Annotated in this window: 106 protein-coding genes, 2 tRNA genes and 1 pseudogene (2 of these 109 cut by a window edge); 44 read left to right on the plus strand and 65 right to left on the minus strand. The window is 68.3% G+C overall.

The window, feature by feature from the left end; translation table 11 throughout:
- On the plus strand, positions 1-503 hold the 3' portion of the coding sequence (ubiA, locus tag PBN85_RS09205; protein WP_271298758.1) for a 4-hydroxybenzoate octaprenyltransferase. 409 nt of this gene lie to the left of the window's left edge; the window shows 503 of its 912 coding nt (coding positions 410-912); its start codon lies off the left edge, out of view; the stop codon is at positions 501-503.
- A gap of 46 nt (positions 504-549) precedes the next feature.
- Here ubiA and PBN85_RS09210 read toward each other — a convergent pair whose 3' ends face one another.
- Entirely contained in the window at positions 550-1,449 is a 900-nt protein-coding gene (locus PBN85_RS09210) for a LysR substrate-binding domain-containing protein (protein WP_271298759.1), read from the minus strand.
- 98 nt (positions 1,450-1,547) lie between these two features.
- Here PBN85_RS09210 and PBN85_RS09215 point away from each other — a divergent pair, with 98 nt between their 5' ends.
- The 5 genes from PBN85_RS09215 (at position 1,548) to PBN85_RS09235 (ending at position 5,095) form a co-directional block, all read left to right on the plus strand.
- On the plus strand, positions 1,548-2,255 hold the full coding sequence (locus tag PBN85_RS09215; RefSeq protein WP_271298760.1) for an FMN-dependent NADH-azoreductase: 708 nt from the start codon (positions 1,548-1,550) through the stop codon (positions 2,253-2,255).
- A gap of 217 nt (positions 2,256-2,472) precedes the next feature.
- Entirely contained in the window at positions 2,473-3,822 is a 1,350-nt protein-coding gene (locus PBN85_RS09220; protein WP_271298761.1) for a TldD/PmbA family protein, read from the plus strand.
- On the plus strand, positions 3,815-4,603 hold the full coding sequence (locus PBN85_RS09225) for a 3'(2'),5'-bisphosphate nucleotidase CysQ (protein ID WP_271298762.1): 789 nt from the start codon (positions 3,815-3,817) through the stop codon (positions 4,601-4,603). The genes PBN85_RS09220 and PBN85_RS09225 overlap by 8 nt, the downstream gene beginning before the upstream one ends.
- A gap of 74 nt (positions 4,604-4,677) precedes the next feature.
- The gene (locus PBN85_RS09230) at positions 4,678-4,824 is read left to right on the plus strand and encodes a lmo0937 family membrane protein (RefSeq protein WP_152542416.1); all 147 of its coding nucleotides are present in this window, start codon (positions 4,678-4,680) and stop codon (positions 4,822-4,824) included.
- 124 nt (positions 4,825-4,948) lie between these two features.
- The gene (locus PBN85_RS09235; protein WP_017978775.1) at positions 4,949-5,095 is read left to right on the plus strand and encodes a lmo0937 family membrane protein; all 147 of its coding nucleotides are present in this window, start codon (positions 4,949-4,951) and stop codon (positions 5,093-5,095) included.
- A gap of 42 nt (positions 5,096-5,137) precedes the next feature.
- Here PBN85_RS09235 and PBN85_RS09240 read toward each other — a convergent pair whose 3' ends face one another.
- From PBN85_RS09240 to ligA, 4 genes are all read right to left on the minus strand, one after another.
- Entirely contained in the window at positions 5,138-5,935 is a 798-nt protein-coding gene (locus PBN85_RS09240; RefSeq protein WP_037536559.1) for a LytR/AlgR family response regulator transcription factor, read from the minus strand.
- Positions 5,932-7,044, minus strand: coding sequence for a sensor histidine kinase (locus tag PBN85_RS09245; protein ID WP_037536556.1), 1,113 nt, complete (start codon positions 7,042-7,044; stop codon positions 5,932-5,934). The genes PBN85_RS09240 and PBN85_RS09245 overlap by 4 nt, the downstream gene beginning before the upstream one ends.
- A gap of 103 nt (positions 7,045-7,147) precedes the next feature.
- Positions 7,148-10,492 (minus strand): TonB-dependent receptor, encoded by a 3,345-nt coding sequence (locus tag PBN85_RS09250; protein ID WP_271298763.1) that lies wholly within the window; start codon positions 10,490-10,492, stop codon positions 7,148-7,150.
- A gap of 168 nt (positions 10,493-10,660) precedes the next feature.
- Positions 10,661-12,811: an NAD-dependent DNA ligase LigA gene (gene ligA, locus PBN85_RS09255; protein WP_271298764.1), complete on the minus strand. Its 2,151-nt coding sequence runs from the start codon at positions 12,809-12,811 to the stop codon at positions 10,661-10,663.
- A 160-nt stretch (positions 12,812-12,971) separates the two neighbouring features.
- On the opposite strand from ligA, the gene PBN85_RS09260 reads away from it, so the two are divergent.
- Positions 12,972-13,949: an SDR family oxidoreductase gene (locus tag PBN85_RS09260; RefSeq protein ID WP_271298765.1), complete on the plus strand. Its 978-nt coding sequence runs from the start codon at positions 12,972-12,974 to the stop codon at positions 13,947-13,949.
- Positions 13,950-13,960: 11 nt separating this feature from the next.
- Here the strand turns inward: PBN85_RS09260 and recN are convergent, their stop codons facing one another.
- Positions 13,961-15,619 carry a DNA repair protein RecN gene (gene recN, locus PBN85_RS09265; protein ID WP_271298766.1) on the minus strand — a complete coding sequence of 553 codons (1,659 nt, stop codon included), beginning with the start codon at positions 15,617-15,619 and terminating at the stop codon, positions 13,961-13,963.
- A gap of 154 nt (positions 15,620-15,773) precedes the next feature.
- The gene (locus PBN85_RS09270; protein WP_037536547.1) at positions 15,774-16,724 is read right to left on the minus strand and encodes an outer membrane protein assembly factor BamD; all 951 of its coding nucleotides are present in this window, start codon (positions 16,722-16,724) and stop codon (positions 15,774-15,776) included.
- A gap of 91 nt (positions 16,725-16,815) precedes the next feature.
- Between PBN85_RS09270 and PBN85_RS09275 the strand changes: the two genes are divergently transcribed.
- Positions 16,816-17,640, plus strand: a complete 825-nt coding sequence (locus PBN85_RS09275; RefSeq protein WP_271298767.1) for a class I mannose-6-phosphate isomerase — start codon at positions 16,816-16,818, stop codon at positions 17,638-17,640.
- A gap of 49 nt (positions 17,641-17,689) precedes the next feature.
- A complete protein-coding gene (locus PBN85_RS09280) occupies positions 17,690-18,898 on the plus strand; it encodes a glycosyltransferase (RefSeq protein WP_271298768.1) in 1,209 nt (402 codons plus the stop codon).
- On the opposite strand, the gene PBN85_RS09285 is transcribed toward PBN85_RS09280, so the two are convergent.
- Genes PBN85_RS09285 through yajC form a run of 4 tightly spaced genes read right to left on the minus strand, consistent with a single transcriptional unit; the run spans position 18,880 to position 22,179 of the window.
- Positions 18,880-19,248, minus strand: a complete 369-nt coding sequence (locus PBN85_RS09285; RefSeq protein ID WP_271298769.1) for an MTH938/NDUFAF3 family protein — start codon at positions 19,246-19,248, stop codon at positions 18,880-18,882. The genes PBN85_RS09280 and PBN85_RS09285 overlap by 19 nt on opposite strands.
- Before the next feature lie 9 nt (positions 19,249-19,257).
- Positions 19,258-20,232: a protein translocase subunit SecF gene (gene secF, locus PBN85_RS09290; RefSeq protein WP_037536541.1), complete on the minus strand. Its 975-nt coding sequence runs from the start codon at positions 20,230-20,232 to the stop codon at positions 19,258-19,260.
- A gap of 16 nt (positions 20,233-20,248) precedes the next feature.
- Positions 20,249-21,841 (minus strand): protein translocase subunit SecD, encoded by a 1,593-nt coding sequence (secD, locus tag PBN85_RS09295; RefSeq protein ID WP_271298770.1) that lies wholly within the window; start codon positions 21,839-21,841, stop codon positions 20,249-20,251.
- Entirely contained in the window at positions 21,841-22,179 is a 339-nt protein-coding gene (yajC, locus tag PBN85_RS09300) for a preprotein translocase subunit YajC (RefSeq protein ID WP_037536538.1), read from the minus strand. The genes secD and yajC overlap by 1 nt, the downstream gene beginning before the upstream one ends.
- A 205-nt stretch (positions 22,180-22,384) precedes the next feature.
- Between yajC and PBN85_RS09305 the strand changes: the two genes are divergently transcribed.
- Positions 22,385-22,461: transfer RNA gene (locus PBN85_RS09305), tRNA-Pro, on the plus strand.
- An 82-nt stretch (positions 22,462-22,543) separates the two neighbouring features.
- On the opposite strand, the gene PBN85_RS09310 is transcribed toward PBN85_RS09305, so the two are convergent.
- The 4 genes from PBN85_RS09310 to PBN85_RS09325 all read right to left on the minus strand — a co-directional run bounded on the left by PBN85_RS09310 (position 22,544) and on the right by PBN85_RS09325 (position 27,469).
- On the minus strand, positions 22,544-23,200 hold the full coding sequence (locus PBN85_RS09310) for a GntR family transcriptional regulator (RefSeq protein WP_271298771.1): 657 nt from the start codon (positions 23,198-23,200) through the stop codon (positions 22,544-22,546).
- Between the two features lie 84 nt (positions 23,201-23,284).
- Positions 23,285-24,724, minus strand: coding sequence for an efflux transporter outer membrane subunit (locus PBN85_RS09315; RefSeq protein WP_271300870.1), 1,440 nt, complete (start codon positions 24,722-24,724; stop codon positions 23,285-23,287).
- A gap of 7 nt (positions 24,725-24,731) precedes the next feature.
- A complete protein-coding gene (locus PBN85_RS09320) occupies positions 24,732-26,294 on the minus strand; it encodes an MDR family MFS transporter (RefSeq protein ID WP_037536532.1) in 1,563 nt (520 codons plus the stop codon).
- Complete coding sequence (locus PBN85_RS09325) at positions 26,291-27,469, minus strand: HlyD family secretion protein (protein WP_271298772.1); 1,179 nt, start codon at positions 27,467-27,469, stop codon at positions 26,291-26,293. The genes PBN85_RS09320 and PBN85_RS09325 overlap by 4 nt, the downstream gene beginning before the upstream one ends.
- A gap of 86 nt (positions 27,470-27,555) precedes the next feature.
- Here PBN85_RS09325 and PBN85_RS09330 point away from each other — a divergent pair, with 86 nt between their 5' ends.
- On the plus strand, positions 27,556-28,005 hold the full coding sequence (locus PBN85_RS09330) for a MarR family winged helix-turn-helix transcriptional regulator (protein WP_271298773.1): 450 nt from the start codon (positions 27,556-27,558) through the stop codon (positions 28,003-28,005).
- 183 nt (positions 28,006-28,188) lie between these two features.
- Here PBN85_RS09330 and PBN85_RS09335 read toward each other — a convergent pair whose 3' ends face one another.
- The 4 genes from PBN85_RS09335 to PBN85_RS09350 all read right to left on the minus strand — a co-directional run bounded on the left by PBN85_RS09335 (position 28,189) and on the right by PBN85_RS09350 (position 33,391).
- Positions 28,189-28,380, minus strand: a complete 192-nt coding sequence (locus tag PBN85_RS09335; RefSeq protein WP_037536738.1) for a YbdD/YjiX family protein — start codon at positions 28,378-28,380, stop codon at positions 28,189-28,191.
- Positions 28,377-30,428 carry a carbon starvation CstA family protein gene (locus tag PBN85_RS09340; protein ID WP_271298774.1) on the minus strand — a complete coding sequence of 684 codons (2,052 nt, stop codon included), beginning with the start codon at positions 30,426-30,428 and terminating at the stop codon, positions 28,377-28,379. Before PBN85_RS09340 ends, PBN85_RS09335 begins: the two co-directional genes overlap by 4 nt.
- A 77-nt stretch (positions 30,429-30,505) precedes the next feature.
- Positions 30,506-32,443, minus strand: a complete 1,938-nt coding sequence (gene acs, locus PBN85_RS09345; RefSeq protein WP_271298775.1) for an acetate--CoA ligase — start codon at positions 32,441-32,443, stop codon at positions 30,506-30,508.
- A 120-nt stretch (positions 32,444-32,563) separates the two neighbouring features.
- The gene (locus PBN85_RS09350; protein ID WP_037536524.1) at positions 32,564-33,391 is read right to left on the minus strand and encodes an alpha/beta fold hydrolase; all 828 of its coding nucleotides are present in this window, start codon (positions 33,389-33,391) and stop codon (positions 32,564-32,566) included.
- Positions 33,392-33,510: 119 nt separating this feature from the next.
- On the opposite strand from PBN85_RS09350, the gene PBN85_RS09355 reads away from it, so the two are divergent.
- Positions 33,511-35,241, plus strand: a complete 1,731-nt coding sequence (locus PBN85_RS09355) for a DUF885 domain-containing protein (RefSeq protein ID WP_271298776.1) — start codon at positions 33,511-33,513, stop codon at positions 35,239-35,241.
- A gap of 28 nt (positions 35,242-35,269) precedes the next feature.
- On the opposite strand, the gene PBN85_RS09360 is transcribed toward PBN85_RS09355, so the two are convergent.
- The gene (locus PBN85_RS09360; RefSeq protein WP_271298777.1) at positions 35,270-36,667 is read right to left on the minus strand and encodes an MFS transporter; all 1,398 of its coding nucleotides are present in this window, start codon (positions 36,665-36,667) and stop codon (positions 35,270-35,272) included.
- A gap of 84 nt (positions 36,668-36,751) precedes the next feature.
- Between PBN85_RS09360 and PBN85_RS09365 the strand changes: the two genes are divergently transcribed.
- Complete coding sequence (locus tag PBN85_RS09365; protein WP_271298778.1) at positions 36,752-38,860, plus strand: prolyl oligopeptidase family serine peptidase; 2,109 nt, start codon at positions 36,752-36,754, stop codon at positions 38,858-38,860.
- 20 nt (positions 38,861-38,880) lie between these two features.
- Here PBN85_RS09365 and PBN85_RS09370 read toward each other — a convergent pair.
- Positions 38,881-38,970, minus strand: a tRNA-Ser gene (locus PBN85_RS09370).
- Between the two features lie 142 nt (positions 38,971-39,112).
- Between PBN85_RS09370 and PBN85_RS09375 the strand changes: the two genes are divergently transcribed.
- From PBN85_RS09375 to PBN85_RS09405, 7 genes are all read left to right on the plus strand, one after another.
- The gene (locus tag PBN85_RS09375) at positions 39,113-40,108 is read left to right on the plus strand and encodes a lytic murein transglycosylase (RefSeq protein ID WP_235199829.1); all 996 of its coding nucleotides are present in this window, start codon (positions 39,113-39,115) and stop codon (positions 40,106-40,108) included.
- 67 nt (positions 40,109-40,175) lie between these two features.
- On the plus strand, positions 40,176-41,342 hold the full coding sequence (locus PBN85_RS09380) for a D-alanyl-D-alanine carboxypeptidase family protein (protein WP_037536736.1): 1,167 nt from the start codon (positions 40,176-40,178) through the stop codon (positions 41,340-41,342).
- A 10-nt stretch (positions 41,343-41,352) separates the two neighbouring features.
- Positions 41,353-42,327, plus strand: coding sequence for a DNA polymerase III subunit delta' (locus PBN85_RS09385; RefSeq protein ID WP_271298779.1), 975 nt, complete (start codon positions 41,353-41,355; stop codon positions 42,325-42,327).
- A gap of 41 nt (positions 42,328-42,368) precedes the next feature.
- The gene (metG, locus tag PBN85_RS09390; RefSeq protein WP_271298780.1) at positions 42,369-43,922 is read left to right on the plus strand and encodes a methionine--tRNA ligase; all 1,554 of its coding nucleotides are present in this window, start codon (positions 42,369-42,371) and stop codon (positions 43,920-43,922) included.
- Complete coding sequence (locus PBN85_RS09395) at positions 43,922-44,698, plus strand: TatD family hydrolase (RefSeq protein ID WP_271300871.1); 777 nt, start codon at positions 43,922-43,924, stop codon at positions 44,696-44,698. The genes metG and PBN85_RS09395 overlap by 1 nt, the downstream gene beginning before the upstream one ends.
- Entirely contained in the window at positions 44,695-45,459 is a 765-nt protein-coding gene (locus PBN85_RS09400) for an MBL fold metallo-hydrolase (RefSeq protein ID WP_271298781.1), read from the plus strand. The genes PBN85_RS09395 and PBN85_RS09400 overlap by 4 nt, the downstream gene beginning before the upstream one ends.
- Entirely contained in the window at positions 45,456-46,073 is a 618-nt protein-coding gene (locus PBN85_RS09405) for a retropepsin-like aspartic protease family protein (RefSeq protein ID WP_037536453.1), read from the plus strand. The genes PBN85_RS09400 and PBN85_RS09405 overlap by 4 nt, the downstream gene beginning before the upstream one ends.
- A 63-nt stretch (positions 46,074-46,136) precedes the next feature.
- On the opposite strand, the gene PBN85_RS09410 is transcribed toward PBN85_RS09405, so the two are convergent.
- Positions 46,137-48,509 (minus strand): TonB-dependent receptor, encoded by a 2,373-nt coding sequence (locus PBN85_RS09410; protein ID WP_271298782.1) that lies wholly within the window; start codon positions 48,507-48,509, stop codon positions 46,137-46,139.
- 294 nt (positions 48,510-48,803) lie between these two features.
- Between PBN85_RS09410 and mazG the strand changes: the two genes are divergently transcribed.
- Positions 48,804-49,529 carry a nucleoside triphosphate pyrophosphohydrolase gene (mazG, locus tag PBN85_RS09415; protein ID WP_271298783.1) on the plus strand — a complete coding sequence of 242 codons (726 nt, stop codon included), beginning with the start codon at positions 48,804-48,806 and terminating at the stop codon, positions 49,527-49,529.
- On the opposite strand, the gene hflX is transcribed toward mazG, so the two are convergent.
- From hflX to dusB, 7 genes and pseudogenes are all read right to left on the minus strand, one after another.
- Positions 49,526-50,812: a GTPase HflX gene (hflX, locus tag PBN85_RS09420; RefSeq protein WP_271298784.1), complete on the minus strand. Its 1,287-nt coding sequence runs from the start codon at positions 50,810-50,812 to the stop codon at positions 49,526-49,528. The genes mazG and hflX overlap by 4 nt on opposite strands.
- Positions 50,813-50,814: 2 nt before the next feature.
- A pseudogene (hfq, locus tag PBN85_RS09425) lies at positions 50,815-51,324 on the minus strand (RNA chaperone Hfq); the annotation flags it as partial.
- Between the two features lie 99 nt (positions 51,325-51,423).
- Positions 51,424-52,800, minus strand: a complete 1,377-nt coding sequence (ntrX, locus tag PBN85_RS09430; protein WP_271298785.1) for a nitrogen assimilation response regulator NtrX — start codon at positions 52,798-52,800, stop codon at positions 51,424-51,426.
- A gap of 2 nt (positions 52,801-52,802) precedes the next feature.
- Positions 52,803-55,028, minus strand: a complete 2,226-nt coding sequence (locus PBN85_RS09435) for a sensor histidine kinase (protein ID WP_051583673.1) — start codon at positions 55,026-55,028, stop codon at positions 52,803-52,805.
- A gap of 111 nt (positions 55,029-55,139) precedes the next feature.
- Positions 55,140-56,555 carry a nitrogen regulation protein NR(I) gene (gene ntrC / locus PBN85_RS09440; RefSeq protein ID WP_271298786.1) on the minus strand — a complete coding sequence of 472 codons (1,416 nt, stop codon included), beginning with the start codon at positions 56,553-56,555 and terminating at the stop codon, positions 55,140-55,142.
- Positions 56,552-57,604, minus strand: a complete 1,053-nt coding sequence (locus tag PBN85_RS09445; RefSeq protein ID WP_271298787.1) for a two-component system sensor histidine kinase NtrB — start codon at positions 57,602-57,604, stop codon at positions 56,552-56,554. The genes ntrC and PBN85_RS09445 overlap by 4 nt, the downstream gene beginning before the upstream one ends.
- A 7-nt stretch (positions 57,605-57,611) precedes the next feature.
- Positions 57,612-58,619, minus strand: a complete 1,008-nt coding sequence (gene dusB / locus PBN85_RS09450; RefSeq protein ID WP_271298788.1) for a tRNA dihydrouridine synthase DusB — start codon at positions 58,617-58,619, stop codon at positions 57,612-57,614.
- Between the two features lie 81 nt (positions 58,620-58,700).
- Between dusB and PBN85_RS09455 the strand changes: the two genes are divergently transcribed.
- The 3 genes from PBN85_RS09455 to PBN85_RS09465 are packed head-to-tail and all read left to right on the plus strand — an operon-like array spanning position 58,701 to position 60,843.
- Positions 58,701-59,825 (plus strand): bifunctional 2-C-methyl-D-erythritol 4-phosphate cytidylyltransferase/2-C-methyl-D-erythritol 2,4-cyclodiphosphate synthase, encoded by a 1,125-nt coding sequence (locus PBN85_RS09455; RefSeq protein WP_271298789.1) that lies wholly within the window; start codon positions 58,701-58,703, stop codon positions 59,823-59,825.
- Positions 59,822-60,343: a hypothetical protein gene (locus PBN85_RS09460; RefSeq protein WP_271298790.1), complete on the plus strand. Its 522-nt coding sequence runs from the start codon at positions 59,822-59,824 to the stop codon at positions 60,341-60,343. The genes PBN85_RS09455 and PBN85_RS09460 overlap by 4 nt, the downstream gene beginning before the upstream one ends.
- On the plus strand, positions 60,343-60,843 hold the full coding sequence (locus PBN85_RS09465) for a CinA family protein (protein ID WP_037536431.1): 501 nt from the start codon (positions 60,343-60,345) through the stop codon (positions 60,841-60,843). Before PBN85_RS09460 ends, PBN85_RS09465 begins: the two co-directional genes overlap by 1 nt.
- Here the strand turns inward: PBN85_RS09465 and PBN85_RS09470 are convergent.
- On the minus strand, positions 60,804-61,262 hold the full coding sequence (locus PBN85_RS09470) for a type II toxin-antitoxin system RatA family toxin (RefSeq protein WP_271298791.1): 459 nt from the start codon (positions 61,260-61,262) through the stop codon (positions 60,804-60,806). The two genes, PBN85_RS09465 and PBN85_RS09470, sit on opposite strands and share 40 nt — an antisense overlap.
- Positions 61,255-62,190, minus strand: a complete 936-nt coding sequence (gene lipA, locus PBN85_RS09475; protein ID WP_037536427.1) for a lipoyl synthase — start codon at positions 62,188-62,190, stop codon at positions 61,255-61,257. Before lipA ends, PBN85_RS09470 begins: the two co-directional genes overlap by 8 nt.
- 139 nt (positions 62,191-62,329) lie before the next feature.
- Here lipA and PBN85_RS09480 point away from each other — a divergent pair, with 139 nt between their 5' ends.
- Positions 62,330-62,959, plus strand: a complete 630-nt coding sequence (locus PBN85_RS09480) for a carbonic anhydrase (RefSeq protein ID WP_271298792.1) — start codon at positions 62,330-62,332, stop codon at positions 62,957-62,959.
- 43 nt (positions 62,960-63,002) lie between these two features.
- Here PBN85_RS09480 and PBN85_RS09485 read toward each other — a convergent pair whose 3' ends face one another.
- The 4 genes from PBN85_RS09485 to PBN85_RS09500 form a co-directional block, all read right to left on the minus strand.
- Positions 63,003-63,524, minus strand: coding sequence for a GNAT family N-acetyltransferase (locus tag PBN85_RS09485; RefSeq protein ID WP_271298793.1), 522 nt, complete (start codon positions 63,522-63,524; stop codon positions 63,003-63,005).
- On the minus strand, positions 63,524-63,946 hold the full coding sequence (gene ndk, locus PBN85_RS09490; protein WP_271298794.1) for a nucleoside-diphosphate kinase: 423 nt from the start codon (positions 63,944-63,946) through the stop codon (positions 63,524-63,526). The genes PBN85_RS09485 and ndk overlap by 1 nt, the downstream gene beginning before the upstream one ends.
- Before the next feature lie 97 nt (positions 63,947-64,043).
- The gene (locus PBN85_RS09495; RefSeq protein ID WP_271298795.1) at positions 64,044-64,484 is read right to left on the minus strand and encodes a DNA polymerase III subunit chi; all 441 of its coding nucleotides are present in this window, start codon (positions 64,482-64,484) and stop codon (positions 64,044-64,046) included.
- Positions 64,485-64,493: 9 nt separating this feature from the next.
- Positions 64,494-65,963 (minus strand): leucyl aminopeptidase, encoded by a 1,470-nt coding sequence (locus PBN85_RS09500; protein WP_037536418.1) that lies wholly within the window; start codon positions 65,961-65,963, stop codon positions 64,494-64,496.
- 178 nt (positions 65,964-66,141) lie between these two features.
- Between PBN85_RS09500 and PBN85_RS09505 the strand changes: the two genes are divergently transcribed.
- The 4 genes from PBN85_RS09505 to rsmA all read left to right on the plus strand — a co-directional run bounded on the left by PBN85_RS09505 (position 66,142) and on the right by rsmA (position 71,639).
- On the plus strand, positions 66,142-68,364 hold the full coding sequence (locus PBN85_RS09505) for an LPS-assembly protein LptD (protein WP_271300872.1): 2,223 nt from the start codon (positions 66,142-66,144) through the stop codon (positions 68,362-68,364).
- 83 nt (positions 68,365-68,447) lie between these two features.
- Complete coding sequence (locus tag PBN85_RS09510) at positions 68,448-69,809, plus strand: peptidylprolyl isomerase (protein WP_037536414.1); 1,362 nt, start codon at positions 68,448-68,450, stop codon at positions 69,807-69,809.
- Position 69,810: 1 nt separating this feature from the next.
- Entirely contained in the window at positions 69,811-70,803 is a 993-nt protein-coding gene (pdxA, locus tag PBN85_RS09515; protein ID WP_271298796.1) for a 4-hydroxythreonine-4-phosphate dehydrogenase PdxA, read from the plus strand.
- Entirely contained in the window at positions 70,800-71,639 is an 840-nt protein-coding gene (gene rsmA / locus PBN85_RS09520) for a 16S rRNA (adenine(1518)-N(6)/adenine(1519)-N(6))-dimethyltransferase RsmA (RefSeq protein WP_037536412.1), read from the plus strand. Before pdxA ends, rsmA begins: the two co-directional genes overlap by 4 nt.
- A gap of 2 nt (positions 71,640-71,641) precedes the next feature.
- Here the strand turns inward: rsmA and PBN85_RS09525 are convergent, their stop codons facing one another.
- The 4 genes from PBN85_RS09525 to PBN85_RS09540 form a co-directional block, all read right to left on the minus strand.
- Positions 71,642-72,142: a tetratricopeptide repeat protein gene (locus PBN85_RS09525; RefSeq protein ID WP_271298797.1), complete on the minus strand. Its 501-nt coding sequence runs from the start codon at positions 72,140-72,142 to the stop codon at positions 71,642-71,644.
- A 32-nt stretch (positions 72,143-72,174) separates the two neighbouring features.
- Positions 72,175-73,347: an RsmB/NOP family class I SAM-dependent RNA methyltransferase gene (locus PBN85_RS09530; RefSeq protein WP_271298798.1), complete on the minus strand. Its 1,173-nt coding sequence runs from the start codon at positions 73,345-73,347 to the stop codon at positions 72,175-72,177.
- Positions 73,348-74,805 (minus strand): IMP dehydrogenase, encoded by a 1,458-nt coding sequence (guaB, locus tag PBN85_RS09535; RefSeq protein WP_271298799.1) that lies wholly within the window; start codon positions 74,803-74,805, stop codon positions 73,348-73,350. It abuts the gene before it with no gap.
- 61 nt (positions 74,806-74,866) lie between these two features.
- A complete protein-coding gene (locus PBN85_RS09540; RefSeq protein ID WP_271298800.1) occupies positions 74,867-75,604 on the minus strand; it encodes a hypothetical protein in 738 nt (245 codons plus the stop codon).
- A gap of 75 nt (positions 75,605-75,679) precedes the next feature.
- Here PBN85_RS09540 and PBN85_RS09545 point away from each other — a divergent pair, with 75 nt between their 5' ends.
- The 3 genes from PBN85_RS09545 to PBN85_RS09555 are packed head-to-tail and all read left to right on the plus strand — an operon-like array spanning position 75,680 to position 77,606.
- On the plus strand, positions 75,680-76,657 hold the full coding sequence (locus PBN85_RS09545; protein ID WP_037536402.1) for an SPFH domain-containing protein: 978 nt from the start codon (positions 75,680-75,682) through the stop codon (positions 76,655-76,657).
- Positions 76,654-77,106, plus strand: coding sequence for an NfeD family protein (locus PBN85_RS09550; RefSeq protein ID WP_271298801.1), 453 nt, complete (start codon positions 76,654-76,656; stop codon positions 77,104-77,106). The genes PBN85_RS09545 and PBN85_RS09550 overlap by 4 nt, the downstream gene beginning before the upstream one ends.
- Positions 77,107-77,165: 59 nt before the next feature.
- Entirely contained in the window at positions 77,166-77,606 is a 441-nt protein-coding gene (locus PBN85_RS09555; RefSeq protein WP_271298802.1) for an acyl-CoA thioesterase, read from the plus strand.
- A gap of 8 nt (positions 77,607-77,614) precedes the next feature.
- On the opposite strand, the gene PBN85_RS09560 is transcribed toward PBN85_RS09555, so the two are convergent.
- From PBN85_RS09560 to PBN85_RS09570, 4 genes are all read right to left on the minus strand, one after another.
- Positions 77,615-78,043 carry a class I SAM-dependent methyltransferase gene (locus PBN85_RS09560; protein WP_333781844.1) on the minus strand — a complete coding sequence of 143 codons (429 nt, stop codon included), beginning with the start codon at positions 78,041-78,043 and terminating at the stop codon, positions 77,615-77,617.
- A 6-nt stretch (positions 78,044-78,049) separates the two neighbouring features.
- Positions 78,050-78,259 carry a class I SAM-dependent methyltransferase gene (locus PBN85_RS18975; protein WP_333781826.1) on the minus strand — a complete coding sequence of 70 codons (210 nt, stop codon included), beginning with the start codon at positions 78,257-78,259 and terminating at the stop codon, positions 78,050-78,052.
- The gene (locus PBN85_RS09565; RefSeq protein WP_271300873.1) at positions 78,252-79,472 is read right to left on the minus strand and encodes a DUF3419 family protein; all 1,221 of its coding nucleotides are present in this window, start codon (positions 79,470-79,472) and stop codon (positions 78,252-78,254) included. The genes PBN85_RS18975 and PBN85_RS09565 overlap by 8 nt, the downstream gene beginning before the upstream one ends.
- 83 nt (positions 79,473-79,555) lie before the next feature.
- A complete protein-coding gene (locus tag PBN85_RS09570; RefSeq protein WP_271298803.1) occupies positions 79,556-81,169 on the minus strand; it encodes a phosphoenolpyruvate carboxykinase in 1,614 nt (537 codons plus the stop codon).
- 213 nt (positions 81,170-81,382) lie between these two features.
- On the opposite strand from PBN85_RS09570, the gene PBN85_RS09575 reads away from it, so the two are divergent.
- The 7 genes from PBN85_RS09575 to PBN85_RS09605 are packed head-to-tail and all read left to right on the plus strand — an operon-like array spanning position 81,383 to position 86,520.
- Positions 81,383-82,093 (plus strand): response regulator transcription factor, encoded by a 711-nt coding sequence (locus tag PBN85_RS09575; protein ID WP_037536395.1) that lies wholly within the window; start codon positions 81,383-81,385, stop codon positions 82,091-82,093.
- Positions 82,062-83,633 carry a sensor histidine kinase gene (locus PBN85_RS09580; protein ID WP_271298804.1) on the plus strand — a complete coding sequence of 524 codons (1,572 nt, stop codon included), beginning with the start codon at positions 82,062-82,064 and terminating at the stop codon, positions 83,631-83,633. Before PBN85_RS09575 ends, PBN85_RS09580 begins: the two co-directional genes overlap by 32 nt.
- The gene (locus PBN85_RS09585; RefSeq protein ID WP_037536391.1) at positions 83,630-84,058 is read left to right on the plus strand and encodes an HPr kinase/phosphorylase; all 429 of its coding nucleotides are present in this window, start codon (positions 83,630-83,632) and stop codon (positions 84,056-84,058) included. Before PBN85_RS09580 ends, PBN85_RS09585 begins: the two co-directional genes overlap by 4 nt.
- Positions 84,059-84,065: 7 nt before the next feature.
- A complete protein-coding gene (gene rapZ, locus PBN85_RS09590; RefSeq protein WP_271298805.1) occupies positions 84,066-84,974 on the plus strand; it encodes an RNase adapter RapZ in 909 nt (302 codons plus the stop codon).
- 14 nt (positions 84,975-84,988) lie between these two features.
- On the plus strand, positions 84,989-85,396 hold the full coding sequence (locus PBN85_RS09595; RefSeq protein ID WP_037536390.1) for a PTS sugar transporter subunit IIA: 408 nt from the start codon (positions 84,989-84,991) through the stop codon (positions 85,394-85,396).
- Complete coding sequence (locus tag PBN85_RS09600) at positions 85,393-85,668, plus strand: HPr family phosphocarrier protein (RefSeq protein WP_037536388.1); 276 nt, start codon at positions 85,393-85,395, stop codon at positions 85,666-85,668. Before PBN85_RS09595 ends, PBN85_RS09600 begins: the two co-directional genes overlap by 4 nt.
- A 39-nt stretch (positions 85,669-85,707) precedes the next feature.
- Positions 85,708-86,520, plus strand: coding sequence for a TrmH family RNA methyltransferase (locus tag PBN85_RS09605; protein WP_271298806.1), 813 nt, complete (start codon positions 85,708-85,710; stop codon positions 86,518-86,520).
- Between the two features lie 255 nt (positions 86,521-86,775).
- Here PBN85_RS09605 and PBN85_RS09610 read toward each other — a convergent pair whose 3' ends face one another.
- The 4 genes from PBN85_RS09610 to recR form a co-directional block, all read right to left on the minus strand.
- The gene (locus PBN85_RS09610; protein ID WP_037536385.1) at positions 86,776-87,006 is read right to left on the minus strand and encodes a hypothetical protein; all 231 of its coding nucleotides are present in this window, start codon (positions 87,004-87,006) and stop codon (positions 86,776-86,778) included.
- Between the two features lie 11 nt (positions 87,007-87,017).
- Positions 87,018-88,463 carry a DNA recombination protein RmuC gene (gene rmuC / locus PBN85_RS09615; RefSeq protein ID WP_271298807.1) on the minus strand — a complete coding sequence of 482 codons (1,446 nt, stop codon included), beginning with the start codon at positions 88,461-88,463 and terminating at the stop codon, positions 87,018-87,020.
- Positions 88,464-88,641: 178 nt separating this feature from the next.
- On the minus strand, positions 88,642-89,160 hold the full coding sequence (def, locus tag PBN85_RS09620; protein ID WP_271298808.1) for a peptide deformylase: 519 nt from the start codon (positions 89,158-89,160) through the stop codon (positions 88,642-88,644).
- Between the two features lie 68 nt (positions 89,161-89,228).
- A complete protein-coding gene (recR, locus tag PBN85_RS09625; protein ID WP_037536379.1) occupies positions 89,229-89,825 on the minus strand; it encodes a recombination mediator RecR in 597 nt (198 codons plus the stop codon).
- Positions 89,826-89,879: 54 nt separating this feature from the next.
- Here recR and fmt point away from each other — a divergent pair, with 54 nt between their 5' ends.
- Positions 89,880-90,806 (plus strand): methionyl-tRNA formyltransferase, encoded by a 927-nt coding sequence (gene fmt / locus PBN85_RS09630; RefSeq protein WP_271298809.1) that lies wholly within the window; start codon positions 89,880-89,882, stop codon positions 90,804-90,806.
- The gene (truA, locus tag PBN85_RS09635; protein WP_271298810.1) at positions 90,803-91,540 is read left to right on the plus strand and encodes a tRNA pseudouridine(38-40) synthase TruA; all 738 of its coding nucleotides are present in this window, start codon (positions 90,803-90,805) and stop codon (positions 91,538-91,540) included. The genes fmt and truA overlap by 4 nt, the downstream gene beginning before the upstream one ends.
- A 434-nt stretch (positions 91,541-91,974) precedes the next feature.
- Here truA and PBN85_RS09640 read toward each other — a convergent pair whose 3' ends face one another.
- The 7 genes from PBN85_RS09640 to PBN85_RS09670 all read right to left on the minus strand — a co-directional run bounded on the left by PBN85_RS09640 (position 91,975) and on the right by PBN85_RS09670 (position 98,898).
- A complete protein-coding gene (locus tag PBN85_RS09640; protein ID WP_271298811.1) occupies positions 91,975-93,159 on the minus strand; it encodes a class I SAM-dependent RNA methyltransferase in 1,185 nt (394 codons plus the stop codon).
- Positions 93,156-94,538 carry an NAD(P)H-hydrate dehydratase gene (locus tag PBN85_RS09645; RefSeq protein ID WP_271298812.1) on the minus strand — a complete coding sequence of 461 codons (1,383 nt, stop codon included), beginning with the start codon at positions 94,536-94,538 and terminating at the stop codon, positions 93,156-93,158. Before PBN85_RS09645 ends, PBN85_RS09640 begins: the two co-directional genes overlap by 4 nt.
- Positions 94,535-94,930 (minus strand): hypothetical protein, encoded by a 396-nt coding sequence (locus PBN85_RS09650; RefSeq protein WP_037536370.1) that lies wholly within the window; start codon positions 94,928-94,930, stop codon positions 94,535-94,537. The genes PBN85_RS09645 and PBN85_RS09650 overlap by 4 nt, the downstream gene beginning before the upstream one ends.
- On the minus strand, positions 94,917-96,635 hold the full coding sequence (gene ilvD / locus PBN85_RS09655; RefSeq protein WP_271298813.1) for a dihydroxy-acid dehydratase: 1,719 nt from the start codon (positions 96,633-96,635) through the stop codon (positions 94,917-94,919). The genes PBN85_RS09650 and ilvD overlap by 14 nt, the downstream gene beginning before the upstream one ends.
- Positions 96,636-96,678: 43 nt before the next feature.
- On the minus strand, positions 96,679-97,593 hold the full coding sequence (locus PBN85_RS09660) for a glycosidase (protein ID WP_271298814.1): 915 nt from the start codon (positions 97,591-97,593) through the stop codon (positions 96,679-96,681).
- Between the two features lie 6 nt (positions 97,594-97,599).
- Positions 97,600-98,367, minus strand: a complete 768-nt coding sequence (locus tag PBN85_RS09665) for an SDR family NAD(P)-dependent oxidoreductase (RefSeq protein WP_271298815.1) — start codon at positions 98,365-98,367, stop codon at positions 97,600-97,602.
- Positions 98,368-98,547: 180 nt separating this feature from the next.
- Positions 98,548-98,898, minus strand: coding sequence for a response regulator (locus PBN85_RS09670; RefSeq protein WP_037536362.1), 351 nt, complete (start codon positions 98,896-98,898; stop codon positions 98,548-98,550).
- A gap of 138 nt (positions 98,899-99,036) precedes the next feature.
- Here PBN85_RS09670 and PBN85_RS09675 point away from each other — a divergent pair, with 138 nt between their 5' ends.
- Positions 99,037-99,462: an MAPEG family protein gene (locus PBN85_RS09675; RefSeq protein ID WP_037536495.1), complete on the plus strand. Its 426-nt coding sequence runs from the start codon at positions 99,037-99,039 to the stop codon at positions 99,460-99,462.
- Entirely contained in the window at positions 99,462-99,647 is a 186-nt protein-coding gene (locus tag PBN85_RS09680; RefSeq protein WP_271298816.1) for a hypothetical protein, read from the plus strand. The genes PBN85_RS09675 and PBN85_RS09680 overlap by 1 nt, the downstream gene beginning before the upstream one ends.
- Positions 99,648-99,650: 3 nt before the next feature.
- Here PBN85_RS09680 and PBN85_RS09685 read toward each other — a convergent pair whose 3' ends face one another.
- From PBN85_RS09685 to PBN85_RS09730, 10 genes are all read right to left on the minus strand, one after another.
- Complete coding sequence (locus PBN85_RS09685; RefSeq protein ID WP_271298817.1) at positions 99,651-101,537, minus strand: XrtA/PEP-CTERM system amidotransferase; 1,887 nt, start codon at positions 101,535-101,537, stop codon at positions 99,651-99,653.
- Positions 101,537-103,036, minus strand: coding sequence for an exosortase A (gene xrtA / locus PBN85_RS09690; RefSeq protein ID WP_271298818.1), 1,500 nt, complete (start codon positions 103,034-103,036; stop codon positions 101,537-101,539). The genes PBN85_RS09685 and xrtA overlap by 1 nt, the downstream gene beginning before the upstream one ends.
- Complete coding sequence (locus PBN85_RS09695; RefSeq protein ID WP_271298819.1) at positions 103,033-104,178, minus strand: TIGR03087 family PEP-CTERM/XrtA system glycosyltransferase; 1,146 nt, start codon at positions 104,176-104,178, stop codon at positions 103,033-103,035. The genes xrtA and PBN85_RS09695 overlap by 4 nt, the downstream gene beginning before the upstream one ends.
- Complete coding sequence (locus PBN85_RS09700) at positions 104,178-105,197, minus strand: FemAB family XrtA/PEP-CTERM system-associated protein (protein WP_271300874.1); 1,020 nt, start codon at positions 105,195-105,197, stop codon at positions 104,178-104,180. Before PBN85_RS09700 ends, PBN85_RS09695 begins: the two co-directional genes overlap by 1 nt.
- 2 nt (positions 105,198-105,199) lie before the next feature.
- A complete protein-coding gene (locus PBN85_RS09705; RefSeq protein ID WP_037536348.1) occupies positions 105,200-106,054 on the minus strand; it encodes an XrtA system polysaccharide deacetylase in 855 nt (284 codons plus the stop codon).
- On the minus strand, positions 106,044-107,207 hold the full coding sequence (locus PBN85_RS09710; protein ID WP_271298820.1) for an ExeA family protein: 1,164 nt from the start codon (positions 107,205-107,207) through the stop codon (positions 106,044-106,046). Before PBN85_RS09710 ends, PBN85_RS09705 begins: the two co-directional genes overlap by 11 nt.
- A gap of 11 nt (positions 107,208-107,218) precedes the next feature.
- The gene (locus tag PBN85_RS09715; RefSeq protein ID WP_271298821.1) at positions 107,219-108,829 is read right to left on the minus strand and encodes a hypothetical protein; all 1,611 of its coding nucleotides are present in this window, start codon (positions 108,827-108,829) and stop codon (positions 107,219-107,221) included.
- Positions 108,826-109,869, minus strand: a complete 1,044-nt coding sequence (locus tag PBN85_RS09720; protein WP_443026736.1) for an AAA family ATPase — start codon at positions 109,867-109,869, stop codon at positions 108,826-108,828. The genes PBN85_RS09715 and PBN85_RS09720 overlap by 4 nt, the downstream gene beginning before the upstream one ends.
- Positions 109,866-111,374: an XrtA system polysaccharide chain length determinant gene (locus tag PBN85_RS09725; protein WP_271298822.1), complete on the minus strand. Its 1,509-nt coding sequence runs from the start codon at positions 111,372-111,374 to the stop codon at positions 109,866-109,868. Before PBN85_RS09725 ends, PBN85_RS09720 begins: the two co-directional genes overlap by 4 nt.
- A 64-nt stretch (positions 111,375-111,438) precedes the next feature.
- Entirely contained in the window at positions 111,439-112,029 is a 591-nt protein-coding gene (locus PBN85_RS09730) for an XrtA/PEP-CTERM system exopolysaccharide export protein (protein WP_373276476.1), read from the minus strand.
- A gap of 243 nt (positions 112,030-112,272) precedes the next feature.
- On the opposite strand from PBN85_RS09730, the gene PBN85_RS09735 reads away from it, so the two are divergent.
- A complete protein-coding gene (locus tag PBN85_RS09735) occupies positions 112,273-112,692 on the plus strand; it encodes a DUF4879 domain-containing protein (protein ID WP_152542409.1) in 420 nt (139 codons plus the stop codon).
- On the opposite strand, the gene PBN85_RS09740 is transcribed toward PBN85_RS09735, so the two are convergent.
- A protein-coding gene (locus PBN85_RS09740) for a pyridoxal-dependent decarboxylase, exosortase A system-associated (RefSeq protein ID WP_271298824.1) crosses the window boundary here: on the minus strand, positions 112,689-112,748 show its 3' end. 1,161 nt of this gene lie beyond the right edge of the window; only the last 60 of its 1,221 coding nucleotides appear in the window; its start codon lies off the right edge, out of view; it ends in the stop codon at positions 112,689-112,691. The genes PBN85_RS09735 and PBN85_RS09740 overlap by 4 nt on opposite strands.

A 112,748-nucleotide genomic window follows, 5' to 3' on the forward strand; every position in this document is an offset into this window, starting at 1 on the left:
GCCTCGCGCCGGTCGCCGCCTATCCCTTCATGAAGCGGATCACCTGGTGGCCGCAGGCGTGGCTCGGCCTCGTCTTCTCCTGGGCGGCGCTGGTCGGCTGGGCCGAGGTGGCGGGCGCGCTGTCGCTGCCGATGCTGCTGCTCTACGCCGGCTGCATCGCCTGGACGATCGGCTACGACACGATCTACGCCTTGCAGGACCGCGAGGATGACGCGCTGATCGGCGTGCGCTCGTCGGCGCTGCGGATGGGCAGGCGGGTGCGCAGCGGCACCGCGCTCTTCTATGTCGCGGCGCTGGCCGGATGGGGCGCGGCGATCTGGTGCGTCCGTCCCGATCCGCTCGCGCTGCTGTCGCTGCTGCCGGTGGCGCTGCATTTCTGCTGGCAGATCGCGACGCTCCGCCCCGACGACGGCACCAACGCGCTCGCCCGCTTCCGCAGCAACCGCTTCGCCGGCCTGCTGATGTTCCTCGCCTGCGCGGTTGTGGGGTCGTCCGCGGGGTAGGGGCGGGCCTCGCCCGCGATCGGCGAACCGAAGGCCGGCGCCTCGACTACGGTCCTGACGGTGCGTCGACCAGGGATACGAGCCAGTCGCGCACGGCCGCGACGTCGGGCCGGTCTGCCGCGGTCGCCGTCGTGACGATGACATAGCCGCCTTTCGTGATGACCGGCCCGAACGGATGGACCAGCAGACCGGTCTCGATGTCCGGTGCTGCGAGGATCAGACTGCTGAGGACCGCTCCGTGGCCGGCGATCGCGGCCTGCAACGCATGGCCGTCGTCGGTGAATCGTGGTCCGCTCTCCACCGCAAGGTCGTCCATCCCGGCGAGGCGTGCCCAGGTCGCCCAGTCCGGTCCGGCCACCGGGTGGATCCATTCGGAGTGGAGCAACGACGTGCGACGCAGGTCCGCCGGGGTCGCGATCATGAGGCTCGGGCTGCACAGGACGCCGACCCGCTCCGCCGCCAGCGGGGTGGCGATGAGCGGGTCGAACGGCCCCGTGCCGTAACGGACGGCGATATCCGCTGCTCCGGCGGCAAGATCGACCGGGGTGTCGCTCGCGTGGAGATGAAGGTCGATGTCGGGATGGGCCCGGGTAAAGCCGCCGAGCGCCGGCACCAGCAGGCGGGCGGTGAACAGCCGCGTCGCCGTCAGCACGACGGTCGCCCGCGCGGCGGGCTTGCGCAATTGCGCCAACGTATCGGCGAAAGCGTCGAAGCCCGTCCGCAACACGGGGTAGAGCGTCGCCGCCGCCGGAGTCAGCGACACGCGCCGGACGTGACGGACGAACATCGGTTGGCCGAGCATGGCTTCCAGCAAGCGTATCTGGTGACTGATCGCCGTCGGCGTCACGCCAAGCTCGCTCGCGGCCTGACGAAAGCTGAGGTGCCGTGCCGCTGCCTCGAACGCGCGTAGCGTCGCCAGGGGCGGCAGCTGGCGTCGCGCCGTCACGGATGAACTCACGTCAGCTACCTCCTGAGCAATTCGCGTTCGTCAGAGCCATAGCATCACGCCAAAACGGTCGGGAGACAGATGAGGGATCCATTGTCATGCTGACCGATCGCACCGCCGTTCGCCGCCTGCTGCATATCGACGCAAGTGCCCGTCTCGGCCGTTCCGACGAGGTGGCGCACGGGTCGCACAGCCGACGCCTCTCGCACCGGTTCGTGACACGCTGGCAGACCCTGCGACCGGACGACGGCGTGATCCGGCGCGACGTTTCGGCATGCCCGCCGGCGATGATCGATCAGGCCTGGATCGATGCCAGCTTCACGCCGCCGGACCGACGTACCTCTATCCAGTCGGCCCGCCTCGTCGAAAGTGACGCGCTGACAGCCGAGCTGCTCGCTGCCGATCTGCTTGTGATCGGTGTGCCGATGTACAATTTCGGCATCCCGTCGCAGTTGAAAGCGTGGATCGACAACGTGGTACGGGTGGGGCTGACGTTCGGTTTCGATCGCCGCCGCCGGCCCGAACCCTATTGGCCGATGCTTCCCGCCGGCAGGAGTGTTGTGATTTTGACCGCACGCGGCGATTATGGGTACGATCCGGGCGGCCGTCTGGCGCATCGCAACGTCGTCGAAGCTGGCGTGACGATACCCCTCAATTATATCGGGTTGTCGCACAGTCATACGATCGCTGTCGAATATGACGAATTTGGCGACGAGCGCCTTGCCGCGTCAATCGACTCGGCCGAGCGCGCGATCGACGCTCTGGTCGATCGGTTGACGGGCGCAGCGCCCGACCATCCCGCCTGAACCACCAGACATTGCCTCGACGTTCCCCCTATGTCCTACACGCCGCCGACGCGCTATGTCCGCGCGCATGACACCTGTCCTCCGCCACGATCATCGCCAGAATCGAAACGATGGCAGCGGATCGTTTCGATCAAGGTGTCCATCTTGTCCATGTTGCCACAATTCGCCACAATCGCGGGGCCTAGCATCGCGCCGCCGCCGCCCCTAAGTCGTGGCGATGCTGACCCCTGATCAGGCGCGGGACCGCGCCGCCGATATCGTCGCCCGTGCCGTCACCGCCGGGGCCGATGCCGCCGACGCCGTCTTCGCCGCCGATGCCGCGCTCGAACTGTCCGTCCGACTGGGCGCGCTTGAGGATGTTGGCCGCTCCGAGAGCGAGGAGCTGGGTCTGCGGGTGTTCGTCGGCCAGCGTTCGGCGAGCGTGTCGACCTCCGATCTGTCCGCCGATGCGGTCACCGCCCTGGTCGAGCGCGCGGTGGCGATGGCGCGCGAGGCGCCGGAGGATCGCTGGGCGGGGCTCGCGCCGCAGGAGCGGCTGATGCACGGCGCGCCGCCGCTGCTCGACCTCGACGACGGCGGCACGCTCAGTCCGGCCGACCTGCGCGAGGCGGCGCTCGCCGCGGAAGACGCGGCGCGCGCGGTGCCCGGCGTCACCAACAGCGAAGGCGGCGGCGCGAGCAACTCGCGATCGGTCTGGGCGCTCGCCACCAGCCACGGCTTCGCCGGCGCCTATGCCGCGACCGGCTACAGCCTGTCGGCCAGCGTCCTCGCCGGCGATGCGGCGAGCGGGATGGAGCGCGACTATGCGCATCACAGCGCCCGCCGCCACGCCCACCTCGATTCGCCCGAGGAGATCGGCCGCCGCGCCGGTGAGCGAGCGGTCGCGCGCCGCAATCCCGGCCGTGTCGCGAGCGGCGCGATGCCGGTGGTGTTCGACCCGCGCGTCGGCTCGTCGCTGCTCGGCCATCTCACCGCGGCGATCTCCGGCCAGTCGATCGCGCGCAAGACCAGCTTTCTGCTCGACGCGCTCGGCACGCAGGTGTTCGACAGCGGCGTGTCGATCCACGACGATCCGCATCGCCCGCACGGGTTGCGCTCGCGGCCGTTCGACGGCGAGGGGCTGCCGGTGTCGCCGGTCGCGCTGATCGCCGAGGGGATGCTCGAAACCTGGCTGCTCGACAGCGGTTCGGCGCGGCAGCTCGGGCTCGAACCGACCGGCCATGCCGCACGCGGCGTCGGTGGCGGTCCGGGCGTTTCGCCGAGCAACCTCTATATGGCGGCGGGGCACGTGCCGGTCGAGACACTGATCGCCGACATCGCCGACGGCGTCTATGTCACCGAATTGATCGGGCAGGGGGTCAATGGCGTCACCGGCGACTATAGCCGCGGCGCGGCGGGCTTCCGCATCGTCGGCGGCCAGATCGCCGGACCGGTGGCGGAGTTTACCGTCGCTGGCAATCTCAAGGACATGTTCCGCGCGCTGACTCCGGCCAACGATCTCGTCTTCCGCCACGGCTATAATGTGCCGACGGTGCGGATCGACGGCATGACGGTCGCGAGTGGCTGATCCGCGCGGCGAACTCGCCGCTGCGGTCGCCGCGGTCGCGCAGGAGGCGGGGGCGCTCGCCTTCGCGCGCTGGCGTACCGACTTCGACCGGTGGGAAAAGACGCCGGGCAGCCCGGTGTGCGAGGTCGATCTCGACGTCGACCGGATGCTGCGCGCGCGGCTGTCGTCCTTGCTCCCGGATGCCGGCTGGCTGTCGGAGGAGACGGTCGACAATCCCGACCGGCTGCGCCACGCACGCGTCTGGGTGGTCGATCCGATCGACGGCACGCGCGACTATATCCGCGGGCGCGAGGGCTGGGCGGTATCGGTCGCCTTGGTCGAGGACGGTCGCGTCGTGATCGGCGTGCTCGACGCGCCGGCACGGGGCGAACGCTGGCTGGCGGCGCTCGGCGCCGGGGCGACGCGCAACGGGGTGGCGCTCCATGCGGGTGATCGCCGCATGCTGGCCGGCGCGCGCGTGCCGACCGACGTTTTGCCCAAGGTCGATCGCCACCTTGTCGCGGTCGCCAAGCCCAATTCGATCGCGTTGCGCATGGCGATGGTCGCCGCCGACGAGGCCGATCTGCTCGCGACGCTGCGCTGGGGCAATGAATGGGACATCGCCGCCGCGACGCTGATCGCGGCGGAGGCGGGGGCAGGGGTAAGCGACGCGCTCGGCGCACGGCTGCGGTACAACAAGCCCGATCCCAAGGCGTTCGGCGTGATGGTCACCGCTCCCGGCATCCACGCCGAAGCGATCGCCTGGATCGAGGACCGGGCGCGGGCGGCGCTGCTCGGCTAAAGCCGTGCGGGATCGCCCCGTCCCCTCGGCTTTGCGTCTATAAGAGAGAGACCGAGGCATAGGAGGACACGGCCATGTTGGGGACGATCGCCGCCATTCTGTTGATCCTCTGGCTGCTCGGCTTTTCCTTCCATATCGCCGGCGGTCTGATCCATGCGGTGCTGGTGATCGCGCTGATCCTTGGGCTGATCCAGCTGTTCACCGGCCGCCGGATGCTGTGAGCGACCGCGTCTATCCGCTATCCATCTGATACCGTTTCGGTTCTTCTGGAACTCGAACCGCGTCCGTAACATTTTGTGTCCCGCAAGGCAGCCATCCGGCCGTCAGTCGCGAAGGGACAAACCAATGTTGTGGACGATCGCCGTCATCCTGCTCATCCTCTGGCTGCTGGGCTTCTCGCTCCATATCGCCGGTGGTCTGATCCACATCCTGCTGGTGATCGCGATCATCGTCGGCCTGATCCAGCTGTTCACCGGTCGCCGCGCCTTGTGACCCCTGGCGACGGCCCCCGGACGGGGGCCGTCGTCGTCACGATCAGTGCACGAAGCGCGCGACGACGTCGCGATAGCTCCGGCTGACCTTCACGTTCGCGCCGGAGTTGAGCACGAGAAAACATTCGCCGTTGGTGTGCGGCTTCACCTGCTTGACCAGATCGAGGTTGACGATCGTCGAACGGTGCACGCGCTGGAACCGGCGCGGATCGAGCCGCTTCTCCAGGTCCTTCATCGTCTCGCGCAGGATCAGCGTATTGTCGGCGGTGTAGATGCACATGTAATCGCCCGCCGCATCGATCCGCTCGATCGTGTCGACATCGACGCGGAAAATCTGGCCGCGATCCTTGATGTTGATCAGCTTCTCGAACCGATTGGCGCTGACCGCGTCACCCTCGACCATATCGGCGGCAGCCTCCGGCGCATGTTCGGCGAGCACCTCCTTGAGCTTCTCGACCTCCTCGACGCCGCGCTTCTCGCTCAGTCGCTGACGGACACGTTCGATCGTATCGGCGAGCCGCGCCTCCTCGACCGGCTTCATCAGATAATCGACCGCCTGCGCCTCGAACGCGCGCAGCGCATGGTCCGAATAAGCGGTGACGAAGACGAACAAAGGCGGCTCGACCTCCATCAGCCCCTGCACCACCGAAAAGCCGTCGAAGCCGGGCATCTGGATATCGAGGAAGACGAGGTCGGGCTTGTGCGTCTTGATCGCGCGGATCGCCTCGCGGCCGTTGGAGCATTTCTCGATGATCTCGATATCATCATGCGCCTGGAGCCGAAGCTCCAATCCCTGGATCGCGAGCGGTTCGTCGTCCACCAGGATGGTTCTGATCGTCATGCGGCCTCTCTACTCAGATCGTCGAGCTGGAAGGGGATTTCGATCTCCACCGAAAACCCGCCAGCCGGCGCGGTACGCGTCTCGAAACGGTGGTCCGGGCCATAGGCCTGGATCAGCCGTTCCCTAATATTGGGGAGACCTACGCCGGTTGAAAGGCTTGGCATTGTCCGACCGTCGAGCAAACCCGGCCCGGTGTCGGATACGCCGATCTGCACGCGATCCCCGGCGAGCCGCACGCGGACGCAGATTTCGGCGCCTTCCTCCTGCGTGCTGACCGCATATTTGATCGCATTCTCGACTAGCGGCTGGAGCAGCAGCGACGGCAGCCGCGCGCGTTCGGCGGCCTGATCGATCTCGAACACCGGCCGCAACCGCTCCTCGAACCGCATCTTCTCGATCTCGAGATAGAGTTTGAGCGTCTCGACCTCCTGCGCGACCGTGACGTGCGCGGTCGGCTCGTTGGCGAGCGTGTAGCGCAGGAAGGACGACAGCCGGCTGAGCATCGCATTGGCGCGCTCGGTCTGCTTGAGCAGCACCAAGGTCGAGATCGAATTGAGCGTGTTGAAGAGGAAATGCGGGTTGAGCTGGTAGCGCAGCATCGCCAGCTGCGCGGAGGACGCCTGATTTTCGAGATGCTGCATCTCGTCGATCTGCTGCTCGACGATCAGGTAGAAGTTGATCCCGAAGTATAACGCCGACCAGCCGGCCATCACCGTGAAGGCGACGTAGAAGGAGACGAGCAGCCGTGGCAGCGTGACGCCGGGCTGTCCGTTCTGGATCAACGACCAGGTGAAGGTATCGAGGAAGGCGAAGACCAGCGTTGCGGCGACGAAGGCGACGACGGTCAGCGCCAGTCCCGGCGCGCGCGGCAGACCACGGAAATAGCCGTAGAAGGTCGAGAGCAGCAGGGTGATGCAATAGCCGACGATCGCCTCGACGATCACCGGGATGATCGCCTCCAACGAGACGTTGGTCAGCGTCGACGCGCCGCGCAGCAGCAGATAGCCGGTCCAGCCGACCGCCTGCAACGTCCAGAAGGCGCGGCTTTTGTTCTCGAAGAACGGACGCACGTTGAGCGCCGGGCGGGATGGGGCGGGAAGGGTCGCCATGTTGCCGCGTCTCTACACGGCTGATGCGGCCGGTGCAAAACAGAAGGCCGCCGCTCCCGGTGGGGAGCGGCGGCCTTGAGGTAGCTCTAAGGTCTTGGCGCGATCAGAAGGTGAAGCGCGCGCCGAGACGGATCGCATAGAGCGAGTTGTTGACCACCGTCGCAGTCTGAGGCGGCGCGTACGTCGAGTAGCGATACTGCGCACACGTTTGCGTCGGGGCGGTGTTCACAACCCCGGCGCCCGGCGTCGTCCCCGTCGGCGTAGCGACCGTCAGGCATTGCACCTGAACAGTTGCCGCAGTCTGAGGGAAGCCGAGCTGACGCAGGCCCGCCCAGTTATGATTGATCAAGTTCGGCAGGTTGCTGATGTCCGCGAAGATCGAGAAACGCGATTCGCCGAGGAAGGTCGGAATCTCCTGCTCAAGATGGAGATCGATCCGCGTGTTGACGCGGCTGCGGCCGATGTTCTTGCCCGCGATCTTGCCGCGATAGTCCTTCAGCGCAGAGTTGTTGATCAAGCTGTCAAGCGCGTTTTGCGTCGCCGTCGAGTCATAGCTGACGATCGGGTCGGACGTGCTCGTCGGCACGTACAGCAGGTAGCGATCGGTGTTCGACAGCGTGCCGAACACAGGCGAGCGGGTGCTGCCGGCGTTCTGCATCGTGTAGCTGAACGCACGTCCAGCTCGGGTTTCGCCAAACAACTGCACGATCGTACGATAGTCGCCGAAGAACGCATGATCGTAGCCGACGTTGTACTTGAACGAGAATTTGATCTGATCGTTCGAGGTACCGTAAGCCGGATAGTTGGGATCGTTGACCGGCTGGTTGCCATAATTCGACAGGATCGTCGACGAAGTGGCCGCTGCCACGTCCTTGACGATCTGCCGGGTATAGCTGCCGCCGAGCGACAGGCCCCAGTCGAACTGCTTGTCGAAGCGGATGACGCCGACATGGCTGTGACCGCGATCGGTGTTGGTCAGCAGGATGTCGTAGTTATTGTCGCTCGACACGCGCGTGCCGTTGATCACGGTGCCGATCGTCCGGGCGTTGTAGCGCGGACGTCCGTCCGGCAGCACGCCGATCACTGCCGATCGGATGTCGGTGAAGACGACGCCGTCACGAACCTTCGAGAAATAATAGTCCGCACCGACGTTGAAGCCGAACAGCTTATAGTCTGCCGACAGCGTCGCCTTCCACGACGACGGCAGGCGGAAGTTGGGCGCGAGGGCAGCGGTGGTCGTCAGCTGTGCGCTGCCGTTGGCGCCGAGCGCAAAGTCGCGCACTGCCGACGGGATCTGCCCGGTGACGTTGTTGAGCGCGGCATTGCACAAGGCGGTCAGCTGGGCGCCCGTCGCGCCAGTGAAGCCCGAGCAGGTCGCCGTTCCACCCGCCACGGCGGCGGCGGTGCGGTTGATCGTCAGCGTGTTGGCAAGGATCGTGTTCGAGAAGCTGTTGGACAGATAGATGTCCGGCGATCCGCCACCGAAGATGCCGCCACCGCCGCGGATGCGGAGCTTGTCGGTCACGTCATAGTTGAAGCTGATGCGCGGCTGGAACAGCGCCAGGCCCTTGTAGGTCTTGGTATTGGGGTAGCCGTAACGCGCCTGGAAGAACTGATTGTAGGTCGGGGCGTCCGCTTCTCCGAACACGTCCCAGCGGAATCCGTAGCTGACGCGCAGCTTGTCGGTGATACGCCAGTCGTCCTGGATACCGAAGTTCCACTGATCGTAGTGGAAGTTTGCCGACGCGCCGTTGGCGGCACCGTTGAGCGGTACGGCGTAGACGAGCTGATCAGCCTGCCGATTTTGGAAATTAGCGAGCGAGTCGAAATAATAGTTGCCGGCACTGTTCTGAAGGAAGTTGTTGAACGTCCGGTTCTCGTTCATTTCCGCGAGGAACTTAAGGTCGTGGCCGGCATTGCGGTAGCGCAGCAAGAACGAACCACCCCAGGTGTCGGTGAACAGTTCGTTGGTCTGACGCGAATTATCCGGTCCGAAGGCGAGCGTCGGCGTGCCAAGCGTGCCGGTCGCGCCTTGCGAGCATTGCGTCAGGCTGGCGAGGCTGGTCGGATCGTTACACACGCGGAACTGGGCAAAGTTATTGCCGAGCAGCGGGTTCTGACCACGCGTATAGTAACGATACAGGCCGCGAATTTCCGTCGACAGCTTGTCGGTCCAGTCCGAATTCAACTGGACGATGCCGGCGCGGAGCAGCTCGGTCAGCGTATAGGCATTGGACGACAGGCCGTAGCTCGGCGAGGTCGTGCTGACGCTGGTGTTATTCTGGCTGCCCTGCGAATCGTAGGCATTGATATACGAAAGGCTCAGCCGCTGGCCGGTCGTAATATTGGCGTCGATGCGGCCGACGATCTTCTCGTCCTTACGCGCATTGATGCCAAGCACACCGCCTGGATTATAGTTATACGTCTGGTTAGAGATCGTGGAGACATTGTCGATCTGCGACTGCGTCAGGTTCGGGATTTGCGATAGCAGCGTATCGAACGGACGCGGATCGGTGTTGCGCTCGGCCGACACCATGAAGAACAGCTTGTCCTTGATCAGTGGACCGCGCAGCGTCGCGCCATAGGTCTCGGACTTAAACTTCGGGATGACGTACGTGTTCGATCCCAGCCGGCTACCCGACAGGCCATCCGTGTTCTGCGAATAGAAGCCGGTGCCGTGGAAATCGTTGGTACCCGACAGCAGCACGGCGTCGATCACGCCGCCCTGGAAGTTACCCTGTCGAAAATCATAGGGCGCGATCGAAACCGAAACCTGACCGATTGCATCATAGGGAATCGGACCGCGGCCGGTCGGCGAAGCGTCTTGATTGAGACCGAACTGATCGCCGACTTGGACACCGTTGATCGTAAAGCGATTGAAGCGGGGATTGACGCCGGCAAAGGAAACCGCGCCGCCGGTGCGCGAACCATTCGACAGATCGAGCGTCGCGAAGGGGTCGCGCCGCTGGATGTCACGGATATCGCGATTGACCGACGCGACCTTACGAACGTCCGCCTGCGTCAGCACCGTCGCCGGACCGTTCGATGCGACACCAGCGCCGCGGATCGAACGTGCCGTCACGACGATCTCGCCACCTGCGTCCGCAGGGGCGTCAGCGGTCGCGCCGAGTTCGACGGGCAGGGTGAAATCCTGCTGGAGAACGGTGTAAATGTCGGTGACGGTCTTGCTGCCGGCGTCGCTTGCGACCTCGACCGTGTAGGGGCCACCGACCCGCAGACCAGGGAGCGAGAACGAACCGGTCGCGTCGGTGCTCGTCTGCGACTTGGTGCCCGAGTTGACATCGGTCGCCGTCACGGTCGCCCCGGCAACCGGAGTGCCAGCGTTCGTAACGGTGCCACGAATGACCGAGGTCGTCTCCTGCGCCGACGCGGCGGCGGGTGCGATCAGCGCAACCGCAGCCACACCCAGGAAAAGGTTGTTTCGCATATCAATGTCCCCTTGGAGCCCTGCTCGAATCGCGGCTCTATCGTTCGCCGTTGCCGCGCCCCTGCACGCGCAATATTTCTGTTACGTGACATATGCGAGTCACCAGACACATCGCGGTGAAGTGATTGATCGCGCGTTGCAAAAAAGACACGCGGGGACTGCTTTATGTCAGCCTGAGGCCTGCACAATCTCAACCCACTGCGCCTCGCTGATCACCGTCACGCCAAGGTCGGCCGCCTTCTTGAGCTTCGATCCGGCATCGGCGCCGGCGACGACGAGATCGGTCTTCGCCGACACTGATCCCGAGACGCGCGCACCAAGCGCTTCCGCCTGTGCCTTGGCCTCGTCGCGCGACAGCGTCTCGAGTTTGCCGGTGAACACCACGGTCTTGCCGCTGACTTCGGACGCGCGCGTCTCCCAGATGATGTCGGTGGGGCGGACCTCGCGCAACAAATCGTAGACGACGTCGCGATTGTGCTTTTCCGCGCAGAAGCCGATCAGGGCGCCGGCGACTTCCGGGCCGATGCCGGGCGTCTCGATCGCCGCGACCAGAAGGCGGTCGCGGCGCAGCACGAACTTGCGTTCGGTTTCGCCGACCACCGGCTCGAGCCGATGATGGAGGAAGACCGCGTGGCGCAGCATCGCGCCCAGGGCATGGATCGAACGGTAGCGGCGCGCGAGGTCGCGCGCGGTGATTTCGCCGACATGACGGATGCCGAGCGCGAACAGGAATCGGTCGAGCGGGATCTCGCGCCGTGCCGCGATCGCCGCGACGAGGTTCGCGGCCCACACCTTGCCGTCCTTCTTGCGCGCGGCGAGCTGTTCCTCGGTCAGGCGGAAGATGTCGGCAGGTGATTGGATCAGCCCGTCGGTAAAGAACGCCTCGATCAACGTCGCGCCGAGGCCGGTTATGTCGAACGCATGGCGTGAGACGAAGTGGATCAGTCGCTCGACCCGCTGCGCCGGGCAGATCAGGCCGCCGGTGCATCGATAGACGACCTCGCCTTCCTCGCGCTCGACCGCCGAGCCGCATTCGGGGCAGCAGCGCGGGAAGGGCCAGGCGGACCGCTCGACATCGGGGGTGAGGTTGCGGACGATCTGCGGGATGACGTCGCCGGCGCGCTGCAGGACGACGCGGTCGCCTTCGCGCACGCCGAGCCGGTCGATCTCGTCGGCATTGTGCAGGGTCGCGTTAGTGACGACGACGCCCCCGACGGTCACCGGCGCGAGCCTCGCCACCGGGGTGAGCGCACCGGTGCGGCCGACCTGGATATCGATCCGCTCCAGCGTCGTCTGCGCCTGTTCGGCGGGGAATTTGTGCGCGATCGCCCAGCGCGGTACGCGGCCGACGACGCCGAGCCGCTCCTGCCAGTCGAGCCTGTCGAGCTTGTAGACGACGCCGTCGATATCGAACGGCAGATCCGCGCGCTGGGCCTCGATACCGGCATAGGTTTGGAGCACCGCCTCGCCATCACCAGCCTCTGCGATATTGGGGGAAAGCGGGACCATGAGGTCGTCGTCGGCGACGCGGAACCCCCAGCGCCGGATATGCTGCATCATCGCCGATTGCGTCGTCTCCGGCAGCTCCGTCACCTCCCCCCAGCCCCAGGCGAAGAAGCGCAGCGGTCGTGTCGCGGTCACCTCGGCATCCTTCTGGCGCAGCGAACCGGCAGCGGCATTGCGGGGATTGGCGAACTGGCGGGCCTTTGCCGGATCCTCCGCCTCGTCGAGCAGACGGCGGTTGAGCGCGGTGAAATCGTTCTTGGCCATATAGACCTCGCCCCGCACCTCGAAGACAGCCGGCGCATCGTCGGGCAGCCGTTGCGGGATGTCCGCGATATGGCGCACGTTGGCGGTGACGTCCTCGCCGATCCGGCCATCGCCCCGGGTCAGCGCCTGGACGAGCATCCGGTCGACATAACGAAGCGAGCAGGATAGGCCATCGATCTTGGGTTCGGCGGTGAGAAGCACCGGCTCAACGTCGCCGAGCCGCAGGAATCGACGGATGCGGGCGATGAACTCCTCGACGTCGGCGGGCGCGAAGGCATTGTCGAGGCTGGTCATCGGCCGGGCGTGCGGCGCCTTGGCGAGATGCGCGGCGGGGGCGGCGCCGATCTGGCGATTGGGCGAATCGGCGCGGACGAGATCGGGGAAGGCGGCTTCGATCGCGGCGTTGCGACGGACCAGCGCATCATAAGCGGCGTCGCTGATCTCGGGCGCATCGTCGGTGTGATAGCGCTGGTTGTGATAGGCGATCTCGGCGGCGAGCGTGGCGAGCTCGGCTGCGGCCTCGGGCGCGGTCTGGGGCAGGTCGGTCATCGCGGATGGGTAGGGGAAGCGCCCCCGATCCGGCAAGCGCACTTCGGCGTCCTTGGATCAAGTGGCGGACGGACGCGGATAAACCTCGCATTTCGGATCGGCCTCGGTGAACCAATCGGCGTGGCGGGCGATTGGCCTTCACCCTTTCGGGAGTTGTGCCATGACCGATCAAACCAGTCGCCGCGACATCTTCAAAGGCGCTGCCGTCGCCGGCGCCGCGGCCGTTGCCACACCGGCATTCGCGCAAGCCGGCGCCGCACCGGCCGGCGATCCGCGCACCAAATATCCTGCGGAGCCCTTTCCCGAGCAGAAGCAGAAATGGCCGGCGTTGCAGCGCGACATGAAACCGGTGCCCGATTGCGGTGAAGCGAGCTATCGCGGCTCCGGCCGGCTGGCCGGGCGCAAGGCGCTGGTCACCGGCGGCGATTCGGGGATCGGCCGCGCCGCGGTGATCGCCTTCGCGCGGGAAGGCGCGGATGTCGCGATCAACTATTTCCCGACCGAGGAGCCCGACGCGCAGGACGTCGCCCGGCTGCTGCGCGCCGAGGGGCGCAAGGTGGTGCTGATCCCCGGGGACCTGACCGACGAGGCCTTCTGCCGGAACCTCGTCGCCCGTGCCAATCGCGAACTCGGCGGGCTCGACATCCTGGTCAACAATGCCGCGTATCAGCAGTCGAAGGAGTCGATATTCGAGATCACCACCGAACAATTCGACCGGACGATGAAGACCAACGTCTATGCGATGTTCCACCTGTGCAAGGCGGCGATCCCATTGATGAAGCCCGGCGCAGCGATCATCAACACCGGCTCGGTCAATTCGGTCGCGCCGGAAGTGGAATTGCTCGACTATGCCTCGACCAAGGGGGCGATCCTGATCTTCACCAAAGCGCTCGCCAAGCAGCTCGGCAAACAGGGTATCCGCGTCAACATGGTCGCGCCGGGGCCGATCTGGACGCCCTTGCAGGTTGCGGGCGGGCAATTGCCCGGCAAGATGCATGAATTCGGGCAGGACACGCCGCTCGGCCGTGCCGGACAACCCGCAGAACTCGCCGGCCTCTACGTTGCACTCGCCGACGGCGGCAACAGCTTCACCACCGGCAGCGCCTTCGGCGCCAATGGCGGGACGGGCGCGATCTGAGCAGGCTCGGCTCAGGCGGTTTCGAGCAGCCGCTCCGCCTGAGCCCGCGCCTCGTCGGTGACGGTGGCGCCGGACAGCATGCGGGCGATCTCCTCGCGCCGCTCCGCCTCGCTGAGGACGCGGACGCCGGTTCGGGTGACGGTGCCGTCATGGCTCTTGGCGATCAGCAGATGCTCGGCACCGCGCGCCGCCACCTGCGGCGAGTGGGTCACGACCAGCAGCTGGGTATGTTCGGCAAGCCGTGCGAGCCGCTCGCCGATCGCGCTCGCCACCGCGCCGCCGACGCCGCGATCGATCTCGTCGAAGATCATCGTCGCCGCGCCACCCTCTTCGGCGAGCGCGACCTTGAGCGCGAGGATGAAGCGCGACAGCTCGCCGCCCGAGGCTATCTTGGCGAGTGGGGCGAAGGGCGCTCCAGGATTGGTCGAGATTTCGAACTCGACGCGATCCTTGCCGTGCGACGACCAGCCGTCCTTGGCGTAGGGTATGACGACGGTCCGGAAGCGGGCCGCATCGAGCTTGAGAGGCGCAAGCTCGCCCGCCACCGCCACGTCGAGCCGTTCGGCGGCCGCACGGCGGCCTTCCGACAGCAGATCGGCCGCGGCGTCATATTTCACCTGCGCCGCGGCGACGTTCGCTTCCAGCCGCGCGATCCCGCCTTCGCCGGCCTCGAGCCGTTCGAGCTTGCTCCGCAACTCCTCCGTCAGCGCGGCAAGATCGTCGGGCTGGACGCGATGCTTGCGCGCCATGCCGCGCAGCTCGAACAATCTCGCCTCATCTTCTTCGAGCGCCCGCGGATCGAACGCGAGATCGCGGCGCGCCTCGGCGAGCTGCTCCTCCGCGACCCCCGCTTCGATCACCGCACGATCGATCGCCGCAAGGGCTTCGCCGAGCGCATCATGATCGCCGGCGATCCGTTCGAGCACGCGCGCCGCCTGCCGCAATTGCGCGAGGCCGCCGTTCGATCCTTCGAGATAGTCTTCGATCGCGGCGAGATCGTCGGCGATCTTCTCGGCACGCTGCATGCCGCGACGCTTGTCGGCGAGCGCTTCCTCTTCCCCCGGCTCGGCGGCCAGCGCGGCAAGCTCGCCGACCGCATGTTCGAGCCATTCGCGATCACGCGCGGCGGTCTCGATCTCGGCACGCGCGGCGGCGAGCTCGGTCTCGGCGGCTCGCAATGTCGCCCAGGCACGTGCGGTGTCGCCGGGATCGACGCGGCCGAAGGCATCGAGCAACGCACGATGGCCGCGCGGGTTGAGCAGGCCGCGGTCGTCATGCTGGCCGTGGATCTCGACCAGCATTGGCGCCATCTCGCGCAGCAGCGCCGCGGCGGCCGGCTGGTTGTTCACGAAGCCGCGGCTGCCGCCGTCCGCCTTGACGATGCGGCGGACGAGCAGGGGCTCGCCCGGTTCGATATCGACGCCGTTGTTCTCCAGCACCGCCGCGAGCGCACCGGTCGGCGGATCGAACGTGGCGGTCACCACCGCCTGAGTCGCGCCGTGGCGCACCAGGCCAGTTTCCCCGCGACCGCCGAGTGCAAGGCCGAGTGCGTCGAGCAGGATCGACTTGCCGGCACCGGTTTCCCCGGTCAGCACGTCGAGCCCCGCCCCGAATTCCAGGTCGAGCGCCTCGATCAGCACCACATCGCGAATGGACAGCGCAGTCAACATTGTGACGGCGATATAGCGCGCGTCGGCGGCAATGTTGATCCTTAAATGTTCTCTATTTTCGCAGCGGCGGTGACCCAGTCAGCGTGCGCAGACAGGATGTGCACCGCGTGCCGATCCGTCCCCGCACAAGCCGACGGGGGAAGGGGCCAGCGGCTCAGTTCGTCGGACGACCCGCGCTGGTGCTTCCTGCCGGCCCGACGGGGCTCGGCCCGGTCGCCGCCGCGCTTGGCGCGGCGCCACCCTTGGTGGATTGTCCGGGCATCGTCGGCGCGGCGCCCGGCGTGCCTGCCGGGATGATCGGCTGCCCCGGCGGGATCGGCGCGACTGCCTGGACCGGATGCTTCTGCATCAGCTTATAGGCATGGTCGTACCAGTCGCTGCCCGGATAATTGGCGCCGAGCACCGCGGTCGCCTTGCGCGCCTCTTCGGGGAGGCCGTCCGCGAGATAGCTTTCGGTCAGTCGCATCAGCGCCTCGGGTGTGTGCGTCGTCGTCTGGTATTTGTCGATGACGGTCCGGAAGCGCAGCGTCGCCGCAAGCCACTGGCCGCGCGTCTCGTAGAAGCGCCCGATCTCCATCTCCTTGCCGGCGAGGTGATCGTTGACGAGGTCGATCTTCAGCCGCGCATCGGAGGCGTAGCGAGTGTTCGGATAGCGGCGGACGAGCTCGCCGAGCGCGTCGAGCGCCTGTCGCGTGATCTTCTGATCCCGGGTGACGTCGCGAATCTGTTCGTAATAGCTCAGCGCGACGAGATAATAGGCATAAGGCGCGTCGCGGTTGCCGGGATGGACCGACAGGAAGCGCTGCGCCGACTGAATGCTCTGCGTATAGTCGCGGTTGAGATAGTAACTGAACGCGCTCATCAGCTGCGCGCGGCGGGCCCAGATCGAATAGGGATGCTGCCGCTCAACCTCGTCGAACAGCACCGCCGCCTCCTTGTAACGCCCTTGATCGAGCCGTTTCTTGGCGGTCGAATAAAGCGTGCCGACGTCGCGTGCGACATAGGGCAGGTCGGACTTCGCACGGTTGCGGGCACAGCCTGCAACGGGAAGCGCGACGACGGCGATCAGCGCTGCGGCAAGCGCCTTGGACTGGGGGATACGCATCGGCTAAGGCTCTTAGCTCAAGCTCGCGGTTGCGAACAATCCCCCGCGTCGCACGTTGGCGGCACATTGATACGATCACGAAAGGACCCGCATGCCTGCTACCCTGCTCCACACCCATCGCGTCGAAAAGCCGTGGGGTCGGCATGATCTGGGCTTCGGGTTCGAAGATGCGCCGGCGGACGGCAAACCGATCGGCGAAATCTGGTTTCAGGAGCCCGGCGACACCTCGCCCGACCTGCTGATCAAATATCTGTTCACCGGCCAGAAATTGTCGGTGCAGGTCCATCCGGACGACGAGCAGGCGCATGCCCGCGGCCTGCCGCGCGGCAAGGACGAATGCTGGACGATCCTCGCCGCGCGGCCTGATTCGACGATCGCGCTCGGCCCCAAACAGACGATCACGCCGGAGACGCTGCGCGCCGACGCGCAGGACGGCAGCATCGAAGACGATCTCGACTGGGTGCCGGTCAAGGCGGGCGACTTCTATTACGCACCGTCGGGCACGATCCATGCGATCGGTGGCGGGCTGACGCTGATCGAGGTGCAGCAGAACAGCGAGACGACCTACCGCCTCTATGATTACGGCAGCGACCGTGAACTCCACCTCGAGGACGGCGTCGCGGTGTCGCACCTGACGCCCTATCAGCCGATCACCTCGCCGGGCGCGGCGGGCGAGGGGCGGAAGATCCTGGTCGAGGGGCCGAAGTTCGTGCTCGAACGCTGGTCGGCGGGGGAGCATGCGGTTGTTCTGCCGGAAGGGCGGACGGCCTGGCTGGTGCCGATCACCGGAACCGGCGAGGTCGGCGGTGTCGCGTTCAAGGCCGGCGAATGCCTGACCGTCACCGGCCGCGAGACGGTGACGACGAGCGCCGACGCCGACCTGCTGTTCGCCTATCCGGGCACGCAGCGGATCTGAATGCGTCTCAGGCGTAAAGTCTTAACGCGTAAGGCGTAGCACGCGGACGATGCTCCGCGTGCTGACGCTCTCGACCCTGTTCCCGGACGCGACGCGACCCAATTTCGGCGTGTTCGTGGAGCGGCAGACCGCCGGTCTGGCGGCGACGGCGGATGTGTCGGTCCGCGTGGTCGCGCCGATCGGGCTGCCGCCGGGGCCGCTCGCGCTGATCCACCACCGCGACAAGCTCACGCTGCCACGCCGCGAACTGTGGCGCGGGCTCGATGTCTACCGGCCGCGCTTCCTGTCGGTGCCCGGAGTCCGTGGACGGTGGCATGCGCGGCATCTCATCCGCGCGTTGATCCCGCTGCTCGATGCGATTCGCGCCGACTTTCCCTTCGACGTCATCGACGCTTCCTTCTTCTTCCCGGATGGTCCGGCAGCGGTGGCGCTCGGCGCGCGCTACGGCATCCCGGTGTCGATCAAGGCGCGCGGCGCGGATATCCATCATTGGGGGACGGCGGGGGCGACCGGGGGGCAGGTTCTCGCCGCGGCGCAGGCGGCAGACGGTCTGCTCGCGGTCAGCGCGGCAATGCGCGCCGATATGGTGGCGCTCGGCATGCCGGAGGATCATATCCGCGTCCATCACACGGGCGTCGACCTCGACCGCTTCGTGCCGGTGGCGGATCGCCGCAGCGTCAAGGCGACCCTGAGCGTGGACGGGCCGCTGGTGCTGTCGCTCGGCGCACTGATCCCGCGCAAGGGGCATGACATCGTGCTGCGTGCCGTGGCGGCGCTACCCGGCGTCGCGCTGGCGATTGCCGGCGAGGGGAGTGAGCGGGCCGGACTGCTGGCGCTCGCGAGCGAATTGGGGATGCGCGAGCGGCTGCATCTGCTCGGCAGCGTGCCGCATGCCGATCTGCCGGCAATCTGCGCGGCGGCGGATGTGATGGCGCTCGCCTCGGCGTCCGAGGGACTGGCGAATGCCTGGCTTGAGGCACTCGCCTGCGGCACACCGATCGTGATCAGCGATGCTGGCGGCGCACGCGAGGTCGTCACCACCCGGAGTGCCGGTCGAATCGTCGCGCGCAGCCCTGCCGCCTTTGCAACGGCGATCGAAGCCTTGCTCGCCGACCCGCCTGCGCCCGAAGCGGTACGGGCAGCCGCGGCCGGTTTCACCTGGGAGGCGAATAGTGCCGCGCTTGTCGCCCATCTCCGCGCGCTTGTTGATCAAGGACCGCGTCGAGCGATCCGCGCGCGTCAGGCGTCGAGCGGGTAGAGCGCCGCGCCGATCACCCGACCTTCGCCGCGCAGCACACCCCAGGCACGCGCCGCGGCGCGGCTATCCATCGCCTCGACACCGATCCCCTGCGCCTCCAGCGCATTGACCAGGGTCACCGGCGGCCGCACCAACGTCGCGCCGGTGCCGATCAAGATGAACTCCGGCTGCGCGTCGACCAATATCGCGAGCGACGCCATGTCGAGCGAGGCGATCGGCGGCGGTGACCATTCCGTCGCCGTCTCGTGCGTCATCAACAACGCAGCCACGACCCGCTCCTCGTCGAGACGGAAGCCGCTGCCGACGAAGCCGCGAACGATCGGCCCGCCGGACTGGGGATCGGCTTGCATCCGCATCGCCTAGCGCTCGCGCGGGGCGACGCGCTCCGCCTGATCGATCGCGCCACGCTGCGGCTTGCCCCCGGCATTGGGATCGGCGCGCAGGCCGAGCGTGATGAGCAGCGACGACGACACGTAGATCGACGAATAGGTGCCGACGATGATGCCGAGGATCATCGCGGCGGTGAAGCCGCGCAGCACATGGCCGCCGAGCAGCAGCATCGCGACCAGCGCGAGCAGGATCGTCACCGAGGTCATCACCGTCCGCGGCAGTGTCTCGTTGACCGACAGGTTGATGATCTCGCGCATGTCCATCTTGCGATAGCGGCGCATGTTCTCGCGGATGCGGTCGTCGATCACGATCTTGTCGTTGATCGAATAGCCGATGATCGTCAGCACCGCGGCGATGATGTTGAGATCGAATTCGAACCGCGACAGCGCGAAGAAGCCGACCGTCATCAGCAGATCGTGGACGATCGCGACGATCGTCGAAACGCCGAACTGCCATTCGAACCGTACGATCGCGAACAGGCCGATGCCGAGCACCGCCAGCACGACGGCGAGGATGCCATGCTGGATCAGCTCGCCCGAGACCTTGCCCGACACGGTCGAATAGCGGCTGAACGTCGCGCCGGGGAAGGCCTGCGCGAGTGCGCCCTCGACCTTCTTCACGACGGCGTTGGTTGCGCCCTCGTCGGCGCCGTTCTGCACCGGGAGGCGGATGGTCAGCGTCTTGGGGTCACCGAACTGCTGCAAGGCCGCCTCGCCGACGCCGAGCCGGTCGATGACGGTGCGGACCTTGTCCTGGTCCGGCGCGGTCGGGAACTTCTCCTCGATCATCAGACCGCCGACGAAGTCGACGCCCAGGTTGAGACCGCGTAGGCCGGTGAGTCCCACCGCAATCACGCTGAGCAGCAGCGTCAGTCCGAACGCCCAGCCGCGCAGCCGGACGAAGTCGATGTTGGTGTTGTCGGGAACGATTTTCAGGAGGCGCATGTCTTGGCCTTTCGCCTCAGATGTTGATCGTCTTGGGCTTCTCGCGCCGGATCCACTGCGCGACGAGCATGCGCGTGAAGGTGACGGCGGTGAAGACCGAGGTGGCGATGCCGATCAGCAGCACGACCGCGAAACCCTTGACCGGGCCGGAGCCGAGCGCGAACATGATGAAGCCGGAAATGGCGTGCGTCATGTTCGCTTCGAAGATCGTCCGGCTCGCTTCCTTATAGCCGAGTTCGACCGCCTGGACGACGGAGCGCCCGCGTCGGCGTTCCTCGCGGATTCGCTCGTTGATCAGCACGTTGGCGTCGACCGCGGTGCCGATCGTCAGCACGAAGCCCGCGATTCCCGGCAGCGTCAGCGTGCCCTTGAGCATCGCCAGCACGCCGAGGATGACGAAGACGTTGATGATCACGGCGATGTTCGCATAGAGGCCGAAGCGGCCGTAGGTCACGAACATGAAGGCGACGACCAGCGCGACGGCGACGGCGCAGGCCATGATGCCCGAGCGGATCGAATCGGCACCGAGGTCGGGACCGACGGTCGATTCCTCGATCACCTTGAGGTTGATCGCCAGCTTGCCCGACCGCAGCGCGATCGCCAGCTGATTGGCGCTGTCGGTGGTAAAGCTTCCACTGATCACCGCCGAACCGCCGAGAATCGCAGTTTCGATACGAGGCGCCGAGACCACCTTGTTGTCGATGATGATTGCGAAGGGCTTGCCGACGTTCGCCTGCGTCACCCGCGCGAAGCGGTTGCCGCCGGTGGCGTTGAACGTGATCTGGATGTTTGGTGCGTTAGTCTGCTGATCGAACGCCTGGCGGGCGTCGGCGAGCTGATCGCCGGAGATGATCACCGAACGCTTGACCACCGTCGGCGGCAGGCCGGGAGTCACCGAGGGCAGGATCTGACTGCCGATCGGGGCGACGCCGCGCGCGGTGTCGGCGGGATTGGCGTTGGTGTCGACCAGCTTGAATTCGAGCTTGGCGGTCTTGCCGAGCAGGTCCTTGAGCGCCTGCGGGTTCTGCAGGCCGGGCACCTGCACGAGGATGCGATTGTCGCCCTGGCGGACGATGGTCGGCTCGCGCGTGCCGAGTTCGTCGATACGACGCCGCACGACGTCGGTGGCATCCTCCATCGCGACCTTGATCGCCTGTTGCAGGCCGGCCTGCGTCGGCGAGAGCACGAAGCGGCTCGAATCGACGACCTGGATGTCCCATTCGCGCTGCCCGGTCATGCCGGCGCCACCGCCGGTGATGCCAAGCAGCCGCTCGCGCGCCGCATCGACCTGACTGGGGTCGCGGAGCAGGAAGCTGATCTGGTTGTTGCGCGTCGAAATGTCACCGATCTCGATCCGCGGCGTACCGTTGCGCATCGTGCCCTGGATCTGCTCGCGCAGCGCCTCGATCCGCGTATTGGCGAGATCCTGCGTATCCGCCTCGAGCATCAGATAGCTGCCGCCGGCGAGATCGAGCCCCTTGTTGACACGCGGGTGGATCGGCCAGTTGCTGGTGACGGATTCGGGCAGGAACGTCGGAATCGACAGCGCGCAGAGCAGCGCCAGCACCGCCCAAATCGTCGCCACCTTCCAGCGCGGAAAGTCGAGCATCAGTCGTTCGCCGGCTTGGTGTTGAGCCCGGTCACCTCGGCGAGCGTCGACTTGACGACGCGGATGCGGGTGTTCGGCGCGATCTCGACTTCGACGAAATTGTCCTCGACCTTGGTGACGCGGCCGACGATGCCGCCCGCGGTGACGACGCTGTCACCCTTCTTCACCGCGGCGACCGCCTGTTGCAGCGCCTTCATCCGCGTCTGCTGCGGCCGGATCATCAGGAAATAGAAGACGATGAAGATGAGCAGCAACGGCGCGAAGCTGATGAGCGAGGCGAGGCCGCCGGGCTCAGCGGCGCTGCCGGCGGTCTGGGCGTAAGCTGGAGAGATAAACATCGTATCCGTGCATGGCTGATCGGCGGAAGACATTCCCCGCGCAAGATGATCTGCGCGCTAGCATCGGTTCCCTCGTGGCGCAATGTTGCGCCGCTGCAACGGCACGCCACGGCGCGGCTTTGACAAAGGCCGCTTGCATCCCCCGCCGGACCCGCCTACAGGCCCCGCTCCGGGATCGGTCGCCGCATGGCAACGGTCCCTCGGTCGGGGCGTAGCGCAGCCTGGTAGCGCATCACACTGGGGGTGTGGGGGTCGCAGGTTCGAATCCTGTCGCCCCGACCAATTTCCCGCCAAGCGCGGGCAGGGCGGATCGATCCGCCGGGATCGCCGCAGCGATCCCTTTCTTACAGCAAGCGGAACGCGCTCAGCGAATGCGCAGATGCTGGAGCTCGGCGTCCAGATCGGCGCGGGTCAGGTCGAGATGGCGGATCATTCCCTGTTCGACCGCATCGCCGTCACCATCCAGCCAGGCGTTGAGCAACTCACGATGCTCGCGATCGGCGCGGGCGAACCGGCCCTCCGGGGCAAGATGGGCGATGACATAACGCTCGGCGAGCATCGCCAGCCGCTCGATCAGCTGCGTCGTCAGCATCCGGTCGCCCGGCCGGACCAGAGCGACGTGGAAGCGACGGTGGCGGACCGCTATCTCGGTCGCCGCCGCGCCGCGCGCCTCTTCGAGTGCGTCGAGCGCCTCGCGGGCGTGGCGCCGATCCGCCTCGCTGGCTACCGCCGCACCGATCGCAGCGGCGCGCGGTTCGATCGCGAGGCGCAGCGCGTAGATCTCATCCGCCTGTTCGGCCGACAAGGCCCGCACGGCATAGCCGCGGTTCGCCTGGCTGTGGATCAGCCCCTCATGTTCGAGGCGGACCAATGCCTCGCGCAGCGGAATCTTGCTGACCCCGAGTTCGGCGGCAAGGGCGTCCTGCCGGATCGGCGCTTCGGCGCGAATCGATCCGTCGACGATCCGCTCGCGCACGATTTCAAATACCTGGTCGGACAATGTCCGGACGACGATGCTCATCGATGAATTCCCGGCGCAGCGGACGCGGCGCATAGCCTGTTCATTCCAGAATGAAGCCGTAAAATCAATATTTTGTATATCGGATCAGGCGGCGGGCGGCGCCTCTCCCCAGCCTAGCCCCAATGCTTTCTGCAACGCGATATAGTCGCCGGTCAAACTGGCGACTCCCGCGGACAGGTTCTGCTCGGCGGCAACGCGCTGACGTTCGGCGTCGAGCGTGTCGATCAGCGTCGCAGTGCCGGCACGGAAGCGCTGCTGCATCAGGTCGGCGGCGCGGTCGGCGCTCGCCTTGCTGCGCATCAGGCTGGCGACGGTGTCGCGGCGATGGCCGAAGCGGGACAAGGCATCCTCGGCATCACGCAGCGCGACCAGCACCGCCCCGCGATATTGCGCCTCCGCCTCGTCGCGTTGTCCTTCCGCCTGATGGATCCGCGCGCGGTTGCGACCGAAGTCGAGGAAATTCCATTGCAGCATCGGCGCACCGATGCCGACGAGCTTGTCGGGACTGATATCGGACAGCCGCGTGCCACCCAGCCCGATCAGGCCGAGCAGCGTCAGACGCGGGAAGCGCGCGGCATCGGCAACGCCGACCTGCGCGGTACGCTGCGCCAGCTGGCGCTCGGCGGCGCGAATGTCGGGGCGACGCTGCAACAGCGCGGCGGGATCGCCGATCGCCACCGCCGCGGGCGGCAGCGGCACCGCGCCTCCCGGCGTGAGCGTTGCATCGAGCGCACCGGGCTCGCGGCCGGTGAGCACCGCAATGGCGTTGAGGTAGCGCTCCGCCTCCGCCTGCAACGGGACGATCTGGCCATTGGTCGTCTCGACCTGCCCCCGCAGCCGCTCGACATCGAGGTCCGACGCCGCACCTTGTGCGAAGCGCTGCTCGGTCAGCGTGAGCATCTGCTGCTGCATGCGCGCATTGTCGCGCGACAGGGTGATCCGGCGTTGCACGTCGCGCAAGCTGACATAGGCCTGCGCGACGTCGGCGGTCAGGCTGACCTGCGCGTCGGCGACATTGGCCTCGGCCGCCTCGGACTGCGCGCGCGCGGCTTCCACCGACCGGCGGCGACCGCCGAACAGGTCGACCTCCCAGCTCGCGTCGAAGCCGAGATTATAGACGTCGACCGCGCTCGCGCTGCCGTCGCTGCTGCCGCCGCCGAAGTCGAAGCCCGGAATGCGGGCATGGAGATAGGTGGCGGAGGCGTTGGCGCTCGGCGCCTGATTGGCACGCTCCAGCCGCAGCGACGCCCGCGCCTGCCGCAGCCGCGCGGTGGCGACCGCGATATTGGGATTGGCGGCGAGCGCCTGCGCCTCGAGCGTGTCGAGCAACGGGTCGTGGAGCTGGGTCCACCAGGCCGCGACCGTCGGTGCGGCAGGGCTGACCTGCGCGCCACCACGCACGAAGCGGGGAGCGCCATTGGCGTCGGACAAGGTCTTGGGCGGGCCGGCGTAGTTCGGCCCGACCGTGCAGGCGGCGAGCGCCAGCGCGGGCAGCAGCAGGATGGGGGTGCGGGAGAATTGCATCATCGCCTCAATGCATCGCCACGGCTTTGCCTTGCGGCAGCGGGCGGAGGAACAGGACGAGCGGCACCACGCAGCAGATGCCGACCGACAAGAGCCAGAACAGATCGTTATAGGTCATCACCAGCGCCTCGCGCTGGATCGTGCCGCCAAGTGAGCGGATCGCGGTCGCCGTGCTGCCGAGCGAACGCGCCGTCGCGGCGAGATAATCCTGCAACGCCACCGAATTGGCGTTGAGCACCTCGTCGATGCGACGGCTGTGCAGATAGCTGCGCTGATCCTGCAGGGTCGCGATCCCGGCGAGCGCGAAGGACCCGCCGATGTTGCGCGCGGCGCTGAACAATCCGGCGGCATCGCCCGCTTCCTCCGGCTTGACCGAGGCGATCGCCGCCTGGTTGAGGAAGACGAAGCCGAGGATCGTGCCGACGCCACGCAGCAATTGCGAGTCGGTGAAGGCGCTGCCGACCGATGCCGCGGTCAGCGTGGTATCGAGATGGCAGCTCAACGCCATCAGCAGCAGCCCCGACGCGACCGCGACGCGAATGTCGAGATGGCGGATCAGCAGCGGCACCAGCGGCATCATCAACAGACTGGGAATGCCGCTGAGCAGCACGACCTTGCCCGATTGCAACGCATTGTAATCGGAGATGGCGGCGAGGAACTGCGGGATGACGTAGCTGCTGCCGTACAGCACCATGCCGAGCACGAGGCCCATCGTCGCCACGCTGCCGAACTGGCGGTCGAGCAGCAGCCGGAGCTTGACCACCGGCTTCTTCGCGATGAATTGACCGGCGATCAGCATGACGAGCCCGACGATGGTGAGCGCGGTGAGCTTGAGGATCAGGGCGGACTGGAACCATTGCTCGCGCTGCCCCTCTTCGAGCACGACGGTCAGTCCGCCGAGTCCCAGAGCGAGGCCGGCGATGCCGAGCCAGTCCGCCTTGAGCAATTCGGTGAGGTGTGGCTTCTGATAGGGCAGGCCGACGAGCAGCAGCACGAGCAGCACCGCACCGACCGGGATGTTGAGAAAGAAGGCGTAATGCCAGCTGACGTTCTCGGTCAGATAGCCGCCGATCAGCGGCCCCAGCACCGGGCCGAGGATCGCGGTGACACCAAACAGCGCGGTGCCAATCGGTTGCTGGCTGCGCGGCAGCCGCGTCGCGATGATCGTCATCGCCGTCGGGATCAGCGCGCCGCCGGTGATGCCTTGCCCGGCGCGGCCGATGATCATCATCGTCAGCGTCGTCGACAGGCCGCAGACCACCGAGAAGGCGGTGAACAGCACCGAGGCGATCAGCAGGAAGGTGCGCAGGCCGAGCACGCGCTCCAGCCATGCGGAGAGCGGAATGATGATGATCTCGGCGACCAGATAGGAGGTGGCGATCCACGTTCCCTCGGTGCCGCTCGCGCCGATTTCGCCCTGGATGACCGGCAGCGCCGAGTTGACGATCGAGATATCGAGCGTCGCCATCAGCGCGCCGAGACTGCCCGCCGCGACGGCCAGCCACGCGGCGAGATCGGCGCGCTCGGGCGGCGATGCCGCCGCCGTTTCAGCCGGGACGGCGGCGCTCATTTCCCGCGCCGCTCGTTATGCTGGTCCTGCTCGTCGCGGATGCGCTGGACGCTGCCCTTCGCCGAGCGGGTGTCGACCGTGACGTCGACCGACATGCCGGGCACCAGCAGCTTGCGCGTCTCCGGCCCCGCGTCGAGCGCGATGCGCACCGGCACGCGCTGAACGATCTTGGTGAAATTGCCGGTCGCATTCTGCGGCGGCAGCAACGAGAATTGCGCGCCGGTGCCGGGCGAGACGCTTTCGACGCGGCCGTGGATCTCGACACCGGGCAGGGCATCGACCTCCAGTGTCACCGGCTGGCCGACGCGCATCAGGCCGAGCTGCGTTTCCTTGAAATTGGCCTCGACATACAATTGCTGGACGGGGACGATCGACATCAGCCGCGTGCCCGCCTGCGTATACTGGCCGACGCGCACCGTCTTGTCGCCGACCCGGCCGTCGATGCTGGCGCGCAGGATGGTGGCGCCGAGATTGACCTGCGCCGCGGCAAGCTGGGCGCGGCTGGCCTCACCCTGTGCCTGCGCCTGCTGGACCTGCGCCTGGAGCGTGCCGACCCGACGCGTCGCGCTGACCAGCGCGGCATTGGCGGCGGCGACCTGCGCATCCGCCTGCCGCGCCTGGTTCTGCAAGGTCGACAGCTTCTCGCGCGTTTCCGCTCCCGACGCGGCGAGCGGCTGGTAGCGGCGCACCTCGCTATGCGCGAAGGCGGCATCGCTGCGCGCGGCGGCAAGGTCGGACCGGGCCTTGTCGATCGCCGCCTGCTGCTCGCGAATCTGCGCGCGGACGCCTTCGGCATTGGCGCGGGCCACGTCGATCTGTGCGGTGACCTGCGCCGCCTGCGCGCGATAGTCACGCGAATCGATGCGGACGAGGGGGGTGCCCGCCTTGACCTGCTGATTGTCCGCGACGAAGACCTGGTCGACATAGCCCGACACCTTGGGCGAGACGGTCACCGCATCGGCCTGCACATAGGCATCGTCGGTATTCTGCATGAACTTGCCGACGCTCTGGTAGCGGACGAACCACAGCACGCCGCCGATCACCACGACCAGCGCGACGATCAGCAGGATCAGCCGGATGCGACGCTTCTTCTCGGGTGACGCCGCGGCGGCGGGCGCTTCCGATTCGTCGTGCGATTCGGCAGTGTCCGCAACAGGATGCTCGTTCTGGGCCATCACATTCATCTTCTTGGTTCGTCGTTGCCGTCTAGATGCTCGCACTTGCAGCATAGTGCAAGACCATTTAATGAGGGTCCTCACATATGGCTTGCAACGAACCCCTCGCGTCGGACCTGTTCCGCCTCTTCCTGCGCATGCAGCGTCTGATGAACCGCCGGATGGCGGAACAAGGCGCGTCACTGGCCCGCACCAAGCTGCTGCTGTTCCTGCACAAGCGCGGCCCGGCGCGGGCGGCCGACATCGCCGACTTCTTCGACAACGCGCCGCGCACGGTGACCGAGGCGATCGATGGACTGGAGCGCGACGGTCTCGTCGCGCGGACCCCCGACGCCCATGACCGACGCGTCAAACAGGTTTCGATCACCGACGAGGGACGACGGGTGCTAGGCGAGACCGAGCCGTTGCGGCAGGACTTGATCGACGCGGTCTTCGGTGCGCTCGATTCTGACGAGCGCGCGCAACTCTCGTCGACCTTGGCCAAGCTGCTCACCGCGCTCGATGGGCTCGACGGCGGCGATACCCGCACGCGCTAGCCTATTGCTTCCGATCCGGGCTTTGTTAAGCTCTCTGTCGCCGCCGGAAGAGCGGCATGGAGGATGCCATGGACCGGTACGAACCGACCTTGTGCCAATGCGGCTTCGGCCTGTTGTGCTGCGCGAGCGGCGCGGCGCTGTCGATCTGTGCGGTGACCTTGCTGCTGCTCGGCTGAGCCGCGCTCAGCAGCACCGCCCGCCGCCGCGACCGCCGTACCGCGCCTGCTGCCGATCGCGGAAGAAGGCGGTCGCGCTCAGCACCGGCCGATCGGGGTGCGCCTCCGCCATATGGGCGCAATAGGCCTGGTAGGAGGGTACGCCGACCATCAGCCTGCCGGTATCGGCGAGGCCGCGCCAGAGGGCCTTGAGGCTCATTCTGCCGGCGCCGGCCATGCCGGGATTTCACTGACGCTGGGCGCGTTGCTTCTGCGCGCGATCAGACAGGTGCGGATGCCATAGCCGATGATCGAGGCCACTACGGCGAGGAACAGCGCGCAAAGTATCGCGTCGATCCGGTCGTTGAGCACGATCCGCCGCATCTCGGCGAGCGTCTTCGCCGGGGCGAGCATCTGGCCCCGCGCGGCGGCATCCGCGAAGCGGTTGGCATGGGCGAGGAAGCCGACGCGGGGATCGCTGGCGAACAGCTTGAGCAGGCTGGCGGTGACGGTGCACAGCACCAGCCAGATCGCCGGCAGGATCGTCACCCAGGCGTAGCGCTGCCGTTTCATCCGGAACAGCACCACCGTCGCGAGCACGAGCGCGACCGCCGCGAGCATCTGGTTGGAGATGCCGAACAGCGGCCACAACGTGTTGACGCCGCCGAGCGGGTCGGTGACGCCCTGGTACAGAAAGAAGCCCCAGGCCACGACGCACAGCCCGGTGCCGATCAGGCCGGGCAGGAAGCTCGTCGCGTTACGGAATGACGGCACCGCCAGCCCGATCAGATCCTGCAGCATGAACCGCCCGGCCCGCGTGCCGGCGTCGACCGCGGTGAGGATGAACAAGGCCTCGAACAGGATCGCGAAATGATACCAGAAGGCCATCATCGCCCGGCCGCCGACCACCGCGCTGAAGATATGCGCCATGCCGACCGCCAGCGTCGGCGCGCCGCCGGCGCGGCTGATGATCGTCGTTTCGCCGACATCGCGGGCGGTGGTCTCGATCGTCTCGGGCGTGATCGGAAAGCCCATCGTGGTAACGGCGACCGCGGCGCTGGCCGCGTCGGTGCCGACGACCGCGGCGGGGCTGTTCATCGCGAAATAGACGCCGGGATCGATGATCGACGCACCGACCAGCGCCATGATCGCGACGAAGCTCTCCATCAGCATCGCACCATAGCCGATGAAGCGCGCATCGCCCTCGCTCGCGATCAGCTTGGGCGTGGTGCCGCTTGCGATCAGCGCGTGGAAGCCCGAAACCGCGCCGCAGGCGATGGTGATGAACAGGAAGGGGAAGAGCGAGCCCGACCAGACCGGTCCGCTGCCGTCGACGAAGGCGGTCAGCGCCGGCATCCGCAACGGCGGCGCGACGACGACGATGCCGATCGCCAGCGCGGCGATCGCGCCGATCTTGAGGAAGGTCGACAGATAGTCACGCGGTGCGAGCAGCAGCCAGACCGGCAGCAACGACGCGATCGCGCCATAGCCGATCAGGATCCAGCACAGGGCGACCGGCGAATAGGTAAACCACGGCGCGAGCGTCGCGGAGGCGGCGACGTCGCGCCCGTAGACGATGGCCAGGATCAGCCCGACGAGGCCGAGCAACGACACCTCTCCGACCCGCCCCGGCCGGATCCAGCGAGTATAGACGCCCATCAGCACAGCGAGCGGGATGGTCGCGGCGACGGTGAACAGGCCCCAGGGACTGCCCGCCAGCGCCCGCACGACGATCAGCGCGAGCACCGCGAGGATGATGATCATGATCATGAAAGCGCCGAACAACGCGATCGTCCCCGGCACCGCGCCCATCTCGAGCCGGATCATCTCGCCGAGCGAGCGACCGTCGCGGCGCATCGACAGGAACAGCACCATGAAGTCCTGCACCGCGCCGGCGAGCACGACCCCGGCGAGGATCCACAACATACCCGGCAGATACCCCATTTGCGCGGCGAGCACCGGCCCGACCAACGGTCCGGCGCCGGCGATTGCGGCGAAATGGTGGCCGAATAGCACGCGCCGGTCGGTGGCAACGAAATCGAGGCCGTCGGGATGGCGCATCGCAGGCGTGGGCCGCGCCGGATCGATCCCGACGATCCGGGCGAGATAGCGCGCGTAGAAGCGATAGGCGATCAGGTAGACGCACAAGGCCGCGACCACCACCCAGACGGCGTTGATCGCTTCGCCGCGCGCATTGGCGATGACGCCGAGCGCCCCGGCGCCGATCAGCGCGACGACGCCCCAGCCGATCCTGTTCGCGCTGCGCATCGCTCTCGTCTCCCTCGCGCGCCGCTTACTCCGGGCGGTGGCGGGAGGGCAAGACCAGCCTCCCGCCGCTCACGGGGTCAGACGACGCGGTTGGCGACCAGATCGTCGACCACCGCCGGATCGGCGAGCGTCGACGTGTCGCCGAGGCTCGACGTATCCCCTTCGGCGATCTTGCGCAGGATGCGCCGCATGATCTTGCCGGATCGGGTCTTCGGCAAGGCCGGCGCGAACTGCAATTTGTCGGGCGTGGCGATCGGGCCGATCTCGTGCCGCACCCAGGCGATCAACGCCCGCCGCAGTTCGTCCTCGCCCGTCACGCCGGCGTTGAGTGTGACATAGGCGTAGATGCCCTGTCCCTTCACGTCGTGCGGCATGCCGACCACCGCGGCCTCTGCCACCGCTTCGTGCAGCACGAGCGCGCTCTCGACTTCGGCGGTCCCCATCCGATGACCGGAGACGTTGATCACGTCGTCGACGCGTCCGGTGATCCAGTAATAACCGTCGGCATCGCGGCGGCAGCCGTCGCCGGTGAAATATTTGCCTTCATAGGTGGTGAAATAGGTCTGGAAGAACCGCTCGTCGTCACCCCACACGCCGCGCATCTGCCCCGGCCAGCTCTGCGTGATGCAGAGATTGCCCGAGGCCGGCCCGGTCAGCGGCGTGCCCTGGTCGTCGACGAGCTGCGGCATCACGCCCGGCAATGGCTTGGCGGCCGAGCCCGGCTTCATCGGCACGGCACCGGGCAGGGGGGCGATCATGATGCCGCCCGTTTCGGTCTGCCACCAGGCGTCGACGATCGGCGCGCGGCCCTCGCCGACGACGTCGTGATACCAGCGCCAGGCCTCCGGATTGATCGGCTCGCCGACCGAACCGAGCAGCTTGAGCGATGACCGATCGGTCCGACGGACGAAGTCGTCGCCTTCCTTCATCAGTGCACGCAGCGCCGTGGGAGCGGTGAACAGTGTGTGCACCTTGTGGCGATCGACCACCTGCCAGATGCGGCTCGCATCGGGCCAGGTCGGCAGGCCTTCGAACATCAGCGTCGTCGCGCCGTTCGAGAGCGGGCCGTAGAGGATGTAGCTGTGCCCGGTGACCCAGCCGATGTCGGCGGCGCACCAGAAGACCTGGCCGGGCTTATAGTCGAAGGCGATCTTGAAAGTGAAATCGGCCCACAGCAGATAGCCTGCGGAGCTGTGCAGCACGCCCTTCGGCTTGCCGGTCGACCCGCTGGTGTAGAGGATGAACAGCGGATCCTCCGCCGCCATCGGCTCGGGCGGGCAGATGTCACTCACCGTGGCCAGCGCGTCGTGATACCAGATATCGCGCTCCCCCATCGGCACGTCGGCACCGGTCGCGCGCACGACGATGACCCGCTCCAGCGACGGGGCACGGCTCGCCGCTTCGTCGACACAGGCCTTGAGCGTGATGCGCTTGCCGCCGCGGCGGCCCTCGTCGGCGGTGATGACGATCTTCGATCCGCAATCCTCGATCCGGCCGGCGAGCGCATCGGCGGAGAAGCCGCCGAACACCACCGAATGGATCGCGCCGATCCGGGCGCAGGCGAGGGCGGCATAGGCCGCTTCCGGGATCATCGGCATGTAGAGCGTGACGCGGTCGCCCTTGGCGACGCCTTGCGCCTTCAGCACGTTGGCGAAGCGGCAGACCTCGGCATGCAATTGGCGATAGGTGATGTGGCGCGCCGCCTCACCGGGCTCGTCCGGCTCCCAGATGATCGCAACGGTATCGCCGTTCTTGGCGAGATGACGGTCGAGGCAATTGGCGGCGACATTGAGCTGACCATCGGCGAACCAGCGGATATGGAAGTCGGCCTTGGCGAACGACCAGTCGCCGGCGATCGTCGGTGGTTCGATCCAGTCGAGGCGCTTGGTCGCCTGATCCAGCCAGAAGCTGCCCGGGCTGCTCGCGGCGGCTTCGTACAGGTCTTCGTAGCGTTTGGGGTTGAGGCTGGCGTTGGTCCAATCGCCGGTGATCGGGTAGATTTCAGGGTCGGTCACTCAAGGCATCCCCGCTGTGCAGGCCGCGGACGCCGGCCGGCGCCCGCCGGTGGGATAGGGGAGCCGATCGCCCGGCGCCAGTCGTCTGACGCGCGGGCGATACGGTCCGGTTATCAGGCCTCAGCGGCCGAGGAAGGTGAGCAGATCGTTGGTCAGGCGATCGCCATGCGTCGCGAACAGGCCATGCGGGGCACCGTCATATTCGACGAGCTGGCTGTTTGCGATGCCCTCCGCGGCGGCGCGACCGGCGGCGTCGATCGGCACCGTCTGGTCGCTGGTGCCGTGGATGATCAGCGTCGGGACGCGGAAGGCGGCCAGGTCCGGGCGGAAGTCGGTATGGCCGAACGCCTCGGCGCAGGCGAGCGTCGGCTTGAGCCCCGCCTGCAAGGCCGTCGCCGTCGCTGCGTCGAGCACGTCGTCGCTGACCGGATGGCTGATCACGCCGACGCCGAAGAACTGCTTGAAGAAGGTGTCGCGGAAAAAATGGGCGCGGTCCTTCTGGATATTCTCCCCGATCTCGGCGAGCTTGTCCTCGGGCGTGCCATAGGGATTGTCGTCGGTCTTCAGCATATAGGGTACGACCGACGAGACCAGCGCCGCGGCGATCACGCCCTTGCCGCCGTGCCGGCTCATGTAGCGGGCGACCTCGCCGCCGCCCATCGAGAAACCGACCAGCGTCGCGTCGCTGTCGGCACCGGTCGCCGCCATCACGTCGGCGAGATCATCGGCGAGCGTGTCATACTCATAGCCGCTCCACGGCTGGCCCGACCGGCCGAAGCCGCGCCGGTCATAAGCGATCGCGCGGAAGCCGGCATCGGCCAGCGCCATCATCTGCGGATCCCAGCTGTCCGCCGACAACGGCCAGCCGTGCAGCAGGATCACCGGCCGGCCGGATCCCCAATCCTTGACATAGATGTCGGTACCGTCGCGCGTCTTCACATAAGGCATGGCCGATCCTCTCGTAATCCGTTGGCGACAACGTGGCTTCCGGCGCGCTGTTCCTCGCTGGCGTTCGCCGCGTGGCAGTGCCAGCATGACGTATACCAAACGAATCAGGGGACATAGTCATGCGGATCATCGCGGCGGCATCGCTGCTCGCCATCGCCACGGCAGCAGGATTCGGCGGAACGCCGGCGCCGGCGCAGAGCCAGGCGCGGACCGCTGCGACGCAGGGCTTCGCCGCCTTTCGCGACGGGTTCATCGAAGGCTGGTTCAAGCTCGATCCGGCCACTGCGGTCTATCAGGGCCGTCACGATTTCGACGGCCAACTGCCGGACTGGAGCGCGGCCGGGCTGAAACGCCAGTCGGCCTTCCTCCGCCAGGCGATCGACCGCGCGCGCGGCTTCAAGGATGCCGACCTCACTCCCGACGAGCGGTTCGAGCGCGACTATCTGATCCGCGTCGCCGAAGGGAAATTGTTCTGGCTCGACGATGCCGATCAGCCGCACACCAACCCGGCCTATTATGTCGGGGGCGGGCTCGATCCCAACGTTTATATCGCGCGGCCCTATGCCGACGCACCGACGCGGATGAAGGCGCTGGTCGCCTTCTTCGGCCGGGTGCCGGCGGCGGCGCAGGCGATCCGCGCCAATCTGAAGACGCCGATGCCGCGATCGTTCATCGATTATGGCGTCGCCGGCTTCAACGGCTTCGCCGATTACTACACGGGCGATGCCAAGGCCGCCTTCGCGGAGGTGCGCGACCCGGCCTTGCAGAAACAGCTCGCCACGTCCGCCGCGGCGGCGAGCGCGGCCGTGCGGGCGCTCGGCACCTGGCTCGAGGGACAGCGCGGCACCGCCACCGGTGATTTCGCACTCGGCGCCGATCGATTCCAGCGGATGGTCCGCGCGACGGAAGGCGTCGATACCCCGCTCGCGACGCTCGAAGCGGCGGGACGCGCCGACCTCAAGCGCAACCAGGATGCGCTCGCCGCCGCCTGCCGGCAATTCGCGCCCGGCCAGACGATCCCCGCCTGCATCGACAAGATGAACGCCAACAAGTCGCCCGACGGCCCGGTCGCCGAGGCGCGCCGCCAGATCCCGGAGCTACGGGCGTTCGTCATCGCCAAGGATCTCGTCACCATCCCCGGCACCGAGGAAGCGAAGGTCGAGGAAAGTCCGCCCTACAACCGGCAGAACTCCGCCTATATCGATCCCGCCGGGCCGTATGAGAAGAACGTCCCCTCGGTCTATTATATCTCGCCGCCCGATCCCGCCTGGGACAAGAAGACGCAGGATGCCTTCGTGCCGGGCAAGAAGGATCTGCTGTTCACCTCGGTCCACGAGGTGATGCCGGGGCACTTCCTGCAATTCCTCCACGCCAACCGCTCGCCGTCGATGTTCGGCCGGGTCTTCGTCGGCTATGCCTTCGCCGAAGGCTGGGCGCATTATGCCGAGGAGATGATGTGGGACGCCGGCCTCGGCAATGGCGATGCCGAGACGCATGTCGGCCAGATCAGCAACGCGCTGCTGCGCGACTGCCGCTTCCTGTCGGCGATCGGCCTGCACGCCCGCGGCATGACGCAGGCGCAGAGCCTGCAGATGTTCCGCGAGCAATGCTATCAGGACGAAGGCAATTCGCGCCAGCAGGCGGCGCGCGGCACCTACGATCCCGCCTATCTCAACTACACGCTCGGCAAGCTGATGATCCGCAAGCTGCGCGACGACTGGACTGCGACGCGGGGCGGCCGCACGGCGTGGAAGGCCTTCCACGACCAGTTCCTGAGCTACGGCGGCCCGGCGATCCCGCTCGTACGTCAGCGCATGATGGGCGAGCCGACCGCGCGGGCGGTGTTCTGACGGTGCGCTGAGACCGACCGGGTGCGGGTCAGCGCGAGACCTGCGTTCCCGGCTGTTGGTCTTCCGCCTCGTCGCTGCGCGGGTTGCGGATCGACGGGCGCAGGCGGGCGAGGCTGCATATCCCCGCCACCGCCGCAAGGCCGGCGGCGACCAGCGGCGGCGCCATGCCGGCGCCGACGTTGATCGCGAGCAGCGCCGCGATCAAAGTCGCGCCGGTCGTCTGCCCGACGAGCCGGACCGTGCCGACCAGTCCACCGGCGGCGGCGGCCCGCTCCCGCGGGGCCGAGCCGATGATGAGGCGGGCGTTGGGCGGCAGGAAGAGACCGAAACCGGAGCCGCACAAGGCCATCCGCCAGGCGATGTCGACATAGGCCGCGTCCGCGGGCAGCGTGGCGATCAGCAGCAGCGCGACGATCGACACCGCCATGCCGATCCCGCCGAGCACGCCCGCAGGCACCCGGTCGGACAGCCAGCCGGCGAGCGGTGCGACGATCATATTGGTGAGCGGCCATGGCGCGATCGCCGCGCCAACCTCGGCGGCGGAGAAGCCGAAGCCATGCTGCAAGCGGAACGGCGTCGACAGCAGCAGGGTCATCGACGCGGTGAAGGCGGTATAGGCGCCGATCGCCGACAGCGCGATCACCGGCCGCGCGAGCAGGTCGATCGGCAGGATCGGCTTCGCCTCGCCACGCTCGCGCCGCACGAAGATCCAGCCGATCGCGGCGCCGACCGCGACGATCGCCGCCGACACCACCGGACTGTCGCCGTGGACGGCGCTCTCCGCCCCCGAAATGACGAGGCCGATCATGCTCGCGCACATGATCGCGCCGAGCACGTCGAACGGCTCGTCGCGCGGCTGCGGCGCCGGCAGGGCCCGACCGAGGACGAGGCTGAGCAAGGCGAACGGCACGGCGCTCGCAAAGACCCAGGGCCAGGGCGCGATGCCGAGCACCAGGCCGCCGAGCGTCGGTGCCAGCGCCGCCGAACTCGACACCACGACGGAGTTGATGCCGAGCCCGCGCCCCAGCTGCTTCGCCGGGTAGATCGAGCGGATCAGCGCCGACGAGACGCTGAGCGCCGCCGCCGCGCCCAGCGCCTGCGCGGCCCGCACGACGAGCAGGAAGGGCAGGCTCTTGGCGAAGAAGCACAGCATCGTCGCCACGGTGAAGACGAGCTGGCCGAACTGATAGGTGCGCTTCAACCCGAATTTGTCGCCCAGCCCGGCGAAGGGCAGGATCATCATCGCCAGGATCAGCTGGTAGACGGTGACCACCGCCACCACCGCGCTGTTGCCGACGTGCAGGTCGCGCGCGATCGTCGGCAGCGCCACCGTGGCGATGCCGCCGTCGATGATGACCAGCGCCGTCCCCGCGGAAATGGCGCCGATCGCGACATAGCGGCGGGGCAGGGGCAGGCCATCGGTCATCGCGTGTCTCCTGATCGTCGCGGCGGATTGCGCGGCAACGCTTTGCCCGGCAAGACCGGTCCAACGACAGGGAGACTAGCGCCGATGATCCTCCGAAGCCTGCTGATCGCCTCGACGATCCTTGCCGCCGCGCCCGCGCTCGCGCAAAGCACCGCCATGACGACCAGCACCCAGACCGACCCCTATCTCTGGCTCGAGGACAAGGACGGCGCCAAGCCGCTCGCCTGGGTCGAGGCGGAGAATGCGCGCACGCTGCCGCGGTTGCAGAACGATCCGCGCTACGGGACCTTCTATGCCGAAGCGCTGGCGATCGCCTCGGCGAAGGACCGTATTCCGATGCCGAGCCAGCTGTTCGGCCGGATCTACAATTTCTGGCGCGACGCCGATCATCCGCAGGGCATCTGGCGCTGGACCAGCGAGGCGGACTATGCCCGGCCGCAGCCGAAGTGGACGACGGTGCTCGATCTCGATGCGCTGTCGAAGGCGGAAGGCAAGAAGTGGGTGTGGAAGGGCGCGACCTGCCTCCAGCCCGAAGAGCGGCTGTGCCTCGTCGCGCTGTCCGAAGGCGGCGAGGACGCGATCAGCTATCGGGAGTTCGATCTAGCCAGCGGCCAGTTCGTCGCCGGCGGCTTCGCGCTGCCCAAGTCGAAACAGGGCGCGAGCTGGCTCGACAAGGATACGCTGCTGGTCAGCCGCGACTGGGGCGAGGGCACGATGACCGCGTCGAGCTATCCCTTCGTCGTCAAGACGGTGAAGCGGGGCCAGCCGCTGGCCGGCGCGCAGGAGATCTTCCGCGGCCAGCCGACCGACCAGCTCGGCACCTATGCCGGCGTAATCACCGACGGCCAGGGCAATCGGCTGGTGACGATCGAGCGGCGGGTGACCTTCTTCGGCGGCGAGACCCACGTCTGGACGCCGGCGGGAACGAAGAAGCTCGACATTCCGGCGCGGACCAGCCCGGTCGGCATGGTCGCCGGCCAGGTGCTGTTCCAGACCAGCGATCCGTGGGGCGCGATCACCGCCGGCTCGGTCGCCTCGGCGCCGCTCGCCGAGGTGCAGGCGAATGCGATCCGCCCGACCGTGGTGTTCGCGCCCAACCCGCGTCAGTCGGTCGACGAGGTGGTGACGACCAAGGACCATGTCGTCCTGATCTACAACGACAATGTTCGCGGGCGTGCGGCTGTCTATACGCCGGGCGCGGGCGGGTGGACGGCGCGGCCGATCGTGCTGCCCGACAACGTCTCGCTCGGTGTCGCCAGCGCTGACGACAAAAGCGATCACGGCTATCTCACCGTCACCGGCTTCCTGACGCCGACGACCCTGCTGCCGATCGACGCCGCGAGCGGCCGCGTCGCCGCACCGGTCAAGACGCTGCCCGCCAAGTTCGACGCGAGCAACCTCGTCGTCGAACAGCATGAAGCGACCTCGACCGACGGTACCAAGGTGCCCTATTTCATCGTCCACAAGAAGGGCATCGCGCTCGACGGCAGCACGCCGACGATCATGACCGCTTATGGCGGGTTCGAGCTGCCGATGCTGCCCGGCTATTCGGCGATCACCGGCAAATTGTGGCTCGAGCGCGGCGGCTCCTACGTCCTCGCCAACATCCGCGGCGGCGGCGAGTTCGGGCCGAAGTGGCACGATGCCGGGCGCAAGACCAAGCGGCAGGTGATCTACGACGATTTCGCCAGCGTCGCCAAGGACCTGTTCACGCGCAAGCTGACCAGCCCGGCCAAGCTCGGCATCTATGGCGGATCGAACGGCGGCCTGTTGATGGGCGTCGAGTTCAACCAGCATCCCGACCTCTGGAAGGCGGTGACGATCCAGGTGCCGCTGCTCGACATGCTCCGCTACGAACAGATCGCCGCGGGCGCGTCATGGGTCGACGAATATGGCTCGGCGTCGGTGCCCGAGGAGCGCGCCTTCCTCGCGACCATCTCGCCCTATCAGAACATCAAACGCAGCGTCGCCTATCCCGAACCCTATATCTGGACGACGACCAAGGACGACCGCGTCGGCCCGCAGCACGCGCGCAAGTTCGCCGCGCGCCTGAAGGAATATGGCCTGCCCTATCTGTTCTACGAGGACACCGCCGGCGGCCATTCCGGCGACGCCGATATCGAACAGGGCGCGCGCTTGCAGGCGTTGCAGATGACCTATTTCGCGCAGAAGCTGCTCGGCCCGGCGAATTAGGGAAGGGCGCTGGCGCCGGGTGGCGGAGGGAGTGGGATTCGAACCCACGGTAGGCTTCCACCTACGGCGGTTTTCAAGACCGCTGCCTTAAACCACTCGGCCATCCCTCCGGCGGACCCCGGATAGTCGCACCGCGGCTGCCCGTGCAAGCCCTGCGACGATAAGAGGTTCACGCGCCGCGCCGGCTGTGGCACCACCGCCGGCATGTGGGGGCAAGGATTGCGACGCGCGCTGACGACCGGCGCTTTGGCGATGAGCTTGGCGCTGGCCGCCGCGGCGCCGGTCGCCGCGCAGGACGAGGCGGGGTTTCAGGCCTATCTTCAGACGCTGCGGCAGCAGGCGCTGGCCGCCGGCGTGACGCAGCGGACGGTGGACTCGGTCTTCCCGACGCTGACGCTCAGCGACCGCACGATCCAGCTCGACCGTGCCCAGCCGGGCAATCCGGGCAGCACCGCGACCCCGCCCTTTGCGCCGTACAAGACGAGCCACGTCGATGCGGCGCGAATCGGTCGTGGTCGTTCAACCTATCAGGCGCAACGCGCCCGGCTGGCGCGGGTCGAGCGCGAGACCGGCGTGCCCGAATCGATCATGGTCGCGATCTGGGGGCATGAGACCAACTACGGCGCCTATACCGGCAATTTCGACCTGCTGCGCAGTCTCGCCAGCCTCGCCTATGAAGGGCGGCGGCGCGAATTGTTTGCGGGCGAATTCATCGCCGGACTCAAGATCCTCGACCGGGGCATTCCGCGCGAACAGCTGAAAGGCAGCTGGGCAGGGGCGACCGGCAATCCGCAATTCCTTCCCTCCGTCTATCTGCGGCTCGCACGCGACGGCGACGGCGACGGGCGCGCGGATATCTGGACCAGCCCGGCCGATACGCTCGCCTCGATCGGCAATTACTTCGCCAATGCCGGCTGGCGACCGGGTCAGCCGTGGGGTGTCGCGGTCAGCGTGCCGGCGTCGCTCGACCGGCGCAGCATCACCAACCGGATGGTCAGCCCGCGCTGCCCGCGCGTGTTCGAGCGGCACAGCCGCTGGCGGACGATGGCGGAGTGGCGCGCGCTCGGACTGGTGCCGCAGGGGCGGCGCTGGCCCGCGGATACCGTGCAGGCGACGCTGATCGAGCCCGACGGTCCGGGCGCGACCGCCTATTTGCTCACCGGCAATTACCGCGTGATCCTCGATTACAATTGCTCGAATTTCTACGCTCTGTCGGTCGGGCTGCTCGCCGACGCGGTTGAGGGCTGACGTCGCCGCCGCGCGGCGCTATGCCGATTTTCTCCCGCTTCATCTCCCGGAAAGCCTCACCATCGTCATGAACAAGCTGATTGCCGCTCCCCTCGCGATCGTCGCCGCCGCCGTTCCCTCGATCGCCGCTGCGCCCCAGTTCCAGGGGAGCGCGCCGATCGCCTATATGGAGGATCTGTCGTCGGGCGCGGTGCTGTACCAGCGGGATGCCGACCGGCGGATGCCGCCTGCGTCGATGGCGAAAATGATGACGGTCTATGTCGCGTTCGACATGATCAAGAAGGGCGAGCTCAAGCTCAACCAGACGTTCCAGGTGCGCCCCGAGACGTGGCAGCGCTGGCACGGGCCGCAGGCGGGGTCGACGATGTTCCTGTCGACCGGCGAGAATGTCAGCGTCGAGAATCTGCTCAAGGGCATCGTCACATTGTCGGGTAACGACGCCTGCGTCGTCCTCGCCGAGGGGATCAGCGGCACCGAGCAGACCTTCACCGACCGGATGAACGCGGAGGCGAAGAAGCTCGGCCTGACCAACAGTCATTTCGGCACCTCGAACGGCTGGCCCGACAATGGCGTCACCTATGTCACCGCGCGCGACCTCGCCCATCTCGCCAGCGCGACGATCCGCGACTTCCCGGACCTGTACAAGCGCTTCTATTCGCTGCCGAGCTTCACCTGGGGCAAGACGCTCGGCGCGGGCGCCGACATCACCCAGGCGAACCGCGACCCGCTGCTCGGCCGCGTGGCGGGCGCCGACGGGCTGAAGACCGGCCATACCGAAGAGGCGGGTTACGGCTTCACCGGATCGGCCGAGCAGAACGGCCGCCGTCTGGTGATGGTCGTCGCCGGGCTGACCTCTTCCAACGGTCGCGCACAGGAATCGGTGCGGTTCATGGACTGGGGCTTCCGCGCCTGGCAGGCCAAGCCGATCGTCGCGCAGGGCAAGCAGGTCTCGACCGCCGAGGTGCAGATGGGCGGCGCGAGCAGCGTCGGCCTCGTTGCGCCGCGCAACCTGACCGTCACGCTGCCGGCCGGCGCGGTGCCGGAGATGCACGCCAAGGTCGTCTACGAAGGCCCGATCCGCGCGCCGATCAAGGCGGGCCAGCATATCGCCGATCTCGTCGTCACCGCGCCGGATCTGCCCGAGCAGCGCCTGCCGCTGGTCGCGGACAAGGACGTCGGCGAAGCCGGTTTCTTCGGTCGCGCCTGGGCGGGGCTGACCTCGCTGTTCGGCTGATCCGACGCCGGTGAGCGAGCTGTTCGGCAATAGCGACGCGCAGGCCGCCTTCGCCGCGGCCTTGCGCGGCGGCTCGCTGCATCATGCGTGGCTGATCGTCGGCCCCGAAGGCGTCGGCAAGGCGAGCTTCGCGCATCGCGCGGCGCTGCGTCTGCTCGCCGAGGCGAGCGCCACGGGCGCCGTCGCGCCGGGCCTCGCCGTGCCGGAGGGCCATCCGACGCGGGCGCTGGTCGATGCCGGCTCGCATCCCGATCTGCGCGTGCTGCACCGCCTGCCCAAGGATGCCGACAAGCCGGATCAGGATCTCGCGCGCAGCATCACCATCGCGCAGGTGCGCAGCCTCCAGCCGATGTTCGCGACGACGCCGTCGATGGGCGCGCGCCGCGTCGTCATCATCGACGCGGCGGACGATCTCGAGCGCAACGGCGCCAACGCCTTGCTCAAGAACCTCGAGGAGCCGCCGGCGGGGACGATCTTCCTGCTGGTCAGCCACGCGCCGGGACGGCTGCTGCCGACGATCCGCTCGCGCTGCCGCGTGCTGCGCTTCGCCGCGCTCGACGACACCGACATGGCGGCGGCACTGCGGCAGGCGCTTCCCGAAACGTCCGAAGACGAGATCGCGACGCTGGTCGGCAGCGGGGAGGGGGCGCCGGGGCGGGCGATCCGTTATGCCGGGCTCGATATCGACGGGATCGATCGGGCGATCGTCGCCATCGCCGGGGACGGCGATCCCGCCAACACGCGCCGGGCGGCGCTTGCCAAGGCGCTCGCCGGCAAGGGCAATGCCGCGCGCTACGAAGCCTTTCTCGATCGCGTGCCGACGCTGATCGCGCGCGAGGCGCGCGGGCGCAGCGGTCCGCGTCTGAAGACCGCGATCGATGCGCAGGCTGCGGCGCGCGACCTCGCCGGCGCGGCGCTCGGCCTGTCGCTCGATGCGCAGGCGACGGTGTTCGAGATGGCGGCGATCGTCGCGACGCTGCGCTGAGCCCGCTTCACCTCGCCGGGTGGATCGACTAGGAGGCCGGCATGGCCGATCCTTATTATATCACGACCGCGATCCACTATCCCAACGGGCGTCCGCATATCGGCCATGCCTATGAGATGATCGCCGCCGATGCGATCGCCCGTTTCCAGCGGCAAGCGGGGCGCGACGTCCGCTTCCAGACGGGTACCGACGAACACGGCCTCAAGATGGCGCAGACCGCGCGCGCCCGGAACATGGAAACGCGCGCCTTCGCTGACGAAATGTCGTCGCATTTCAGCGGCATGGCCGACAAGCTCGGCATCAGCTACGATCGCTTCATTCGCACCGTCGAACCCGGTCATTACGCCGCCAGCCAGGCGATCTGGCGCGCGATGCGCGACGCGGGCGACCTCTATCTCGATCGGTACGAAGGCTGGTATTCGGTCCGCGACGAAGCCTTCTACGACGAGAAGGAGCTGGTCGACGGGGAAGGGGGGCAGCGCCTTTCGCCGCAGGGCACGCCGGTCGAATGGACCGCGGAGGAGACGTGGTTCTTCCGCCTGTCCAGATATCAGCAGCCGTTGCTCGACTTCTATGCCGCCAACCCGGACTTCATCCGGCCGGAGGCGCGTCGTAACGAGGTGATGCGCTTCGTCGAGGGCGGCCTGTCCGATCTGTCGGTGTCGCGGACCAGCTTCGACTGGGGCGTACCGGTGCCCGACAGCCCGGGCCATGTCATGTACGTCTGGGTCGACGCGCTCACCAACTATCTGACCGGCGCGGGCTATCCCGACGATACCGCGTCGCTGGCGCGGTTCTGGCCGGCCGATCTGCATCTGATCGGCAAGGACATCACCCGCTTCCATACCGTCTATTGGCCGGCCTTCCTGATGTCGGCGCAGCTGCCGATCCCCAAGCAGGTGTTCGCACATGGCTTCGTTTTGCACCGCGGTGAGAAGATGTCGAAGTCGGTCGGCAACGTCGTCAGCCCCGACGAGCTGACGGACGCGTTCGGTGTCGACGCGGTCCGCTACTTCCTGCTGCGCGACGTCAGTTTCGGTCAGGACGGCAGCTATTCGGCCGAGGCGATCGTCACGCGCGTCAATGCCGAACTCGCCAACAGCTTCGGCAATCTCGCGCAACGCACCCTGTCGTTCATCGCCAAGAATCTGGCCGGCGCCTTCCCCGAGGCCGGGCGCAGTGACCCGGCCGATGCGATGCTGATCGAAGAGGTCGTCGTCGCCTGCGCCGGCCTCACCTCGGCGTTCGGCGATCTGATGCTCAGCCAGGGGATCGAGGCGTGGATGCGCGGCGTCTTCGCCTGCAACCAATATATCGATGCGCAGGCGCCCTGGGCGCTGCGCAAGACGGATCCGGAGCGGATGCAGGCGGTGCTCGGCACGCTGGTTCGTGCGATCCGCATGCTGGCGATCGCGATCCTGCCGGTGGTGCCGGAGTCGGCGGGCAAGGTGCTCGACCAGATCGGTGCCGGGGCGCGCGATCACGCGGCGATCGACGATGACGGCTGGTACGGCCGCCAGGCGACATCGGGCTTCGTCATCGCACCGCCGTCGCCAATCTTCCCGCGGCTCGAACTGCCGGCCGCCGCGGCATGATGTTCGCGGACAGTCACTGCCACCTCAATTATAAGGGGGTGTTCGAGCAGCAGCAGGACGTGCTCGGCCGCGCGCGCGCCCGCGGTGTCGGCGCGATGCTCAACATCTCGACGCGCGAGAGCGAGTGGGATGCGGTGATCGCCACCGCCGAACGCGAGCCCGACGTATGGGCGGCGATCGGCATCCACCCCAATGAAGCCGATCACTATCCTGACATCGGCCGCGCCACGCTGATCGCGCGCGCCGCGCACCCGCGCGTCGTCGCGATCGGCGAGACCGGCCTCGACTATTTCTACGAACGGTCCGACCGCATCCGTCAGCAGGCGAGCTTCCGCACGCATATCGCGGCGTGCCGCGACACCGGTCTGCCGCTGATCGTCCATACCCGCGACGCCGAGGCGGATACGCTGGCGATCCTGCGCGACGAGATGGAGCAGGGGGCCTATACCGGCGTCATCCACTGCTTCACCGCGAGCGGCGCCTTCGCCGATGCGGCGCTCGCACTCGGTCTCTACATCTCGATTTCGGGCATCGTCACCTTCAAGAACGCGCGCGATCTGCAGGAGACGGCGGCGTGGCTGCCGATCGATCGCTTGCTGATCGAAACGGACGCACCGTTCCTCGCCCCGGTGCCCAACCGCGGCAAGCCCGGTGAGCCGGCGTTCGTCGCCGATACCGCCGCCTTCCTCGCCGCGTTGCGCGGAGAGCCGCTCGATATGCTGGCGGCGCGGACGGCGGACAATTTCTTCACGCTGTTCGGCAAGGCGCGCGGATGAAGGTCCGCATCCTCGGCTCCGGTACGTCATCGGGCGTGCCGCGGATCGGCAATGATTGGGGCGTGTGCGATCCCGCCGAGCCGCGCAACCGCCGCACCCGCGCGTCGATCCTCGTCGAGCATGAGGGCACCCGCATCCTCGTCGACACCGGGCCGGACATGCGCGAGCAGTTGCTCGCCGCGGAGGTGGCGGCGGTCGACGCGATCCTCTGGACGCACGATCACGCCGATCATTGCCACGGCATCGACGATGTCCGCCAGATCTTCCATGCGCGGGGCGCGCCGGTGCAGGGCTATGCCCGACAAAGCACGCTCGCGGCGCTGCGGGAGCGCTTCACCTATGTCTTCGCCGGGCGGCAGGGCTATCCACCGACGGTCGAGGCGGCGGAGCTGCCGGATCGCCTGACCATCGGCGGCATCACCATCGATGTGGTCGACCAGCCGCATGGCCGGATCAGCTCGGCCGGGCTGCGCTTCACCACGGACGATGCGGTCATCGGCTATGCGACCGATTTTCACGAGCTGACCCCGGCGATGCGCGCCCTTTATACCAACCTCGACGTGTGGATCGTCGACGCGCTGCGCTACGCACCGCATCCGACGCACCCCGACGTACCGACCGTCTTGCACTGGATCGAGGAGCTGCGTCCCCGCCGGTCAGCCTTCATACATATGGATCATTCCATGGACTATGCGACGCTCGTCGCGGCGCTGCCGCCGGGCGTCGAACCTGGCTATGACGGACTCGAATTTCGATCATGACACACGAACTGGGCGGCTCTGCATTATTCTATGTGGTGTTGCTTGGCTTGCCGATCGCGGCGCTGGTGGCGCGGCGCGTACCGATCGCCCGGATCGCCTTGTCGCTCGTCAGCTGGGCGGCAATCTTCGGGCTGCTCGCGATCGTCGTGGCACAGCGGGAGCGCTTTGATCCGTACCTCCAGCACGTCGCACGGCTGCTCAGAATCGAGGATCAGTCGGTCGCGGGCAAGGAGACGCGGATCCGGATGGCGCCCGACGGCCATTTCTGGGCGCGCGTGACGCTCGACGGAGTGTCGCGACGGATGCTCGTCGACAGTGGTGCGACGGTGACGGCGCTTTCGACGACTACGGCGCAGGCAGCCGCGCTCGACGTCCGCGACAGCGCATTTCCGATGATCCTCAACACCGCCAACGGCCAGATCCGTGCGCAGACCGCGACGGTGCGGGAGCTGCGGCTCGGCGATATCGCTGCACGGGATCTCGGCGTCGTCGTGTCGCCGGCCTTCGGGGACACCGATGTGCTCGGGATGAACTTCCTGTCGAAGCTGAAATCGTGGCGGGTGGAGGGCAGCACGCTGATCCTAGAGCCGCATCACCCACAGGATTTTACATAATACATATTATCGAACTTACGGATTTGGATGGAGAGGGCGCGGCGTACGCGCCCTCTCTTGCGTTCAGAAGTCGAGCGTCAACGATCCGGTGATCGTGCGCGGCGTGCCGAGGAACGCCGAACCACCGTCGCTGCCGGCAAGATAGCGCTTGTCGGTCAGGTTGTTCGCCTGGATCGTCAATGTCAGACCCTTGAGCGGTCCGACGACCTTGCCGAGATCCGCGCCGACATAGGCATCGACCAACAGAAAGCCGGCGCCACTCACATCGCCGCTGGTATCGAGGAAACGGTCGCCGACCTTCTTAGCCGCTGCGCCGGCTTTCAGCACCGATCCTTTATAGTCGCTCGCCAGCACCCACATCGTGCGTGGTGAATTGATCACCTGCCGCCCCGGCGTCACGCCGATATCGTCATCCTGCGCAGCATTGCCGGTGCCGATATACGTCGCGTGATTGTAGGTATAGCTGCCCGACAGCTTCAAAGCCGGCGTGAGGCGATAAGCCAGAGCGACCTCGATCCCGCGACTGCGTATGCCGCCGACGTTGAGATAGACGCTGCTCTGCTCGTTCAGATAATCGATCCCGCTGACGAGGTTGGCCGAGATCGACTGGATGTGATTGTTGAACTTGATGTCGTAGCCGGTCAGCGACGCCTCTACCCGGCCGGCATTGTAGCGGCCGCCGATCTCGATATTGTTTGCCGTTTCCGGTTTGATCCGTGCGATCACCACATGCGGCTGGCCGAGCGGACCGTTGCCGATCGCGGCAAAATTCTGCGAGTAGCCGGCAAAGACTTCCAGTCCAGGCAGCGGCGCCTGCACCGTCACGCCCGCCGAGATCAACGGTTGCGAGTGCGAGCGCAGCGACGTGCTGGCCCGGTCGTTGAGCTGTTCGGCGCGGCGTTGATCGAGGAAGAATTGCTTGACGCCGAACCGCGCGCTCAGCCGACCGATCGTTATGGTGTCCTCGCCATAATACATGGCCTCGTCGACATCATAATCCGTGCTGTACTGCTCGTAATAGGCCGTCCCGTCGAACGCCATGCCGACCAGCGGATTGGTGACCTTGTGCCAGTCCCTGATCTGGTTGGCGCGGTCGCGTTCGAACCAGAAGCCGGCCCGCAGCAGGTTCTCCACACCGCCGAACTCGTGCGTCCAGCCGGCATCGGTGGTGAAGCCGCCGCGTTCGCCGCGATAATGGGTATGGCGATAGGACATCACCGCCTGTGAGCCACTCGGATAGCAGGCCGCTGCATAGCTCGGCGGCACGAGCGCAGTACCGGCGCACCCCTCGTTCATGGTCGCCGCGACCCCGGTCGGCGTGACGAAATAGATCTTGCCGAGCGGCGCACCACCGATCCGGGTGGGCTGCGAACCCGTATATTCGCTTTCGGAAGCGCCCACGCCGTCCTGACGGACATCGACCAGATAGGGCGGCAGGAAATCGCCGCGACCCCGGAGCCGATGGTAATAACCGGTCAGCGACAGCGCCACCTCGCCGATATGGGTATCGCTCTTGAGATAGCCGAACAGGTTGCGCCGCAAGGCCCGCGATCCGGCACGGTAGCTCTGATCGATGTACGGGACGCCGGTCCAGTGATCGGTATAGGCATCGTGGTTCGGATCACTGGCGAAGGAGTCAGGCGAGACAGATCCGAATTCCGCTTCATCGGCATCGTCGTATGACAGCCAAGCCGTGAGATTGACCGCGGCGATCGTGCTCTTCAGCTTGCCCTCGACATGGTCGCGGCGCGTCTCACCGGCCCCGCCGATCCAGTCCCGGACCCGCGATGTGGAAGCGCTGACGAAGGCGCGCGTGGACGGCGCGATGTCGCCCGTATCGACGCGCGCGTAGAGCTTGCGCGCACTGAAGTCACCACCCGCCGCCGTGAAGCGATACCGACGCTCGGCCGCCGGATCGTCGGTGACGTAATCGAGCGTACCGCCGAGCGCCTCGTTCGATCGCGACGCGATGTCCGCGGTGCCCTGCGACACGCGCACCGTCTTGAGATTGAGCAAGTCGATATAGCGGTTGGCGCGGGCACCGCCGCCATAGCCGGACCCGCCATTGGGAAGGCCGTCGATCGTCGAGCCGATCTGCTGACCGCCCCCGCCCCCGCTGCTGAACCCGCGGATGCTGATCGAGGTCGCCCAGTCGGACGAACCGAACGCATCGCCCTCAGCAACGAAAACGCCGGGCAGCTCCTTGATGACATCGTTGACGCTGGTAAGCGCCGACTGGCGGCTGATCATCGCATTGGTCACCTGCGTGTTCGCAAAGGTCACCGCCCTGCCCGTAACGACGACCTCCTGATCGTCACCGACGTCCTGCGACTGTGCCGGCACGCTGCCGCCGGCCGGCACAGTTTGAGCTCGGGCAGGACCCGACGCTGCCGCGATCGCAATGATCGCAGCGCCATATTTCAACATGATATTCATCCCCCGCATGATAGCGTGACCGTTGATCCGGTTCGCGGGCGCCGTGTCATACCTCGATGACGAGTATATGACCGGTATTGGGATGCTTAGCCTGAGCTAGAAGCAGCCAAGTTACTGTTGGCAAATAGAAAGGTGTCAAATTTACATCCACGAATGCCAGGCCGGTCGTGCGTCATTTATTTTTCTCGTGGCAGGATGGACGGATATGGCGAAATCGCAGTCATCTAGCCCCACCTCCCGGGCGCTGCTACAGACAGTGCACGACGAGGGAGGATTGAGGTGACGTCATCGGCGATGGATCGGCTCGTGGCGATCATGGCGCGGCTGCGGGATCCCGTCCACGGCTGCTCGTGGGACGTGGCGCAGACCTGGGCGACGATCGCGCCCTATACGATCGAGGAAGCCTATGAGGTCGCCGACGCGATCGCGCGCGACGATGCGGCGGATCTCAAGGATGAACTCGGCGATCTGCTGCTCCAGGTCGTCTTCCATAGCCGGATCGCCGAGGACGCCGGCACCTTCACGCTCGACGACGTCGCCGCGGCGGTGAGCGACAAGATGGAGCGGCGGCATCCTCATATATTCGGCGGCGCCGATGCGACGCCGGGCTGGGAAGCGATCAAGGCCGCCGAACGGGAAGGCCAAAGCGATACCAGTGCGCTTGCCGGCGTCGCGGTGGCCCTGCCCGCGCTGATGCGCGCGGTGAAGTTGCAGAACCGCGCCGCCCGGGTCGGCTTCGACTGGCCGGACGGCGACGGCGCATTGGCCAAGGTGCATGAGGAGATCGCGGAGGTCGCCACGGCGACGGGCGACGCGGTCGAAGAGGAGATCGGCGACCTGCTGTTCGCCGTGGTCAATTGGGCGCGCCACCTCGGCATCGATCCGGAAGCGGCGCTGCGTCGGGGCAATGCCAAGTTCGAACGACGCTTCCGGGGGATGGAGGGGATCGCCGGCGACGCTTTCGCCGCCTTGCCGCTCGCCGACAAGGAAGCGTTATGGCAGCGGGTCAAGCACGGCTAGCGTTGCAGGAAACGCGCATAGTCGCGCTCGGCGAGCCGCACCTCATATTGCGTTTCGAGATCCTCGCTGATCTGCCCGATCACCTCGCCATGCGCGTGCAGCCATGCCGCGCCGGCGCCGTCACCGGCGTCGAGCGTGATCCAGTAACGGCGGTGCCCGGCGGTCAGCTTGGCGGCGACCTGTTCGATCAGGTCGTCGACCCCTTCCCCGCTCAACGCGGAAAGTGCGACGACATCAGCGCGATGCCCCGCCTCGACCAGCACGTCCTCGTGCCGCTCGGGATCGAGCAGGTCGAGCTTGTTCCACGCCTCGAACCGCGGGGTCTGCTCGGACACGCCGATCTCGGCGAGCACCGCCTCGACATCGCTGCGCTGCGCCTCGCTGTCGGGATGCGCGATATCGCGGACGTGGATCAAAAGATCGGCCGAGACGACCTCTTCCAGCGTCGCCTGGAAGGCGGCGACGAGCTGCGTCGGCAGGTCGGAGACGAAGCCGACCGTGTCGGACAGGATCGCCTTGTCGATTCCCGGCAGTGAGATCTGCCGCAGCGTCGGGTCGAGCGTCGCGAACAGTAGATCCTCGGCCATGACGTGCGCGCCGGTGAGCCGGTTGAACAGCGTCGACTTGCCGGCATTGGTATAGCCGACCAGCGCGATGATCGGCCACGGTGCCCGCTGGCGCCGATCGCGATGCAGGCCGCGCGTGCGGCTCACCTGATCGAGTTCGCGCCGCAGCCGCGCCATCCGGTCGCGGATCAGCCGGCGATCGGCCTCGATCTGCGTCTCACCCGGACCGCCGAGGAAGCCGAAGCCGCCACGCTGCCGTTCGAGATGGGTCCAGCTGCGCACCAGCCGGCCGGCCTGATAGTCGAGATGCGCGAGTTCGACCTGCAACCGCCCTTCGGCGGTCGCCGCACGCTCGCCGAAGATTTCGAGGATCAGCCCGGTGCGGTCGATTACCTTGGCTTCGAGCGCGGTCTCGAGATTGCGCTGCTGCACCGGGGTGAGGCTCGCATCGAAGACGACGAGGTCGGCCTCGTTCTGCCGCACCTGTACGGCGAGCTGTTCGACCTGACCGCTGCCGATCAGGGTCGCCGCCTTGGGCGCCCTCACCCGCACCGCGACCTTGTCGACGACGACCAGGCCGATCGCCGCTGCGAGGCCCGCCGTCTCGTCGAGCCGGGCATCGGCATCGCGATGCGCGTCGCCGGAATCGGGCAGCACGACGAGGGTGCGGCCGCCGCGGGCGAATTCATCGCGATCGCGATTGAAGCCATTGGTCACGGTCAGTCTTCCGTCTCCCCTTCATCGGCGAGGTTGAGCGCGCGCGCCGGCTGGATGGTCGAGACGGCGTGCTTGTAGACGAGCTGCGCCATGCCTTCGCGCTGGAGCAGCATGCAGAACAGGTCGAAGCCGGCGATCTGACCCTGCAGCATGACGCCGTTGATCAGGAACATCGTCACCGAATCTTCCGATTTGCGCACGGCGTTGAGGAAGATCTCCTGCAACAGCGGCTGCTTGCGCTGCGCCTCGCCGACCGATTCGATCAGCGCGGCGATATCCATCGGGCCGGACGGCATGATCGTCGAAATGGCGTGCTTGTAGATGAGCTGCGACTGGCCGTCGCGGCGCAGCAGCACCGAGAAATTGTCGAACCAGGTGACGATGCCCTGGAGCTTGACGCCCTTGACCAGGAACATGGTCACCGGAGTCTTGGAGCGGCGGAGAGCGTTGAGGAAGAGGTCCTGCAACGAGCCTTGTTTTTCGGCCATACATAAGCCTTTCGGTTCTTGGCGAGCCGTTTGCCCGCTATCGCGCCGTTTCCCGGCGTCGGATCACCGCCCGGATCGGGCGACGACGTGCATCTATGAACGATGGGGCGCTGCGTCCAGCACCTAATCCTCGCGCACGTCGGTGATGCCGAGCAGCTTGAGCTTCCGGTGCAGCGCCGAACGCTCCATGCCGATGAAGCTGGCGGTGCGGCTGATGTTGCCGGAAAAGCGACGGATCTGGACGCGGAGATATTCGCGCTCGAAGGTCTCGCGTGCCTCGCGCAGCGGCGCGCCCATGATCGCCCCGCCCCCGCCGCTGCCAAGGTCGCCCTGTTCGCCGAGCACTTCCGCGGGCAGCAGGTCGAGATCGATCCGCCCGATCCGGTCGCCCGGCGCGAGGATGATCGTCCGCTCCACCACGTTGCGGAGCTGACGGACGTTGCCCGGCCAGTCGTACGACTGCAACGCGACCATCGCGTCGGCGGCGATCTCCGGCGTCGGCACGCGGCGTTCGGCGGCATAATGCGCCATGAAATGTTCGACCAGCGCGGGAATGTCTTCGCGCCGTTCGGCGAGCGGCGGCAGCACGACCGGGACGACATTGAGGCGATAATAGAGATCCTCGCGGAACCGGCCTTCGCTGATCTCGTGGGTCAGGTCGCGCGAGGTCGCCGAGACGACGCGGACGTCGACCTTGACGATGCGCGTGCCGCCGATGCGGCTGAAGCTCTGATCGGTCAGCACGCGCAGGATGCGCGCCTGCGTCGCGATCGGCATGTCCGCGATCTCGTCGAGGAACAAGGTCCCGCCATGCGCCTGTTCGAGCAGGCCGGGACGGATCAGGTCCCCGCCCTCCTCGACGCCGAACAGCTCCTCCTCGACGCGCTCGGGCGTCATCCGCGCCGCGCTGACGATGACGAACGGCGCCTGCGCGCGGTTGCTCCAGCCGTGCAGCAGCCGGGCAGCGACCTCCTTGCCGACCCCGGCCGGCCCCATGATGAGGACGCGGCTGCCGGTCGCGGCGACGCGCTTCAGCGTCGCGCGCACGCCATTGATCGCACCCGAACTGCCGGTGAGATCGCTCTCCCGCCCTGCCGAGACGCGCAGGCTGGCGACCTCGCGACGCAAGCGCTCGGTCTCGGTCGCACGGGCGACGAGCAGCAACAGCCGCTCCGCCTCGAACGGCTTTTCGATGAAGTCGCTGGCGCCGCGGCGGATCGCGGCGACGGCGGTATCGAGATTGCCGTGGCCCGAAATGACCAGCACCGGGATCGACGGATCGCGCCGTTTGATCTCGTCGAGCAGCTCAAGCCCGTCGAGCCGTGATCCCTGCAACCAGACGTCGAGCAGCACCAGCGACGGCCGGCGGGTGGCGATCGCCTCCAGCGTCGCGTCGCTGTTCGCGGCGGAGCGGGTGTCATAGCCTTCGTCTTCGAGGACGCCGGCGACGAGTTCGCGGATATCGTGTTCGTCATCGACGACGAGGATGTCGAGCGGCATAGTTAATTCCGATTACGAGTAAGGGCGGCGAGCTGGCCGTCGCCGGCGGGCTCGGGCGCGGCGGCCCCCTGGTCGAGGGCGGCGAGAGCGGCGGCGTCGAAGGTCATGCGGACGATGGTGCCGCCGCCGTCGCGGTCGGCGAAGGTCATCATGCCGTGATGCTCCTCGACGATCTTCTTGACGATCGCGAGGCCGAGCCCGGTGCCCCGTGCGCGTGTCGTCATATAGGGTTCGACGATCCGGTCGCGATCGGGCGGCAGTCCGACGCCGGTGTCGGCGACCTCCACGATCATCACCGCATCCTCCTCGGCAACGCGCATCGTCACGCTGCCGCCCGCATCGCCCTTGCTTTCGATCGCCTCGACCGCATTCTTGACGATGTTGGTGAAGGCCTGCCCGAGCTGCCGCCGGTCGCAGACCAGCGCGGGCGCCGGCAGGCTGTGATCGAGCGTGAAGCGGATCGACGGATGCGCGACCTCGTGCAGGAACAATGCTTGTCGGGCGATGTCGACCAGCGACTCTTCGCGGAACACCGGCTTGGGCATGCGCGCGAAGGAGCTGAACTCGTCGACCATCCGGCGCAGGTCGCCGACCTGGCGAACGATCGTGTCGGTCAGCCGCGCGAAGGTCGTGTCCTCGGGGTCGATCTTGCTGCCGTAGCGGCGCTGGAGCCGCTCGGCGGCGAGCTGGATCGGGGTGAGCGGGTTCTTGATCTCATGCGCGATCCGGCGCGCGACGTCGGACCAGGCGGCGCGGCGCTGGTCGAGCAGCTGCTGCGTGATGTCGTCGAAGGTCAGGATCGGCCCGGCGTCGGTCCGCGCGATCCGCACGGCAAGCGTCCGCGTGTCGCCGCTGCGGATGACCTGGACGATCGCCTCGCGCATGTCGCCGTCGACCAGTTCGGCGAGCTCGGGCGCGATCCTGCTAAGCGGGCGGCCGATCAGACCATCGGCGCCAGTGCCGATCAATTCGGTCGCCGAGCGGTTGGCGATGCGGATCGTGCCGTCTTCGGCGGTGGCGATGACACCGGCGGAAACCCCGGCCATCACCGCCTCGATCAGCGCACGGCGATTGTCGAGCTGATCATTGGCGCTGACCAGGGCGCTGTTCTGCTCCTGCAGTCGACCGGTCATTTGGTTGAAGGCATTGGCGAGCGTGCCGACCTCGTCCTTGCGGCGCGGATCGGGGACGCGCGCGGTGAGATCGCCGGTGGCGACCTTACGCGCGGCGCCGACGAGCTCTGCGACCGGACGGACAAGGCGATCGGCGACAGCCAGCGCCGCCCAGACGGCGATACCGACGATCAGCAGTGAGACGATCAGCAAGGCCGCATTGAACTTGAGCTGGAGCGACCGGGACCGGCTTTGCAGCGCCTGATAGTCGCGGATGATCGCGTCGCCGCGGCGCAGCTGGCTGGCAAGCTGCGGATCGAAGATGCGCGCCGAATAGAGATAGGCGCCTTTGCCGTAAGCGATCGGCACGACCACACCGATCCGGTCGTCGCTGCGGATGACGACGAAGCCGGCGCCGGTGTCGAGCGCCTGTTCCACCGCCGGGGTGACGAGGTTCCGCAGCGGCTTGCCATAGGGGTTGAGCACGATCAGCGGATCGGACTCGCCGCGGCGGATGATCATCGCCTCCGATTGTTCACGGCGATAGGTCTGGATCAGGAGCGCCTGCTGAAAATAGGCGCTGTCGATCGCATGACCCTGCAAATCGACGGCGAGGTCGCCGCTCATCGCCTGGACCTGCGAGATGACGCGATTGGCCTCGCGCTGATAGTTCTCGCCGACCAGGGTCCGCGCATTCTCGATCATGCCGCTCGCGCGATCGGACGACCAGAATTCGACGCCGATCTGGAACAGCAGGGAGGCGAAGATGGTGACGAGCAATGCCGGTACCGCGGCGATGATCGAGAAGATGGCGACGAGGCGGACGTGCAGCACGCCCTCGCCCCCGACGAGCGACGCCGCGGCCCGCCGCCGCGCGATACGCCGCCCGACGAGCATCAGCAGCGCGATGCCCGGTACCAGATTGGCGACGAGCAGCGAGGCGATCGCCGGCGGTGACAGGGGCTGGGCCGGCTTGCTGCTGCCGGTGATGATGAAATAGGTCGCGGTCGCGATCGCTATGGCGAGCGCCAGCACCAACGCCTCGACGGCGGGCGTGATGCGCAGCCGGCGATCCGGGAGGGATTCGATCAGATCGGGCGTGACGGCCGCGTTCATTGTCGCCATCGTACAACGTGGATTGTTGCACGGAAACCACATAATTTGGCGTTGCCGGTGGTTTGTGGTGACACCGGGACGAACGACGCTAGCGGCCGGCCCCGCCGCCCCTCATTCGTCGGTGCGTGTGCTGATCCCGAGCGTGTCGAGCCGCTTGCGCAGCGTGTTGCGGTTTAGGCCGAGCGCACGCGCTGCACGGAGCTGGTTGCCGCCGTGACGGGCGAGCATCACGGCGATGAGCGGTCGCTCGACCTCGCCGATGACGCGATCGTACAGGCTGCCGTCGTCTAGCGCGTCGGGGCGCTCGCGCGCGATCCGCTCGACGAGATGGCGGACCGCCTCGGCGATGCCCGGATCGGCCGCCTCCCCCGCGCCGCCCGGCGCACCGAGCAGATCGCGGATCGTCGCCGCGTCGATCAGCTCGTCGCGGGCGAGCACCGCCAGGCGCCGCATCAAATTCTCCAGCTCGCGGACATTGCCCGGCCAGTCGTGCGCGGTCAGCGCCGCCTGCGCCGCATCGCTGAGCTGGCGCCGCGGCAGTCCCTGCGCCGCGGCGCTCTCTAGGAAGTGGCGGGCGAGCAGCGGGATGTCCTGCCGCCGTTCGCGCAGCGCGGGCAGCGCGATCGGCACGACGTTGAGGCGGTAGAACAGATCCTCGCGGAACTGGCCCGACGCGACCTGCGTCGTCAGATCGCGGTTGGTCGCCGCGACGACGCGGACATCGGCACGCATCGCCCGCGCACCGCCGACCGTGGTGAATTCACCCGACTGGAGCACGCGCAGCAGCCGCGTCTGTGCCTCCATCGGCATGTCGCCGATCTCGTCGAGGAACAGGGTGCCGCCGGCCGCCTGTTCGAACCGGCCGGCATTGCGCACCGCGGCGCCGGTGAAGGCGCCGCGCTCATGGCCGAAAAGCTCCGCCTCAATCAGCTCACGGGGAATCGCGGCCATGTTGATTGCAACGAACGGCGCCGCCCGCCGCGCGCCGAGATCGTGGATCGCGCGGGCGACCAATTCCTTGCCGGTGCCCGACTCGCCGGAGATCAGCACGGTCAGATCGTTCGAGAGCACCCGCGCGATGATGCGGTAGACGTCCTGCATCGCCGGCGAGCGACCGATCAGCGGCAAGGCGGGGTCCTCCCCCGCCTCGGGCTGCGGCATCACCGCGCCGCGCGCCAGCGCGCCGGCGACCGCGCGGGTCAGATCGTCGAGGTCGAAGGGCTTGGGGAGATATTCATAAGCCCCGACCTCGGCCGCACGCACCGCCGTGGTCAGCGTGTTCTGCGCCGACAGGATGATCACCGGCAATTGCGGCAGGCGCTCGCCGATCTCCTGCGCACGGGCGATGCCGTCGCCGTCGGGCAAAATGACATCGGTGATCAGCACGTCCGGCACGCGGGTGGCGAGCATCCGGTCGAGCTGCGCCAGCGTCTCGGCGGTCTGGACGTCATGACCGGCCCGGCGCAGCGCCTGCGCGACGACGGTGCGGATCGCGGCATCATCGTCGACGACGAGGACACGGCTCACAGCGTCGCTCGCGGCAGCAGGAGGCGCAACGTCGTCATTTCGGGGGTTCCTTCGCGGGCATATTGGACGATGCCGCCCATGTCGCGCATCAGCTTGTCGACCAGGGCGAGGCCGAGCCCCTGCCCCTCCGGCCGTCCCGAGACAAAGGCCTCGAACAGATGGTCGGCGATGTCGGCCGGCGCACCCGGGCCATTGTCGGTCACGCAGATCTCGATCGGCAACGGCGTGCGCGGTCGGCCCGCGGCGGCGGCGACCGACATGCCGTGACGATAGGCCGTCGTGATCAGGATGCGCGGGTTGCGCTCGGCCCGGCACGCCTCCACCGCATTCTTGAGCAGGTTGATGAGGATCTGGAGGAGCGCATCGCGGTTGATCGCCGCATCGGGCAGCGACGGATCGAACCGTTCCTCGATCGTCACGCCGCGACCAAAACCGGCGAGCGCAAGCCGGCGGGCATGGCCGAGCAACGGGTAGATATTCTCGCCATGGATCGGCAGCGGGCGGGTGTCGCTGAAATCCTGCATCCGGTCGATCAGCGCGGCGATGCGATCGACCTCGGTGACGATCAGCGTGGTGAGTTCGCCGGTGCCGAGCAATTGCGCCGCGCCGCGGATGCCCGACAGCGGGTTCTTGATCTCATGGGCGAGCATCGCCGCAGCGCCGCTCGCCGCGCGCGCCCCGCCGCCGGACTGGGCGAGCCCGCGGGTGGTCGCCGCGCTGTGCAGGGTAATGGCGCGCCAGCCGGGATGATCGGACACGGCCGCCTCGACGAAGTCGACGCGGATCTTGGGGCCGTGCGGCGTCGCGATCTCGGCGTCATAATAAGCGAAGCCGCCCTCGCGGCGATCGTCGGCAGCCGGCGGCGGCAGGATCGCGGCGAGCGGCTGGCCGCGCATCACCCGCTCGGACAGGTTGAGCAATTGCTCTGCGAAGGCATTGGCATGGGCGATGCGATCGTCCGGATCGATGACGATCACCGCGACCGGCAGCGCACCGAACAGCTCGGCGAAACCGGGGCGACCCGAGGCATAGCCGCTGTGCGGCGTCATCACGCGGTCAGGCAGCCTGCGCGATCGGCTGGTCGCGGAGCGGCGCGTAGAAGTCGGCGAGCATCCGCTTGACCACCGCCGCATCGGGCTGCTGATTGACCGTATTGCGGAACTCGGCCGATCCGGTCAGCCCCTTGGTGTACCAGCCGATATGCTTGCGGGCCATGTTGACGCCGGTGACGCTGCCGTAATGATCGAGCATCGTGTCATAATGTTCGCTGATGACGCGATATTGCTCGTCGAGTGAGGGATCGGCGCGACGCGTGCCGGTGGCGAGATATTCCATCACCTGACCGAGCAGCCACGGTCGGCCATACGCGCCGCGGCCGATCATGATGCCGTCCGCACCCGATTGGTCGAGCGCGGCGACCGCATCTTCGATCGAGCAGATATCGCCATTGGCGATCACCGGGATGCTGACCGCATCCTTGACGGTGCGGATGAAGCGCCAGTCGGCGCTGCCCTTGTACATCTGGTTGCGGGTGCGGCCGTGGACGGTGATGAGCTGGACGCCGAGATCCTGTGCGATCCGGGACAGCTCGGGCGCGTTGAGGCTGTCGAGGTCCCAGCCCATCCGCATCTTGAGCGTCACCGGCGCCTTGACCGCCTTGACTACCGCGTCGACCAGCTGCGCGGCGAGCGTAGGGTCGCGCATCAGCGCCGACCCCGCGTCGCCATTGGTGACCTTGCGCACCGGGCAGCCCATGTTGATGTCGATGATCGCCGCGCCGCGATCCTCGGCGAGCTTCGCCGCCTCCGCCATCTCATAGGGGGTGCAGCCGACCAGCTGCATCGACACCGGCTCTTCGGACAGATGCCAGGCCGCTTTCTGGATCGACTGGCGCGTCTCGCGGATCGCCGCCTGGCTGGCGATCATCTCGGTAACATTGAGGCCGGAGCCGAAGCGCCGGACGAGCGTGCGGAACGGCATATCGGTGACGCCGGTCATCGGCGCCAGGATGACGGGGGTGTCGATCCGCACGGGACCGATCTGGATGGGCGAAAGAGCTGCCATGATCTGCCTGAAAAACAGGCATCGCCCTAGCGACTTGCCGCGGTGCTGGCAAGGTCGCGGGCGGCGGGCTAGGATGGGGCGATGACCGAACGAGCTTATACGACGGCGCTGATCGTGGCGGCGGGCAGCGGCGTGCGCGCCGGCGGGGCCTTGCCCAAACAATATGCCACGATCGCCGGCAAGCCGCTGATCGCCCATGCCTACACCGCCTTCGCCGACCATCCCGCAATCGATCGGGTGGTGGTGGTGATCGCCCCCGGCGCCGAGCCGCTGGCGCAGGCGGCGCTGGGCGCGGTGCCGCTGGTGACGGGCGGCGCGTCGCGGCGCGAGTCGGTGGCGAAGGGCCTTGCCGCGGTCACCGGCGCGCGGGTGCTGGTGCATGATGCGGCAAGGCCGTTCGTGCCCGCCGCGGTGATCGATCGGGTCGTCGCCGCGCTCGATGCGGCGGACGGTGTCATCCCGGCGATCGCCGTGGCGGACACGTTGGTGCGCGACGGCACGGTGGTGCCGCGCGACGGCCTGTCGCGCGTGCAGACGCCGCAAGGCTTCCGCACGGAAGCGCTGCGCGCCGCGCATGCGGCCTGGCCCGCCGACGACGAGGCGACCGACGATGCGCAAATGGTGCAGCGACTTGGCGGCAGCGTCGCTTTGGTGCAGGGCGATGCGATGCTCGACAAGGTAACGCATCCGGAAGATTTCGCCGCCGCCGAGGCGCGCGTGCAATGGGAGTCACGCAGCGCCTCCGGCTTCGACGTGCATCGGCTCGAGGCCGGTGAGCAACTCTGGCTCGGCGGCGTGCTGATCCCACACGACAAGGGCCTCTCGGGTCATAGCGACGCGGATGTCGCGCTGCATGCCCTGACCGATGCGCTGCTCGGCACGATCGCCGCGGGCGATATCGGCACCCACTTCCCGCCCTCCGATCCCCAATGGAAGGGGGCCGATTCGGCGCAATTCCTCCAACATGCCGCGACGCTGATCGCGGAGCGCCGCGGGCGCATCGACTTCGTCGACCTGACGCTGATCTGCGAGGCGCCGAAGATCGGGCCGCACCGCGCGGCGATGCGGGAGCGGATCGCGGCGCTGCTCGACCTGTCGACCGACCGGGTGAGCATCAAGGCGACGACGACCGAACGGCTCGGCTTCACCGGCCGCGGCGAAGGCATTGCCGCACAGGCGGTCGTCACCGTGAGCCTGCCGCGATGAGGGCGCTGCTCGCCACCGTCGGCCTGCTCGCCGCCTCCTCCGCCGAGGCGCAGACCCGGTGCATTACGACACCCGAGGCGGAGGCGATGACGCTCGTCGCCCTGCCCGACATCATCCAGCAGACCGGGATCATCTGCGCGACGCGCCTGCCGTCGTCGAGCCTGATCCGCCGCACCGACAGCCAATTCCTCGGCCGCTATCAGGCGGCGGCGGATCGCGCCTGGCCGGACGCGCGGGCGGCGATCGTCAAATTGTCCGATCCGATGATCGATTCGCTGCTCCAGTCGGAGTTCGCCCGCCCGTTGCTCACGGCGGCGCTCGCGCCCTTGCTGGTCGGGCGGATCAACCCGGCCGATTGCGGCACGATCGACCGTTTCGTGACGCCGCTCGCGCCGCTGCCGCCGCAGAATACCGCGGCGGTGATCGTCACCACCCTGCGCTATTTCAAGGAGCAGAAGGCCAGAGGCAAGGCGAGCGCGGTGCCCGACCTGCCGCTCTGCCCGGAGGGTTCGCGCTGATGGATACGCTGCTACCCCGTGAATTGATCGACGCCGCCACGCGCGTCGTCGAGGCGAACCGCGCCGCGGGCCGCACCGTCGCGCTCGCCGAAAGCTGCACCGGCGGGCTGGTCGCCGCGGCGATCACCGAAGTGCCGGGCGCGTCCGACGTGTTCGGCGCCGGCTTCGTCACCTATTCGAACGACGCCAAGATGAAGCTGCTCAAGGTCAACAGCGACGTGCTGGAGACGTTCGGCGCGGTGTCGATCGCGGTGGCGTGGAGCATGGCGCAGGGCGCACTCGCCAACAGCGGCGCCGATGTCGCGGTGGCGATCACCGGCGTCGCCGGGCCGGGCGGCGGATCGGTCAAGAAGCCGGTCGGCACCGTCGTCTTCGCACGAGCGGAGAAGGGCGGCGATCCGTCGGACGTCCATGCCGACCGCAAGGCGTTCGGCGACCTCGGCCGCGGCGGCATCCGGCTTCAAGCGGCGCTGGTCGCGCTCGAGTTGCTGTTGCCGTAAAGCACTTTGGCGCGATCCTCGAACGCGCCGATCATCCGCCGCAACGCCACGCCGAACACCTGGCCGGCGAGCATCTCGAACATCCGGTTCTTGAACTGGAAGTCGACCGCGAAATCGACTGCGCAGCCGCCCCCTTCCGCGCGGAAGCGCCAGTCGTTGTGCAGATATTTGAGCGGCCCGTCGATATATTCGACATGGACGCTGTCGGGCCGCACCTTCTCCACCTTCGAGGTGAACGTCTCGCGCAACCCCTTGAAGCCGACGATCATGTCGGCGAGCGTCGCGGTGTCGCTGTCCTGGCGGACCCGCATCGCGCTGACCCAGGGCAGGAACTCCGGATAGCGCTTCACGTCGGCGACCATGTCGAACATCTGCTCGGGCGTGTACGGCAGATGCCGGGTCTCGGCGTGTTTAGGCACGTTCGAGCGTCTTCCCGGCGAGCTTGGCGGCGCGGGCATCGCGCATCTTGGCGAAATCGTCGCCGGCATGATAGCTCGACCGGGTCAGCGGCGACGAGGCGACGAGCAGGAAGCCCTTGGCGCGCGCGATCGCGGCATAGCTGTCGAACGCCTTGGGCGTGACGAACTCCGCCACCTTGGCATGGCGCGGCGTCGGCTGGAGATATTGCCCCATCGTCAGGAAGTCGATGTCCGCCGAGCGCATGTCGTCCATCACCTGATGCACTTCCAGCCGCTGCTCGCCGAGGCCGAGCATCACGCCCGACTTGGTGAAGATCGACGGATCGAGCTTCTTGACGCTCTCCAGCAGGCGGATCGAGGCATAGTAACGCGCGCCGGGACGGATCGTCGGATAGAGGCGCGGCACGGTTTCGAGATTGTGGTTGTAGACATCGGGGCGCGCGGCGACGATCGCCTCGACCGCGGCTTCGTGCTTGTTGCGGAAATCCGGGGTGAGGATCTCGATCGTCGTGCGCGGATTGGCGCGGCGGATCGCCTCGATCACCTTGACGAACTGCTGGGCACCGCCGTCCGGCAGATCGTCACGATCGACCGAGGTGACGACGATATGCTCCAGCCCCATCTGCGCCGCGGCGTCGGCGACGTTGTTGGGTTCCATCGGATCGACCGCGCGCGGCATGCCGGTCTTGACGTTGCAGAAGGCGCAGGCCCGGGTGCAGGTGTCGCCGAGGATCATCACCGTCGCATGTTTCTTCGACCAGCATTCGCCGATGTTCGGACACGCCGCCTCCTCGCAGACGGTGGTCAGGCTCTTCGACCGCATCAGTTCGCGCGTCGCGGCGAAGCCGGCGCTGGTCGGCGCCTTGACGCGGATCCAGTCGGGCTTGCGCTGGCGTTCCGGACGGGCGAGCGGAGTCATCTCGTTCATGATCCGCGAGATAGCGACTCCACGGTTTGTGAACAACCATCATGCCGTTTGTGAAGAAGCTTTGCCCGCCTGCCATAGCCGGCACACACCGGATAAATGTGCGTTATAGCTGCCGAAACGGACGCTAATTGGAGGTACAATGACCGACTTCGCCGACATGGTCCAAGGCTATCGCCGGTTCCGCGACAAGGGCTGGACCGAGCAGCGCGAGCGTTGGAGCCAGCTAAGCCAGGGACAGGATCCCAAGGTGATGGTGATCGCCTGTTCGGACAGCCGCGTCGATCCGATGCAGATCTTCGACGTCGCGCCGGGCGAGATCTTCACCGTGCGCAACGTCGCCAATCTCGTCCCGCCGTTCGAAACGAACAAGGGTTTCCACGGCGTCTCCGCCGCGGTGGAGTTCGCGGTGACGCAGCTCGAGGTGCCCGAGGTGGTGGTGATGGGCCACGCCTCGTGCGGTGGCTGCGCCGCGGCACTGTCGGGCGGTTTTGCCGGGCGCGAGAAGGGCAACGGCGGCTTCATTTCCGACTGGGTCGGTCTGCTCGACGAGGCTCGCGACAAGGTGAAGGCCGAATTCGGCGAAGGCGCTGAGGCGAAGCGCGAGCTGGAGCACGAGGCGGTGCGGGTCAGTCTCGCCAACCTGCGCACCTTCCCCTTCGTCGCCGAGCGCGAGGCTGCGGGCAAGCTCAAGCTCCGCGGCGCCTATTTCGCGATCGCGGACGGCGTGCTGCACGTGATGGATGACGGCGGGGTCTTCGCTCCGGCGTGATCAAAGCCGGCGGCGCTCCGCAGGGGCGCCGCCGTTCACGATCTCAGCCGATGTCCCGCGCATAGACGACATCGTCGTGCAAGGTAGCGCCGACCTGATATTGGCGCCGACCCGCCAGCGCGAAGCCCTGGCGTTCGTAGAACAGTCGTGCGCGCCTATTGCCGCCATAGACTCCGAGCAGCATGCGGGTCGCGCTCAGCGCCCGTGCGTCCTCGACTGCCCGCGCCATCAGCAACGCGCCCAGCCCCGTGCCGCTCGCGACGGGCAAGGTGTAGATACGGCGGAGTTCGATATCGTGCGGTCCTGCCGGGATCGGCAGATCGGGGGCAGTCAGCATCGTATAGCCGACTGGCGCGGCGCCGTCGGGATGTTCGGCGAGCGTCACGACGCTCGCCGGGTCGGCGATCCAGCGTCTGAACGCCTCGACCGAGCTGTTCTTCGCGACATGGGCGACGATGTCCGCCCCGTCGAGGATGCCGGCGAAGGTCGCGAGGAAGCTCGCGCCCGCCACCAGCGCGACCGCGGGCGCATCCGCGGGGGACGCGCGCCGCAGCCGCCAGTGCATCAGCCGACGATCTCTTCGGGCTTGAAGAAATAGGCGATCTCGATCTCGGCATTCTCGTCCGAATCCGAACCGTGAACGGTATTCGCCTCGATCGATTCGGCGAGTTCCTTGCGGATCGTGCCCGGCTCGGCATTCGCCGGGTTGGTCGTGCCCATGATGTCGCGATTGCGCTGCATCGCATTCTCGCCCTCGAGCACCTGGACGACGACCGGGCCGGAGATCATGAAGCTGACCAGATCGTTGAAGAACGGACGCTCGCGGTGCACGGCGTAAAAGCCCTCGGCCTGCTCGCGCGTCATCTGGATGCGCTTCGACGCGACGACGCGCAGGCCGGCCTCTTCGAGCATCTTGGTGACGGCGCCGGTCAGGTTGCGGCGGGTGGCATCGGGCTTGATGATCGAAAAGGTACGGTTCGCGGCCATGATGGTCACGGGCTCCTGTCTTGGGCAATCGTGGAAGTCGCGGAGCCCTAGTCGCGGGGCGGCCTGTTTGCAACCGGTTCGGCTCGGGCGGTCCGGCTCAGGCGGCCTGCTCCCAGCGGCCGGCGTCATTCTGCTTCCAATATCGCCGCTCGATCCCGTCGCGGCCGCCGAGCGCGCGCCACGCCTCGCGCGCGCTGCGGATATGTTCGTCCTCGAAGAAGTGGAAGGCACGATCGAAGTCGAGCGCTGCCTCCCGCCATTCGCCGTCGACCAACGCGACGTGGCGCGCGGCATTGGCCGCCACCACGTCGTCGGCGATCAGGATCGGCTGGCGCGTGTCATCCCCCGCCCCGATCTGGGCATGCGGCAGGAAACTGTCGGCGCGATAGCTCCACAGCAGCCGGTCGATGCCGGCACGCTGCTCCGCCTGCGCGCTGACGATGAGCAACCGCTGGCCGCCCTCCACCACCTTCGCCGCAATCTGTGGCAACGCCCGATCGAGCGGGGTCGCGGTAAGGTGGTAGAAATCGACCTGCATGGGCGAGCCTCAGCCCTCGAAACGATCGGCGATGACGCGATCGAGCAGCCGCACGCCGTAACCGGTCGCGCCCTTGTCGTAGGTCGCGCCCGCCTTGTCGCTCCACACCATGCCGGCGATGTCGAGATGCGCCCAGGCGACGCCCTCGTCGACGAAGCGCTGGATGAACTGCGCCGCGGTGATCGAGCCGGCGCCCCGCGGACCGACGTTCTTCATGTCGGCGATCGGCGAATCGATCAGCTTGTTGTACGTGTCCGACAGCGGGAAGCGCCACAATTTGTCGCCCGTCGCCAGTCCCGCGGCGAGCAGCGCATCGGCCAGGCCGTCGTCATTGGCGAACAGGCCGCCATATTCGTTGCCGAGGCTGACGATCATCGCCCCCGTCAGCGTCGCCAGATCGATGATCGCCTTCGGGCGGAAGGTCGCCTGCGTCCAGGTGATCGCGTCGGCAAGCACCAGCCGCCCCTCCGCGTCGGTATTGAGGATCTCGATCGTCTGCCCCGACATCGAGGTGACGACGTCGCCCGGACGCTGTGCATTGCCATCGGGCATATTCTCGACCAGCCCCATCACGCCGACGACATTGACCTTCGCCTTACGCGCGGCGAGCGCCTTCATCGTCCCCGCGACCGCGCCGGCACCGCCCATGTCCCACTTCATGTCCTCCATGCCCGCGCCGGGCTTGAGGGAGATGCCCCCGGTATCGAAGGTGACGCCCTTGCCGACCAGCGCCACCGCCGGATCGCCCTCGCCGGCACCGTTCCAGCGGAGCGCGAGGATGCGGGCCTCCCGCACCGACCCCTGGCTGACGCCGAGCAGGGCGCCCATGCCGTGCTGCGCCATCTCCGCCTCGTCGACGGTGATGATCTCGAGGCCGAGGCCCTCGACGCTGGCGCGCACCTGTTCGACGAAGCTTTCGGGATAGAGGATGTTCGGCGGCGCCGCGACGAGGTTGCGGGTCAGCGTCAGCCCTTCGGTGACGGCCTGCTGCGCGCTCCACGCCGCTTCGGTGCCATCGGGTGCGCCGACGATCGTCAGCCGGGTCAGCGTCGGCTTCTGCTTCTCGGGCAGCTTGGTGCGATATTGGTCGAAGCGCCAGGCGCGCTGCGCGGCGGCGGCGGCGAAGCGCGCGACCGCCTTGGCGGTCGGGCTGACCGAGGCGAGATCAGCGGTCAGTTCGGTCGCGCCCGAGGTGAGCAGCTTGGCGGTCAACGCCCCGCCGGCCTTCTCCCAATCCGCCTCGCTGCCGCTGCCGACGCCGACGAGCAGCACGCGGCGGTGGGTATCGCCCTCGCCGACGAACAGGTCGACGATCGCGCCGGCCTCGCCGTCGAAGCGCGCCGCCTGTGCCGCGGCGCTGGCCAGCGCCTGATGCCCCTCGCCCAGCCCCGCCCAGCTGCCGCGGCCGGCGAGGTCCTTCTCCACCGGCAGCGCGGTGATGGCGGCGGTGGAACGATCGGACGAGAAGGCAATCTGCATAACGGAACACTTCCTGGCACTGACAATAGGCGCATGATCTAAGGTCGCGGTGCGACGAGCACAACGATTGCAGCGCCGTGCGGGTGATGCGATAGGCGGTCCGCGGCTCCGGCGTCGTTCAGGGCGACGCCGGCCACGCCGAAAGGGTATTCGGATTATCGTGTTGCGTTTCGACCTTATGGCCGGCTGTGCGCTCGCCGCCGCGCTATTCGCTACGCCGGCAGGCGCACAGGACCTGCAGGATCGTCCGGTCGCGCCGCCGCCGGCCAACGATCCCGCGCTGGCGACGCCGGCGACGGCGGACCAGGTGCAGTTCAGCGCCGGCAGCCTCGACTATGACAGCAACGCCGATATCGTCACCGCGCTCGACGAGGTGCGGATGTTCCGGCAGGGCGACCGGCTGCGCGCCGACAAGGTCGTCTGGAACCGCAAGACCGGCAGGGTCGTCGCGACCGGCAATATCGCCGTCACCAATCCCCAAGGCGACGTCGCCTACGGTGATTCGATTGAGCTGACCGACTCGCTGAAAGACGGCGTCGTCCAGAACATGCTCGTCGTGCTCGAACAGGGCGGGCGGATGGCGGCGGAGCGCGGCACGCGCCGCACCGACGGCTCGATGCAGCTCGACAAGGCGGCCTACACCCCCTGCGCGGTGCAGACGTCCGAAGGCTGTCCCAAGACCCCGTCGTGGCAGATCACCGCCGTCCGCATCCTCTACCGCCCGGATCGCGAGCGGGTCTATTTCGGCGGCGGGCAATTCCATCTGTTCGGCCTGCCGGCGGTGCCGCTGCCCGCCTTTTCGATGCCGACCGGGGGCGGCTCGGAAAGCGGGCTGCTCGCGCCCGACCTGCAGCTCGACCGGGTCAACGGCCTCGAACTGGTGACGCCTTATTATTTTCGGCTGGCGCCCAACAAGGGGCTGACCCTCACCCCGCATATCTTCTCGGCGGTGCTGCCGATGATGCAGGCGCGCTACGAGGCGCTCAGCACCAAGGGCGCATTCCAGGTCACCGGATATCTGACCGAAAGCCGCCGCAGCGACGATCTCAACACGACGACGCCGACCGATACCGAGCGCGCGTTCCGCGGCTATATCGACGGCATCGCACGCTATCAGCTCGATCCCTATTGGAGCATCAGCGGCTCAGCGCGCATCGCCAGCGATCGCACCTTCCTGCGCCGCTACGATATCTCGCGCGACGACCGGCTGCGCACCACCGCATCGCTCGAGCGGATCGATCCCAACACCTATTTCGCGCTGACCGGCTGGTATATCCAGACGCTGCGCGTCAACGACCCGCAGGGGACACAGCCGATCGCCTTGCCCGAGATCGACTTCCGCAAGCGCATCGATCTCGGCGGCGGCAAGCTGCAGTTGCAGGCCAATTCGCTCGCGATCACCCGTACGGAGGGGCAGGATACGCAGCGCGCCTTCGTCGCCGCGCAATGGGACCTGCGCCGCCTGACCAATTGGGGCCAGGAGGTGACGTTCACTGCTTATGGCCGTGCCGACGCCTATAACACGCACGATTCGATGCTCACCACGGTGGCGAGCTACCGCGGCCTCGACGGCTTCCAGACCCGCGCGATCGGTGCGCTCGCGGTCGACGTCAAATGGCCGTTCATCGGCGAGTTTCTCGGCGGCACGCAGCGGTTGACGCCGCGGGTGCAGCTCGTCGCCACGCCCAAGACCAACAATCTTGACATCCCCAACGAGGATGCGCGCGCGGTCGACCTCGAGGATTCGAACCTCTTCGCGCTCAACCGCTTCGCCGGATACGACCGGTGGGAGGACAGCAGCCGCGTCACCTATGGCGCGGAATGGGCGGTGGCGGTGCCCGGCATCACCTTCAACACGGTGATCGGCCAGAGCTATCGCCTGTCCGAACGGCCGACGATCCTGCCGGTCGGTACCGGGCTCAGCGACCGGTTCTCCGACATCGTCGGTCGATCGACGCTGCGGGTGCGCGACTTCGTGTCGATCATCCACCGTTACCGGCTGGACAAGGACAGTTTCGCGGTGCGCCGCAACGAGGTCGACGCGACGGTCGGTTCGAGCCAGACCTATGTGCTCGCCGGCTATCTGCGCCTCAATCGCAACATCTTCCCCGCGATCGAGGACCTTCAGGATCGCGAGGAGGTGCGGCTCGCGGGGCGCGTCCAGTTCGCGCGCTTCTGGTCGGCGTTCGGGTCGACGGTGATCGACCTGACCGAGCGCAGCGAAGATCCCCTGTCGCTCGCCGATGGCTTCGAACCGATCCGCCATCGCCTCGGCGTGCAATATGAGGACGATTGCCTGCGGCTCGGCTTCACCTGGCGGCGCGATTATCAGGACACCGGCGACGCCCGCTCGGGCAACAGCTTCCTGTTGACGCTGGCGTTGACCAACCTCGGCCGCTAAGCCGCAGTTCAGCTCGATCGGGCCATAGCCGGGAACAGGCGTCGCGAGACAGGCGACGCCGCGCTTTGGGATAACGGAAGAACGTGAAGCAGATCACAGGACGCAGCGCCCGCCTCGGTCGCACCATCAGCTGGCTCGCGCTGGCGGCGATCGCCAGCGGCGCGGTCGCGCAGACCGTCGCCGATCAGCAGGTGCCCGAAACGAACCTCAACATTCCGGCCAATCTCCAGATCTTCGGCAAGCTCGATCCGAACATCCGCAAGCCGACCGCGATCGTCAACGATACGGTCATCACCGGCACCGATGTCGATCAGCGGCTCGCGCTGACGGTCTTCAACAACGGCGGCCGTGGCCCCGCCCCCGAGCAGATCGACGAGTTCAAGCTCCAGATCCTGCGCCAGCTGATCGACGAGACGCTCGAGATCCAGGAGGCGAAGACCGCCGAGGTCACCGTCACCGCCGCCGAGCTCGACCAGAGCGAGGCGGGGCTCGCCAAGCGCTTCAACATGACCGTGCCGCAGCTGCGTGTCGCGCTGCGTAAGGCGGGTTCGTCCGAACGCTCGCTGCGTCGCGCGATCGAGGGCGAGCTGGCCTGGAACCGCTACCTGCGCCGCAAGATCGAGCCGTTCGTCAACGTCGGCGACGAAGAGGTCAGCGCGATCCAGAAGCGGATCGAGGCGGCGCGGGGCACCGAAGAATATAATCTGCGTGAGATCTATCTCAGCGCCAACGACGCCAACCGCAACGAGGTGTTCGCCAAGGCCAAGCAGATCATCGGCGAGATCCAGAAGGCGCAGCAGCCGTTCGAGCTGTTCGCGCGCAACTATTCGGAAGCGTCGACCCGCGGCGTCGGCGGCGATCTCGGCTGGATCCGGCTGGTGACGCTGCCGCAGCCGCTCGCCGATGCGGCGCAGCAGATGCAGGTCGGCCAGGTCGCCGGGCCGATCGAGACGCCGGGCGGCTTCTCGATCCTCTATCTCACCGACAAGCGCACGATCGGCGCCGCCGACCCGCGCGACGCGCGACTCAGCCTCAAACAGCTTACCGTCGCCTTCCCCGCCGGCACGACGCAGGCGCAGGCGCAGACCCGCGCCGCCACCTTCGCCAAGACGGTCCAGTCGATCCAGGGTTGCGGTACGGTCGAGAAGGTCGCCGCGACGATCGGCGCCGAGGTGGTCGACAATGATTCGGTCCGCATCCGCGACCTGCCGCCGCAGTTGCAGGAGATCCTGCTCAAGCTGCAGGTCGGTCAGGCGACACCGCCATTCGGCTCGCCGACCGAAGGCGTTCGCGCCCTCGTCCTGTGCGGTCGCGACGATCCGCAGCAATCGGCCGTGCCGGGTGCCGCGCAGATCCAGGGGCAGCTCGAACAACAGCGCGTCAATCTGCGCGCCCAGAGCAAGCTGCGCGATCTGCGCCGCGACGCGGTGATCGAGTATCGCTGAGATGAGCCAGCCGCCGCTCGCGATCGCCATGGGAGATCCCGCCGGGATCGGTCCCGAGATCATCGCCAAGAGCTGGGCGGTGCGCGGCTTGCGCAGCCTGCCGCACTTCGCGTTGGTCGGCGATCCCGCCGCCGTGCGCCGGGTATGGAACGGCCCGATCGAGACGATCGGGGCGATCGACGAGGCCGCGGCGGTGTTCGATCGCGCCTTGCCGGTGCTGGCGACGGGCAACGCCGGCGAAGTGATGCCCGGCTCACCCGAGGTCGGCGGGGCGCAGGCGGCATTGCAGGCGCTCGAACAATCGGTCGACCTGGTCCGGCAAGGCGCGGCGCGTGCGCTCGTCACCGGCCCGGTGTCCAAGGCGCAACTATACGGCATCGGCTTCAATCATCCCGGCCAGACCGAATTCGTCGCGGGCCGCTGCGGCGTCGCGGCGGAGGATGCGGTGATGATGCTCGCCGGGCCCAGCCTGCGCGTCGTGCCGATCACCGCGCATGTCCCCCTCGCGCAGGTGTCCTCGCTGCTCTCGGTCGAATTGATCGTCGCCAAGGGGCGCGCCACCGCGATCGGGCTGACGCGCGATTTCGGTATCGCCGCGCCGCGGCTCGTCTTCGCCGGGCTCAACCCGCATGCCGGCGAGGGCGGCGCGATCGGTCGCGAGGAGATTGACATTCTCGCGCCTGCGATCGCGCAGCTGCGTGCCGAGGGGATCGACGCGACCGGCCCGTTTGCGGCCGATACGCTGTTTCATGCCCGCGCCCGTGCCGGCTATGACGCGGTGCTGTGCTGCTACCACGATCAGGCGCTGGTGCCGATCAAGACGCTGCATTTCGACGAAGGCGTCAACATCACGCTCGGACTGCCGATCGTACGCACCTCGCCCGATCACGGCACCGCCTTCGCGCTCGCCGGCAAGGACCGGGCGCATCCCGGCGCGATGATCGCGGCGATCGCTCTGGCGGGCCAGGCGGCGGACCGCCGCGCCCGCGCATGAGCGATACCCCGGCGGGCGGCGCCCTGCCGCCGCTGCGCGAGGTGATCGCCCGCTACGGCCTCAATGCCAGCAAGGCACTCGGCCAGAACTTCCTCTTCGATGGCCAGTTGCTGCGCCGCATCGCGGCGGTGCCCGGCGATCTCGCCGGTGCCGAGGTGCTCGAGGTCGGCCCCGGCCCGGGCGGCCTGACCCGTGCCTTGCTCGCCGCGGGCGCGAGCGTGACCGCGATCGAGCGCGACCACCGCTGCATCCCCGCACTGGCCGAGCTGGGCGAGGCCTATCCGGGCAAGCTTCGGGTGATCGAGGCGGATGCGCTCACGATCGACGCGCCGTCGCTGTTCGCCGGGCGGCCGCATATCGTCTCCAACCTGCCCTATAATGTCGGCACCGCCTTGCTTGTCGGCTGGCTGACCGCCGACTGGCAGCCGTGGTGGCAGTCGTGCACGCTGATGTTCCAGAAGGAAGTCGCCGAGCGGATCGTCGCCTCGGCGGGGGACGATGCGTACGGCCGACTGGCGGTGCTCAGCCAGTGGCGGTCGAGCGCACGGATCGCGATGCCGGTGCATCGTTCCGCCTTCACGCCGCCACCCAAGGTGATGTCGGCGGTGGTCCATATCGTGCCCGAGGCCGCGCCCGAGGGAGTCGACGTCCGGGTTCTGGAGCGGCTCACCGCCGCCGCCTTCGGCCAGCGCCGCAAGATGCTGCGACAGAGCCTCAAGGGCGTGGCCGGTGCGCTGGCCGGGCTGGAGGCGATCGGTGTCGATCCGACGCGACGCGCGGAGACGGTCAGTGTCGCGGAGTTCGTGGAGCTGGCCCGCGTCGTCGGCGCCGGCTGAGCTTATTCCTTGTCCACCGCCGGCTTGGGATCGACCGAGGCGGTGGTGACCGGCGGCCCCTTGGCGATCACCGCGGCGAGCTGGTTCGCCTCGGGACAGCCCGCTTTGCACAGGGTGCGGATCTTGGCGAGGTTGGTGCGGGCGATCGCCACCGCGCCCTTGGCGACGAGCGCCTCGCCCTGCCCGCGCAGCGCGTCGATATCATTGGGTTCGAGTGTCAGCGCCTCGCGATACAGGCGGATCGCCTTGCCGGGGAGGCCGCGGGCCTCGGCGACCTCGCCGAGCGTGACGAACGCCTGCCGGTTGCGCGGATCGACCGCCACCGCGGTTTCGAGCAGGTCGGTCGCACCGTCGAGATTTCCCGCGGCGCGCGCCGCCCGCCCCTGCGCCAGCAATTGCAGCGAGCGCGCGTCGATCTGATCGTCAGGACGCTGGCCGCTGAGCGAGGTCGAGACGCAGACGACGGTCAGCGCGGCAGCAAGGGCGACGGACGTAACGCGCATGAAGGTCTCCACCGGGGGCATTGCCCGCAGGATTAGCAGGGGCGGATCAGCCGCGCGACAAAAAAGCCGTCGGTCGCGTCGCGCGCCGGGTCGAGCCGCACCCCCTGCCCGCGCAGGCTGCCGGCGGGCAGATCGAGCGGCTCTGCCCGCCAGTCGGGATGCGCGGCGAGGAAGGCCGCGACCTGATCGGCCCCCTCGACGTCGAGCAGCGAGCAGGTCACGTAGACCAGGCCGCCGCCCGGCCGGACCAGCGCTGCGCCGACGTCGAGCACATGGCGTTGCTGTGCGGTGAAGGCGGCGAGCCGCGCCGGCGTAAGCCGCCAGCGCGCCTCTGGATTGCGGCGCCAGGTGCCGGTGCCCGAACAGGGCGCGTCGATCAGTACCGCGTCGGCCTGCCCCTGCCAGTCGGCGAGCGCCTCCAGCTCGCGGCGCGGATCGAGCAGGCGCGTCGCGACGATGCCGACACCGGCGCGTTCGGCACGCGGCATCAGGCGCGACAGCCGGCCGCGATCGACGTCGGTGGCGAGGATTTGCCCGTCGTTCCGCATCGCGGCGGCGAGCGCGAGCGTCTTGCCGCCGCCGCCGGCGCAGAGATCGACGATCCGCTGGCCCGGCACCGCCTGCACCGCGAGGCTGACGATCTGGCTGCCCGCGTCCTGCACCTCCGCCTCGCCGTCGAGCGCATCGAGATTGGTGCCGGTCGGCAACCGCAGCGCATCGGGTAGTCCGACGATCGGCGTGCCGCCGAGCCGGGCGGCCAGCGCCGCGGGGTCGCTGCGCAAACGGTTGACGCGGATATCGAGGGGCGCGCGGTCGATCAGCGCGGCTTGCGCATCCGCGTCGATCCCGGAGGCGGCGAGCGCCTCGGCGAGCCATGCCGGCATGATGCCGCCGGTCGCCGCGTCTTCCCCCGCTGCGATCGGCGCAGGCGCATGCGTCGATCCGTCGAAGGTCGCGGCGACCGCCGCATCCTCCGCCGCGACCGCGAGCATCGCCGACCGACCCGAGGCGGGCACCTCGCCCGCGCGGCGGATTGCTGCATAGACGAGGTCGCGCACCGCCCGCCGGTCCTTCGATCCGGCGTAGCGGCGCGTTGCGAAATAGCGCGCTATCAGCGTGTCCGCCGCCGCGCCGCCACCGCGCGCGGCATCGATCACCGCATCGAGCAGCTCGATCGCGGCCTGGGTCCGGGCGCCGGGTGTCACTTAGCGGGTCGGGTAATTGGGAGCTTCCCGGGTGATGGTGACGTCGTGGACATGGCTTTCCTTGAGCCCCGCACCGGTGATCTGCACGAACTGCGCGCGCTGTTGCAGGTCCGGGATCGTCGCCGATCCGGTATAGCCCATCGCCGCCTTGATGCCGCCGACGAGCTGGTGGATCACGTCGCGCGCCGGCCCCTTATAGGCGACCTGCCCTTCGATCCCTTCGGGCACCAGCTTCATCTGATCCTTGATGTCGCCCTGGAAATAGCGATCCGCCGAGCCGCGGCCCATCGCCCCGACCGAGCCCATGCCGCGGTACGACTTATAGGCCCGGCCCTGGTACAGGAAGGTCTCGCCCGGCGCCTCCTCGGTGCCGGCGAGCAGCGAGCCGACCATGCAGGTCGAGGCGCCCGCGGCAAGCGCCTTGGCGAGATCGCCCGAGGTGCGCAGGCCGCCGTCGGCGATGACGGGGACGTTGTGCTTCGCGGCGGCTTCGGCGCAATCCATCACCGCGGTGAGCTGCGGCACACCGACGCCGGCGACGACGCGGGTGGTGCAGATCGAGCCCGGACCGATGCCGACCTTGATCCCGTCGGCGCCCGCGTCGATCAGCGCGCGCGTCGCCTCGCCGGTCGCGACGTTGCCGGCGACGACCTGCACCGAATTGGAGAGTTTCTTGACCCGCTCGACCGCGCGCGCGACGTCACGGTTGTGGCCGTGCGCGGTGTCGATGACGATGAGGTCGCATTCGGCGTCGACCAGCGCCTCGGTCCGCTCGAACCCCTTGTCGCCGACCGTCGTCGCCGAAGCGACGCGCAGGCGTCCGGAGGCGTCCTTGGTCGCGGTCGGATAGGTGACCGCTTTCTCGATGTCCTTGACAGTGATCAGGCCGACGCAGCGATAGGCGTCATCGACGACCAGCAATTTCTCGATCCGGCGCTGGTGGAGCAGGACGCGCGCCTCCTCCTGACCGACGTCGGTCGAGACGGTGGCGAGATTGTCGCGCGTCATCAGTTCGGCGACGGGCTGTTTGGGATCGCCGGCGAAGCGGACGTCGCGGTTGGTAAGGATGCCGACGAGCTTGCCGTCGTGCTCCACCACCGGGATACCGCTGATCCGGTGATGCGCCATCAGCGCCTGCGCCTCGCCGAGCGTCGCGGTCGGCGCGATCGTGATCGGATTGACGACCATGCCCGATTCGAAACGCTTGACCTGCCGCACCGCGGCAACCTGTTCCTCGATCGACAGATTGCGGTGGAGCACGCCGATGCCGCCCAATTGCGCCATGACGATCGCCATATCCGCCTCGGTCACCGTATCCATCGCCGACGACAGGATCGGGATATTGAGTGCGATGCCGCGGGTCAGTTGCGTGCGTGTGTCGGCGGTGCTCGGCAGGATGTCCGACTCGCCGGGTACGAGCAGAACGTCGTCGAAGGTGAGGCCGAGCCGGATGTCCAAGGTGCCGTTTCCTCGCGGGAGGGATAGTGGCGGGCCATGTAACCGCAGGATCGCCGCTACGCTAGAGGGCGGCGAGATGCGCGTCGAGGTATTCGCTGACGACGCCGACCAGCGAGCCGCCGAAGCGGGGATTGCATTCGAGGATGCGCAACGCCCCCTCCTCGCGCTTGTAGTTGAAACAGCAGGTGCCCTGGTAATCGAGCGCGTCGAGGATGGCGGTACAGATCGGCAGTGCATCGCCGGGATCGGCGGGCGTGATGCTCGCCGGACGGTCGATCGCGCCGCGGACGCCGAGCGGCTGGCCCATGTCGTAGCGATAGGCGACGTGGAAGCGGATCGTGTCGCCGATCCGCAGCAGGTGCAGGACATATTCGTCCGCCCCCGCCACCGCGCGCTGGCGGAAGACGTCGGGATGATCGTCGCCGTCATCGTCGCCGGGATGGCGGATCATCCGGCAGCCGTGGCCGAAGTCGCCGCGCCGGGTCTTGCGGATATACGGAAATACGGTCGGCCGGGTGTCGAGCAGGGTCGGGACGGTATCGCCGAAGCCCGCATCGATCAGCCAGAGGTTGAACGCCAGCTTGTCGTCGCAGAGCGCGACCGACCGGTCGTCCGGCACCACCGTTCGGCCGGCGCGTGCCGCGGCGATCTGCTCGACGCGCAGCGGCACGACCAGATCGAACCGCGCGAGGTCGACCGCGTCGAGCGGTGCGAAGCTCGCTTCATACCGTCGATCGTCGATACAGGCGACGATGCCGCGCATCTGCGTCGGGTGATTGCCGAAGAGAATTCGCTGCATCGTCCACCTTCTTGCGTCGCCGCGCTGTGCTAAGAGTTGGCGACGGCACGCAGAATCATGCCGGCGGGAGGGTATATGGCTATCACGATCGCGGGATTCGCACTGCTGCTGGTGCTGTTTTATCTCTTCACCAGCATCAAGATCGTCCGGCAGGGCTATCAATATACGATCGAGCATTTCGGCCGCTACACCACGACGGCGAGCCCCGGCTTCAACTTCTATCCCGCCTTCTTCTATCGCGTCGGCCGCAAGGTGAACATGATGGAGCAGGTGATCGAGATCCCCGGGCAGGAGATCATCACCAAGGACAATGCGATCGTCTCGACCGACGGCGTCGTCTTCTTCCAGGTGCTCGACGCCCCGAAGGCCGCCTATGAGGTGTCGGACCTGTACGTCGCGCTGCTCCAGCTGACGACGACCAATTTGCGCACGGTGATGGGGTCGATGGACCTCGACGAGACGCTGTCGAAGCGCGACGAGATCAACGCGCGGCTGCTCTCTGTGGTCGATCACGCGACCGTGCCCTGGGGCGTCAAGATTACCCGCGTCGAGATCAAGGATATCCGTCCGCCCGTCGATATCGTCGCCGCCATGGGCCGGCAGATGAAGGCGGAGCGCGAGAAGCGTGCCAATATCCTCGAGGCGGAAGGCACGCGCGCTTCCGAAATCCTGCGCGCCGAGGGACAGAAGCAGGCGCGGATCCTCGAGGCGGAGGGGCGACGCGAATCGGCCTATCGCGACTCGGAAGCGCGCGAACGCGCCGCCGAGGCGGAGGCCAAGGCGACGGCGGTGGTGTCGGAGGCGATCGAGCGCGGCGGAACGCAGGCGATCAACTATTTCATCGCGCAGAAATATGTCGAGGCAGTCGGCAAATTCGCGACCAGCCCCAATGCCAAGACCATCCTCTTCCCGGTCGAGGCGACGCAGCTGATCGGCACGCTCGGCGGGATCGGCGAGCTTGCCAAGGATGCGCTCGCCAAGGCTCCTGCTCCTGCGTCTGCCCCGGCCAAGCCGCAGCCGAAGCGCGGGCCGTTCGAATTGCCGGAGGCGTGACGCTCGAGGCGATCGGCGGGGCCGCGGGCGCGTGGCTGATCGCCGCACTGGTGCTCGGGATCGCCGAACTGCTGATCCCGGGCGTGTTCGCGGTGTTTCTGGCGATCGCCGCGGCGGTGGTCGGCGTCGCCCTGCTGGTGCTGCCGGAACTCCCCGCCGCGGCGCAGCTCGCGGCCTTCGCGGCATGGAGCATCGTCACCGTGCTGATCGGCCGGCGCTGGTACCATGATTACCCGGTGGCGAGCAGCGATCCGCAGCTCAATGACCGCCGTGCGAGGCTGATCGGCAGCGTCGTCGTCGTCCAGGCTCCGATCGGGCCGGACGGCGGCCGGGTGACGATCGGCGACGGATCATGGCCGGCGCGCGGTGTGGTCGCTGAGGTAGGCACGCGGGTGCGGATCGTCGCGATCCGCGACGGCGTCGCCATCGTCGAGCCGGCCGGCGGCTAAATCGCCGCCGCGGCCGTATCGCAGGTGTCAGCGGCCCGCCGATCTGCTATAGAAGAGAGGTGACCCAAAGTATCCCCCACGCCTTCCCGATCGGTATCGATCCGGCCGACATCGATTTTATGGGGCATGTCAACAACGCCAGCTATCTCAAGTGGGTGCAGGACGCGGTGGTAAGCCATTGGCAGAAGCTCGCGCCGGCCGAGGCGGTTGCCTCGCACCTGTGGGTCGCGCTCAAGCATGAGATCACCTATCGCAAGCCGACCTTCCTCGGTGACGACGTCATCGCGACGGTGCTGCTCGAAAAGGTCCAGGGCGCGCGGGCGTTTTACGAGACGGTGATCCGCCGCGGTGAGGAGGTGCTCGCCGAGGTCAAGTCGAGCTGGTGCTGCCTCGATGCGGAAACGCTCAAGCCGGCGCGACTCGCGCGCGACATCGTCGAACAATTCTTCCAGCGGGGCGACGGACCGCTGCCCGCGACCGGGCTCCTCGAACGCCGCTGAGCGGCGTGCTACGCGACCCAGGCGATCCGGGCATAATCACGCCAGAGCTGCTGCGTCTCATGGCTACGGCCCTGCGCGTGCGCGATCCGGGCGACTTCGCTGGCGAGATCGGCGCGCGGCGTGACCTCGAAATGGCGCAGCCAGCCGAGGAAGGCGTTGCGCCATACCGCCGGCCAACCCGATTGCTCGCCGAAGTCGACCACCGCGAGCCGTCCCGTCGCGTCCGTCACCGCCATCGCCTGCGTCAGCGCCGCCTGCCAGGGCGGGATCATCGACAAGGTGTAGCTCAGCATCACCCGGTCGAAGCTCGCGACGCCGAACAGGGAGAGCGGATCGAAAGCGGCGGCATCGCCCTGCGCCAAGGTGATGCGATCGGCCAGCCCCGCCGTTGCGACCTTGGCACGCGCCGTCATCAGCATCGCCTCCGAAATGTCGATACCCTATCACCGCGCCGCCGGCCATTGGCGTGCCGCCCGGATGAGGTTGCGCCCCGTACCGCAGCCGATCTCGATCAGCGTCCCGCCCATTCCAAGATCGAGCTGGCGGATCAGCCGATCGCGCCCGAACAGATAATATTTGCGGGTTAGATCGTAGATATGCCGCTGACCGCCGTAGATGCGGTCCATCCGCCCGGCGTGGTCGCGCTCAATCATCGGCGCGCACGTAGAGGTGGACCCCGCCGTAGATCGCCGATCGGTCCTGCGCGGTGAAGGCGCGCGACTCGTCGGCGCGATAGCGCCAGTGCGCGACGATCGCATCGGGGACGCGGCCGGGGATGATATCCGCCTCGCCCGCGGTGCGGAACAGGATGCGCGCACCCGGCCGCGCGGTGCGGGTGATCTCGCCCCACAAGGCGCCGAGCTGCTCGTCGGTCATCCAGTCCTGCGCGTCGAGCAGGATGTAGCGATCGCGCGAGGCGGCGGGCAGCGCGGCGAGATGGTCGGTCATATTGGCGTGACGCAGCGTGATGCGGTCGACGCGCGCGACGATGGCATCGTGATGCTCCGCCTGCAGATAGGGCGGCAGCGGTGCGGATGGACCGTCGCCATAGCGGCGACCGAAGGCCTGCCACGCGAAATAATTGTCCCGCAGGTCGAATCCGCAGGCGAGCTTCTCGAGCCGCTGGCGCAGCACCGCCGCCATTCGTCCGTCGCCGGCGAGCGCCTCGAACTGCGCCGGCGGAATGCCGAGGCCGAACAGCGAGGCGGGCTGGTCGGTCAGCCATTTGACGAAGCCGCGATCGAACACCGGGGCGAAATCGCGTTCGAAGATCGCGCGCTGTTCCTCGATCGTCTCCGCCGCGAGCAGCTGTCGTGGGTCAACGCCGTTGAGCCGGGCGAGCAGATGCGCCGCCCCGATGAACCGGCCGAGCAGGCCGCGCTTGTGCACGCCGCTGGCGAAGCCGGCGATGCGCCGCCGGCCGATGAGATCGCGCCCTTCCCAGTAGCGACGCGTCGGCTCGTCAATATGCGGGCGGATATAGGCCTGATAGGCCGCGAGATTGTCGCGGCTGGCGGCATGACCGAAAAAGCGGTGGAAGCTCGCGTGATCGGGCAGATGGCGCGCCGCGGCGAGCTTCAACGTGCCGAGCGCGATATGCGCGGTGTTGAGGTCGACCGCGTCGATCGCCTTGGGATTGGCGGTGAGATAGGACAGCATGTTGCAGCCGCCCGAGGCGATGGTGACGAGGTGGCTGTCCGGCCGGATGTCGAGCGCCGCCATATCGACCACCGGGTCTTCCCAGATCTGCGCATAGACGAGCCCGCGGAACGCCCAGGTGAAGGCGCGTTCGAGCAGGCCCTGTTTCGACAGATGGCCATGCCGTTGCATCGCTGCCGCGACCGCCTTTTGTGTTCCGCGCATCATCCGCTCCTCGTCGTGGACGGGGCGGCCCATGCGCCGTCATTGTGACGGCGCATGGTCGTTCCTGCGAAGCTACCGTGACAGCATCATGCCGTTTCGGTGACCTTCGGCGCCGACCGGCGAACGCCGGCGTCGACGTGGTCGGCGAATTGCGCGAAATTCTCGACGAACCGATCGACGAGCTTCGCCGCGGTCGCGTCATAGGCCTGCTTGTCCGCCCAGGTGCTGCGCGGATCGAGGATCGCCGGATCGACCCCGGGCACCGCCACCGGTACCGCAAAGCCGAAATTGGGATCGGTGCGGAACTCGGCCTGGCCGAGGCTGCCGTCGAGCGCCGCGTTGAGCAGCGCCCGCGTCGCCTTGATCGGCATGCGGTGGCCCGTGCCGTATTTGCCGCCCGTCCAACCGGTATTGACCAGCCAGCACTCGACCCCACCCCTGGCAATCCGCTCCTTCAGCAGATTGCCGTAGACCGACGGATGACGCGGCATGAACGGCGCGCCGAAGCAGGTCGAGAAGGTCGCATCCGGCTCGGTGACGCCGATCTCCGTGCCGGCGACGCGCGCGGTATAGCCCGACAGAAAGTGGTACATCGCCTGATCCGGCGTCAGCCTGGCGATCGGCGGCAGCACGCCATAGGCATCGGCGGTGAGCATGACGATCGTCCGCGGCACGCCGCCCATATTGTCCTTCGACGCATTGGGGATGAAGTCGATCGGATAGGCGCCGCGGCTGTTCTCGGCGAGGCTGTTGTCATCGAGGTCGAGCTGGCGGGTGACCGGGTCCATCACGACATTTTCGAGCACGGTGCCGAAGCGCTTGGTGGTCGCGAAGATCTCGGGCTCGGCATCGGGCGACAGGCGGATCATCTTGGCGTAACAGCCGCCCTCGAAGTTGAACACGGCGGTATCCGACCAGCCATGTTCGTCGTCGCCGATCAGGGTACGGCTGGCGTCAGCGCTGAGCGTCGTCTTGCCGGTGCCCGACAGGCCGAAGAACACCGCAATCGATCCGTCCGCCCCCATATTGGCGGAGCAATGCATCGGCATCACCCCCGTGCGGGGCAGCAGATAGTTGAGCAGGCCGAAGACCGACTTCTTCATTTCGCCGGCGTAGCGCGTGCCGCCGATCAGGATCAGCTTCTCGGTGAAATTGACCGCGATCACCGTCTCGGTGCGGGTGCCGTGGCGCGCCGGGTCGGCGCGGAAGCTCGGCAGGTCGATGATCGTATATTCGGGCGCGAAATCGCGCAGCTCGCGCTCCTCGGGCCGCACCAGCATCGTGCGGATGAACAGATTATGCCAGGCGAGTTCGTTGATCACCCGGACGCGCACCCGGTTCTCGGGTTGCGAGCCGCCGTACAGGTCCTGGACGAACAGATGCTCCTTGTCGCGCAGCGCGGCGAGAAAATCGGCCTTCAGCGCGGCGAAATGGTCGGGCGCCATGCCCTTGTTCGACTTGCCCCACCAGACGCTGTCCTCGGTCTCGGTGTCACGGACGATGAACTTGTCCTGCGCCGAGCGGCCGGTGTGCGCGCCGGTCTCGACGACCAGCGGGCCGTCGGCGCTGAGCTTGCCTTCGCCGCGCGCGACCGCAGCCTCGACGAGCCGTGCGGTGACCAGATTCCAGTGACAGTCGGCCCGGGTCTCGAAACCCTGGCTGGCGAGATCCGCGTGCGGAATGCGCTCGTTCACGTACATCCTCCCAATGCAATCGACCCGGCGCGCGCATCCTGGGGAGGGTCTGCACGCACGCCGGTGGAAGCCGAGCCATAGGCAGGCACGGCCGTAGCGTCAAACTGCCACGCGACGCAGATGAACCGCTTTGGGACGAAGCGTTTGCCGCGACGGCGCGGTTGAGCCGCGCGCCGCTTTGCCGTACCGCGATGCGATGGTGGCAAGGGCTTTCCCCGCATGACCGCGACGATCGCGCTGGTCGACGACGACCGCAATATCCTGACCTCGGTCTCGATCGCATTGCAGACCGAAGGGTTTCTCACCCGCGTCTATTCGGATGGCGAGACCGCGCTCAAGGCCCTGACCGACAATCCACCCGACCTCGCCATCTTCGACATCAAGATGCCGCGGATGGACGGACTCGAGCTGCTGCGCCGGCTGCGCGAGAAGAGCCAGATCCCGGTGATCTTCCTGACCAGCAAGGACGACGAACTCGACGAGGCGCTGGGCCTCGCGATGGGCGCGGACGATTATATCGCCAAGCCGTTCAGCCAGCGGCTGCTGATCGCCCGCATCCGCGCGATCCTGCGCCGCACCGACGTGACGGCGAGTGCCGCCGAGGACCCGGCTGCGGCGGGAGCGGTCGAACCGCTCGTCCGCGGGCGGCTGTCGATGGACCCGGCACGGCATCGCACCCTGTGGGCCGGCGAACCGGTGACGCTGACGGTTACCGAATTCCTGATCCTCGAGACGCTCGCGCAGCGACCGGGGATCGTCAAGACGCGCAACCAGCTGATGGATGCCGCCTATCACGACGACATCTACGTCGACGACCGGACCATCGACAGCCACATCAAACGCCTGCGCCGCAAATTCCGCCAGGTCGATGCCACCTTCGACGCGATCGAGACATTGTATGGCGCCGGCTACCGATTCTCCGAAGAGTGACGCGCGCGGCGAGGGCGCCGACCTCGCCTTGCGCTGGTCGGGGCAGATCTCGCTCACCCGGCGCATCCTCGCGGTCAATATCATCGCGCTGCTGCTGCTCGCCGGCGGCTTCTTCTATCTCGATTCCTACCGCAGCCGCATCGTCGACAGCCGCGTCGAACAGGCGAGCCGCGAGGCGCGGCTGATCGGCGAGGCGCTGGCGATGGTGCCGGCGGGGCAGCGTGACGAGATGCTGCTGCGGCTGGCGCACGATACGCATGCGCGGCTGCGCACCTTCGATGCCGCCGGACGGACGATCGCGGACAGCCGGCGGCTCGGCTCGCGCAACGCGGTGCTGCTCGATCCCGACAAACAGGACTGGGATCAGGTCGTCGCGCGCTGGCTCGATGCCGGGATCGACATCATCGTCGGCGCCGCACGCACTCCGCTCTACCGCGAGCGCGCCGACGGCGGGCAATGGCCCGACGTCCGCGTCGCCCGCACCGGCGCGACCTCGGCGAGCGTCTGGCGCGCGCCGGACCGCACGCCGGTGATCACCGCCGCCGCGCCGCTCCCCGACGGGGCGGTGGTGATGACGACGATCAACGCCCGCGACATCACCCAGACGGTGCGGATCGAGCGCTTCCGGCTCAGCATCGTGCTGCTGCTGGTGACGGTCGTCTCGGTGCTGCTGTCGCTGTTCCTCGCGCGGACGATCGTGCGGCCGCTGCGCCGGCTGGCGCGCGCCGCGGTGCGGGTCAGGCTGGGTCGCGCACGCGAGGTCGTCGTGCCGCGCCTGCCGTCCCGCCGGGACGAGATCGGCAGCCTCGCCCGCGCGCTGTCCGACATGAGCCTCGCGCTGCGGGCACGCATCGACGCGACCGAGGCGTTCGCCGCCGACGTGACGCATGAGATGAAGAACCCCCTCGCCTCGCTGCGTTCGGCGGTCGAGGGGCTCGACGCGGTACGCGATCCGGAGCTGCGCGCGCGCTTGCTGTCGATCGTCCGCGACGACGTGCATCGGCTCGACCGGCTGATCACCGACATCTCCGAAGCCTCGCGGCTCGACGCGCAGCTCAGCCGCGCCAAGTTCGAGACTATCGACGTCGCCGAGATGCTCGCGGCGCTCGTCGCGCAGCGCCTGTCGCGCGGCGTCGAGCGCGGGGTGCGGCTGCGCTTCGATCAGGTCGGTGCGCCGCTGGTCACGCTCGGCGAGGGCGCGCGGCTCGAACGCGTATTCGACAATCTGATCGACAACGCCCTCTCCTTCTCGCCCGACGGCGCGCTGATCGCCATCGCCGTCACCCGCGACGACGCCGATCTCATCATCCGCGTCGAGGACGAAGGCCCCGGCGTGCCCGAGGAGGCGCGCGAGGCGATCTTCCGCCGCTTCCAGTCGATCCGCCCGGAAAGCGAGGCGTTCGGCCAGCATTCGGGGCTCGGCCTCGCCATCGCGCGGACGATCGTCGAGGCGCATCAGGGCAGCATCCTGGTCGAGTCGCGCGAGGACCGGCTCGGCGGCGCGCGCTTCGTCGTCCGCCTGCCGCTCGAACCGTCATGACCGGGTCCGAGCGCCGCCATGCGACCTGCGTCGCGATCGGCGACCGCGCCGTGCTGCTCGAAGGACCGCCGGGGGCCGGCAAGTCCGACCTCGCGCTGCGGCTGATCGACCGCGGGGCGACGCTGGTGAGCGACGACCAGACGGTGCTGGCGCGCGTCGACGCCACCGTGCTCGCCAGCGCCCCGGCGACGATCCGCGGGCAGATCGAAGTGCGCGGGATCGGCATCGTCCGGATGGCGTCGCGCGATGCGGTGCCGGTCGCACTGATCGTCCGGCTCGACGTGCCCCCCTCGCGCATGCCAGAGCGCGCGACGCGGATGCTGGCGGGAATCGCGGTGCGCGAGATCGCGCTCGATGCCTTCCACGCCGCCACGCCGCTGAAGATCGAATGGGCGCTGCGCCAGCCCGAGGCGACGCCGGAATGAGGGTATGATGACCAAGGATATCCTGCTCGTCACCGGCCTGTCCGGCGCCGGCAAATCGACGGTGCTGAAAACGCTCGAAGACCTCGGCTGGGAGGTGGTCGACAATCTGCCCTTGGTGCTGCTCGACCGGCTGCTCGACGCGCCGCTCGCCGCCGCCACCGCGGACGACAGCCAGCCGCTGGCGATCGGCATCGGGGCGCGCACCCGCGATTTCGATCCGACCCGGATCGTCGAACGGATCCGGCTGCTGCGCGACGATCACGGCCTCGATATCGGCATGCTGTTCCTCGACTGTTCGGGAGCGGAGCTGGAGCGTCGCTATTCGGAGACGCGCCGGCGCCATCCGCTCGCGCCCGACCGGCCGGCGGGCGACGGCATCGCGCGCGAACGCGAGCTGCTCCGCCCCTTGCGCGACTGGGCGAACCGGCTGATCGATACCACCGACCTGTCGGCCAACGCCCTCGCGCAACAGGTGCGCACCACCTTTTCGCGGACCGGTGCCGACGAACCGGTGCTGTCGATCCAGTCGTTCGGCTTCGCGCGCGGCCTGCCACGCAACGCCGACCTCGTCTTCGACATGCGCTTCCTGCGCAATCCGCACTGGGACCCGGCGCTGCGTCCGGGCACCGGACTCGATGCCGACGTCAGCGCCTATGTCGCCGACGATCCGGCGTATCCCGCCGCGATGGCGCAGATCGGCGACCTGCTCGAACTGCTGATTCCGCGCTATCGCGCCGAGGGCAAATCCTATGTCAGCGTCGCGATCGGCTGTACCGGAGGGAGACACCGGTCGGTCCATGTCGCCGATCATCTCGGCTACCGGTTGCGTAATGCCGGTTTTTCCCCCACCATCACGCATCGCGACCTCGCGGCCGCACCGCAGGACTCGCTCGAGGGGCCGCCGGCCAGCAAATGAGTAACGTATCTGAGATGATTGGCCTGGTTCTGGTGACGCATGGGCGGCTCGCCGAAGAATTCGTGACCGCGATGATCCACGTCGTCGGACCGCAGGATCGCATCGCGACGATCGCGATCGGTCCTGACGACGATATGGAAGAGCGACGCGCCGACATCGCCGCGGCGATCGGCGCGGTCGATGCCGGGCGCGGCGTGATCGTGCTCACCGATCTGTTCGGCGGCACGCCCTCCAACCTTGCCATCTCGCTGATGGAGCGCGGCCGGGTCGAGGTGATCGCGGGGATGAACCTGCCGATGCTGATCCGCCTGGGGTCGGCGCGCAAGTCGATGAAGGTGGTCGAGGCGGTCGCCGCGGCGCGTGAGGCGGGCCGCAAATATATCTCGGTCGCCTCCGAGGTGCTCGGCGAGGCGGCGGCATGAGCGACGAGGTCGCCCGCACCGTCACGATCACCAACAAGCGCGGTCTCCACGCGCGGGCGAGCGCCAAGTTCGTCACGCTCGCCTCGACCCAGCCGGTCGAAGTGCATGTCCGCAAGGACGATGGCGCGGTGACCGGCACGTCGATCATGGGGCTGATGATGCTCGGCGCCGCCAAGGGCGATGCGATCACGATCAGCGCCTGCGGCGACGGGGCCGAAGCGGCGGTCGGCGCGCTGTGCGAGCTGGTCGAGGCCAAGTTCGGCGAAGATTGAGCTTGCGCAGACCCGCCGCCGTGACGGAGGGGAGTCGCCATGCCCCGTGAGATCACCGCCTTTTCCAACCCGCTCGTCAAATATGCCCGCGAGCTGCGCGACAAGCGCCATCGCCGCGGCGCCCGGCAGTTCATGGCGGAGGGGCTGCGCATCCTCACCGAAGCGCGCGAGACCGGGCGGCTGCCGCGCATCCTCTTCTACGCGGCGGGCAATGCCGATCATCCGCTGGTCCATGCCCTGTCGATCGACGTCGAGATGGCGGGCGGCGAATCGATCCAGACCACGCCCGACATCCTCAGCAAGCTGTCCGGCAAGGACAATCCGCAGGCGGTAGTCGGCGTGTTCGACGAGTTCGACCGGACGCTCGCCGATCTCGACCGCGGCAGCGCGGCGATCTGGCTGGTCGCCGAGCGGCTGCGCGATCCGGGCAATCTCGGCACGATCCTGCGCACCGCCGATGCGGTCGGCGCGGGCGGGCTGATCCTGATCGGCGAATGCGTCGATCCCTTTTCGGTCGAGGCGGTGCGCGCCAGCATGGGGGCGCTGTTCACGATCCCGGTCGTGCGGAGCGAATGGCACGACTTCCTCGGCTGGCTGCGCGAGGGGCCGGGGCAGCTCGTCGGGCTGAGCCTCGATACCGAGCACGACTATCGCGCCGCACGCTATGCGGCGCCAACCTTCCTGCTGACCGGTAACGAGGCGCAGGGCATGCCCGCGGACTATGCCGAGGCGTGCGACCTGCTGGTCAAGATCCCGATGCTCGGCAAGGCGGACAGCCTCAATGCCGCGGTGGCGACCGCGGTGATGGCCTATGAGGTGCTGGCGCAGCACGGCCACGGCGATCGGGCCTGAATGGCGTCGTCCCCGCCGGGGGCGAGATCACGCAGCGGCAGGGACCATCGAGCCGCTCCGGACGGCATCAAGACCTGTCCAGGAGTTCCATCCTGGGACGACATGGACAAGTCGAACACCTTAATCGAAACGATCGAGCCCGATCGCTTTGATACCTGCACCGGTGAGAAAGAGCCATTCGGCTATCACGATGGCCGCCGGTAGGACACCCGCCCTGTATTCGGCCGCCGCCAAATCAACGTCTTGCCGATCAGTCTAGCCACCGACCATGCCGGTGACGCGAATCGCGCCGCCGCGGTTGACGATCCGGCCGGAGACCATGCCGCTGATCCGCGCGGAGGCGCCCGCTTCGACATAGACGTCGCCGCCGACCATCCCGCTGATCCGCACGGTGCAGCCCGGCCGCACGATCACGTCACCCGCGACCATGCCGGACAACCGGCCGTCCTGATCCATGATGACATCGCCGTCGTACATGGCCTTCATCACCCGCTCCTCTATTCCGCCGCATCGGGGAGGCGCAGCGCTTCCTCGCCGTAGCGCGCCAGCGCCTCGACGGGTTCCGCGACGCCAATCTCCCGCGCGCCCGGCTCGATGTTGAGGTCGCGGAACTTGCGCGCCGAGACCAGCGCCCGGCTTTCGAAGCTCGAAACGAAATTGTTGTAGTTGTTGACCGCGGTCGTCAGGCCACCGCCGACCTTGCGGAGATCCTCGCCCGCCTTGGCAAGCCGGTCGTACAACTCCTTGCCGAGCGCGCCGATCGCCCGCGCCTCGGTCGCCAGTTTCTCCTGCCGCCAGACCGCCGCCACCGTCCGCGCGATCGCGATGAGATTGGTCGGCGTCGCCAGCAGCACCCTTTTGTCGAAGGCATAGTCCCACAGCCCCGCATCATGTTCGAGCGCGGCGGAGAGGAAATGCTCGCCGGGGACGAACATCACGACATATTCGGGCGTATCGTCGAACTGCGCCCAATAGGCCTTGGCGGACAGGCCATTGATATGCGCCCGCATCGATGCGGCATGCGCGGTCAGGCCGATGTGGCGCTCCCCCTCGTCGACCGCGCCGAACGCATCCTGATAGGCGTTGAGCGAGACCTTGGCATCGATGATCAGCGACTTGCCGCCGGGGACGCGGACGATGGCGTCGGGGCGCAACCGGCCGCCCTCGCCGTCGGCGACGCTGACCTCCATCGCGAAATCGGTATGTTCGGCAAGGCCGCAGGTCTCGAGCACGTTGCGCAGCTGCTGCTCGCCCCAGCGGCCGCGGGCCTTGGGGGCGTTGCGCAACGCATTGACCAGCTTGGCCGCCTCGCCCGACACGCGCTCCTGGCCGAGCCGCATCTGCTCGATCTGGCCCTTAAGATCGCCGAAGGCGTCGCGGCGCTCGGCCTCGACCTTGGCGACGCCCTCCTCGTAGCGGGCGAGGCGTTCGTTGACCGGCTGGAGCAGGGATTTGAGGTTGTTGCCGGCAAGTTCCTCGGACTGGCGGAAGCGCGCCTCGGCGCGGTCGAGGAACGCCTTCTGCGCATCGGTCAGCGCCTTGTTGGCGAGATCGTTGAACTGCGCCGCCATCTGCTCCTTGGCGTCACGCATGTCGACGAGCCGCGCCTCGAACGCCTCGATCTGCGCACGCGTGGTGGCCAGCCCGGTGCGGGCGGCATCGCGGTCGGCGCGCACCGCGGCGAGCTCGTCGCGCAGCGCATCGAGGGTCGCGGCGCGATCGTCCGCCTGCGCGCGCAGCGCGGCCAGTTCGCGCATCGCTTCGTTGCGCTCGCGCTCGACCGCGTCGCGGGTGCGGCTGACGAGATCGAGGTCCGCCGCCCGGCTCTGCGCCACCGCGAGATCGGCGGCGAGCGTCGCCGCCTTGCGGTTGGCGAGCAGCCAGCCGACCAGCAGGCCGGCGGCAAGCGCGAGGATCGCGATGATGAGCGTGGTCAAGTCCATGTCTCTCCCCGACGGTCACCTCCCGACGCGAACCCGGGCGGCGTGACCAACAAACAACAATACGGAAAGAACATAGATCGAACGTCGGGAGGAAGACAGAACTTTGTTGGCCGGAGCGCGCCGTGACGCGCCGACGATCGCCGCGGCGGGACGGCCCCGCCCCGTCCGGCCTCGTGCGTCAGCGGCGCATCTTCGCCAGCTTCTTCATCACCATGTCGCGCTTCAGCCGGCTGATATGATCGATGAACAACACGCCGTTGAGGTGGTCGATCTCATGCTGCATGCAGGTCGAGAGGAGGCCGGTGAGCTCTTCCTCATGGCTCTCCCCCTGCTCGTCGAGCCAGCGGACGCGGCAGCTCGCCGGACGCGCGACATCGGCATATTGTTCGGGGATCGACAGACAGCCCTCGTTATAGCTGCTCGTCTCGTCGCTCACCGACAGGATTTCCGGGTTGATATAGGCGTGTGGCGCCTTGATCGGCTTGTCGTCCGCGTCCTTCTCGTCCTGCAGATCGATGACCAGGATGCGGCTGTCGACACCGACCTGGATCGCGGCGAGGCCGATGCCGTTGGCGGCGTACATCGTATCGATCAGGTCCGCGACGAACGCGCGCGTGTCGGCGGTCACCGCCTCGACCGGCTTGGAGATCAGGCGCAGGCGCGGATCGGGTACTTCGACGATAGGGAGGACTGCCATGGCGTCGAGCTAGGTGGGCGGCGGGGGCACGTCAAGATTGGCGTGCGCGCGCGCTGTCGCGGCGCTGTTCAGGCCACCGGACGCCGCGCGCGCAGCGCCTGCGCCAGCGTGCCCTCGTCGAGATAGTCGAGCTCGCCGCCGACCGGCAGGCCGTGCGCGAGCTGGGTGACGCGGACCGGGAATTGCTCGATCCGGTCGGCGAGATAATGGGCGGTGGTCTGCCCCTCGAGCGTCGCGTTCATCGCCAGCACGACCTCGTCGATGCCGCCCGCGCCGATCCGGGCGACCAGCGCGTCGATCGCGAGATCCTCCGGCCGTACGCCTTCGAGCGCCGACAGCCGGCCGCCGAGCACATGGAAGCGGCCGGGAAACAGCCGCGAACGTTCGAGCGCCCAGAGATCGGCGACCTCCTCGACGACGCAGAGCGCGCGTGCGTCGCGGCGGGGATCGGCGCAGATCGCGCACGGATTGGCGGTATCGACGTTGCCGCAGGTCGCGCAGGTCTCCAGCCGCTCGTCCACCGCCTCCAGCGCGGCGCGCAACGGCCCGAGCGCCGCCTCGCGCTTCTTGAGCAGGTGGAGCACCGCGCGCCGCGCCGACCGCGGGCCGAGGCCGGGCAGCCGCGCCAGCGCCTGGGTGAGGGCTTCGATTTCGGGAGAGGCCATACAGAACAGATAGGGGGTTGCGCGGCCGCCCGCCAGCGCGTTGAAGACGGGGCCATGCGGATCATCTTCATGGGAACTCCCGGCTTCGCGGTGCCGACGCTCGACGCGCTGGTGGCGGCCGGGCACGACGTCGTCGCGGCCTACAGCCAGCCGCCGCGTCCCGGCGGGCGACGCGGGCGCGATACGGTCGCCTCGCCGGTCCAGCAGCGCGCCGAGGCGCTGGGGATTGCGGTGCGGCATCCGGTCAGCCTGCGCGACCCGGCCGAACAGGCGGCCTTCGCCGCGCTCGACGCCGATGTCGCGGTGGTCGCCGCTTATGGCCTCATCCTGCCCAAGCCGGTGCTGGCGGCGCCGCGCCACGGTTGCCTCAACGTGCACGGGTCGCTGTTGCCCCGCTGGCGTGGCGCGGCGCCGGTGCAGCGCGCGATCCTCGCCGGCGATGCCGAGACCGGGGTCGGCATCATGCAGATGGAAGCCGGGCTCGATACCGGGCCGGTGCGGCTGGAGGGGCGAGTCCCCGTCGACCACAAGACCGCCGGCGCGCTGACCGACGAGCTCGCCGCGCTGGGCGCGCGGCTGATGGTCACGGTGCTCGGCGACCTCGATGCCCATCCGCCGGTCGCGCAGCCCGCCGAGGGCGTCACCTATGCCGCCAAGATCGACAAGGCGGAGGCGCGGATCGACTTCACCCAGAGTGCCGTCGCGGTCGAACGGCTGATCCGCGCGATGCACCCGGCGCCCGGCGCCTGGTGCGAGATCGCCGGCGAGCGGGTCAAGCTGCTCGCCGCCGAGGTGCTGCCGTTCAGCTTCCCCGGTGGCGAAGGCACGACGGTCGATGCGGGCCTGACGATCGCCTGCGGCGACGGCGCGATCCGGCCGACGCTGGTGCAGCGTGCCGGACGCGCGGTGACGAGCACCGCAGAGCTGCTGCGCGGCTTCCCGGTGGCGAGCGGTACCACGGTGGGCGGCACCGCTGCGTGACGCGGTTCGCACTCACGGTCGAATATGACGGCCGCCCCTTCATGGGCTGGCAGCGACAGAAGCACGGGCCGAGCGTGCAGGCGGCGCTGGAGGCGGCGGTGACCGCGGTGACCGGCGAGAGCGCCGCGGTCCATGCCGCGGGGCGGACCGACGCCGGGGTGCACGGCCTCGGCATGCGCGCGCACGTCGACATCGCCAAGCCGATCGCGCCGTTCCGGCTGATGGAGGCGCTCAACGCGCGGCTGCGGCCGGCGCCGGTGGCGGTGCTCGCCTGTGAGGCGGTGGCGGACGATTGGCATGCGCGCTTCTCGTGCCTCGGCCGCGCCTATGAATATCGCATCGTCAACCGCCGGGCGCCGCTGACCTGGGAAACGGGACTGGCGTGGCAGGTGCCGCAGCCGCTCGACAGCGACGCCATGGCGGCGGCGGCGGCGCTGCTGGTCGGCCGGCACGATTTCACCACCTTCCGCTCGGCGCATTGCCAGGCGGACAGCCCGGTGCGGACGCTCGACATTCTGTCGGTGACGCGGATCGGCGAGCGGGTCGCGGTGCAGGCGGCGGCGCGCTCCTTCCTCCATCATCAGGTCCGTTCGATGGTCGGCTGTCTGGCGCTGGTCGGCATGGGGCGATGGTCGGTCGCCGACGTCGCGGACGCGCTCGCCGCGCGGGATCGCGCCCGGCTCGGGCTCAACGCTCCGCCGGATGGGCTCTTCTTCATGTCGGCGGTGTATTAAGGCGCGGCGATAGCGGTCGCCGAACGGCTCGCGAACGGCAGACCATCTCATCCCGTGAGGATCGAGACACCCGCCGCGACCACACCCTCTCCGCGCCTCCGCGCCTCCGCGTGAAATATTCTCGCGAAGACGCGAAGATGATGGGGATCGGGTGAGGCCGATCACGCCGTTACGATCGCGGTGTGTCGTTCTGATCTTGCAGTAGCGGAGTCACGCGGAGGCGCGGAGGCGCGGAGATTGTCGCTCCCGTAGAGCGGTCCGCCCGCCTGACTCGGCCCCGTCCGCTCTGCGTCCTCTGCGCCTCGGCGCGAACCATTTGATCAACGTGCCGGAAGCACAGTCTTCCGATCGATACGGACGACACTAAACGCAACCTCTTCGCATCTTCGTAAGATGACAAATCCCACGCCGCACAGCGGTCGTCCGCGCGGACGCTACCGCACGAAGCGAGCCGCCAGCTCGACGTGGGTGGACCAGCGGAACTGGCCGACCGGCTGGACCCAGTCGATCCGCCAGCCGCCGTCGACGAGCAGCCGCGCGTCGCGCGCGAAGCTCGACGGGTTGCAGGAGACGTAGCCGATCACCTTCGCCTGACAGGCGGCGAGCGCCTCGGCCTGGTCGCGGGCGCCGGCGCGGGGGGGATCGATGACGATCGCGTCGAACCGGTCGAGCTCGGCGACGGTGAGCGGGCGGCGATAGAGGTCGCGATGCTCGGTGAACACCGGCAACTGGGCGCGCCCCGCCGCCGCCTTCAGCGCCGCCAGCGCATCGCGCGCACCCTCCGCGGCATAGACGCGCGCCGGCAGCGCAAGCGAGAAGGTGCCCAGCCCGGCGAACAGATCGGCGATTGTGCCTGCGCCCTGCGTCGCCTCGCGCATCGCCGCGACGAGCGCGTCCTCGCCCTCCTGCGTCGCCTGGAGGAAGCTCGCCGGAGGCAGCGGCACGGGCTGCCCGCCGAGCGTGATCGTCACCGGCCGCGGCTCCCACCGCGTCTCCAGCCCATAGCCGCCGTCGATCGTGAAGCGCGCGACGCCGTGGCGTTCGCAAAAGGCGGTGATCGCCTCCGCCGCATCGAGCCCGTCGGCGGTGAGGTTGCTCACCATCACGTCGAGCCCCTGATCGGCGAGCGTCAGATGGACGTCACCGCGGCGGCGGAAGCCGAGCGACTGGAGCAGGCCGCGCAACGGCGCGACGATCGCGAACAGCGCCGGGGCGAGCACATGGCATTCGCGCAGGTCGACGATGGCGTGGCTCTTCTCGGCGGTGAAGCCGAGCAGGATGCGACCGCCCTTCGCCTCGGCGTGCAGCGTCGCGCGGCGGCGCGTGTCGGGCGGCGAGACGAGCGGCGCACGCAGATCGGCGGCGAGCTCCTGCCCGGCGAGCGCGCTCGCCACCCGGTCGGTGACGAAGGCGGCATAGGCCTCGTCGTCGAGATGCTGGAGCTGGCAGCCGCCGCATTCGGGGAAATGGCGGCACGGCGGCGTCTGGTGATGCGGGCCGTGGCTCAAGCTGCCGTCCGCGTGCAGCGAATCGCCGGGTGCGGCAAAGGCGGCGTGGCGGCCGTCGGCGGTGACGCCGTCGCCGCGGGCCGCGACGCGCAAGATGGTGTCGGAGGTCATGCCGTCGCTCTGGCCGCGGTCAGCGCATTTGCCAAGTCGTCGGCGAGGAAGCTGCGGCCAGCGATCGCCGCGGCGCGCGCGTGCAGCCAGACGCCCGCGTCGGCCGCCGCGAACGGATCGGCGTGCGGATGGGCGATCTGCGCGGCGATCGTCCCGGCGAGCACGTCGCCGCTTCCTGCGGTCGACAGCCAGGGATTGCCGTGCGGATGGACGCGGCAGCGGGCGGCGTCGGCGACGATCGTCGTCGCGCCCTTGAGCACGACGATCGCTCCCGCGGCTGCGGCGGCGGCACGGGCCTGATCGAGCAAAGAGCCGGCGGGCGTGCCGAACAGCGCCCGGAACTCGCCCGCGTGCGGCGTGAGCACGACCGGCGCGCGCCGCGCGCGCAGGCGCTCGGGATCGGTGAGGTGGAGCGCGTCCCCGTCGATCACCAATGGTCGGTCGCCGGCGAGCAACGCGGTCAGGCGGTCGCGCGCCTGTGCGTCGCGGCCCAAGCCCGGGCCGATCAGCACCGCGCCGATCCTCGATTCGGCGAGCGCCTCCGCATCGTAATCGCGGTGGACGATGGCGGCGGGCCCGCCCTGCCCCGCGTCACCGTAGAGCGCGACATAGCCGGCGCCGCTGCGCAAGCCGGCGATGCCGGCGAGCCGCGCCGCGCCCGCCATCGCGCCGGTGACGATCGCCACCATGCCGCGGGTATATTTGTGCGAGGTCGGGCCCGGCTCCGGCAGCTGCGGGGCGGACGCGACGGCAACAGTCTCATCGGCGAGAAGGTCGAGATCGATCCGCCGCACCGCGCCGCACGCCGCGGCGGCAGGGTGAAGGACGTGAGCCGGCTTGAGCGCGCCGAGCGCCAGCGTCAGCGTCGCGGGGTGCGCCTCGGCCCAGTCGGGCGCGCTGGCGGTATCGGCGTCGCTGCCGCTCGGCAGGTCGACGGCGAGGATCAGCCGGGCCGCGGCGGCAAGGCGGGCGAGCGTCGCGTCCTGCGCCGGATCTAGCGGCCGCGCGCCGGTGCCGAACAGGGCGTCGATCAGCAGAGCGGCGGGTGCGGCGGGCTCCAGCGGCTCGACCGGCCCGGCCCATCGCGCCCGCGCGGCCATCGCAGCCGCGGTGCGTGGCGGCGAGGAGGCGGCGACGCGGACGCGCTGCCCTTTGGCGGCGAGCAGGGTCGCCGCGACATAACCGTCGCCACCGTTATTGCCCGGTCCGCAGGCGACGAGGATGGCCTGCCCGGCGGCGAAGCGCAGCGCCGCGGCGGCGATCCCCTCGCCCGCGCGCTGCATCAGCGCCTCGACCGAACGGCCGGCGCGGATCGCACGCTCCTCGGCGGCGCGGGTCTGCGCGGCGGTGAGGATCGGCTGGCCGGCGCAGGCGATCATCGCGCCGGCTTGATCGTTGCGGGCAAGCGATAATGGTCGCCGCCGATCGCGACGTCGATCAGGCCGGACGCCGGAATGGTGACCCGCGCCGCCTCCGCGCCGTCGGCTGCGACGACACCGCGGCCATCGCGGGTGACGAGCAGGCGGTGGAAGCCGCCATCGGGATGACGGACGGTGAGCACCAGCCCGTCCGCGCTCGCCACCTGATCGACGGTGCAGACCGAGGCAAGCGCCGCGCCGCCGCGCGCGCACGGCACGGTGCCGGCGTCCGCCGCCGCAGCAGCCTGTTCCGATTCGACCGCGGCCAGCCGGTTGCCGTCCGTCGTCCGGTCCCCGCAGGCGGCGAGCAGCAGCAGAGCCGCCACCGCCGCGCCGCGGTCAGATATCCGCATAGACGTGCGTTTCGGCCTTGGCGCCGGGATGGGTGACGGCGCCCTGCCAGGCCGGGCCGACATTCTGCGCATAGCGCCACAATGCGCCCGACCCGTAATCGTTCACCCGCGGCGTCCAGGCGGCGCGGCGGGCGGCGAGCACGTCGTCGGCGACGAGCAGGTCGATCGTCCCCGCCTCGGCATCGATGCGGATCGGATCGCCGTCCTCGACCAGCGCGATCGGGCCACCGTCCGCCGCCTCGGGGCCGACGTGGCCGATGCAGAAGCCGCGCGTCCCGCCAGAGAAACGCCCGTCGGTGATCAGCGCGACCTTCTCGCCCATGCCGAGGCCGTAGAGCGCGGCGGTGGTCGAGAGCATCTCGCGCATGCCGGGGCCGCCCTTCGGCCCCTCGTAGCGGATGACGATCACCTCGCCCTCGGCGATCGAGCGCGCCTCGACCGCGGCGAAGGCGTCCTCCTCGCGGTCGAAGCAGCGCGCCGGTCCTTCGAACTGGAGGCGGTGCATGCCGGCGACCTTCACGATCGCGCCGTCCGGGGCGAGGCTGCCGCGCAGGCCGACGACCCCGCCGGTCGGGGTGATCGGCGTCCTGACGTCGTAGATCACCTTCTGGTCGGGATTCCACGTCACCTGGTCGATGTTCTCGGCGAGCGTCTTGCCGGTGACGGTCAGGCAGTCGCCGTCGAGCAGACCGCCGGCCAGCATCGTCTTCATCAGCATATAGACGCCGCCCGCCTCATACATGTCCTTGGCGACATAGCGTCCGCCGGGCTTGAGATCGGCGATATAGGGGGTCGACTTGAACGCTTCGGCGACGTCGAACAGGTCGAAGTCGATGCCCGCCTCATTCGCCATCGCCGGCAGGTGCAGCGCGGCATTGGTCGACCCGCCGGTGGCGGCGACGACGCGCGCGGCGTTGACGAAGGCGGCGCGCGTGCAGATGTCGCGCGGGCGCAACTGCCGCCCGACCAGTTCCATCACCTGCGCCCCGGCGGCGATCGCGATCTGCTCGCGGCTGCTATACGGTGCCGGCGTCATGTTGCTGTTGGGCAGGCTGAGCCCGATCGCCTCGCCGACGCAGGCCATGGTGTTGGCGGTGAACTGGCCGCCGCACGCGCCGTGGCCGGGACAGGCGACCTTTTCGAGCTCGTGCACCTCGGACAGCGGACAGGCGCCGGCGGCATATTTGCCGACCACCTCGAACACGTCGACGACGGTGACGTCGCGGTTCTGGAAGCGGCCGGGCAGGATCGACCCGCCGTAGACGAAGATTGACGGGATGTTGAGGCGGAGCATCGCCATCATCATGCCGGGCAGCGACTTGTCGCAGCCGGCGAAGCCGACCAGCGCATCATAGCAATGGCCGCGGACGCTGAGCTCGACCGAATCAGCGATGACCTCGCGGCTGACGAGGCTCGCCTTCATGCCCTGATGGCCCATGGCGATGCCGTCGGTGACGGTAATGGTGTTGAAGCGGCGCGGCAGGCCGCCCCCCTGCACCACGCCCGCCTGCGCCGCATCGGCCTGCGCATCGAGAGTCGTGTTGCACGGCGCCGAATTGTTGCCGGCGCTGGCGAGCGCGACGAACGGGCGGGCGATCTCCTCCTCACCGAGGCCCATCGCATAATAATAGCTGCGATGGGGCGCGCGTTCGGGACCGACGGAGACGTGGCGGCTGGGCAGGCGGGACTTGTCGAACTGGGTCATGGCGACGCCCTATGTCGCGAGAGGCCCCGCCAACGCAAGCTTGTTACGCGTAATATCGGATACGCGCGCGCCGCAGAATGCGATCCTCCAGCGAAAAGTAGAGCGAGATCATCCCGTCCTCGATCACGGTCGAGGCGGCGAAGGCGATATCGGTCTTGGCGCGATCCTCGGGCGGCGGCGGCACGACGACCGGTTCGAGTCCGCGGCCGGTGACGGTGGCGAAGTCGGGCGAGAAGCTGATCCAGCCGATCCGCCAGCGTGCATCGAGCGTGGCGCCATTGTAGAACATCACCGGATCGGCGCCGGGCAGCTGACACACCGGGCCGGTCGACAGGTGCCAATTGTCCCAGGATTCCGGGCGGATCGGAAACGGGTCGGCGAGCGACGTCCACGGATCGCCGAGATGCGCAGCCTGCGCGATGCCGATCCGCGACGCGCCGATGCCGCGTTCCTCGGCGGCGGCATATTCGTAGAACAGCCGCCAGTCGCCGGCGGGCGTCTGCGCGAACGTCGCCTCCTTGATATTGCCCTCGCCCTCCGGGGCCGCGAGCGCGACGCGGCGCTTGACCAACTGGTCGAGCGAGGGGCCGCTCGCGGCGATCAACACGCCCTGCGTCCGCTTCGCGTCGACACCGGTGTAATAGACGACATAGCCGCCATCCGCGTCGACGAGCACCGTCGGGTCCTCGCAGCCGCCGGCATCGGCCTCGTCGGCGTCCGCCCCCGGCGCGATCGCGAGCACGGGATCGAGCGTGAAGGCGAGACCGTCATCGCTCCAGCCGCTGGCGATCAGGCCGGTCGGGTCGGTCGGGCCGAGCGGATCGGGCACGCCGCGGACGAGCATGCGATAGCGGCCCTGCTCGCGCCAGACGAACGGGCTCATCAAATCCATGCCGTCGAGCGGCGAGCCGGCGGCGATGGTGACGGCGTCGAGCGCCTCGACCGCATAGGTCGGCATGGCCGCTCAGGCGCCCTGCGCGATGACGAGCGACAGGGCGCCGTCGATCGTCACGGTGGTGCCGGTGATATAATCGGCGGCGGGGGAGAGCAGGAAGGCGACGAGCGTCGCCACTTCGTCGGCGGTGCCGGCGCGGCCCCAGGGGATGTTCGCCTCCAGCTTGGCGCGATAGCCGACATCCTCGACCGCATGCTGGTTCATCGGCGTCAGGATCATCCCCGGCGCGACGCCGTTGACCGCGATCCGCGCCGGCGCCAGTTCGAGCGCCAGCGTCGCGGTCAGCTGCGCGAGGCCGCCCTTGGCCGAATCATAGTCGACGCCGCCGGGGCGCGGCGCGCGTTCGTGGATCGACGAGATGTTGACGATGCGGCCGCCCGCCTTCGCCGCCTCGGCCGCTCGGACGAAGCGGCGGCAGGTGAGGAACGGTCCGTACAGATCGGAACGCAGCACGCGATCGAACTGGTCGAGCTTCATGTCGACGAGCCGCGTGCCGCTCATGTTGAGACCGGCGGAGTTGACCAGCCAGCTGGCGGTGCCGAACCGGCGTTCCGTTTCGGCGAACAATGTTTCGACCGCCTCCTCGCTGGAAACGTCGCACTGGACGGCATGGGCCTGCGCCTCGCCGCCGGCGGCCTGCACCACCGCCGCGGCGGCGGCGGCATCGCGGAAATAGGTGAAGGCGACGCGCGCGCCGGCCCTGGCGAGCGCGGCGACGCAGGCCGCGCCGATTCCGGATTCACCGCCGGTCACCACCGCGATGGGCGTATCGGTCACGTCAGTCCCCCTCTCGACATATCATCAGCGGCTCAATGCGGGCGACGGGCGCATCGTTCCGGTGACAAATGCGTCATCCGACGGGTAGCCGCCGGGACAGGCGCGCGGGTCGGATCCCGTCCACGGACAGGATCAGGGCGAGGAGCGGACAATTGTTACCGGGGGCCGAGCCCCCTCGCCTCACAGCGCGTCGAGCGCCTTGGCGACACCGTCCATGGTGAAGGGCTTCTGCAGGACCGGTCGATCGCGGAACTGCGCGTCGACGCTGTCGTCGCTGCCGCCGGTCGCGAAGATGAAGGGGATGTCGCGCGCCGCGAGCGCTTCGGCGATCGGCGTGCTCTTCTCGCCGCCGCGCAGATTGACGTCGAGGATCGCCGCATCGATGCCGCCGTCCGCGACCCGCGACAGCGCGCCCGCGACCGTATCGACCGTCCCCGCCGAGGTCTTGTCGAGCACTTCGAGGAAGTCTTCGAGCATCATCGCGATCAAGGGTTCGTCCTCGACGATGAGGATCTGCGTAGGAGAAGCCATGATCGGCCCTTACCCGTGCCGGTCCCGCCTTGCCAACAGGTGATTTCGCCGGAGGGTCCCGCCGCGGGCCGGGCGGCGATGCTCGACAGCCGCCCGGCCCGCGCTAAGCTGCTCCCGATCAAGTCGGAAGGGGCGACGATGCATAGCGAAATCCTGCAACCCATGGTGGCGCTGATCGCCTGGACGTTGGTGATGCTGGTCTGGACGATCGCGACGCGGCTGCCGGCGATGCAGGCGGCCGGGATCGACATCACCCGCCTGATCGGCAGCAAGGCCGCCGACGCCGATCGCGCGCTGCCGCCGTCCGTCCAGTGGAAGGCGCATAATTACAACCACCTCACCGAGCAGCCGACGCTCTTCTATGCGGTGGCGACGGTGATCGCGATCAGCGGCACCGGCGATGGCGTCAACGCCCTGATCGCCTGGGCCTATGTCGCGCTGCGCGTGCTACATTCGCTGGTGCAAGCGACGGTCAACCGGGTATGGCCCCGCTTCATGCTGTTCCTCGCTTCGACGCTGGCGCTCGCCGCGCTCACCCTCCACGCCGCCATGGCGGTGTTCTGATGGCCAAGGGTGAGGTGTTCGAGCGGCATCGCCAGCCGTGGACGCAGGACGAGATTCAGAAGCTCCACCTGCTCGCCAAGAAGGGCATGGCGTTGAAGGCGATCGCCAAGGCGCTCAAGCGCAGCGAGGAATCGACCAAGGAGCGGGCGAAGGCGGACAGTCTGCCGATCGCCAAATTGCGCTAGGGATCAGCCGAACAGCCGCCGCGCGCTGCGCTCCAGCATCATCAGCTGCCACAAGGTCCGGCCATGATCGGCGCGGCCGCTGCGGTGATCGGCGGCGATCCGCGCGACCTCCGCCATGTCGAGCCAGCCGCTCTCGACGAGGATGCGCGAGCGCGCCAGCCCCTCCGCCTCGTCGGCGAGGGCGTTGCGGAACCAGGCGCTGATCGGCGTGACGAAGCCCATCTTGGGCCGGTAGAGGATGTCGCGCGGCAGATAGCGTTCCAGGCTGCGCTTCATCAGCCATTTGCCCTCGCCGCCATGCAGCCGCATCGCCACCGGCAGCGTCGCGCAGAATTCGACGAGCCGATGATCGAGCAACGGCTCGCGCGCTTCCAGCCCGACCGCCATGCTGGTCCGGTCGACCTTGGTGAGGATGTCGCCGGGCAGCCAGATCATCATGTCGGCATATTGCGCGCGGTCGAGCGCATCGCGCGCCGGGGCGGCGCGCATCGCGGCGATATAGCGGTCCTCCGCCCGGTGGCCGCCGAGCGCATGCCGCGCCGCCGGGCTGAGCAGCCGCGCCCGCTGTTCGGGCGTGGTGACGCCGACCGCGCGCGCATAGGCCTCGTCGCCATCCGCGGCGAGCGCGAGCAGGGTCGTCTTGGCGCGCAACGGCCGCGGGGCCCAGTCGGCCTTGGGATAGAGCCGGCCGAGCGTGCCGAAGCCGGCGCGACGCCAGCGGGCCGGCATCAGGCCGCGCACCCGCTCCTCCGCCGCCTGGAACCGGTAGCGACGATAGCCGGCGAGCATCTCGTCGGCGCCGTCGCCCGACAGCGCGACGGTGACACGGCTGCGCGCCAAGGCCGCGACCTGATAGGTCGCCAGCGCGCTCGCATCGGCGAACGGCTCGTCGAAATGGTGGACGAGCGTGTCGATCAGCGCGGCATCGTCCGGCCGGACGACCTGGGCATGATGATCGGTGGCGAAGCGGCGGGCGACGGCGGCGGCGTGATCGCGCTCGTCATGGCCCGCCTCGTCGAAGCCGATCGTGCAGGTGCGCACCGCCGCCTTGCTCGCCTCCGCCATCAGCGCGACCACCGCCGAACTGTCGACCCCGCCCGACAGGAAGGCGCCGAGCGGCACGTCGGCGACCATGCGGCTGCGCACGCCGTCACGCATATGGCCGAGCAACTGTTCGCCGAGCGCCTTGGCCGAACCGGTGGCGCGATCGGCGAAGCTGAGGCTCCACCAGCGGCGCGGGCGCGGCACGCCCTGCCAGCGCTGCACCTGGAGGAAATGCCCGGCCGGCAGCTTGCGCACGCCCGCGATCATGCAGGCATCGTCCGGAACATAGCCGAGCGCGAGGAAATCCTCGATCGCGGTGACGTCGGGGACGCGGCGGAGCAAGGGGTGGGCGAGCAGGCCCTTGAGTTCCGAGGCGAAGGCGAGGCTGCCGTCGGACAATTCGACGTAATGGAGCGGCTTCACCCCCATCCGGTCACGAGCGAGGAACAGCGTGCCGGTGTCGGCATCGTGCAATGCGAAGGCGAACATGCCGTTGAGCCGTTCGAGCAGCGACGGCCCCCAGACGCGCCAGCCGTGCAGCAGCACCTCGGTATCGCCCTCGGTGACGAACACCGCGCCGCGGCGGATCAGGTCGGCGCGCAGCTCGGCGAAATTGTAGATCTCCCCGTTATAGGTGACGGCGAGCGCGCCGGAGCGCATCGGCTGCGGCGACCCCTCGAGATCGATGATCGACAGGCGCCGGTGGCCGAGGCCGACGCCCGGCGCCGTCCAGACGCCCTCGCCGTCCGGACCGCGATGCGCCTGCGCCGCGATCATCGCGGCGACGCGCGACGGATCGACCGGTTTGGGCGTCTCGGGATGGAAGATGCCGGCGATGCCGCACATCAGCGTGCGCCTGCGATACGATCGGCAAGGTCGCCGATCGGGCCGAGCGCCGCCGCCAGCGCGGCGATATCAGCGCGCGCATCGCGGCCGGGCGTCACCTCGGCGGAGAGATGCACCGCCATCGCGCGCTGCGAACCGCCGAACAGCCGTGCCTTCATCGCCTCGATCTTCACCACGCGCTCATCCGACGTTACCGTTCCGCCAACGACGTACCATGTCGTGACGATCCGCTCCACCGGCCCGGCCGCGGTGATCCGCATCGACGCGCCACCGGCGATCGGCGCCGCGTCGGCCACGCGGACCCAGCGATCCTCCTCGCGCAGCACGCCGGTGCCGAAGGCGCCGATCTTATGCCCCTCCCCCTGCGACGCGAACACCGCGATCGCGACGTCGACCGCCGCACCCTGGCGGGCGTAGCGGCCGAACAGGCTATGGTCGGCACCGGGATAATAAGGCTGCCACGGAGCGGTGCGACTGAGTGGCGCGCGCCGCCAGCCGGCGAGCTGCGGCAGGTCGATCCGCGCCGGCAGCGGCGTCGCGCGGCGGGCGATCGTCACGCTCCACAGCGGCCCGGCCGCGGCCACCGCGACCGTCAGCAGCGCCGCGATCGGCAGGCCGATGCGGTGCCCGCGCACCGGCGGCAGCGTCGCCGGATCGAACGCCGGCGCATCGGGGGCGCGATCGAACCAGCGCCAGCCGATCGCCAGCACCGCCGCCATCACCAGCCCGAAGAACAGCCAGCCATAGACGATATGGTCGAACCCCGTCGCCGCCGCGACGCTGGTCAGATGCGCGGCATAGATGGTGGCGAAGGCGCGGATGCCGTTGGCGAGCACCGGCACGATCAGCGCCGCGAGCAGGAACCAGCCGCGCCGCTGCCACGACCGGAAGCATGTCGCGGCGACGAGCGTCGCGAAGGCAAACATGGCGATGACGAATTTGGCGCCCGAGCACGCTTCGGCCACCTCGAACCAGTAACGCCCGGCGTGGATCAGCACGCCGTTGGAACTGGCCGGCACGCCGAACAGATGCAGCAGCGGCATCACCATCCGCACCGTCACCGCCTGCAACGCGGGTTCCAATTCCTCGCCGAACGGCACCAGGAACAGCGCATAGCCGAGCGGAAAGGCGAGCCCGAGCGCGACCTGCGGCCCGAGCAGGGTCAGCACCGTGCCCTGCAGCATGACGACGAGGCCGAACTGGCGGGCGAAGCTGACCGATCCCGCCTCGCCCATCAGCCAGCCGACGCCGCCGAGGGCAACGAGGGCGAGCCCCGGCCACCAGGCGGTCGGCGCGAGCGCGCCAAGCTCCGCGCGGCGCTGCCAGACCAGCCAGGCGATCACCGGCCCGATGAACAGGCAGTGGCCGAAGGTCGTGCTCGTCCACCAGATCGTAACCAGCCGGGCGACGTCCTCCCGGAACAGCAGCAGGATCGCCGCCGCGGTCAGCGTCAGTGCGATCGCATGCCGGCGCCAGCGAAGGGCTCTGTCGGCCGTCACAGTCCGAGCAGCGCGTCGAGCGGGGCGAGCCGCGCGGTCCAGTCATAGCGTTCGATGACCCGCGCCCGCGCCGCGGCGCCCAGGGCTGTCGCCTGCGCCGGATCGTCGAGCAGCGCGGCGATCGCCGCGACCTGGGCGTCGGCATCGTCGGCGACGCGGAGGGTGCCGGCGTGATCGATCCCCTCGGCCGCGGCGGCGGTGGCGACGACCGGGCGCGCCATCGCCATCGCCTCCAGCACCTTGTTCTGGATGCCGCGAGCCAGACGCAACGGCGCGACGCAGACGGTGGCGGCGGCGAGCCACGGCCGCACGTCGGCGACCGCGCCGGTGACGATCACCGCCGGCGAGGCCAGCGCCTGCACCGCCGCGGTCGGCGCGCGACCGACGATCGCGAGACGCAACGTGGGGTATCGGCGGCGTAGCGCGGGGAGGACATCCTGCGCGAACCACCGCACCGCCTCGACGTTGGGGCGATAGTCCATCTGGCCGGTGAAGACGAGCAACGCGCCCTCGGCGGCGACATCCGTCACGGCAGCGGGGGCGAAGGCGGCGGCGTCGATGCCGTTCTCGACCGGGACGATCCGGCCCGTCGCGCCGCCCTCCCGGAACAGCGCCGCCTCCGCCGCGCTGACGAACAGGCTGGCGTCGACGCGAGCGGCGACCCTCCGCTCGAATGCGCCGAGCAGTCGGGCTTCGCGCCGCATCATCCAGCGCATCGGCGGGCTACCCTGTTCGGCGAACCCTGCGAACTTCGCCGAATCGACGTCGACGAAATCCATCACCGCCGGCACCCCCGCCGGCAGATATTGCGCCATCTGCCCCGAAAAGCAGTAGACCGCATCCGCGCGCCGTGCCGCCACCGCCCGCCGCATCCCGGCCGAGGCGAAGGCGGTGAGCGACACCGGCAGCCCCTTGGCGAGCGCGGCCAGCGCCGCGACCGCCTGTGATCGGGTGCGCGGGATCAGCGTCACGCTGGCGAGCCCGGCGAGTTCGGGCGGCGCCACCTCCCCCGCGCCTTCGCTGAAGGCGACGAGGTGGACGCGCGCGCGCGCGGCGAGATGGCGGAGGATGTGGTAGCTGCGGATGCGGTCGCCGCGGTCGGGCGGAAACGGCACGCGATGCGCCAGGAACAGCAGCTCCATCAGCCGAGGCCGCGCGAAATCCACGGCCCCAGCCGGTTGGCGACCGGCAGCGGCAGCCGCTGCCACGTCTTCACCATCAGCGCATATTTGGGATTGAGCGGATTGACCTCGCGCGCCGCCCCTTCGCTGCGCCGGGCGTAGAGGCGCGGCACGCCGGAGAAGCCCCAATTCTTCTTGAACGCCGCGGCCCCGGTGCCCGTCTTCGATCGCCCGAAGTCGAAGCGGGTGCAGCCGCGCGCGCGGGCGTGGCTCATCAGCGCGAAATACATGCGGTCGTTGGCGCGCAGGCAGCGCGCCGCGGTGGTGCCGCCGCCCCAATAGGGAAAGACGGTGCCGGCGAAATAGAGGCTGAGCACGCTCGCCACCGCACGCGCGCCGCTGCGCACGGTGAGGATGTCCGCATCCATCTCGTCCAGCACCGCGCGGAACAGCCTGGCCGGGAACACCGGCGTGCCGAGGTTGCGCACCGACTCGCCATAGACGCGGTAATGGTCGGCGAGCAGCGCGGCGCCGCCCGCCTCCACGTTCAGGTCGTTGCCGAGCGCGCGCCGCACCTCGGCCCGCTGCTTGCGCGGCACGGCGAGCAGTTCGGCCTCGTCGTCGGCGGCGAGATCGCGGGCGAAACCGAGATAGGAGGTGTCGTCGGTCTGCCAGCCGTCCGGCGCCGGACCGCCGCGCAGCTCGACTCCGGGGCAGCCGAGACGCTGCGCCAATGTCCAGGCCGTTGCAGCGAGCGCTTCGACGCCCTCCCCCAATATCCCGCCGTCGACGCCGAAACCGGTCGACACCAGTGCCTTGCCGAACAGCGGCGAGCGCATCGCGGTGAGCGGCAGCACGCCGGCGATCGCCCCGCCCCGCTCCGCGACGAGATAATGCGCGCGCTGACCGCAGCCGCGCGCGACGCTGCGGCTCCACGCCGGCAGATGGAACGGGGTCGCCTGCGGCTGCGCCCGGACGAACGCGTCGATCGCGTCGCTGTCGCGGCTGTCGGCGAGATCGGCCTCGCGCACCGTCGGCACGGTCACGACAGCCGTGCCGCCTCTGCCGCGACGACCGCATCGACCCGGCCCCAGTCATGGCGTCCGATCAGCCCGCGCAACTTGCCCGCCATCGCGCCGAGCCGCGAATAATGGCGCACCTTCGATCGCAGCGGAGCGCCGGCGACGCGCGGCTGCGCCGGATCGACCTCCCACGGATGGAAATAGAAGATGCCGGCATGGCCTTCGCCATTGACCTGCCGCACCGCATAATCGGTCAGCGCGGCCGGCAGCAGCCGGAAGAAGCCGCCGCCGGTCGCCAGATGCCGCCCGCCGATCCGCGCCACCGTCACCGGCAGTTCGATCAGCGGCGCATCGGACAGCGGCCGGAAGGCGAAGCGCGGCGCGTCGCGCCAGCCATAATGATCGTGCGCGACGGGGGCGACGCTCGACGAATAGGCATAGCCCGCCTCGGCAAGTACGTTGAACGCCCACAGGTTGCGCGTGTCGATCGAGAAGCTCGGCGCGCGATAGCCGGTCACCGGCTGGCCGGAGGCATCCTCCAGCGCGGTGCGCGCGCGGGCGAGGTCGGCGCGGAAGGTCGCGGCGTCCATCGTGAAGACGCGCTGGTGATCCCAGCCGTGGCTGGCGATCTCATGCCCGGCCTCGGCGATGCGCCGGATCAGCGCCGGGTGACGCGCCGCCACCCAGCCGAGCGTGAAGAAGGTCGCCCTGACGCCGCTCTCCGCGAACAGGTCGAGCACCGCGCCGGTATTGTCGGCGACGCGGCTCGGCAGCCTATCCCAGTCGGCCTTGTCGATCACCCGCTCGAACGCGCCGACCTGGAACCATTCCTCGACGTCGACCGACAGGCCGTTGCGGACGGCGCTACGCGGCATGGTCCCACGCCGCCGGAGCACGGATCGGAACGTGATCCTCGCGGATCTCGGCCGCGCCCGCCGCCATCACCGAGGCGGCGGCGGCGGTCTCCTGCCGGTCCGCCTCGACCCAGTCGACGAGCAGCGTCAGCACCCGCCGCAAGGCGCCTTCCTGCTGCGCGACGCGTGCCTCCAGCGCGGCGAGCCGGGCGGCGACCGCAGCGGGCAGCTCGGGCGCGGCACCGGCTTCGGCCGCATCGGGGGCGGCGCGCGGGACGAAGCGGCGGACCGAGCTTTCGGCGGGCGCCGGCGCGGGCGCCTTCGCCGGTGCCGCCGCCGCCGTGTCAGCCGCGAGCATCGGCAGGTCGTCGTGGAGATCGCCGACCACCTGCCGCACGATCGCCCCGTCGATCACGTCGAGGTCCTCGACCGCGGCGTGGAGCATGACGCGTCCGGCGAGCTGATTGAGCCGCCGCGGCACGCCGCCCGATCCTTCGTACAGCGCGGCGAAGGCGTCGGCGGCGAAATCGGGGCGGCCCTGCCAGCCGACCACCGACAGGCGATGCGCGATGTAATCGGCGACCTCGTCCGCCGCCATCGGTTCGAGATGGTGGATGGCGATGATCCGCTGGCGCAATTGCTCGAGCCGGTCGGAGCCGTGCAGCCGTTCGCGGAACTCGGGCTGGCCGAGCAGCAGGATCTGCAGCAGCGCATGACCGCCCGCCTGGAAGTTGGAGAGCATGCGCAGCTCTTCGAGCGAATCGACCGGCAGCGCCTGCGCCTCGTCGACGATCAGCAGCGTTCGCTGTCCCGATCGCGCCACCGAATGCAGCCCGCGCTCGATCGCGGTGAGCAGTTGCGCCTTGGCGAGGCCATGCGGATCGACGCCGAGCCCGGTCGCGACGATCCGCAGCAGATCGTCCGCCGGCACCGCGGTCGAGACGATGGTGATGACGTTGAGCGCCTGCGGATCGACCTGGCCGGTGAGATGGCCGACCAGCGTGGTCTTGCCCGCGCCGATATCACCGGTGACGACGATGAAGCCTTCGCCCTGCGCGAGGCCATAGCCGAGATAGGCCATCGCCTTGCGGTGCGTGGCGGTTTCGAACCAGAAGCGCGCATCGGGCGTCAGCTGGAACGGCCGCCCCGATAATCCGAAATGCGCGTCGTACATAGACCAGGCCCTTAGAACGAGTAGCGCGCGGCAATCAGTGCCTGCGCCGACCAGACGGTATCTACGTCTCCGGTATCAAAGGCGTAAATGCCGGCGCTGGCCGTGGTGGTGACGCGCCCGAAGCTGCGCCCGTAACTCCCCGTCGCGCCGTAGGACCAGATCCCCGGCGTGCGGGCGATACCCGATTCATAGTAATTGACGAACAGGTTGGCGGCGAGTGTCGACAGCGCGGTGAGCGTACGGTTGTAGAACAATTGCGCATAGGCGCTCTGGTCTTCGACGCCGTACAGCGTCACGCCCGGAACGTCGTCGCGGTCGAACAGCTTGCGATTGGCATAGCCGATGCCGCCGCCATAGGCCGAACGTCCGCGGGTAATCGACACGACGCCGTCCACGCCGCGCGCGCGATAGCTGGCGGTGGCGATCGACTGGAAGACGTCGTTGAGGCAGCCGCCCGGCGTCGATCCGCTCGTCGCGAAGACGCAGCCGTTATATTGCTGGGTAAAGGCATCGCGCGCCGACAGGAAGCTCGTCGGCAGGTTGGCGAGCCCGGTGCGCAGCTGCCGGCCGAAGGTGGTGACCGTGTCATAGACGTCGGCGGCGACCGCGACCCGTTCGGAGGCCTGATAGGTGGCAAGCCCGGTCACGCTCAGCGAACCGTAGCGCTTGCCGACATGCGCCTCTGCGGAAAGGCGACGATTGGGACGCCAGACGACGCCGGCATCGTAATAAACGCCGTCGGTACGATAGGCGATCTGGCGCGGCGCGGCGGAATCGGTGACGTAGCGGCCGTTGCCGTCGACCACCGCGGCGCCCGTCGCATCGACCAGCGCGGCCCGGTTGCTCGTCTCGACCCGCTCATAGCCGACCCCGCCGGTCAGCGCGACATAGGGCGACACCGGGGCGAGCACGTCGCCGCGCACGCGCCAGCTCTGGTAGCGGCCGTCGAGCTGGACGGCGTCCTCCCGCTCCCAGCCGGCGCTGGCGCTCAGACCGACCGGCGCGACCTGCCCCGGCCGCACGCTCGCGCCGATCGCCGCGACCTGCCCGAACGAATCGTCGTAATAATCGAGCCGCGACTGGCCGGCGGGCAAGGCGACGTAGCTCGGCGTGTCGACCTTGGTGTATCCGGCCTGATAGCTGGCGGCGAGCGACACCGGCCCTGCCTGCGTGACGTAGTTCGGGCCGCCGAAGACGGCATAGACCTGGCTGATATTGTCGCCGTTGCCGACGATCACCCCCGGCGCCGCACCGCGGATGTCGCTGCGCGCGCGCGTCGCGATGCCGCCCGCCTCGAAGCTCAGCCCGCGCGCGACCTTTGCCGAGACGCGGGCGAGGCCGGTGTGGATGTCGTCATCGCCGACCCGGTCGTCCCACGAGATGCGGCGTTCGTAGCGATAGGAGATCTGCCCCTTGACCCGCGCGGTGCTCGCCGCGGCATCGATGCCGGCGGCGAGGCTCGAATAGGTCAGCACGTCGCCGGAGTTGAGGTCGGCGTCGAGGATCTGGCCGACCTCGACATAGGGCGTCGCGACGACGCGGCCGCGCTGCACCTGCGCCCCCGCCTGTCCGCCGGCGACCAGAGCCGCCAGCGCCGTCGCCATCCCCAGCGTGCGGATCACGGACGATCCTGCCCGTAATAGGTGCCGTAGCGATGGCCGCCGGGGACGAAGGATACGGCGTTGAGCACCAGCGCGATCTCGTCACAGCCGTCGAGCCGCTGCACCGCCTCGCGCAATTCGCTTTCCGGCGTGCGGTCGGCGCGCACCACCAGCACGACCTGCCCGACCAGCATCGCCAGCACCGCCGCCGGCGACGCGGCGAGCGCGGGCGGCGAATCGAAGATGAGGATGCGGCGCGGATTGGCGGCGAGCAGGCGCGCCAGCACCTCGCGCGTCCGGGCGGAGGCGAGCAATTCGGTATCGCTCGCGGTCTTGGTGCCGGCCGGCAGGATCGACAGGCCGCCGACATCGGTGCGGATCACCAGGCTCTCGACGTCGATCTCGCCATCGGCGAGCGCGTCGAGCAGCCCCGGCTGTTCGGCGAGGCCGAGCTGCGCGAGCACGTCGGGCTTGGCGAAGTCGGCGTCGATCAGCAGCACCTCCGTATCGCGTTCCGCCGCCATCGACAGCGCGAGATTGACCGCGCAGAAGGTCTTGCCGTCGCCCGGCCGCGCCGAGCAGATCAGCGCGGTGCGCGCCCGGTCGCGCGACGACAGCGCGTCCGCTTCGGCGGCATCGTCGCGACCGGCGCGGGCGATGCGTTCGCGGGTGATCAGCAACTGCCGCTTGATCAGCCGGAATTCCTCCGCAAGCGGGCCGACCGGTGCACCCGGCACGATCATCCCCGCCTCGGCGAGCATGCCGCGATCGATCGCGGCGATGTCGGTCAGCTCGGGCGCGTCGTAGAAGCTGTCGGGCAGTTCCTGGCCGACCGGCGCGCGCAGTTCGGGCGGGATCGCGAGCAGCGTCGGATCCGCCAAGTCGGCCTGCTGCCAGGCGTCGACCGGCGGCGGCGGTGCCACCGCTTCGAGCGCGGGCAGATCGATCGGCGGCGGCCGGCGACGCAGATGCGCATTGAAGTCGTAGACTCGGGCGGCGCGCTCGAGCATCGATTCGGCGCGTGGCGATCCGCTCATCGTCCCGTCCCGTTGCACCGTCATGCCGCCATCCCCCGCTGCAACACCTCGACGCCGAGCAGCAGCACATAGGCCGCGACCAACCCGGCCGTGCCGCCGAGGAACAGCTTGAGCCGCTTGCCGCGCTGCTCGGACTGGCTGCGCGTCACCACCTCGCCGATCGCGCCGATCACCGGCATGCCGGTGGCGCGTTCGAGCCGCGGTCCGGTCGCGAAGGTGGCGCGAAGCTGACCCAGAGCGAAGGCCGCGCCGATGCCGCCGGCGATGCCGACGATCAGCACGCCGGTTAGCAGCAGCATGCGGTTGGGCGCGGTCGGCGCGCGCGGCATCGTCGGCGGATCGATCACCTGGAATTTGACATTGTCGGTCTGCGTCTGCGCCTGGCCACGCAGCGCGATCTGCTGCCGCTGGGTGAGCAATTGATCGTATTGATCCTTGAGCACCTGATAATCACGGTCGATCTGGCCCTGCTCCGCCGCCACTTCGGGATCGCCCGACAATTTGGCGTTGAGCTGGTCGAGGTCGCTCTGCAACTGGGCCTTGCGCATCTTGAGCGCGGCGGCGGCGCTCTGCTTGTCGGCGAGCATCGATTGCAACGACAGATAGAGCGGATTGGGCGTGCCCCCGCCGGCGCCGGCCGGTTCGCCGCGCGCCGCCGCCTGTGCCGCGACGAGCTGACGCTTGAGCGCGATCACGTCGGGATGCTGATCGGTATAGCCCCGCGCGCGTGCATCGGCGAGCTGGCCCTGGATGGCGGCAAGCGCGGCACGCGCCGGACCGGCGGCGACGCCGCCGGCATTCGGGATGGTCGCCGGCGTCCCCGCCATCTGGCCCTGCACCGCGGCAAGGCTCGACTGGGCGGCGGCGAGGTCGCTGTCGACCTGCGCCATCTGGCTGCGCGACGCGCCGATCCGGTCGCCGACCGAGCCGGTGCCCGGCAAGGCGCCGAGGTAGCGCGTCTGGAAATCGGCGCGCTTGGCATCGGCATCGGCGAGCTGCTTCTGGAGCTGGTCGAGCTGCTTGTTGAGGAAGTCGAGGCTCTGCGTCGTCTGGCTGCGGTCGCGGCCGAGATTCTGTTCGACGAAGATGTCGATCAGCTTCTGGGTGATCGCCTGCGCCAGCTTGGGGCTGGCGGCGGTGGTGGTGATCTGGAACAAATTGTCCTGCTGGCTCTCGACCTTGATCGCATTGGCGAGGCCGGCGACGCGGTCGGCGACGTCACGGTCGCTCGACACGGTCTGCGCCAGGTCGGTGCCGCGCACCACCTTTTCGAGATTGACCGCGCTGATCAGCGTCTGGCGGATGGTGTCGACATCCTTCTGCTGCGCCTGCGCGGGTGCGTCGATCGACGCGGGCAGGATCGACTGCATCTGGACGAAGACGCGCGCGCGCGATTCGTAGCGGCTCGGCATCTGGCTGACGACGAACCAGCCGGCGACGCAGATGCCCCAGGCCACCGCCAGCGCGAGCCAGCGGCGCGTCCAGATCGCGTGCAGTGCCAGCCGCACCTCGTCGTAGAGGCCGTTCACCGCGCGCGTCCGGCGAACGCCGGCGCGTGGTCGCGCGCGGCGTGCGTAAGGAGGATGCCGGCCATCAGAACATCGACTCGGGGATGATGATCACGTCGCCGGGTTGCAGGCCGACGTTGGCGCTCGAATCGCCCTTCTTGAGCAGGTCGGCGATCTGGAGCTTGTATTCGTGCTGCTCGCCGGTCTTGCGATCGTGGCGGACCAGCTTGGCCTTGTTGCCGGCGGCATATTGGTTGAGCCCGCCGACCGCGATCATCGCGTCGAGCAGCGTCATGTTCGCGCGATAGGGAATGGACGCGGGCTTCTCGGTCGCGCCGATGATCCGCACCTGCTGGCTGTAGGTCCCCGAGAAATTCTCGACGATCACCGAGACGATCGGGTCCTTTACATATTGGCCGAGCGCCTGCTTCATGTCGGCGGCGAGCACCGAGGGGGTCTTGCCGACCGCGGGCATGTCGTTGACCAGCGGCGTGGTGATGCGGCCGTCGGGGCGGACCTGCACCTTCGCCGACAGTTCGGGGTTGCGCCAGACGAAGACGTTGAGCTGGTCGAGCGGGCCGATGACATATTCCTCGCCCGGCTGCTCCTTGCTCGCGACGTAACTGGCCGGCGGCAGCGCCGGGCCGCTCGCATCGGTGGCGCAGGCGGCGAGCATCGGCGCGAGGCCGCCAAGCGCGAGCAGGATACGGACGGGACCACCGGAACGCATAATCATCTCCTGACCCCCCGGGGACGCCGGGCCGCATCCACAGGCGGGGTTACGTCTGCGCGTCATGGGGCGGGAGAGGTGAAGATAGCGTTAGGAACGCTAGACCAACGATTACAGCACAATCGGCACGCCCTCCCCAAGGCCGCCCGGTTGCGTTATCACAGCATGATGGCTCGTGCGCTGCTTTTGATGACCCTTTCGGTTCTCCTGCCCTATCCCTTTCCCGTTTCGGCACAGGCCGCCCCGCCGCTGATCGGTCTGACGATCACCGGGGTCAGTTCGGCGACGCAGGCCGAGCGGATCGGCCCCGATCAGGCCGTCACCGCGCGTCGTCACGACGGGCCGGTGACGATCGTCGTCCGCGAAACCGGCATCGGCCGGGCGCGGGTACTGCGCGTCGACGGCGTGGTGACGCAGGCCCCGGCGAGCCAGCGCCTGCTCTGCGGTGCGGCGGTGGTCGCCGGCGCGTGCCGACCGGGCGAGCCCGCGACGGGGATCGAGCTGACCTATCATCTCGCCCCCCTGCCCTCAGGCACCCGGATCACAGTGCAGGACAGTGCGATGACGGCGCCGGCGCGCACCTTCACCGCCGAGATCACCCTGCTTTAGGCACCGCCGACCACGATCTCCGCCGCGGCAGGATGGCCGAGGAAAGCAGCAGGACT

Origin of the sequence: Sphingomonas sp. CV7422, from assembly GCF_027945725.1 — a bacterium.
GTDB lineage: Bacteria > Pseudomonadota > Alphaproteobacteria > Sphingomonadales > Sphingomonadaceae > Sphingomonas > Sphingomonas kyungheensis.

What these genes read in the sequence shown, in the direction of transcription:
- PBN85_RS09380 (WP_037536736.1), top strand. Translation starts at nt 40,176, where the DNA reads ATGAACAAGCTGATTGCCGCTCCCCTCGCGATCGTCGCCGCCGCCGTT.
- PBN85_RS09705 (WP_037536348.1), bottom strand. Translation starts at nt 106,054, where the DNA reads ATGCCGCGTAGCGCCGTCCGCAACGGCCTGTCGGTCGACGTCGAGGAA.
- ilvD (WP_271298813.1), bottom strand. Translation starts at nt 96,635, where the DNA reads ATGACCCAGTTCGACAAGTCCCGCCTGCCCAGCCGCCACGTCTCCGTC.
- PBN85_RS09410 (WP_271298782.1), bottom strand. Translation starts at nt 48,509, where the DNA reads ATGAATATCATGTTGAAATATGGCGCTGCGATCATTGCGATCGCGGCA.
- ntrX (WP_271298785.1), bottom strand. Translation starts at nt 52,800, where the DNA reads ATGCCGCTCGACATCCTCGTCGTCGATGACGAACACGATATCCGCGAA.
- PBN85_RS09240 (WP_037536559.1), bottom strand. Translation starts at nt 5,935, where the DNA reads ATGACGATCAGAACCATCCTGGTGGACGACGAACCGCTCGCGATCCAG.
- mazG (WP_271298783.1), top strand. Translation starts at nt 48,804, where the DNA reads ATGGATCGGCTCGTGGCGATCATGGCGCGGCTGCGGGATCCCGTCCAC.
- PBN85_RS09235 (WP_017978775.1), top strand. Translation starts at nt 4,949, where the DNA reads ATGTTGTGGACGATCGCCGTCATCCTGCTCATCCTCTGGCTGCTGGGC.
- rmuC (WP_271298807.1), bottom strand. Translation starts at nt 88,463, where the DNA reads ATGGACTTGACCACGCTCATCATCGCGATCCTCGCGCTTGCCGCCGGC.
- PBN85_RS09505 (WP_271300872.1), top strand. Translation starts at nt 66,142, where the DNA reads ATGGCCGGCTGTGCGCTCGCCGCCGCGCTATTCGCTACGCCGGCAGGC.
- PBN85_RS09310 (WP_271298771.1), bottom strand. Translation starts at nt 23,200, where the DNA reads ATGAGCATCGTCGTCCGGACATTGTCCGACCAGGTATTTGAAATCGTG.
- PBN85_RS09275 (WP_271298767.1), top strand. Translation starts at nt 16,816, where the DNA reads ATGCCTGCTACCCTGCTCCACACCCATCGCGTCGAAAAGCCGTGGGGT.
- PBN85_RS09600 (WP_037536388.1), top strand. Translation starts at nt 85,393, where the DNA reads ATGAGCGACGAGGTCGCCCGCACCGTCACGATCACCAACAAGCGCGGT.
- PBN85_RS09610 (WP_037536385.1), bottom strand. Translation starts at nt 87,006, where the DNA reads ATGAAGGCCATGTACGACGGCGATGTCATCATGGATCAGGACGGCCGG.
- PBN85_RS09670 (WP_037536362.1), bottom strand. Translation starts at nt 98,898, where the DNA reads ATGGCTTCTCCTACGCAGATCCTCATCGTCGAGGACGAACCCTTGATC.
- secF (WP_037536541.1), bottom strand. Translation starts at nt 20,232, where the DNA reads ATGCGCCTCCTGAAAATCGTTCCCGACAACACCAACATCGACTTCGTC.
- PBN85_RS09735 (WP_152542409.1), top strand. Translation starts at nt 112,273, where the DNA reads ATGACCCTTTCGGTTCTCCTGCCCTATCCCTTTCCCGTTTCGGCACAG.
- pdxA (WP_271298796.1), top strand. Translation starts at nt 69,811, where the DNA reads ATGAGCCAGCCGCCGCTCGCGATCGCCATGGGAGATCCCGCCGGGATC.
- metG (WP_271298780.1), top strand. Translation starts at nt 42,369, where the DNA reads ATGGCCGATCCTTATTATATCACGACCGCGATCCACTATCCCAACGGG.
- fmt (WP_271298809.1), top strand. Translation starts at nt 89,880, where the DNA reads ATGCGGATCATCTTCATGGGAACTCCCGGCTTCGCGGTGCCGACGCTC.
- PBN85_RS09545 (WP_037536402.1), top strand. Translation starts at nt 75,680, where the DNA reads ATGGCTATCACGATCGCGGGATTCGCACTGCTGCTGGTGCTGTTTTAT.
- PBN85_RS09680 (WP_271298816.1), top strand. Translation starts at nt 99,462, where the DNA reads ATGGCCAAGGGTGAGGTGTTCGAGCGGCATCGCCAGCCGTGGACGCAG.
- PBN85_RS09685 (WP_271298817.1), bottom strand. Translation starts at nt 101,537, where the DNA reads ATGTGCGGCATCGCCGGCATCTTCCATCCCGAGACGCCCAAACCGGTC.
- PBN85_RS09640 (WP_271298811.1), bottom strand. Translation starts at nt 93,159, where the DNA reads ATGACCTCCGACACCATCTTGCGCGTCGCGGCCCGCGGCGACGGCGTC.
- PBN85_RS09695 (WP_271298819.1), bottom strand. Translation starts at nt 104,178, where the DNA reads ATGGAGCTGCTGTTCCTGGCGCATCGCGTGCCGTTTCCGCCCGACCGC.
- PBN85_RS09245 (WP_037536556.1), bottom strand. Translation starts at nt 7,044, where the DNA reads ATGGCGACCCTTCCCGCCCCATCCCGCCCGGCGCTCAACGTGCGTCCG.
- PBN85_RS09525 (WP_271298797.1), bottom strand. Translation starts at nt 72,142, where the DNA reads ATGCGCGTTACGTCCGTCGCCCTTGCTGCCGCGCTGACCGTCGTCTGC.
- PBN85_RS09395 (WP_271300871.1), top strand. Translation starts at nt 43,922, where the DNA reads ATGTTCGCGGACAGTCACTGCCACCTCAATTATAAGGGGGTGTTCGAG.
- PBN85_RS09280 (WP_271298768.1), top strand. Translation starts at nt 17,690, where the DNA reads ATGCTCCGCGTGCTGACGCTCTCGACCCTGTTCCCGGACGCGACGCGA.
- PBN85_RS09570 (WP_271298803.1), bottom strand. Translation starts at nt 81,169, where the DNA reads ATGTACGTGAACGAGCGCATTCCGCACGCGGATCTCGCCAGCCAGGGT.
- PBN85_RS09445 (WP_271298787.1), bottom strand. Translation starts at nt 57,604, where the DNA reads ATGACGCCGCACAGCGGCTATGCCTCGGGTCGCCCCGGTTTCGCCGAG.
- PBN85_RS09480 (WP_271298792.1), top strand. Translation starts at nt 62,330, where the DNA reads ATGACCGACTTCGCCGACATGGTCCAAGGCTATCGCCGGTTCCGCGAC.
- PBN85_RS18975 (WP_333781826.1), bottom strand. Translation starts at nt 78,259, where the DNA reads ATGATTGAGCGCGACCACGCCGGGCGGATGGACCGCATCTACGGCGGT.
- PBN85_RS09270 (WP_037536547.1), bottom strand. Translation starts at nt 16,724, where the DNA reads ATGCGTATCCCCCAGTCCAAGGCGCTTGCCGCAGCGCTGATCGCCGTC.
- PBN85_RS09435 (WP_051583673.1), bottom strand. Translation starts at nt 55,028, where the DNA reads ATGAACGCGGCCGTCACGCCCGATCTGATCGAATCCCTCCCGGATCGC.
- PBN85_RS09325 (WP_271298772.1), bottom strand. Translation starts at nt 27,469, where the DNA reads ATGGCCCAGAACGAGCATCCTGTTGCGGACACTGCCGAATCGCACGAC.
- PBN85_RS09340 (WP_271298774.1), bottom strand. Translation starts at nt 30,428, where the DNA reads ATGCGCAGCGCGAACAGGATCGGCTGGGGCGTCGTCGCGCTGATCGGC.
- PBN85_RS09375 (WP_235199829.1), top strand. Translation starts at nt 39,113, where the DNA reads ATGAGCTTGGCGCTGGCCGCCGCGGCGCCGGTCGCCGCGCAGGACGAG.
- PBN85_RS09730 (WP_373276476.1), bottom strand. Translation starts at nt 112,029, where the DNA reads ATGCTCGCCGCCTGCGCCACCGATGCGAGCGGCCCGGCGCTGCCGCCG.
- PBN85_RS09585 (WP_037536391.1), top strand. Translation starts at nt 83,630, where the DNA reads ATGACCGGGTCCGAGCGCCGCCATGCGACCTGCGTCGCGATCGGCGAC.
- PBN85_RS09360 (WP_271298777.1), bottom strand. Translation starts at nt 36,667, where the DNA reads ATGACCGATGGCCTGCCCCTGCCCCGCCGCTATGTCGCGATCGGCGCC.
- ligA (WP_271298764.1), bottom strand. Translation starts at nt 12,811, where the DNA reads ATGACCGACCTGCCCCAGACCGCGCCCGAGGCCGCAGCCGAGCTCGCC.
- PBN85_RS09660 (WP_271298814.1), bottom strand. Translation starts at nt 97,593, where the DNA reads ATGCCGACCTATGCGGTCGAGGCGCTCGACGCCGTCACCATCGCCGCC.
- PBN85_RS09355 (WP_271298776.1), top strand. Translation starts at nt 33,511, where the DNA reads ATGCGGATCATCGCGGCGGCATCGCTGCTCGCCATCGCCACGGCAGCA.
- PBN85_RS09315 (WP_271300870.1), bottom strand. Translation starts at nt 24,724, where the DNA reads ATGCAATTCTCCCGCACCCCCATCCTGCTGCTGCCCGCGCTGGCGCTC.
- PBN85_RS09285 (WP_271298769.1), bottom strand. Translation starts at nt 19,248, where the DNA reads ATGCAAGCCGATCCCCAGTCCGGCGGGCCGATCGTTCGCGGCTTCGTC.
- PBN85_RS09645 (WP_271298812.1), bottom strand. Translation starts at nt 94,538, where the DNA reads ATGATCGCCTGCGCCGGCCAGCCGATCCTCACCGCCGCGCAGACCCGC.
- PBN85_RS09405 (WP_037536453.1), top strand. Translation starts at nt 45,456, where the DNA reads ATGACACACGAACTGGGCGGCTCTGCATTATTCTATGTGGTGTTGCTT.
- PBN85_RS09580 (WP_271298804.1), top strand. Translation starts at nt 82,062, where the DNA reads ATGGCGCCGGCTACCGATTCTCCGAAGAGTGACGCGCGCGGCGAGGGC.
- PBN85_RS09500 (WP_037536418.1), bottom strand. Translation starts at nt 65,963, where the DNA reads ATGCAGATTGCCTTCTCGTCCGATCGTTCCACCGCCGCCATCACCGCG.
- yajC (WP_037536538.1), bottom strand. Translation starts at nt 22,179, where the DNA reads ATGTTTATCTCTCCAGCTTACGCCCAGACCGCCGGCAGCGCCGCTGAG.
- PBN85_RS09330 (WP_271298773.1), top strand. Translation starts at nt 27,556, where the DNA reads ATGGCTTGCAACGAACCCCTCGCGTCGGACCTGTTCCGCCTCTTCCTG.
- PBN85_RS09365 (WP_271298778.1), top strand. Translation starts at nt 36,752, where the DNA reads ATGATCCTCCGAAGCCTGCTGATCGCCTCGACGATCCTTGCCGCCGCG.
- recN (WP_271298766.1), bottom strand. Translation starts at nt 15,619, where the DNA reads ATGTTGACTGCGCTGTCCATTCGCGATGTGGTGCTGATCGAGGCGCTC.
- PBN85_RS09595 (WP_037536390.1), top strand. Translation starts at nt 84,989, where the DNA reads ATGATTGGCCTGGTTCTGGTGACGCATGGGCGGCTCGCCGAAGAATTC.
- PBN85_RS09260 (WP_271298765.1), top strand. Translation starts at nt 12,972, where the DNA reads ATGACCGATCAAACCAGTCGCCGCGACATCTTCAAAGGCGCTGCCGTC.
- PBN85_RS09540 (WP_271298800.1), bottom strand. Translation starts at nt 75,604, where the DNA reads ATGCAGCGAATTCTCTTCGGCAATCACCCGACGCAGATGCGCGGCATC.
- def (WP_271298808.1), bottom strand. Translation starts at nt 89,160, where the DNA reads ATGGCAGTCCTCCCTATCGTCGAAGTACCCGATCCGCGCCTGCGCCTG.
- dusB (WP_271298788.1), bottom strand. Translation starts at nt 58,619, where the DNA reads ATGGCAGCTCTTTCGCCCATCCAGATCGGTCCCGTGCGGATCGACACC.
- recR (WP_037536379.1), bottom strand. Translation starts at nt 89,825, where the DNA reads ATGGCCTCTCCCGAAATCGAAGCCCTCACCCAGGCGCTGGCGCGGCTG.
- PBN85_RS09215 (WP_271298760.1), top strand. Translation starts at nt 1,548, where the DNA reads ATGCTGACCGATCGCACCGCCGTTCGCCGCCTGCTGCATATCGACGCA.
- rsmA (WP_037536412.1), top strand. Translation starts at nt 70,800, where the DNA reads ATGAGCGATACCCCGGCGGGCGGCGCCCTGCCGCCGCTGCGCGAGGTG.
- PBN85_RS09650 (WP_037536370.1), bottom strand. Translation starts at nt 94,930, where the DNA reads ATGCGGATATCTGACCGCGGCGCGGCGGTGGCGGCTCTGCTGCTGCTC.
- PBN85_RS09400 (WP_271298781.1), top strand. Translation starts at nt 44,695, where the DNA reads ATGAAGGTCCGCATCCTCGGCTCCGGTACGTCATCGGGCGTGCCGCGG.
- PBN85_RS09495 (WP_271298795.1), bottom strand. Translation starts at nt 64,484, where the DNA reads ATGCAGGTCGATTTCTACCACCTTACCGCGACCCCGCTCGATCGGGCG.
- PBN85_RS09485 (WP_271298793.1), bottom strand. Translation starts at nt 63,524, where the DNA reads ATGCACTGGCGGCTGCGGCGCGCGTCCCCCGCGGATGCGCCCGCGGTC.
- PBN85_RS09565 (WP_271300873.1), bottom strand. Translation starts at nt 79,472, where the DNA reads ATGATGCGCGGAACACAAAAGGCGGTCGCGGCAGCGATGCAACGGCAT.
- lipA (WP_037536427.1), bottom strand. Translation starts at nt 62,190, where the DNA reads ATGAACGAGATGACTCCGCTCGCCCGTCCGGAACGCCAGCGCAAGCCC.
- PBN85_RS09575 (WP_037536395.1), top strand. Translation starts at nt 81,383, where the DNA reads ATGACCGCGACGATCGCGCTGGTCGACGACGACCGCAATATCCTGACC.
- PBN85_RS09220 (WP_271298761.1), top strand. Translation starts at nt 2,473, where the DNA reads ATGCTGACCCCTGATCAGGCGCGGGACCGCGCCGCCGATATCGTCGCC.
- PBN85_RS09720 (WP_443026736.1), bottom strand. Translation starts at nt 109,869, where the DNA reads ATGACGGTGCAACGGGACGGGACGATGAGCGGATCGCCACGCGCCGAA.
- secD (WP_271298770.1), bottom strand. Translation starts at nt 21,841, where the DNA reads ATGCTCGACTTTCCGCGCTGGAAGGTGGCGACGATTTGGGCGGTGCTG.
- PBN85_RS09465 (WP_037536431.1), top strand. Translation starts at nt 60,343, where the DNA reads ATGGATACGCTGCTACCCCGTGAATTGATCGACGCCGCCACGCGCGTC.
- PBN85_RS09605 (WP_271298806.1), top strand. Translation starts at nt 85,708, where the DNA reads ATGCCCCGTGAGATCACCGCCTTTTCCAACCCGCTCGTCAAATATGCC.
- PBN85_RS09335 (WP_037536738.1), bottom strand. Translation starts at nt 28,380, where the DNA reads ATGAGCCTCAAGGCCCTCTGGCGCGGCCTCGCCGATACCGGCAGGCTG.
- PBN85_RS09320 (WP_037536532.1), bottom strand. Translation starts at nt 26,294, where the DNA reads ATGAGCGCCGCCGTCCCGGCTGAAACGGCGGCGGCATCGCCGCCCGAG.
- PBN85_RS09710 (WP_271298820.1), bottom strand. Translation starts at nt 107,207, where the DNA reads ATGTACGACGCGCATTTCGGATTATCGGGGCGGCCGTTCCAGCTGACG.
- PBN85_RS09250 (WP_271298763.1), bottom strand. Translation starts at nt 10,492, where the DNA reads ATGCGAAACAACCTTTTCCTGGGTGTGGCTGCGGTTGCGCTGATCGCA.
- PBN85_RS09455 (WP_271298789.1), top strand. Translation starts at nt 58,701, where the DNA reads ATGACCGAACGAGCTTATACGACGGCGCTGATCGTGGCGGCGGGCAGC.
- PBN85_RS09460 (WP_271298790.1), top strand. Translation starts at nt 59,822, where the DNA reads ATGAGGGCGCTGCTCGCCACCGTCGGCCTGCTCGCCGCCTCCTCCGCC.
- ndk (WP_271298794.1), bottom strand. Translation starts at nt 63,946, where the DNA reads ATGGCCGCGAACCGTACCTTTTCGATCATCAAGCCCGATGCCACCCGC.
- PBN85_RS09230 (WP_152542416.1), top strand. Translation starts at nt 4,678, where the DNA reads ATGTTGGGGACGATCGCCGCCATTCTGTTGATCCTCTGGCTGCTCGGC.
- PBN85_RS09675 (WP_037536495.1), top strand. Translation starts at nt 99,037, where the DNA reads ATGCATAGCGAAATCCTGCAACCCATGGTGGCGCTGATCGCCTGGACG.
- rapZ (WP_271298805.1), top strand. Translation starts at nt 84,066, where the DNA reads ATGACCAAGGATATCCTGCTCGTCACCGGCCTGTCCGGCGCCGGCAAA.
- PBN85_RS09350 (WP_037536524.1), bottom strand. Translation starts at nt 33,391, where the DNA reads ATGCCTTATGTGAAGACGCGCGACGGTACCGACATCTATGTCAAGGAT.